Source organism: Paenibacillus sp. J53TS2, from assembly GCF_018403305.1.
GTDB classification, from domain to species: Bacteria; Bacillota; Bacilli; order Paenibacillales; family Paenibacillaceae; genus Fontibacillus; species Fontibacillus rhizolycopersici.
Map to the genome: position 1 here is coordinate 1 of NZ_BOSK01000001.1, position 115106 is coordinate 115106.

General features: G+C 53.2%; 111 protein-coding genes, 1 rRNA gene, 1 pseudogene and 3 riboswitches (1 of these 116 running past the window's edge). Of the genes and pseudogenes, 26 read left to right on the forward strand and 87 right to left on the reverse strand.

All coding sequences use genetic code 11. The annotated features are described in order from the left end of the window. From KJS42_RS00005 to ehuB, 9 genes are all read right to left on the reverse strand, one after another. Window positions 1-613 (reverse strand): 16S ribosomal RNA (locus KJS42_RS00005); the annotation flags it as partial. Between the two features lie 512 nt (window positions 614-1125). Further along, entirely contained in the window at window positions 1126-2034 is a 909-nt protein-coding gene (thpD, locus tag KJS42_RS00010) for an ectoine hydroxylase (RefSeq protein WP_280516389.1), read from the reverse strand. Window positions 2035-2077: 43 nt separating this feature from the next. Next, window positions 2078-2455 (reverse strand): ectoine synthase, encoded by a 378-nt coding sequence (locus KJS42_RS00015; protein WP_213621628.1) that lies wholly within the window; start codon window positions 2453-2455, stop codon window positions 2078-2080. Further along, on the reverse strand, window positions 2452-3744 hold the full coding sequence (ectB, locus tag KJS42_RS00020) for a diaminobutyrate--2-oxoglutarate transaminase (RefSeq protein WP_213621629.1): 1293 nt from the start codon (window positions 3742-3744) through the stop codon (window positions 2452-2454). Before ectB ends, KJS42_RS00015 begins: the two co-directional genes overlap by 4 nt. A 13-nt stretch (window positions 3745-3757) precedes the next feature. Further along, the gene (gene ectA, locus KJS42_RS00025; protein ID WP_213621630.1) at window positions 3758-4267 is read right to left on the reverse strand and encodes a diaminobutyrate acetyltransferase; all 510 of its coding nucleotides are present in this window, start codon (window positions 4265-4267) and stop codon (window positions 3758-3760) included. An 18-nt stretch (window positions 4268-4285) separates the two neighbouring features. Then, a complete protein-coding gene (gene ehuA, locus KJS42_RS00030; RefSeq protein WP_280516390.1) occupies window positions 4286-5074 on the reverse strand; it encodes an ectoine/hydroxyectoine ABC transporter ATP-binding protein EhuA in 789 nt (262 codons plus the stop codon). Window positions 5075-5089: 15 nt separating this feature from the next. Further along, window positions 5090-5752 carry an ectoine/hydroxyectoine ABC transporter permease subunit EhuD gene (gene ehuD / locus KJS42_RS00035; protein ID WP_155608171.1) on the reverse strand — a complete coding sequence of 221 codons (663 nt, stop codon included), beginning with the start codon at window positions 5750-5752 and terminating at the stop codon, window positions 5090-5092. Between the two features lie 3 nt (window positions 5753-5755). Then, entirely contained in the window at window positions 5756-6409 is a 654-nt protein-coding gene (ehuC, locus tag KJS42_RS00040) for an ectoine/hydroxyectoine ABC transporter permease subunit EhuC (protein ID WP_213621631.1), read from the reverse strand. A 1-nt stretch (window position 6410) separates the two neighbouring features. Then, window positions 6411-7277 carry an ectoine/hydroxyectoine ABC transporter substrate-binding protein EhuB gene (gene ehuB, locus KJS42_RS00045; RefSeq protein ID WP_213622077.1) on the reverse strand — a complete coding sequence of 289 codons (867 nt, stop codon included), beginning with the start codon at window positions 7275-7277 and terminating at the stop codon, window positions 6411-6413. A gap of 261 nt (window positions 7278-7538) precedes the next feature. Continuing rightward, window positions 7539-7680: riboswitch (cyclic di-AMP (ydaO/yuaA leader) on the reverse strand. A 159-nt stretch (window positions 7681-7839) separates the two neighbouring features. Between ehuB and KJS42_RS00050 the strand changes: the two genes are divergently transcribed. After that, complete coding sequence (locus KJS42_RS00050; protein WP_155608169.1) at window positions 7840-8292, forward strand: MarR family winged helix-turn-helix transcriptional regulator; 453 nt, start codon at window positions 7840-7842, stop codon at window positions 8290-8292. A gap of 80 nt (window positions 8293-8372) precedes the next feature. On the opposite strand, the gene KJS42_RS00055 is transcribed toward KJS42_RS00050, so the two are convergent. The 4 genes from KJS42_RS00055 to KJS42_RS00070 all read right to left on the reverse strand — a co-directional run bounded on the left by KJS42_RS00055 (window position 8373) and on the right by KJS42_RS00070 (window position 12841). After that, window positions 8373-8642 (reverse strand): hypothetical protein, encoded by a 270-nt coding sequence (locus KJS42_RS00055; RefSeq protein ID WP_155608168.1) that lies wholly within the window; start codon window positions 8640-8642, stop codon window positions 8373-8375. A gap of 74 nt (window positions 8643-8716) precedes the next feature. After that, window positions 8717-10264 carry an acetate--CoA ligase gene (locus KJS42_RS00060; protein WP_430147252.1) on the reverse strand — a complete coding sequence of 516 codons (1548 nt, stop codon included), beginning with the start codon at window positions 10262-10264 and terminating at the stop codon, window positions 8717-8719. A gap of 234 nt (window positions 10265-10498) precedes the next feature. After that, the gene (locus KJS42_RS00065; protein WP_213621633.1) at window positions 10499-11674 is read right to left on the reverse strand and encodes a glycosyltransferase family 4 protein; all 1176 of its coding nucleotides are present in this window, start codon (window positions 11672-11674) and stop codon (window positions 10499-10501) included. Window positions 11675-11692: 18 nt separating this feature from the next. Next, window positions 11693-12841, reverse strand: a complete 1149-nt coding sequence (locus KJS42_RS00070; protein WP_213621634.1) for an NAD-dependent epimerase/dehydratase family protein — start codon at window positions 12839-12841, stop codon at window positions 11693-11695. 487 nt (window positions 12842-13328) lie between these two features. Here KJS42_RS00070 and KJS42_RS00075 point away from each other — a divergent pair, with 487 nt between their 5' ends. Continuing rightward, window positions 13329-14558, forward strand: coding sequence for an aminopeptidase (locus tag KJS42_RS00075; protein WP_213621635.1), 1230 nt, complete (start codon window positions 13329-13331; stop codon window positions 14556-14558). 65 nt (window positions 14559-14623) lie between these two features. Here the strand turns inward: KJS42_RS00075 and KJS42_RS00080 are convergent, their stop codons facing one another. The 12 genes from KJS42_RS00080 to KJS42_RS00135 form a co-directional block, all read right to left on the reverse strand. Then, the gene (locus tag KJS42_RS00080; RefSeq protein ID WP_213621636.1) at window positions 14624-15388 is read right to left on the reverse strand and encodes a MerR family transcriptional regulator; all 765 of its coding nucleotides are present in this window, start codon (window positions 15386-15388) and stop codon (window positions 14624-14626) included. A gap of 74 nt (window positions 15389-15462) precedes the next feature. Next, on the reverse strand, window positions 15463-16536 hold the full coding sequence (locus KJS42_RS00085) for a Gfo/Idh/MocA family protein (RefSeq protein ID WP_213621637.1): 1074 nt from the start codon (window positions 16534-16536) through the stop codon (window positions 15463-15465). Window positions 16537-16560: 24 nt separating this feature from the next. Beyond that, on the reverse strand, window positions 16561-17664 hold the full coding sequence (locus KJS42_RS00090; RefSeq protein ID WP_213621638.1) for a Gfo/Idh/MocA family protein: 1104 nt from the start codon (window positions 17662-17664) through the stop codon (window positions 16561-16563). A gap of 22 nt (window positions 17665-17686) precedes the next feature. After that, window positions 17687-19306, reverse strand: a complete 1620-nt coding sequence (locus tag KJS42_RS00095; protein WP_213621639.1) for a response regulator transcription factor — start codon at window positions 19304-19306, stop codon at window positions 17687-17689. 52 nt (window positions 19307-19358) lie between these two features. Then, window positions 19359-21161, reverse strand: a complete 1803-nt coding sequence (locus KJS42_RS00100) for a sensor histidine kinase (RefSeq protein WP_213622078.1) — start codon at window positions 21159-21161, stop codon at window positions 19359-19361. A gap of 96 nt (window positions 21162-21257) precedes the next feature. Beyond that, window positions 21258-22100: a carbohydrate ABC transporter permease gene (locus tag KJS42_RS00105; protein ID WP_155608159.1), complete on the reverse strand. Its 843-nt coding sequence runs from the start codon at window positions 22098-22100 to the stop codon at window positions 21258-21260. After that, on the reverse strand, window positions 22097-23059 hold the full coding sequence (locus KJS42_RS00110) for a carbohydrate ABC transporter permease (RefSeq protein WP_193415357.1): 963 nt from the start codon (window positions 23057-23059) through the stop codon (window positions 22097-22099). The genes KJS42_RS00105 and KJS42_RS00110 overlap by 4 nt, the downstream gene beginning before the upstream one ends. A 110-nt stretch (window positions 23060-23169) precedes the next feature. Beyond that, entirely contained in the window at window positions 23170-25245 is a 2076-nt protein-coding gene (locus KJS42_RS00115) for an alpha-glucuronidase family glycosyl hydrolase (RefSeq protein ID WP_213621640.1), read from the reverse strand. 14 nt (window positions 25246-25259) lie between these two features. Next, window positions 25260-26042 carry a Nif3-like dinuclear metal center hexameric protein gene (locus KJS42_RS00120; RefSeq protein WP_213621641.1) on the reverse strand — a complete coding sequence of 261 codons (783 nt, stop codon included), beginning with the start codon at window positions 26040-26042 and terminating at the stop codon, window positions 25260-25262. An 80-nt stretch (window positions 26043-26122) separates the two neighbouring features. Continuing rightward, complete coding sequence (locus KJS42_RS00125; protein ID WP_193415354.1) at window positions 26123-27436, reverse strand: ABC transporter substrate-binding protein; 1314 nt, start codon at window positions 27434-27436, stop codon at window positions 26123-26125. A gap of 145 nt (window positions 27437-27581) precedes the next feature. Beyond that, window positions 27582-28346: a glutaminase A gene (glsA, locus tag KJS42_RS00130; protein ID WP_244868338.1), complete on the reverse strand. Its 765-nt coding sequence runs from the start codon at window positions 28344-28346 to the stop codon at window positions 27582-27584. A 25-nt stretch (window positions 28347-28371) separates the two neighbouring features. Continuing rightward, window positions 28372-28662: an alpha/beta-type small acid-soluble spore protein gene (locus KJS42_RS00135; protein WP_213621642.1), complete on the reverse strand. Its 291-nt coding sequence runs from the start codon at window positions 28660-28662 to the stop codon at window positions 28372-28374. A 146-nt stretch (window positions 28663-28808) separates the two neighbouring features. Here KJS42_RS00135 and KJS42_RS00140 point away from each other — a divergent pair, with 146 nt between their 5' ends. The 4 genes from KJS42_RS00140 (at window position 28809) to KJS42_RS00155 (ending at window position 33701) form a co-directional block, all read left to right on the forward strand. Continuing rightward, window positions 28809-29918, forward strand: a complete 1110-nt coding sequence (locus KJS42_RS00140) for a GerAB/ArcD/ProY family transporter (RefSeq protein WP_244868339.1) — start codon at window positions 28809-28811, stop codon at window positions 29916-29918. Between the two features lie 18 nt (window positions 29919-29936). After that, complete coding sequence (locus KJS42_RS00145) at window positions 29937-31466, forward strand: spore germination protein (protein ID WP_213621644.1); 1530 nt, start codon at window positions 29937-29939, stop codon at window positions 31464-31466. A gap of 48 nt (window positions 31467-31514) precedes the next feature. Further along, a complete protein-coding gene (locus KJS42_RS00150; protein WP_213621645.1) occupies window positions 31515-32708 on the forward strand; it encodes a Ger(x)C family spore germination protein in 1194 nt (397 codons plus the stop codon). A 120-nt stretch (window positions 32709-32828) separates the two neighbouring features. Beyond that, window positions 32829-33701, forward strand: coding sequence for a YitT family protein (locus KJS42_RS00155; RefSeq protein WP_213621646.1), 873 nt, complete (start codon window positions 32829-32831; stop codon window positions 33699-33701). Window positions 33702-33707: 6 nt separating this feature from the next. Here the strand turns inward: KJS42_RS00155 and KJS42_RS00160 are convergent, their stop codons facing one another. Continuing rightward, window positions 33708-34748 carry an ABC transporter substrate-binding protein gene (locus KJS42_RS00160; RefSeq protein ID WP_213621647.1) on the reverse strand — a complete coding sequence of 347 codons (1041 nt, stop codon included), beginning with the start codon at window positions 34746-34748 and terminating at the stop codon, window positions 33708-33710. A gap of 191 nt (window positions 34749-34939) precedes the next feature. Between KJS42_RS00160 and KJS42_RS00165 the strand changes: the two genes are divergently transcribed. Together KJS42_RS00165 and KJS42_RS00170 are read left to right on the forward strand one after the other, a co-directional pair. Further along, entirely contained in the window at window positions 34940-35920 is a 981-nt protein-coding gene (locus KJS42_RS00165) for a FecCD family ABC transporter permease (RefSeq protein WP_193415349.1), read from the forward strand. Continuing rightward, window positions 35920-36969, forward strand: coding sequence for a FecCD family ABC transporter permease (locus KJS42_RS00170; protein ID WP_213621648.1), 1050 nt, complete (start codon window positions 35920-35922; stop codon window positions 36967-36969). Before KJS42_RS00165 ends, KJS42_RS00170 begins: the two co-directional genes overlap by 1 nt. Window positions 36970-37026: 57 nt before the next feature. On the opposite strand, the gene KJS42_RS00175 is transcribed toward KJS42_RS00170, so the two are convergent. The 10 genes from KJS42_RS00175 to KJS42_RS00220 form a co-directional block, all read right to left on the reverse strand. Next, window positions 37027-37812 (reverse strand): ABC transporter permease, encoded by a 786-nt coding sequence (locus KJS42_RS00175; protein WP_155608146.1) that lies wholly within the window; start codon window positions 37810-37812, stop codon window positions 37027-37029. Between the two features lie 6 nt (window positions 37813-37818). Then, window positions 37819-38622, reverse strand: coding sequence for an ABC transporter permease (locus tag KJS42_RS00180; RefSeq protein WP_155608145.1), 804 nt, complete (start codon window positions 38620-38622; stop codon window positions 37819-37821). Further along, window positions 38615-39667 carry an ABC transporter ATP-binding protein gene (locus KJS42_RS00185; protein WP_213621649.1) on the reverse strand — a complete coding sequence of 351 codons (1053 nt, stop codon included), beginning with the start codon at window positions 39665-39667 and terminating at the stop codon, window positions 38615-38617. The genes KJS42_RS00180 and KJS42_RS00185 overlap by 8 nt, the downstream gene beginning before the upstream one ends. 167 nt (window positions 39668-39834) lie before the next feature. Beyond that, complete coding sequence (locus KJS42_RS00190) at window positions 39835-40527, reverse strand: response regulator transcription factor (RefSeq protein ID WP_155608143.1); 693 nt, start codon at window positions 40525-40527, stop codon at window positions 39835-39837. Continuing rightward, window positions 40524-42047, reverse strand: a complete 1524-nt coding sequence (locus KJS42_RS00195) for a sensor histidine kinase (protein WP_213621650.1) — start codon at window positions 42045-42047, stop codon at window positions 40524-40526. The genes KJS42_RS00190 and KJS42_RS00195 overlap by 4 nt, the downstream gene beginning before the upstream one ends. Window positions 42048-42071: 24 nt before the next feature. After that, a complete protein-coding gene (locus KJS42_RS00200; protein ID WP_213621651.1) occupies window positions 42072-42821 on the reverse strand; it encodes an ABC transporter permease in 750 nt (249 codons plus the stop codon). Beyond that, entirely contained in the window at window positions 42802-43551 is a 750-nt protein-coding gene (locus KJS42_RS00205) for an ABC transporter ATP-binding protein (RefSeq protein WP_213621652.1), read from the reverse strand. Before KJS42_RS00205 ends, KJS42_RS00200 begins: the two co-directional genes overlap by 20 nt. Before the next feature lie 74 nt (window positions 43552-43625). Beyond that, on the reverse strand, window positions 43626-44570 hold the full coding sequence (locus tag KJS42_RS00210; protein ID WP_193415344.1) for a hypothetical protein: 945 nt from the start codon (window positions 44568-44570) through the stop codon (window positions 43626-43628). A gap of 152 nt (window positions 44571-44722) precedes the next feature. After that, on the reverse strand, window positions 44723-45718 hold the full coding sequence (locus tag KJS42_RS00215) for a glycerophosphodiester phosphodiesterase family protein (RefSeq protein ID WP_193415343.1): 996 nt from the start codon (window positions 45716-45718) through the stop codon (window positions 44723-44725). 32 nt (window positions 45719-45750) lie between these two features. Beyond that, a complete protein-coding gene (locus KJS42_RS00220; protein WP_244868340.1) occupies window positions 45751-46461 on the reverse strand; it encodes an FHA domain-containing protein in 711 nt (236 codons plus the stop codon). A 175-nt stretch (window positions 46462-46636) separates the two neighbouring features. Here KJS42_RS00220 and KJS42_RS00225 point away from each other — a divergent pair, with 175 nt between their 5' ends. Next, window positions 46637-49978, forward strand: coding sequence for a DEAD/DEAH box helicase (locus KJS42_RS00225; RefSeq protein WP_213621653.1), 3342 nt, complete (start codon window positions 46637-46639; stop codon window positions 49976-49978). Between the two features lie 62 nt (window positions 49979-50040). Here the strand turns inward: KJS42_RS00225 and KJS42_RS23045 are convergent, their stop codons facing one another. Both KJS42_RS23045 and KJS42_RS00230 read right to left on the reverse strand, forming a co-directional pair. Continuing rightward, the gene (locus KJS42_RS23045) at window positions 50041-50427 is read right to left on the reverse strand and encodes a discoidin domain-containing protein (RefSeq protein WP_280516397.1); all 387 of its coding nucleotides are present in this window, start codon (window positions 50425-50427) and stop codon (window positions 50041-50043) included. 36 nt (window positions 50428-50463) lie between these two features. After that, window positions 50464-51621, reverse strand: a pseudogene (locus tag KJS42_RS00230) (family 8 glycosyl hydrolase); the annotation flags it as partial. A gap of 308 nt (window positions 51622-51929) precedes the next feature. Here KJS42_RS00230 and KJS42_RS00235 point away from each other — a divergent pair. Continuing rightward, window positions 51930-52106, forward strand: a complete 177-nt coding sequence (locus KJS42_RS00235; protein ID WP_167521278.1) for a hypothetical protein — start codon at window positions 51930-51932, stop codon at window positions 52104-52106. 145 nt (window positions 52107-52251) lie between these two features. Continuing rightward, window positions 52252-53109, forward strand: a complete 858-nt coding sequence (locus KJS42_RS00240; RefSeq protein ID WP_155608176.1) for an SDR family oxidoreductase — start codon at window positions 52252-52254, stop codon at window positions 53107-53109. A 41-nt stretch (window positions 53110-53150) separates the two neighbouring features. Here KJS42_RS00240 and KJS42_RS00245 read toward each other — a convergent pair whose 3' ends face one another. From KJS42_RS00245 to KJS42_RS00265, 5 genes are all read right to left on the reverse strand, one after another. Then, window positions 53151-54257, reverse strand: a complete 1107-nt coding sequence (locus tag KJS42_RS00245; protein WP_155608134.1) for a GerAB/ArcD/ProY family transporter — start codon at window positions 54255-54257, stop codon at window positions 53151-53153. Window positions 54258-54285: 28 nt separating this feature from the next. Then, complete coding sequence (locus tag KJS42_RS00250) at window positions 54286-55527, reverse strand: Ger(x)C family spore germination protein (protein ID WP_155608133.1); 1242 nt, start codon at window positions 55525-55527, stop codon at window positions 54286-54288. A gap of 11 nt (window positions 55528-55538) precedes the next feature. Next, complete coding sequence (locus tag KJS42_RS00255) at window positions 55539-57098, reverse strand: spore germination protein (protein ID WP_155608132.1); 1560 nt, start codon at window positions 57096-57098, stop codon at window positions 55539-55541. A 105-nt stretch (window positions 57099-57203) separates the two neighbouring features. After that, the gene (locus KJS42_RS00260) at window positions 57204-58499 is read right to left on the reverse strand and encodes an MFS transporter (protein WP_213621655.1); all 1296 of its coding nucleotides are present in this window, start codon (window positions 58497-58499) and stop codon (window positions 57204-57206) included. Between the two features lie 27 nt (window positions 58500-58526). Next, window positions 58527-58988 carry a MarR family winged helix-turn-helix transcriptional regulator gene (locus tag KJS42_RS00265; protein WP_155608130.1) on the reverse strand — a complete coding sequence of 154 codons (462 nt, stop codon included), beginning with the start codon at window positions 58986-58988 and terminating at the stop codon, window positions 58527-58529. Between the two features lie 235 nt (window positions 58989-59223). Between KJS42_RS00265 and KJS42_RS00270 the strand changes: the two genes are divergently transcribed. Next, window positions 59224-59934: a YheC/YheD family protein gene (locus KJS42_RS00270; RefSeq protein WP_244868374.1), complete on the forward strand. Its 711-nt coding sequence runs from the start codon at window positions 59224-59226 to the stop codon at window positions 59932-59934. A gap of 67 nt (window positions 59935-60001) precedes the next feature. Here KJS42_RS00270 and KJS42_RS00275 read toward each other — a convergent pair whose 3' ends face one another. From KJS42_RS00275 to KJS42_RS00305, 7 genes are all read right to left on the reverse strand, one after another. After that, window positions 60002-61081, reverse strand: a complete 1080-nt coding sequence (locus KJS42_RS00275; RefSeq protein WP_213621657.1) for a glycosyltransferase family 4 protein — start codon at window positions 61079-61081, stop codon at window positions 60002-60004. 84 nt (window positions 61082-61165) lie between these two features. After that, window positions 61166-61582, reverse strand: a complete 417-nt coding sequence (locus KJS42_RS00280; RefSeq protein ID WP_155608127.1) for a PaaI family thioesterase — start codon at window positions 61580-61582, stop codon at window positions 61166-61168. Between the two features lie 82 nt (window positions 61583-61664). Continuing rightward, complete coding sequence (locus tag KJS42_RS00285) at window positions 61665-63353, reverse strand: AMP-binding protein (RefSeq protein WP_213621658.1); 1689 nt, start codon at window positions 63351-63353, stop codon at window positions 61665-61667. 26 nt (window positions 63354-63379) lie between these two features. Then, window positions 63380-65164 carry an acyl-CoA dehydrogenase family protein gene (locus KJS42_RS00290; RefSeq protein WP_155608125.1) on the reverse strand — a complete coding sequence of 595 codons (1785 nt, stop codon included), beginning with the start codon at window positions 65162-65164 and terminating at the stop codon, window positions 63380-63382. A 17-nt stretch (window positions 65165-65181) separates the two neighbouring features. Further along, on the reverse strand, window positions 65182-66369 hold the full coding sequence (locus KJS42_RS00295; protein ID WP_213621659.1) for an acetyl-CoA C-acyltransferase: 1188 nt from the start codon (window positions 66367-66369) through the stop codon (window positions 65182-65184). A 23-nt stretch (window positions 66370-66392) separates the two neighbouring features. Next, the gene (locus tag KJS42_RS00300; protein ID WP_213621660.1) at window positions 66393-68789 is read right to left on the reverse strand and encodes a 3-hydroxyacyl-CoA dehydrogenase/enoyl-CoA hydratase family protein; all 2397 of its coding nucleotides are present in this window, start codon (window positions 68787-68789) and stop codon (window positions 66393-66395) included. A 29-nt stretch (window positions 68790-68818) separates the two neighbouring features. After that, window positions 68819-71005 carry a (Fe-S)-binding protein gene (locus KJS42_RS00305; RefSeq protein ID WP_213621661.1) on the reverse strand — a complete coding sequence of 729 codons (2187 nt, stop codon included), beginning with the start codon at window positions 71003-71005 and terminating at the stop codon, window positions 68819-68821. 254 nt (window positions 71006-71259) lie between these two features. Here KJS42_RS00305 and KJS42_RS00310 point away from each other — a divergent pair, with 254 nt between their 5' ends. From KJS42_RS00310 to KJS42_RS00320, 3 genes are read left to right on the forward strand one after another with little or no spacing between them, the layout of a single operon-like run. Beyond that, window positions 71260-71844 carry a fatty acid metabolism transcriptional regulator FadR gene (locus KJS42_RS00310; protein WP_155608121.1) on the forward strand — a complete coding sequence of 195 codons (585 nt, stop codon included), beginning with the start codon at window positions 71260-71262 and terminating at the stop codon, window positions 71842-71844. 45 nt (window positions 71845-71889) lie between these two features. Further along, window positions 71890-72657, forward strand: a complete 768-nt coding sequence (locus KJS42_RS00315; protein ID WP_213621662.1) for an electron transfer flavoprotein subunit beta/FixA family protein — start codon at window positions 71890-71892, stop codon at window positions 72655-72657. A gap of 21 nt (window positions 72658-72678) precedes the next feature. Next, on the forward strand, window positions 72679-73671 hold the full coding sequence (locus tag KJS42_RS00320; protein ID WP_213621663.1) for an electron transfer flavoprotein subunit alpha/FixB family protein: 993 nt from the start codon (window positions 72679-72681) through the stop codon (window positions 73669-73671). Between the two features lie 48 nt (window positions 73672-73719). Here the strand turns inward: KJS42_RS00320 and KJS42_RS00325 are convergent, their stop codons facing one another. Then, window positions 73720-73902 (reverse strand): hypothetical protein, encoded by a 183-nt coding sequence (locus KJS42_RS00325; RefSeq protein WP_213621664.1) that lies wholly within the window; start codon window positions 73900-73902, stop codon window positions 73720-73722. A gap of 160 nt (window positions 73903-74062) precedes the next feature. Here KJS42_RS00325 and KJS42_RS00330 point away from each other — a divergent pair, with 160 nt between their 5' ends. Beyond that, the gene (locus KJS42_RS00330; protein WP_213621665.1) at window positions 74063-75862 is read left to right on the forward strand and encodes an ABC transporter substrate-binding protein; all 1800 of its coding nucleotides are present in this window, start codon (window positions 74063-74065) and stop codon (window positions 75860-75862) included. 100 nt (window positions 75863-75962) lie between these two features. Here the strand turns inward: KJS42_RS00330 and KJS42_RS00335 are convergent, their stop codons facing one another. The 3 genes from KJS42_RS00335 to KJS42_RS00345 form a co-directional block, all read right to left on the reverse strand. Beyond that, window positions 75963-76559: a nitroreductase family protein gene (locus KJS42_RS00335; protein ID WP_155608511.1), complete on the reverse strand. Its 597-nt coding sequence runs from the start codon at window positions 76557-76559 to the stop codon at window positions 75963-75965. Between the two features lie 101 nt (window positions 76560-76660). Further along, complete coding sequence (locus KJS42_RS00340; RefSeq protein WP_155608512.1) at window positions 76661-76978, reverse strand: DMT family transporter; 318 nt, start codon at window positions 76976-76978, stop codon at window positions 76661-76663. After that, window positions 76978-77322 carry a DMT family transporter gene (locus KJS42_RS00345; RefSeq protein WP_193415327.1) on the reverse strand — a complete coding sequence of 115 codons (345 nt, stop codon included), beginning with the start codon at window positions 77320-77322 and terminating at the stop codon, window positions 76978-76980. Before KJS42_RS00345 ends, KJS42_RS00340 begins: the two co-directional genes overlap by 1 nt. Window positions 77323-77379: 57 nt before the next feature. Continuing rightward, window positions 77380-77488: riboswitch (guanidine-I (ykkC/yxkD leader) on the reverse strand. A 168-nt stretch (window positions 77489-77656) separates the two neighbouring features. Between KJS42_RS00345 and namA the strand changes: the two genes are divergently transcribed. Genes namA through KJS42_RS00360 form a run of 3 tightly spaced genes read left to right on the forward strand, consistent with a single transcriptional unit; the run spans window position 77657 to window position 80241 of the window. Continuing rightward, window positions 77657-78667, forward strand: a complete 1011-nt coding sequence (gene namA / locus KJS42_RS00350) for an NADPH dehydrogenase NamA (RefSeq protein WP_213621666.1) — start codon at window positions 77657-77659, stop codon at window positions 78665-78667. 60 nt (window positions 78668-78727) lie between these two features. Then, window positions 78728-79408, forward strand: a complete 681-nt coding sequence (locus KJS42_RS00355; RefSeq protein WP_213622080.1) for a futalosine hydrolase — start codon at window positions 78728-78730, stop codon at window positions 79406-79408. Next, entirely contained in the window at window positions 79405-80241 is an 837-nt protein-coding gene (locus KJS42_RS00360) for a 1,4-dihydroxy-6-naphtoate synthase (RefSeq protein ID WP_193415325.1), read from the forward strand. Before KJS42_RS00355 ends, KJS42_RS00360 begins: the two co-directional genes overlap by 4 nt. A gap of 50 nt (window positions 80242-80291) precedes the next feature. On the opposite strand, the gene KJS42_RS00365 is transcribed toward KJS42_RS00360, so the two are convergent. The 5 genes from KJS42_RS00365 to KJS42_RS00385 form a co-directional block, all read right to left on the reverse strand. After that, window positions 80292-80879, reverse strand: a complete 588-nt coding sequence (locus KJS42_RS00365; protein ID WP_213621667.1) for a TetR/AcrR family transcriptional regulator — start codon at window positions 80877-80879, stop codon at window positions 80292-80294. A gap of 20 nt (window positions 80880-80899) precedes the next feature. Next, complete coding sequence (locus tag KJS42_RS00370) at window positions 80900-81688, reverse strand: class I SAM-dependent methyltransferase (protein WP_213621668.1); 789 nt, start codon at window positions 81686-81688, stop codon at window positions 80900-80902. A 552-nt stretch (window positions 81689-82240) separates the two neighbouring features. Continuing rightward, complete coding sequence (locus KJS42_RS00375; protein WP_213621669.1) at window positions 82241-83125, reverse strand: radical SAM/SPASM domain-containing protein; 885 nt, start codon at window positions 83123-83125, stop codon at window positions 82241-82243. 57 nt (window positions 83126-83182) lie between these two features. Next, window positions 83183-83599 (reverse strand): metallothiol transferase FosB, encoded by a 417-nt coding sequence (fosB, locus tag KJS42_RS00380; RefSeq protein WP_213621670.1) that lies wholly within the window; start codon window positions 83597-83599, stop codon window positions 83183-83185. A 14-nt stretch (window positions 83600-83613) separates the two neighbouring features. After that, complete coding sequence (locus KJS42_RS00385) at window positions 83614-84504, reverse strand: DUF4183 domain-containing protein (RefSeq protein WP_213621671.1); 891 nt, start codon at window positions 84502-84504, stop codon at window positions 83614-83616. A 213-nt stretch (window positions 84505-84717) separates the two neighbouring features. On the opposite strand from KJS42_RS00385, the gene KJS42_RS00390 reads away from it, so the two are divergent. The 4 genes from KJS42_RS00390 (at window position 84718) to KJS42_RS00405 (ending at window position 87243) form a co-directional block, all read left to right on the forward strand. After that, window positions 84718-85131, forward strand: a complete 414-nt coding sequence (locus KJS42_RS00390; protein WP_155608521.1) for a DUF4183 domain-containing protein — start codon at window positions 84718-84720, stop codon at window positions 85129-85131. A 43-nt stretch (window positions 85132-85174) separates the two neighbouring features. Beyond that, window positions 85175-85237, forward strand: a riboswitch (Fluoride riboswitch). Between the two features lie 40 nt (window positions 85238-85277). Continuing rightward, the gene (gene crcB / locus KJS42_RS00395; RefSeq protein ID WP_239483924.1) at window positions 85278-85667 is read left to right on the forward strand and encodes a fluoride efflux transporter CrcB; all 390 of its coding nucleotides are present in this window, start codon (window positions 85278-85280) and stop codon (window positions 85665-85667) included. Continuing rightward, window positions 85664-86032: a fluoride efflux transporter CrcB gene (crcB, locus tag KJS42_RS00400; RefSeq protein WP_193415318.1), complete on the forward strand. Its 369-nt coding sequence runs from the start codon at window positions 85664-85666 to the stop codon at window positions 86030-86032. The genes crcB (KJS42_RS00395) and crcB (KJS42_RS00400) overlap by 4 nt, the downstream gene beginning before the upstream one ends. A gap of 107 nt (window positions 86033-86139) precedes the next feature. Further along, complete coding sequence (locus tag KJS42_RS00405; protein WP_193415317.1) at window positions 86140-87243, forward strand: chymotrypsin family serine protease; 1104 nt, start codon at window positions 86140-86142, stop codon at window positions 87241-87243. Window positions 87244-87289: 46 nt separating this feature from the next. On the opposite strand, the gene rpoD is transcribed toward KJS42_RS00405, so the two are convergent. From rpoD to KJS42_RS00420, 3 genes are all read right to left on the reverse strand, one after another. Further along, window positions 87290-88183: an RNA polymerase sigma factor RpoD gene (gene rpoD, locus KJS42_RS00410; protein WP_059045062.1), complete on the reverse strand. Its 894-nt coding sequence runs from the start codon at window positions 88181-88183 to the stop codon at window positions 87290-87292. Between the two features lie 265 nt (window positions 88184-88448). Next, window positions 88449-89087 carry a DsbA family oxidoreductase gene (locus KJS42_RS00415; RefSeq protein ID WP_155608525.1) on the reverse strand — a complete coding sequence of 213 codons (639 nt, stop codon included), beginning with the start codon at window positions 89085-89087 and terminating at the stop codon, window positions 88449-88451. A 29-nt stretch (window positions 89088-89116) separates the two neighbouring features. Then, window positions 89117-89272 (reverse strand): hypothetical protein, encoded by a 156-nt coding sequence (locus KJS42_RS00420; RefSeq protein ID WP_167521295.1) that lies wholly within the window; start codon window positions 89270-89272, stop codon window positions 89117-89119. A gap of 207 nt (window positions 89273-89479) precedes the next feature. On the opposite strand from KJS42_RS00420, the gene KJS42_RS00425 reads away from it, so the two are divergent. Then, window positions 89480-90166, forward strand: a complete 687-nt coding sequence (locus tag KJS42_RS00425; RefSeq protein ID WP_193415316.1) for a metal-dependent hydrolase — start codon at window positions 89480-89482, stop codon at window positions 90164-90166. Window positions 90167-90214: 48 nt separating this feature from the next. Here KJS42_RS00425 and KJS42_RS00430 read toward each other — a convergent pair whose 3' ends face one another. From KJS42_RS00430 to KJS42_RS00455, 6 genes are all read right to left on the reverse strand, one after another. Next, window positions 90215-91453, reverse strand: coding sequence for an MFS transporter (locus tag KJS42_RS00430; protein ID WP_445259979.1), 1239 nt, complete (start codon window positions 91451-91453; stop codon window positions 90215-90217). A 64-nt stretch (window positions 91454-91517) separates the two neighbouring features. Then, complete coding sequence (locus tag KJS42_RS00435; RefSeq protein ID WP_213621672.1) at window positions 91518-92126, reverse strand: TVP38/TMEM64 family protein; 609 nt, start codon at window positions 92124-92126, stop codon at window positions 91518-91520. Window positions 92127-92155: 29 nt separating this feature from the next. Further along, window positions 92156-92674 carry a GNAT family N-acetyltransferase gene (locus KJS42_RS00440; RefSeq protein WP_193415314.1) on the reverse strand — a complete coding sequence of 173 codons (519 nt, stop codon included), beginning with the start codon at window positions 92672-92674 and terminating at the stop codon, window positions 92156-92158. A 10-nt stretch (window positions 92675-92684) separates the two neighbouring features. Continuing rightward, window positions 92685-93155 (reverse strand): DinB family protein, encoded by a 471-nt coding sequence (locus KJS42_RS00445; protein WP_155608529.1) that lies wholly within the window; start codon window positions 93153-93155, stop codon window positions 92685-92687. 12 nt (window positions 93156-93167) lie between these two features. Further along, complete coding sequence (locus tag KJS42_RS00450) at window positions 93168-93470, reverse strand: antibiotic biosynthesis monooxygenase family protein (RefSeq protein ID WP_155608530.1); 303 nt, start codon at window positions 93468-93470, stop codon at window positions 93168-93170. Next, window positions 93460-94410, reverse strand: a complete 951-nt coding sequence (locus KJS42_RS00455; RefSeq protein ID WP_155608531.1) for an NAD(P)/FAD-dependent oxidoreductase — start codon at window positions 94408-94410, stop codon at window positions 93460-93462. Before KJS42_RS00455 ends, KJS42_RS00450 begins: the two co-directional genes overlap by 11 nt. A 109-nt stretch (window positions 94411-94519) precedes the next feature. On the opposite strand from KJS42_RS00455, the gene KJS42_RS00460 reads away from it, so the two are divergent. Further along, on the forward strand, window positions 94520-94885 hold the full coding sequence (locus KJS42_RS00460; RefSeq protein ID WP_193415312.1) for a DUF2512 family protein: 366 nt from the start codon (window positions 94520-94522) through the stop codon (window positions 94883-94885). A 77-nt stretch (window positions 94886-94962) separates the two neighbouring features. Here the strand turns inward: KJS42_RS00460 and KJS42_RS00465 are convergent, their stop codons facing one another. The 9 genes from KJS42_RS00465 to KJS42_RS00505 all read right to left on the reverse strand — a co-directional run bounded on the left by KJS42_RS00465 (window position 94963) and on the right by KJS42_RS00505 (window position 104763). Beyond that, complete coding sequence (locus KJS42_RS00465) at window positions 94963-95760, reverse strand: ABC transporter ATP-binding protein (RefSeq protein WP_155608533.1); 798 nt, start codon at window positions 95758-95760, stop codon at window positions 94963-94965. Further along, entirely contained in the window at window positions 95760-96674 is a 915-nt protein-coding gene (locus KJS42_RS00470) for an ABC transporter permease (RefSeq protein ID WP_193415310.1), read from the reverse strand. Before KJS42_RS00470 ends, KJS42_RS00465 begins: the two co-directional genes overlap by 1 nt. Window positions 96675-96713: 39 nt before the next feature. After that, window positions 96714-97799, reverse strand: coding sequence for an ABC transporter substrate-binding protein (locus KJS42_RS00475; RefSeq protein WP_213621673.1), 1086 nt, complete (start codon window positions 97797-97799; stop codon window positions 96714-96716). 252 nt (window positions 97800-98051) lie between these two features. Further along, window positions 98052-98558 carry a metallophosphoesterase family protein gene (locus KJS42_RS00480; RefSeq protein ID WP_213621674.1) on the reverse strand — a complete coding sequence of 169 codons (507 nt, stop codon included), beginning with the start codon at window positions 98556-98558 and terminating at the stop codon, window positions 98052-98054. Between the two features lie 6 nt (window positions 98559-98564). Beyond that, complete coding sequence (locus KJS42_RS00485; protein ID WP_213621675.1) at window positions 98565-99506, reverse strand: DUF7916 family protein; 942 nt, start codon at window positions 99504-99506, stop codon at window positions 98565-98567. A gap of 83 nt (window positions 99507-99589) precedes the next feature. Then, window positions 99590-101296 carry a glycoside hydrolase family 13 protein gene (locus tag KJS42_RS00490; protein WP_213621676.1) on the reverse strand — a complete coding sequence of 569 codons (1707 nt, stop codon included), beginning with the start codon at window positions 101294-101296 and terminating at the stop codon, window positions 99590-99592. 105 nt (window positions 101297-101401) lie between these two features. Further along, window positions 101402-102331 (reverse strand): hypothetical protein, encoded by a 930-nt coding sequence (locus tag KJS42_RS00495; protein ID WP_213621677.1) that lies wholly within the window; start codon window positions 102329-102331, stop codon window positions 101402-101404. Window positions 102332-102419: 88 nt separating this feature from the next. Next, on the reverse strand, window positions 102420-103352 hold the full coding sequence (locus KJS42_RS00500; RefSeq protein WP_213621678.1) for a Gfo/Idh/MocA family protein: 933 nt from the start codon (window positions 103350-103352) through the stop codon (window positions 102420-102422). A 382-nt stretch (window positions 103353-103734) separates the two neighbouring features. After that, window positions 103735-104763 carry a TIR domain-containing protein gene (locus KJS42_RS00505; protein ID WP_280516391.1) on the reverse strand — a complete coding sequence of 343 codons (1029 nt, stop codon included), beginning with the start codon at window positions 104761-104763 and terminating at the stop codon, window positions 103735-103737. Between the two features lie 207 nt (window positions 104764-104970). Between KJS42_RS00505 and KJS42_RS00510 the strand changes: the two genes are divergently transcribed. Beyond that, the gene (locus KJS42_RS00510) at window positions 104971-106188 is read left to right on the forward strand and encodes a chromate transporter (protein WP_213622083.1); all 1218 of its coding nucleotides are present in this window, start codon (window positions 104971-104973) and stop codon (window positions 106186-106188) included. Between the two features lie 27 nt (window positions 106189-106215). Here KJS42_RS00510 and KJS42_RS00515 read toward each other — a convergent pair whose 3' ends face one another. The 10 genes from KJS42_RS00515 to KJS42_RS00560 all read right to left on the reverse strand — a co-directional run. After that, window positions 106216-106965: an SDR family NAD(P)-dependent oxidoreductase gene (locus KJS42_RS00515; protein ID WP_213621679.1), complete on the reverse strand. Its 750-nt coding sequence runs from the start codon at window positions 106963-106965 to the stop codon at window positions 106216-106218. Between the two features lie 19 nt (window positions 106966-106984). After that, window positions 106985-107866, reverse strand: coding sequence for an NAD-dependent epimerase/dehydratase family protein (locus KJS42_RS00520; protein WP_213621680.1), 882 nt, complete (start codon window positions 107864-107866; stop codon window positions 106985-106987). 33 nt (window positions 107867-107899) lie between these two features. Next, on the reverse strand, window positions 107900-108298 hold the full coding sequence (locus KJS42_RS00525; protein ID WP_193415299.1) for a hypothetical protein: 399 nt from the start codon (window positions 108296-108298) through the stop codon (window positions 107900-107902). A 316-nt stretch (window positions 108299-108614) separates the two neighbouring features. Next, window positions 108615-109214, reverse strand: a complete 600-nt coding sequence (locus KJS42_RS00530; RefSeq protein ID WP_213621681.1) for a nucleotidyltransferase family protein — start codon at window positions 109212-109214, stop codon at window positions 108615-108617. Next, window positions 109214-110461: an MFS transporter gene (locus KJS42_RS00535; protein WP_213621682.1), complete on the reverse strand. Its 1248-nt coding sequence runs from the start codon at window positions 110459-110461 to the stop codon at window positions 109214-109216. Before KJS42_RS00535 ends, KJS42_RS00530 begins: the two co-directional genes overlap by 1 nt. A 39-nt stretch (window positions 110462-110500) precedes the next feature. Next, complete coding sequence (locus tag KJS42_RS00540; RefSeq protein WP_155608566.1) at window positions 110501-111346, reverse strand: aldo/keto reductase; 846 nt, start codon at window positions 111344-111346, stop codon at window positions 110501-110503. Between the two features lie 135 nt (window positions 111347-111481). Then, window positions 111482-111973: a sigma-70 family RNA polymerase sigma factor gene (locus KJS42_RS00545; protein ID WP_193415296.1), complete on the reverse strand. Its 492-nt coding sequence runs from the start codon at window positions 111971-111973 to the stop codon at window positions 111482-111484. A gap of 192 nt (window positions 111974-112165) precedes the next feature. After that, window positions 112166-113281 (reverse strand): sensor histidine kinase, encoded by a 1116-nt coding sequence (locus tag KJS42_RS00550; RefSeq protein ID WP_155608547.1) that lies wholly within the window; start codon window positions 113279-113281, stop codon window positions 112166-112168. Then, window positions 113271-113975, reverse strand: a complete 705-nt coding sequence (locus tag KJS42_RS00555) for a response regulator transcription factor (protein WP_213621684.1) — start codon at window positions 113973-113975, stop codon at window positions 113271-113273. Before KJS42_RS00555 ends, KJS42_RS00550 begins: the two co-directional genes overlap by 11 nt. A gap of 103 nt (window positions 113976-114078) precedes the next feature. Then, window positions 114079-115106: the 3' portion of a sensor histidine kinase gene (locus KJS42_RS00560; RefSeq protein ID WP_244868341.1), read on the reverse strand. The gene runs 37 nt beyond the window's last position; the window shows 1028 of its 1065 coding nt (coding positions 38-1065); the start codon falls outside the window, past its right edge; its stop codon occupies window positions 114079-114081.

Consider the following 115106-nt stretch of genomic DNA (forward strand, 5'->3'; position numbering starts at 1 on the left):
ACCAGACTTAAACAGCCGCCTGCGCGCGCTTTACGCCCAATAATTCCGGACAACGCTTGCCCCCTACGTATTACCGCGGCTGCTGGCACGTAGTTAGCCGGGGCTTTCTTCTCAGGTACCGTCACTCTCCTAGCAGTTACTCTAGAAGACGTTCTTCCCTGGCAACAGAGCTTTACGATCCGAAAACCTTCATCACTCACGCGGCGTTGCTCCGTCAGACTTTCGTCCATTGCGGAAGATTCCCTACTGCTGCCTCCCGTAGGAGTCTGGGCCGTGTCTCAGTCCCAGTGTGGCCGTTCACCCTCTCAGGTCGGCTACGCATCGTCGCCTTGGTGAGCCGTTACCCCACCAACTAGCTAATGCGCCGCAGGCCCATCCGTAAGTGACAGATTGCTCCGCCTTTCCCAAGTCTCCCATGCGAGAAACTTGCGTATCCGGTATTAGCTACCGTTTCCGGTAGTTATCCCAGTCTTACGGGCAGGTTGCCTACGTGTTACTCACCCGTCCGCCGCTAAGCTAATCAGGAGCAAGCTCCCAATTAACTCCGCTCGACTTGCATGTATTAGGCACGCCGCCAGCGTTCGTCCTGAGCCAGGATCAAACTCTCCAATAAGGATGGAAGGAATCTCGAACCCGAGGGCGTCGAGGTCTTCCATCAAAAGTGTTTGACTTGCTCATTTAAACAAACTGACGAGATCGGATCGAATTTCAAGACCGGAGTGAACCGGTTTGAAATTCATCCTTTAAAATCTCATTGTATTACTCACTCGTTGTTCAGTTTTCAAAGATCAACTTTCGTTATCGTCTTATCGGCGACAACTTTTATATCATATCACTTCAGCAAGCTTAATTGCAAGAAGTAAATCCTTCCATTTCGCTTACCGCCTACCGTTCATCCGGCAGGATATTTAATGTAACATATCAACGAGGTTCAATTCAAGGCGTAAGTTTTTCCAACTCATCTTTTAATAGTGATTTGCCTCTCCTATTTGGCCGCCCTTTTTGCGGCCGGATTCATAGAATACCATGTGGATTCACCCAACGCAACCACCACTTCATTCCAATTCAATCGTTCTGTTTTAGAAGAAAGACCATTATCCCACAGGACAATGGCCTTTCCATGATTTAAATTCCTTGACGTGTCGCAATATATTCAGGTCTCGGACTTTGTCCGGAATACGGCTTCACGACTTTATTCTCCACACTGTTATATACCATAAATATATTGCTTCGTGGGTACGGGGTAATATTACTATTCGATCCGTGCATGATATTACAATCAAATAGCAGAATGGATCCGGCAGGACCCACGGGTGTGTCGATGCCGAAGCGTTTCACAAGCTCGGTGAGGCTTTCAGGGTCCGGAACGCCGTACTGCTGCTTGCGTAAAGATTCTTTATAATGATGATCCGGCGTCTGACCAATGCAAGGCACAAAAATTTGCTGTGAGCCGGGAAGCACCATCAGAGGGCCGTTAAAAGCATAATTGTCTTCCAACGCGATGGAACAACTGAGCGCCCGCATTCGGGGCATCCCGTCCTCCACATGCCAGGTTTCAAAATCCGAATGCCAATAAAATTCTTTCCCCGTAAACCCAGGCTTATAATTGATCCGGGATTGATGGATATAAGGCGAACTGCCTAGGAGGAATTCAATGATCGCCAGAAGCTCTGGATGCTGCGATAGACCACGAAACACTGGTTGACTTTGATGTATAGCGAAGATAGATCTTACATCATCTCCTCCGGGTTCGCGGATAATTTCGTCCGCCTGCTGCTTCTTCGACGCTTCTTTCAACCGACGCGCTTCTTTTTGATACCCACTCAATTCTTCTTCAGCAAAAAAACGTTCTAAGAACAGGTACCCGTTCTTCTGGTAAAACTCCACCTGTTCCTTACTTATAGGGCTTTTAGAGCTCCATTCGGAGTAAACCACCGGGTCCTGCCGGGGCAGCCATTGTGGCTCCGCATGAATTCGAGAAGGATAAACATCCTTGATCAAGTCAAGATCGACAGAGAGATTTGTACCGCTCATTTCACTTCATCCTTTCGAAATAAAATAGTGTATGTCGCACGTGCTACAGCAATGGGTAAGTCCCTTCTTCATCGTGCACTTCCCGTCCCGTAAGCGGCGGATTAAACACGCAGATCACTCGCAATTGCGAACGGGCCCGCAAGTAATGCTTTTCATGGCCATTCAGCGCATACATCATGCCCGGTGAAATCGGATAGGTTTCCCCCCCAATGACCTCGATTTCCCCTTCCCCCTCGATGCAGTAAACCGCCTCAACATGATTTTTATACCAAATGAATGTCTCGGTACCTTCTTTGATCAAGGTATCATTTAAAGAAAATCCCATGTTATCTTTGGCCAGAAGCAGCCTCCGGGAGTTCCAAGTTTCCGTATCCACGTCGTCAATCGTCCCCAGAATGTTGCTCAGATGTTTCACGATCATGAAGATCCCTCCTCAACTGCTAATTGGTTCAAGCAATGTTCTAGTATTTCGAGACCTTGTTCAAGAGTCGAATTTTCAATCGTTAGCGGAGGCATTAATTTAGCCACTTCGCTGCATGGACCCGAGGTTTCCAGAATCAACCCCGATTCAAAAGCTAATTCGGATAATCTCTCCGCCAAGCCTGGCTTCTCAAAGGCAATCCCTTGAATCATCCCCTTTCCGCGAAGCTTGCCATTCAGAGCAGGCTGCTGCTCGATCATCCGTTGCAAGGAGGATTCGATGCGGTTTGCCTTGCTTTCTATTTCCTTATGAAATTCTTGAGTTTTCCAGAAATCCAGTGCTTCTGCAGCCCCGACAAATCCGAGGTTGTTCCCGCGGAAAGTCCCATTGTGTTCACCCGGTTGCCAAGCATCCAGATCCGGTTTGATCAAAGTTAGTGCAAGCGGTAAACCAAACCCACCGATGGATTTTGACAAACAAATGATGTCTGGAACGACCCCGGACGGTTCAAAACTAAAGAAAGGTCCCGTTCGGCCGCAGCCCATCTGAATATCATCGAGGATCAATAGAATGCCTTTCTTATGACAAAGACGTTCCAGCTTTTGAAGCCAGTCGTCTGAAGCAACATTCAAACCACCTTCACCTTGCACGGCCTCCACAATAACAGCTGCAGGCAACGGCACTCCGCTTCCCGGATCATCAAGCAGCTTTTCCATATAGTGAATCGTATCGACATCTTCACCGAAATACCCGTCATAAGGCATGAAGACGGAGTGAGGCAAATCGATTCCCGCCCCTTTACGCTTAAATGCATTCCCCGTGACAGCAAGCGAACCTAACGTCATCCCATGAAAGGCATTGGTAAAGCTGATTACGGTGGAGCGGCCTGTCACTTTACGAGCGATTTTCAACGCACTTTCAACAGCATTCGTCCCGGTTGGCCCCGGAAACATCACTTTGTATTGCCACCCGCGCGGCTTCAATATAACCTCATCAAATGTGCTTAAAAATTGTTCTTTGGCATGGGTCGCCATATCCAAACTATGGGTCACGCCGTCCTCAAGTAAGTAAGCGATCAGCTTATCGCGGATCTTTCGATTGTTATGTCCGTAATTCAGAGCACCTGCACCTGCAAAAAAATCGATATATTCGCGTTCTTTTGTATCCCAAAGCTTGGCATTCTGCGCCTTGTGAAATACCGTTCTGAAGTTTCGGCAATAGCTTCGGACCTCTGATTCAAGCTGTTCGAACACGTTCATACTCGGTGTTTCAAGAGTTTGGGTCTGCATCTCATACCTCCGTTTATAGTTGATGTATAAAAGGACCAATTCGGTAAAGAGGTTCATCCTCATGATGAAGCTCTTCTGGAAACATTTCCGCCTTGTAACCGGATGTAATTTCGACCGGTGCAGCATGTTCCTTGGCTACCCCTGTAAACAAACGGGTCGAAGCCAGATTGCTTCGGGAGATCGTAGCTTCCAGATAAGTAACCGGTGGTGCCCCATTCCCCGACAGCAGGAAGGAAAGCATACGCTTGCCGATCCCCTGTTTTCGATGACTACCCGCTACCGCAACCTGCCATACGAACAACGTATCCGACCGAAGCGGCGAGCGGAAAGCGGACAGGAAGCCGACAAGACTTGATCCTTCCTCCGCAACCACGCAAGTTTCTCGAAAATAATCGCATAAAACCAAGTAGCCATAAGCGGAATTCAGATCAAGCGTTTGGCAGTTGCGAATCAATTCATAAACCCTTTTCGCATCGCTGGGAACCGGTTTGCGAAATATAAGACTTCGTAGCGTGTTTTTCATGCAGTTCACCTACCCTATTCAAGCCATAGAATACACTGCGGACCGAAAACGCTTTAAGAACAATTGCAGCCGTTCAGTTTGTGGATATTCAAAAATAGCCTCTGGCAGTCCTTCCTCGACAATGTTCCCGTCCGCGCAGAAAAGCACGCGATCCGCGATTTCTTTCGCAAAATCCATCTCATGAGTGATGAGCATCATCGCCATCTCCCCTTCTTCGGCAATTTCCCGGATAACCTCTAACACTTCGCCGACCAGCTCGGGATCCAGTGCCGAGGTCACCTCATCAAACACCATCACTTTGGGACGCATGACGAGAGCTCGGGCAATTGCCACACGTTGTTTTTGTCCGCCCGACAATTGAGCCGGATAATCCGCCAGTTTTTCATCCAAACCTACCTTGCGGAGCATCTCAATAGCGCGTTCTTCGGCTTCTTCCTTTGACAGCTTCAGCACTCTCCTTGGAGCTTCAGTCACGTTCTGCAGTACCGTCCGGTGTGGAAAAAGATTAAAGTGTTGAAATACCATACCTACATTTCCACGCATCTCATGTAAATGCTTCTCATTTGCCCGTACGAAACGACCTTTCTTGGACATATGCCATAAATGGACGCCATCTATTTCAATCGTACCGGTCGTCGGCTCCTCTAAAGTCATCAGCATACGTCCCATCGTTGTTTTGCCGGAACCGCTTGGACCGATGACGGCCACCTTTTCGCCTGCCTCGATATTCAAATCGATACCTGTAAGCACCTGACGGTCACCGTAGGTTTTCGTAACGCCGGTATATTTCACCATCGGTAAAGTCATGATGATTCCTCCCCCTTACTTCCCCCTTTGGAGATTCATGCGCAATTCCAATCGCCGGATCAACAGCGAGGATGGATAGCTGATAGCCAGGAACAATACGCCGACCAGCGTGTACGGTTCAAATACCCGGAAGGATTCCGAAACGATATTTTTAGCGGTCAGTAACAATTCAACCATCGTGATTGCGGACAAGATTGGGGTTTCCTTAAACATCACAATCAAATAATTACCGAGGACCGGAATGATCGGTGGGATCGCTTGCGGAAGAATGACCGAACGCCAGGTATCCGCCTTGGAATAGTTCAGTGCGACAGCCGCTTCCCATTGCCCCCTGGGGACGGCATCAATTCCGGATCGATAAACCTCGGATAAATACGTGCTGTAGTGCAACCCCAATCCCAAGATACCGGCATAGAAAGCCGGTAAAGAAATACTAGCTAGGATCGGCAAACTGTAGTAAAGAAAGAATACCTGCACCAGCAGTGGCGTATTTCGAATAAAGCCGTTGAATCCCTTAGCCGCTAACCGTAGCCAGGCATATCTTGAGCGTATAGCGAAGGCTAGCAATAACCCCCCGATTACCGCGGTCAAAAAGCCCAAAAGTGTTGCTACGACGGTCATTCTCAATGCAACCAAAAGTTCTGGAAGGATTTCGAAGGCATAATTCCAATCCCACATCCGTCACATCCTCCCTTCGGACCATTTGCGTTCCCACACCTTAATGCCGAAGGAGACCATCGAAGCAATCGCCAAATACATGAGCAATAGCAGGAGCAATATCTCCGAAGTCCAGGAAATGTAGTTATTCCGGAGAACCATGGCCTGGTAAGTGAGATCCGCCATGGTAATGAAGTAAACCAGAGAAGTCGATTTAATCAGTTCAACAAGCAAATTACCAAAGGGAGGGAGCATTCTTAAAGCCGCTTGAGGCAAAATAATATGACTCATTCTTTGCCATGGCGTCATGTTTAAAGCAATGGTTGCTTCCCATTGTCCCTTGGGTATCGCCAAGACAGCGCTGCGTACAACCTCGGAGCCGTAAGCTCCAAAATTCAATCCTACCGCTAGCACGGCCGCAAGCAACTTCGGGAGTTCCAGACCAGCGAAAGGCAATGCAAAATATAACCAGAAGAGTTGAACAAGCAGAGACGTTCCTCGAAAAACCTCCACGTAAACCGAGGATATCCAGCGAATGAGGCGCCATCGAGATAAGCACATTAGACCGGAGACGAAGGCGGCAAGGACCGCCAGTATCGTCGCCAGCAAGGCGACAGTGACAGTGATTTTTGCCCCCTCAAGCAAAGTGGGGATAAAATCGATCCAAGATTCCGGCATACTATACTCCGCAAAGCTCGGCTGCCGTCATATCCCCGGGCATTTCCTGCTCCGTAAATCCGAATTGCTGTAAAATCTCCAACAGTTCGCCCGACTCCTTCATTTTGGCTAATTCAGCATTATAGGCGTCTTGAAACTCTTTGTCCGCGAGACGGAACGCTGTAGCGCCGTATCCCCGCACGCTTTGGCCGTCAATAACCGGTTGTGAAAAATCGGCAACCCTTTCGATTTTGTCATCTCCAGCCGATTCAAGCATGGCTTGCAGCGAAGGCCCCGTCATCGTAATCGCCTCTACGCGTCCAGATTGAAGGGCGCTGATTGCGGATGCCTGGTCCGGAACTTGAATAATCCGATCATCCGGCACGCCTGAGTTTTGCAGATAGCCGATTTCCACCGCGCCTGTCATAACAGCAACACGAGCCTTCTCATGACTCGCAATGTCCTCATAGCTGCCTAGGTTAAGAGGATTCCCTTGTTTTACGGCAATCGCTTCGCCGATGCTATACTCCGGGTTAGCAAATAACACGGCCTCGCACCGTTCCGGATTGACAAACATTCCGGCGGTGATTAGATCAAATCGGTTGGCCTGTAAACCGGCGATCAAGGAGCCGAATTCGGTTAACTCGCCCTTCATCTCGTTAATTCCCAGCCGTTTGAGGATCACCCGGGCAATTTCTACCGCTTCACCGGTAAGCTCCCCGTTGGCATCTTTGTAGGCATAGGGCTTCTCATTCGCGAAACCAACCGTGATAGAGCCTTTTCGGATCGCTTCAGCCAACGTTCCTTTAGTCCCGGTATCGCCGTTCGCACCACTCTTCCCGGAATTTGCGGTAGTTCCCGAATTACAAGCGGCTAGCGAAACCGCCATAAGCAATGATATAAGCAACCATGACACTTTTCTCAACCCTACTCACAGCCTTTCATTCTTATTTTTTTCATAGGTTTAGTAGGTTTAAAATCAAGATTTATTCCACATGCGAAGCCCCCTCCTTCTTTTTTTCAAACTGGAGCTCAAAAAAAGAGACCCCTCGCTTGGGAGAAAGCATAGCTCCGCCAGCAGGGGTCCGCACAAAAAAATAGAAAACGGCCCTTAAAAAGGGCCATGGAAGTTTTCGTGAAGTTACTTGAAACTAGACCCATCCACTGCTGACGAGGTTAGCTGACGGACTCGGGTAAGATGGTACCCTACAATCGTTAAAGAATGATTCGCCCCAAAAAAACTGGTTCCCCCGCTTTCCAGTCATGAACTGGAAACTAAGCGTGTGTTTATCGTAAAGGCTATTTCCAGCAATGTCAACCCATTATCTGTAATTTTTACATTTTAAATTTCAGATGATCATTATTGTGGGGGAATAACGAAATGAACGAGCCAAAAACTTGCATCTTGCAAACATTTGATGCTATAAATGAAGCAAGAGGTGAGTTCACAAATGGAGAATCCACGTGAGTTGTTCCAAATCATGACCCGTCGTTTCGGGCTACTAAACCGGAATTGCTGCACCGTAGGCGGCTGCGACATCTCCTTGGTTCAAAGTCATATCTTATATGAGATCGACCATCGCCATAAGCCGTCCATGCAACAGATCGCCGACGCACTCGGTACGGATATTACGACGTTTAGCCGTCAGATCCAATCTCTAACGAAGCTGAACCTGGTAGAGAAAACGACCGACCCCGACGATCGCCGAGTCCAAACCTTATCACTGACTACCGAAGGCAAGTTCATCGCTACGACCATAGATACGCAGATGAATGAATATCTGGATGAGGTCTTTTCCTATATGAGCGAGTTTGAAAAAGAATCCGTCCTCCGTTCCGTTAAGCTATTTAACGATGCCATGGCCAAGTCCAGTAAGTGCTGCGCTCCGGTCACCGGTTGCTAATGTACCAACAAACAAAAGCCGGCTTGCGATTCACACCTTACCGTGAATTCGCCGCCGGCTTTTCGCCATTCGTCAAATATTCATGAATTCAATTGGTTCTCCGCTTCCGCCAATGCCGCCTGATCTTCGGCCAAATCCTCTTTAGCTCGCTCCATCGGCTCGGGATTCATTCGGCCATCAGCTTGGGCGATGGCGTTCTCCGCTTTTTCGATAGCGTTGCGGGCGCCCTCCACCGTTTCTTCACTAGGATGCGATTGAGCCTGGGTTACCGCACGATGCGCTTTTTTGACCGACTGCTGCGCGAGTGAGATGGGGTTTTGCGATTGCATGCTGGAAAACGGGTTTTCCATGTTCAGCCTCCTCTAGCGATAATGCTCTTAGGATGCGAAGAAAAGGCTGAAATCATGCACGACGCTAAGCCATATCATCTTTGCCGAAAAGCCTGTTCCTCCCTCTCACGTAGCTCCACACGGCGGATTTTCCCTGTGTTGGTTTTCGGCAAATCATCGATAAATTCAATTTGACGCGGATATTTGTAGGGCGCGGTCCATGTTTTAACATGGGCTTGCAGTTCTTTTACCAATTCAGCGCTGCCCCGGACACCTTCCTTCAGCACTACAAAGGCTTTGACGATATGACCGCGCAGTTCGTCCGGACTCGATACCGCCGCACATTCCTTCACGGCCGCGTGCTTCATCAACGCCTCTTCCACTTCGAACGGGCCGATCGTATAACCGGAGCTAATAATAATGTCATCCCCGCGTCCCTCGTACCAGAAATACCCTTCCTCGTCTTTTTGTGCCCGATCCCCAGTCACAAAATAAGAGCCGCGAACATTCAGCTCCCTCCGTTCGGGATCCAAATAATACGCTTTGAACAAGGCGGGCATGTCGACATGAACCGCAATATTCCCTACGACTCCGGTTGGCAGAAGCAAACCTTCCTCGTCAACGATTTCCACTACGCCCGGTGAAATGGCTTTGCCCATCGAGCCGAGCCGTATCGGGGTGTCATTCAGGTTTCCGATCAAAAGAGTACTTTCCGTTTGACCATAACCGTCACGGATCGTGATATCAAACACATTTTTGAACTTGCGGATCACTTCCTGGTTTAACGGTTCCCCAGCTGAAACGGCGCTGCGTAGACCGGACAAATCGTAATGCTCGAGTCCATCGGTCTTTGACATGATCCTATACTCCGTTGGTGTACAGCATAATACCCGGATGCCGTATTGTTGAATGAGCTTCAAATACCGCCCCGCTTGGAAAGAACCATGATACACGAATCCCGTCACACCGTTCCCCAGAACCGACAGAAACGGGCTCCAAATCCACTTTTGCCAGCCCGGTGCCGCCGTTGCCCATACGGTATCGTCGTCCCGGATATCCAGCCAGGATCTCGTAATACGTAAATGCGCATACCCCCACCCATGACTGTGCATGACGCCTTTCGGATTTCCTGTCGTTCCGGAAGTATAGGCCAACACAGCCATATCATCGCGATGCGTCTTGACGGCTTCAAAAGTATCCGGCTGCCCATCCATCAGGGCTTCGATCGGGGTCCAGCCGTTCGAGTGCGTGTCCTTCTGTGCGTCGGAACCTACTAATAAGCGGAAGGCGAGCGACGGCAAGTCATCGCCAATCTTATCGACCTCCGCCGTCACGCCATGCCATACGACTACTGCACGCGCCTCAGAATGACGCAGACGGTAAGCCAGGTCCTTCGCCCGCAGCATTTCCGAAGATGGAATGATCGTCACTCCCAACTTCAAGCAAGCCAGGTAGATCGCATAGGCCATAATATGTCGGGGCATCATTACCAACACGCGGTCACCTGGCTGCAATCCCAATTCACTTAATCCGCCGGCTAAACGGTTGGCCATAGCCACCAACTTTCCATACGTAATTTCCTCGTACTCCCCTTGTTCACTGAGCCATTTTAGTGCGATTTTTTCAGGATCATGACGTTCCATTTCCGCGGTAACATTGTAGTATTCGGGAGCGATCCACTGTTCATATGGTTTCAAATTACCAATCCCCTTCAAAACTCACCGTATCGAGTTCTATTTATATGAGAAACTCATCTATGGAACTCATTATACCACGTAATAGTACCAGGTTCTAAAATCAGCCTTATCCAAGTGTGCCAATAAATTGACAATCCTCATCATGGGCAAAAAAAAGCCCGTGTAGACACGGGTTATACCTTATTGGCTATTGGTTTTGTTCGCGGCTTCATTGATTCGTTTCCGTTTAAGCGTCCCTGCTCGTCGCAGCTCGCGTTCCAGTATGGCCTGGCGGTACAGCTCCAACAGCTGGCGGCTGGGTTCATCCCAGCCCAACTGGCTAGCCTCCGCCCGGGCCGCGGCACCCATCCGGCGCAGCCGCTCGCCGTCTTGCAGCGGCTGCGCCGCCCTTACGAGCCCGTCCGCTGCGCCGGGCTCGTACAGGAAGCCGGTCGTCCCTTCGGCGACCTGCTCCCGGGTGGGCGCGCTGGCGGCGGCGATCACGGGCAAGCCCGAGGCCATCGCCTCCAGCAGCACCAGCCCCAGCGTTTCCGTGGCCGACGGAAACGCAAACACATCGCTCGAGGCATACGCCTCCGCGAGCTCTGTCCCGTGCAGGAAGCCGGTAAACACGGTGCCCGTACCGGCAAAATAACCTTCCAGCTCAGGGCGATGCGGGCCGTCTCCAACGACGGCTAGCCGGAATCCGCTGGAAGCGGTCAGGAGATCGCGCAGCCGCTCGATCTCCTTCTCCGCCGCCAGGCGGCCGACGTACAGCAGGAGCCGTTTCTCCGGCTCCCCGCCGGACAGCCGCAGGCGCATGGTTTTGCTGCGTCGATGCGGGCCGAACAGCTCCGGATCGACGCCCCGCTTCCATAGCCTCACGTTCCGAAACCGCCGCGCTTCAAGCTCCCCCCGCACGGCCTCCGACGTGCAGAGGTTCAGGTCTGCGCGGTTATGCAGCAGACGCAGATAGCCCCATAACGCCGGCTTCAGCCAAGGCAACTTATAGAAATCGGCGTATTGCGGAACGTGGGTATGATAGGAAGCAACAAGGGGATAGCGGCGTCCGAACCAGACGCCGGCGGCGCCTAACATCGCCGGATTCACCACATGAACCACATCCGGCGAGAACGCGCGCAACAGCTTGCCCACCTTGCGCCCAGGCAGCGAAAGGGGAAGATTGGGGTAAAGGAAGAAGCGAAACGACGGGATGCCGTAAATTTGTGCCCCCGCAAAAGCCCCGACACCTTGGTCGGGTGCGATAACGATCACTTCATGGCCCTGCCGTGTTAGCCAACGAATGCAGTGCGTTAACCGAGTAACGACCCCGTTCGTCGACGGAAAAAACGTCTCCGTCACCATCGCGATCTTCATAGACGGCTCGCCTCCTTGTTATCCCCACTTTACGCTGGGGAGCACATTATCCTTCACAACGCGGTCTTGATATCGCACGGCCGTACGAAAAATATCCAGCAGCACCTCGTCCGTCAACAGATTCGGCTCGAGTCCCAGCTCCTGCAGCTTGGTGTTCTTGGCGTGGTAATAGTGGGCTTCTTTTTCGATCCGCGGATTCTCCAAATGGGCGATGCCCACAGGGTATCCTTCACGCTCCGCCACCCGCTTCACTTTCTCGGCCAAATCCAGCACGGAGAACTCCTCCGTAAACTGATTGAACACGCGGAACTCCCCGCGATCTGCCGGATGATTCGCCGAAATTTCTATGCATCGCACCGTATCCGTGATGTTTAGAAATCCCCGGGTTTGCCCGCCGCTCCCATACACGGTCAGATCATGCCCTATCGCTGCCTGGATGAGAAACCGGTTTAATGCCGTCCCGAACACTCCATCGTAATCAAAACGGTTGATTAGGAGCGGATCCAGCTGGGTTTCCTCCGTATGCAAGCCATAAACGACACCTTGGTTCAAATCCGTCACCCGGATGCCCCAAACTCGGCACATAAACATCAGGTTGTGGCTGTCATGCACCTTCGACAGGTGATAAAAGGAACCCGGCTGTTTCGGATAAGGCAGCACGTCCTTCCGGCCGTTATGTTCGATTTCGATGTAGCCTTCTTCGATGTCGATATTAGGGGTTCCGTACTCCCCCATCGTCCCCAACTTGATTAAATGACAATCAGGGGCAAACTCGCGAATGGCATAGCCGACATTTAACGTCCCAATGACATTGTTGGCCTGCGTGAACACCGCATGTTCGCGGTCGATCATCGAGTAAGGAGCAGAACGTTGTTCGGCAAAATGCACGAAGGCATCCGGACGCACCTGGCGCATTACTTGGGCCAGAAAATCATAATGATTCAAGTCGCCGTTGAACACGCGGATCGTTCGTCCCGTCATCTCCTTCCAGCGTTCCACCCGCTCCTGCAGCGAAGCGATCGGGGTCAAGGAATTGGAGCGCAGCTCCTCGTCCCATTTGCGTCTTGCCATATTATCGATGATGGCCACCTCATGTCCACGTTTGGATAAGTACAGCGCCGTCGGCCACCCGCAAAAACCGTCGCCGCCCGCTACGATCAAGCGCATCGAAATCAACCCCTTCTTGACGTCATGAATAAATTTAGGTTAAACATAACACCCGAATATTAAGGAGGCATAAACTGACCGGACCCAAATTAGGTCGCCTCGTTGCGTATAAACTCACAGCACCATTCGCTTCCAAACTCCGCTAACAAGTCAAAGAACTCTGCCGTGACTATACATTATCTCTCTAGCTTCTTTCTAAAGGAACGTAGAGCCGCTATTTGAGTATTTCTCAGTCATTTCCCAATTTAACGGAACTAGAAGCCGCTATTCGCCTAAAAAGGCAGCTGCTGGGGCCAATTTCGACGAAATAAGGTCTCCTCGTTCCGTTAGAGCTCATAGTTTCGTATTTGCAGCTAAATAACGTCTCTCAGTTCCGTTAGCGGTTAGCGGAGTGCTCTCGGCATCTTTTTTCACTCCCCGCCCGTTCGTGCTACAATAAGGATTGTTTGTACATAGGAGAATGAACGATACGGGAGGAGTCACAACAATGGAAGCTTTCGAGGTTCTTCTTGAAAAATACGCCGAATTGGTCATCCGGGTTGGCGTCAATATCCAGCCCGGCCAAAACTTGATGCTTACGGCGCCGCTGGAAACCGTGGACTTTGCACGGTTGCTGGTGGCCAAAGCCTACGACGCGGGAGCCAAATACGTTCACGTCGACTGGGAGGACGAGCAAACGACCCGCATCCGCTACGAGCATGCGTCGGACGAATCCTTGTCCTATTATCCGCAGTGGCTCGCAGACATGGCGGAACAATTCGGGGAGGAAGGCGGCGCGATCCTGCGGGTTAAGGTGCCGGATCCCGAGCTGTTCCAAGGCATCTCATCATCCAAAGTGTCCACCGCGGTCAAAGCAGCGGCCAAAGCACGCGAGAAGCATTCCGCCCAAACGCGCAACAACCGGATCACCTGGTCGCTGATCAAAGCCCCGACCCAGGCCTGGGCGAACAAAGTGTTTGCCGATCTGCCCGAAGAACAACGAATCCCGGCCATGTGGGAGGCGGTATTCCACATGAACCGCGTCGACCGCGAGGATCCGATCGCCGCTTGGCACGAACATATCAAGCAGTTGAAGGAAAGACAGGAACATATGAATGCCAAGCGGTACAAGAAGCTGCATTACCGCGCTCCGGGCACCGATCTTCAGGTGGAGCTGCCCGAGGGTTATTTATGGCTGGGCGGCGGTGATTACAATGCGGCCGGCGACTATTTCGTCGCTAATATGCCAACTGAGGAAATTTACTCCATGCCGCATCGCACCGGTGTGAACGGTACCGTAGCCAGCACAATGCCGCTGAATTTGAACGGCCAGCTCGTCGAAGGTCTGACGCTGACGTTCAAGGACGGCAAAGTGGTCCGTTATGACGCGAAATCCGGCCGGGAGCATATGGAAAACCTGCTCCATACGGACGAAGGAGCGATGCATCTTGGCGAAATTGCTCTCGTGCCGCACAACTCGCCGATCTCCCGGTTGAACCGGATATTCTACAACACCGGAATCGACGAGAACGCCTCCTGCCACTTTGCTCTCGGCAGCGCTTATCCCGTTAATATCGAAGGCGGCGCCAAGCTAAGCAAAGAAGAATTGCTTGCCAAAGGCGCCAACGTCAGCCTAACGCATGTCGACTTTATGATCGGCTCCGCGGAGCTCGATATCGACGGCGAGCTGGCGGATGGCACGATCGAGCCGGTGTTCCGCCAAGGGAACTGGGCGTAAACCAACCCATTCGTAACGAAAAAGCTCTCCTCTCCGCCAAGCGGAAAGGAGAGCTTTATGTTTCCCTAAGATTTCATCCCGGTGTAAATCTGAACCGCATCTCGCAGAAACTCGGCCATACCTGGCTGGTCCTTATCATAATAAGCTTTAAAGCGCTCATCATCCACGTACATTTGAGCCAGCCCGGCATGAGCTTCTTTGCTGTACTCGCTCCAATAGAACGTCAGCCATTGCTTATGCAAATCAGCGGCTTTCTGGGCAAGTTCACCGGCGGGGTCGCCCGTCTTGAAGGCCTCAGCCAGAGTAGCATTTACTTCGTTCGACAGCTGCGTCACCTTCTCGTATTCCTCTTCCGTCATGTTCATCAGCTTCCGATTGGACTTCTCGACCTGATCTTCCCCGTATTTTTCGCGGATTTCCCGGCCATATTTCTGCTCGTTTTCCTCGATCAGCTGTTTTTTGAATCCTTGGAATTTTTCTTGATCGCTCATTGAGATTCTCCCTTCCTGCGACGCAATCGTTTTTTCCACATTGGCAATTAAGGCGTCCAATTGCATGCGTTTGTCAAGGAGTTGATTACGGTGTTCTTTCAGCGCACGGGGACCATCAAAACCGGGATCGGTGACGATCGACCGGATAGCCTCAAGGCTTAAGCCCAGCTCCCGATAGAACAAAATCTGCTGCAGCAGATCCACTTCCCGCTGACCGTAGATGCGGTACCCCGACGAATTCGTTCTTGCCGGCTTCAGAATACCGATCTCATCGTAATAACGCAGCGTCCGGGTGCTAATTCCGGCAAGCCGGCCCAGCTTCTGAATGGTGTATTCCATGTGCTCACCTCCTGACAACACTCATGATAAACGTTGACGTAACGTGAAGGTCAACTCTTTTTTATTAAGAAATTTTATCCCCAACTCGGGCGTGCGGCAACCACCGTTTCTCCGGTAAGGATTGCCCGTTCAATCATCATTCCGAGATAATGATCCTGCGCCGCATCCCATAATCCATAAAAAGCGGGACCGCCTTGAGCATATTCGCCCATCTTCTCCAGACAGGCCGCTATGGCTAGCTCGTCATCATATAATCTGGCCGGCGCAAACGGATTCGTATACAACCACTGTTCTCCGCCCAATATGCCTTGCAGATAGTACCCTTCCTGGTTCTCTTGTTCGCCCTTATTAACCCGCTTTAGCTCCAACTGCAGCGGAATCGTATTCTCTTGCTGGATCAATACCCGCGAATCGAAGATTTCCCCGCGTTCGCCGCGGATGCAGCAATGATTGGAGCGGATCCAGGAGCGATGCTGGTCGCGAGTAAAATCGTAAATCCCCAGCCGATCGCCAAAATCGAGCCAGGCCAGCTCCCGAACGGAAGGGACAAGTCGATCTTCCGCAGGCGGACCGCTGCGCGTCGGTCCCTGCACCCAATTCGAATCAAACCGCATTGCGCGAATCCTCACTTCTTCGAAGGTAACTCCCAACAGCCGGCGAATCAAGCTGACACCGTGGTACAAGTGAGAGATGGACACGGTTGCCTCAGTGATTCGTCCCAGCCGTCCCGATTCGATCAACTGGAGCCGAGCTTGCTGGAGCGGGTGTAAATGATATTGCTCCGCAACCTGGATCCTTGCGCCTCTCCCGCTTAGCCGCGAGTGAAGCAGCTCCAACCCGGCAAGGTCGGACGCCGGCGGCGTTTCCGAGAGGACGGGAATTTCCGTCTCCGCCAGTTGCAGCAGATAGGACAGCATCTCCGAGCCGCTGACCGCTAACACAATAAAGTCCTGCTGCTCCTGCTGCAGCAGAGCTTCAACCGAGCGGTAGGTCCGCACGCCCCACTGCCGCTCCATCGCCTGCGCTTTCATTTCGTCGCGGACGACCAAGCCTCCGATTTGAAATCGATCCGGAAGCACCTGAGCGATCCGCAAATAATATTGAGCCCGAAAGCCCGCCCCGCCGATGAGGCTGAAAGTGACCGGCATGCTTGCTCCCCTCCTTCGCGTTCTTCACGCCATCGGGTGAAACCGAGGCGCCTTCCTGAGAATGCTCTCCTGCGCGTAAAAGATCGAATCCTTCGGCAGCGGCAACGAAATCGGCTTCCCGGTTGCGGAGGATTCGTAAATCGCCATGATGAGCTCGATCGTTTTTCGTCCCTCATTTCCGTCGATCAGTACCTGCCGGCTACCCGTTTCAATGGCGCGCAGCACGTCGTCAATTTGCCCGGCGTGCCCGGTATATTGCAGTGGAGCGACCTCTGCGGCCACTTGCTGGATTTCCGCTTCCAGGTCCGGATTCCGCTGCGGAAAACCACCATCCCCTTCGGCTGATGCGTATACCTGCCAAGGCATTCCCACCTTGGCGTGCTCCCCCTGAAAGACAAGCCGCTGTTCTTCGCCATGATGAACGACCGAGCTGGTCACTTGAGCCAGACTACCGTCCGGGAACTTAAGGATCGCGATAGACAAGTCTTCAACCTGCGAATTGCCGTGCGACGTATTGGCGGTTACCGCTAGGACTTCCGAAGGCATCCCTCTGATCCACAGCAGCAAATCCAGATGGTGCACCGCATGATTCATCACACAGCCGCCACCTTCAGCTTCCCACGTTCCCCGCCATTCGACATCGTAATAGCTGCGCCCGCGCCACCAATAGGAATTAGTCTCGGCATGGACGATGCTGCCCGTCAATCCGGTATCGATCACCCGTTTAACCTGGCGGATCGGGTCATAGAAACGGTTTTGTCCGACGATGGATAAGAGTGCATGGCCTCTAGCCGCCGCCTCCAGCATCCGGTCGCATTCAGACAGTGAGGGGGCCATTGGCTTTTCGACCAAGACATGCTTGCCCGCCAACAGGAATGCCGAAGCTAGATTTGCGTGGGTAGACGGAGGGGTGCACAGGGACACCAAATCCACCGAATCAGAGTTCACGATTTCCTCGTAATCCGAATAAATCTCGCAATCCAGGTTAAAACGTTCCTTCAGCTTCTGCGCCTTCTCTCCGCTCCGATCAACCAGCGCCGTGATCCGGCAGCGGTCCCTAAAGCGGGTAAATGCCTCAAGATGCGTTACGGCAATCGAGCCGGTGCCGACAAGGGCGACATTGATCATGAATTCTCTCTCCCCTGGTTGTCTATTTAATCAAATCGGTTGGGTTCATGCCGGTAATTTTTTTGAACAAAGTGCTGAAATAGGGCACGTTCTTGTAGCCGACCCGCTCAGCCACCTCATAGACGAGCATCGTACGCTGCAACAGCAGCTCGCGTGCTTTTTCGATTCGAACCCGGGTCAGATAGTTGTTGAACGTTTCGCCGGTGATGTTTTTGAAAATGATCGACAAGTGGTTGCGTGAAATGTAGAGCTTCTCCGACAACTCCGCCAACGTGATGTCCTCGGCATAATGCTCATGGATATAACCGGTCATGTAATCCACCACCTGCCGGTGTTTGTTGTTTCCCCGCCATTGGCGGCTGCTGCAGATGAGCGTGATTTTGTCCGACAGCCATTCCGTGAGCTGCTCCGGACCGGTCAAACCAACCAGCTCCTTCGTAATCTGTTCGCCGGGCACGAGATCATTAAGCAATACGCCGGCTTCATAGAGACAATACGTAAATACCCCCCACAGCTCGCTGGCGAGGATTTGCACCGATTCAGGCGTCATCGCCTTCTGAAGCTCCAACCGGCTCATGTAATCCGCAACCAGCTTCTTGGCCTCCGCTTCCTGAGACGCTTTCATCGCGGAAGCCAATTCCACATAGAACTTGACCGAAAACAAATTGTCCGCGAACACGTAATCGTCTTCGTCCTCTTGATAAGCGTAAAGCGCGTAGGCCGGATCCCGCCGTCCCGCCCTTAACTCGATGGCACGGAACGCTTCCTCCGTCGACTCCGGAATCTGAAGCCATTGCCGCTTAACGCCTCCGATCCCCACTCGTACGACTAGCTTGAGATAACATTTGATCGCATTAATCAGCTTCACGCCCAGCTCATGCAGCTTCTTGTCTAACAGCTCCGCCGGTTCCTCCGGCCGCGGATGGACCATCAACACCGCCCTCGTACTGTGCAGTTCGGTATATTCCACGGAACTGAACATTTTGCGAGCTACCTCGCAAGCGATATTGCGGATCGCAAACCGGAACAGATTCCAGTCCGACAAAGAAAATTCACTGACGCGCGCATCCCGGACCAGGTCGATGCCAATAGTGACATGGCTGAAATCTGTCCAATACCGATAGGGTTCTGGCAGACGACCCGCTTCCCGGTAGGAGCTGTCCAGCGTGCCAACGACGGCCGAACGGACCCACTCTTTTTCGATGAAGGGTTCATATAAGCTGAGCTTACGCTCCATCTCACCTTGCTTCTGCCGGCTCTCTTCCTCCTCGGTTAGCTCGCCGATCACCTTGGTTAAGATCGTCTTCAGCGTTGGCACGCTAATCGGCTTGGAGACGTAATCGCTGACATTAAAGCGCAGCGCTTGCCGCGCATGTTCGAAATCCGAATAGCCGCTGAAAATAATGACCTTGCCGTCATACCCGTCCTTGCGCAGCTGTTCGATCATATCAATGCCATTCATCGCCGGCATATAAATGTCCGTGATCACGATATCCGGTTCGGTTCGACGAACCACATCCAGCCCGTCTGCGCCGTTCAGCGCCTCTCCAACCCATTCCGCCCCCAACTGTTCCCACGGAATGGCGCGTTTCATACCTTGCAGCACTTGGCGTTCATCATCGACGATGGCGATTTTCCACATCCTCAATTACCTCCTTGGCTGTTCTCCTAGATGATCTTTACGAGAGTCCCGCTCACGCGGCTGGTCCCGGTTCTATCGGTTCACCAAGCGGGGGTACCGGCGGTTCCAGCAGTTTCGGCAGCGTAATAACGACACGGGTGCCGCCTTCCGCACGTTCGGATAATTCCACGCCGTAAGCGCCTTCAAAGTAACCGGCAATCCGCTCCCTCACATTGCGGACGCCATACCCTCCGGTCCGCCGTTTACGCTCGCGGTCTACGGCCTGTTTCAGTCCAGCGCCGTCGTCTTCGATCGTAATGGTAAGCAAATCCGGCTGCTCCTCCAGTTTGATCCAGACCTTGCCGCGAGAACGCCCATTAAACCCATGGACGATGGCATTTTCAACGAACGGCTGCAGCGTCAGCTTCGGGATAAACAACTCCTGAATGGAGAGCGGCGCATCAATAGCGTAGTCCAACTCTCCCCCGCCTCCGGCTTGCCAGCGCAGCTGTTGAATCTCCAGATAGCAGTGGATATGTTCCAGCTCCTCGTCGATCGTAATGAAGCTATTACCATTGGACAAGCCGATCCGAAACATGCGCCCCATCAACTCGAGAATTCGGCTCAGCTCGTCTTGCCCCGCTTCAATCGCCATCCAATTCAACTGATCCAGCATATTGTACAGAAAATGAGGGTTAATGTTGGCCTGCAGCGCTTCGATTTCCGCCTTACGCTGCTGTTCATACCGCCGCTGCAGCGAGCGGTACAGCTCTTCGATCTGCTCCATCTGCTTGCGGTACCCGTCGAAGAGATATCCAAATTCGTTCTCGTAATCGTCCGGCAGATCTACGGGATGACCACCGCTGCCGGCAGGGCCACCGCCTCCCACAAAATACTGACGCATCGCCATGACGAGACTCTTGATCGGTTTCGTAAATTGGCGGCTTAAGTAGAGAGTCAGCAGCAATGCCAACAAAATGGCGATAACTCCTATCATGCCGATGACCAGCGCCAGTCGGAAGCTGCCTTTCGTAATTTCGCTCCAGGACGTGATTTCCACGAGCATCCAATGGGAATCGCGCATCTTGGAATACACCAGCAGCGAGTCGCCCAGCTCCCGCTGGCCCCGAATATGCATATACCCGGACTGGTCGGTTTTCACGTCGATCCACTGGGACAGCTCGGTATGCTCCGGAACCTGACCGGTTTTCACCGTCTGCTGCCCCAAAGTGTCAATCATCATCCGGTTGACCGGCGCGGAATGCCCGGCCAGCAGCTGTTCGATCTCCTTCGCTTTGACGTGGACGACCAGCACGCCGAGGTACTTGTCCTCTTCAACAATTTTGCGCGCGAAGCTAAGCACTCGCACATTCCCTTGGAAGCTGGGGATTTCATGCTCACGGGACCAGGCGAAGTCGTTCTTGTCAAGCGCCTCCGCCCACTCCTGTTTGGCCAGATCGCCTAAACCGCGGAATTGGATATAGCTGTTGGCGTCCCCCCGCAGCGGACGCTCCATATATAAGTCGATTCCTTGAATGATCGGAATCGAATAAGTCAGATTGGCTAAGGCACGCTCCACGCTGACGGACCGGCGATGCCGGTCGTATTCGTCCTGCCGGTCGCGCAGAAACGTAATGAGCTCATTATCGCGGGATGTCGACAACGAGATTTGCTCGATCGTCACCAACCGGGTGGTGATTTCGTTGTTGAGCTCGTCCAGCAGCAGCTGCTGATAATGGGAGCTGGTCTTCGCCAGCTCATTGGACGAAATGCGGTAGCTGGCCCAGGCAATACAGGCTAATACGGCTACGATAAAGATGGCAAAACTGCGAAAGAATAAACTATCGATCCGGAACTTCTTGAACGGATTCGTCATGCTCAAGACTGCACTCCCTTCAGGTGTAAGGAAAAAACGGTAAAGCCGCGAAGGAAAATCACGCTTTACCGTTATATAATTGGCCGTCTGCCGTCCCTATCCCTTTATTCCGGTTGTGGCAATCCCCTCGACGAAGTATTTTTGCAAGAACATAAAAATCAAGGTAGCCGGAACGATGGATACGAGCGACATCGCCAGCAGTTGCCCCCATTCCTGAGCCGACTGGGAATCGTTGATCATCCGCAGCGCCAGGCTGACCGTGTATTTATCCACCGAGTTGAGATACAGCAGATGTCCGAGGAAATCGTCCCAGTTCCAAAGGAAGCAGAAGATCATTACGGTCACGATAGCCGGAACCATCAGCGGCATGACGATCCGGAAGTAAATGCCGAACCAGGAACAGCCGTCGATTTTCGCCGATTCATCCAGCTCCTTCGGTATGCCGCGTACGAACTGGATCAACAGGAAGACGAAGAACGTCCCGCCCGCGCCGCCTGCAAGCATATGCGGTACGATAAACGGCCAATACGTGTTCACCCAGCCAAGTTGGTGGAACAAGGCGTATTGCGGAATGATCAGTACCTGCCCCGGCATCATCAAAGTGAGCATGAACAAGGAGAACCAGAGGTTTTTCAGAGGAAAATTCAGTCTCCCGAACCCAAACGCGACAAGCGTGCTGGATACCAGCGTCGCTGCGATGACCGCCGCCTCCAGGGCAAATGTGTTCAGGTAAAAATCGGTAAAGGAATGGCCAGGCACCGAATTCCAGCCTTTAACGAAGTTGCTCCACTGCGGGACCGAAGGGAAAATATTCGGTGAAGCCAGCTCGCCGTTTGTTTTGAGCGACGCGCCGATCCACCAAAGCACCGGATAGACCATCACCAGACTGAACGAGATCATGAAGAAGTGCCGGATCAGCGGCTTCCATTTGAAAGTCATTTGGCTTTTCTCCCTTCCGGTTCCGTTTCGTAGAACACCCAGTATTTCGATGTCCCCGCGATGATCAGCGTAGCCACAACGATCATGATCAGCATAATCCAGGCCAAAGCCGAGGAATAACCAAGCTGGTACCGGCTAAACGCCCGCTCGTACAAGTAGAGCGCATAAACATAAGTCGAGTTCATCGGGCCGCCGTTCGTGATGACAAACGCCGAAGTAAACATTTGGAACGCGTTGATGACGCCCATGACCAGGTTGAAGTACAGGACCGGGGACAGCATCGGCAGCGTGATGTTGAAGAACTGGCGAACCTTGCCGGCGCCGTCCACGGCGGAAGCCTCGTACAGATCGCCCGGGATTTGCTTGAGGCCTGCCAGGAAAATAACCATCGACGAACCAAATTGCCAGACCGTAAGCAGAACCAACGTGCTTAACGCCGTATCGGGACTGGTAATCCAGCCTTTCCCCTCAAGGCCAAACGCTCCGATGATTTTGTTGAAGATGCCGTCCACGCCAAAAATATTACGCCATAGCAACGATACGGCGATACTGCCTCCGATCAGCGACGGGAAGTAAATCGCCGTGCGGTACAACCCAATTCCCCGCACCGCCCGGTTCAGCACGATGGCGACAAGCAGCGCCGCGATCAGCTTTAATGGAACCGAAGCCAAAACGTACAGGAACGTAACCTTGACCGAGGTGACGAACTTGGAATCCGCCGTAAAGATCAGTTCGTAATTTTTGGTGCCTACCCAGTTGATCGGCTCCAACAGCGTGTAATCCGTAAACGAATAGTAAAGCGATAAAATCAGCGGGTACGCGGTCAACCCGAGAAAACCGAGCAACCACGGCGAAATAAATAAATAGCCGGCGACCGGGGCATTCCATCTTTTCAGGAATTGCCGGCGCTTCTTGATTCCTGGCGCGTCTTTGACGGCCAAGGCCGCGGAACTTTTCATGCTTGCTTCACCTCTGCAGTTTCTGAGTGCTTATAACTCAAGTATAGGGCGGGCCCGCGGCCGGTTGTAGAAGAGGAATCCTCGAAATCTTTTAAAATATCACGAAAAAATCAATACATCCGTCGACCCTGCTGATCGGGAATGCCGCTTTTACGGTAGAAGTACGTGTTGATTTGATCTCTCCATTCCTTGGCATGCTCCGCCTGCTCCGCCAATCGCTCAGCGACCTGCCGATGCAGCGGTTCTTCGATCAGGCCGGACAATCCCGCCCACAGCTCCGCCAGCTTCCCGGCTTGCTCGACCCCTTCGAAATGGGTATCGTAAATATGCTGGATGACCGTCTTGCCGGATTGCAACACGTGGGTGTAGGGAACGTGATGGAAGAAGAGCAGCAGCTCGTCCGGACAAGTCTCCAGCGTTTCATAGCGGCTTTGATTCGGCTCCGCATATTGTGACGTGTAACCCGTTCCCGTCGCGATCGTCCGATCAACGCCGATGCCGCGGCAATCTGCGAAATGATACGTCCCCCACATCGAGTATTCATAACCGTCCACATTAGGACCGTAATGGTGGTTCGGATTCACCATAAAGCCGATGCCCAGCGGGGCGGTATACTTTTCGTAAATGCTCCAGGAATCCATGAGGATGCCGCGAATGACCTGGATCACCCGCTCGTCGCTGCCGAATACCAGCCGAATCCATTCATCCGCAATGCCTTCGGCGCTAAGCTCCGGATTCCAAGCCAGCCGCCCGTACCCGTAAAGGTTGGCCTGTGCCAGTAAATGCCCGGTCCAGTTGGCGTCGCAGCCGATATTCGATACTGCGGCGAATCCGCTGTAACGGGAGGCGTGCAACGTACCGTCCACGATCCGTTTGACGGTCGATCCTTCGCCTTTCAGATGGCTGTCAAAGTCCAGTACTTCCTTCCACTGGGGTACGAGATAGCAGACATGGTGTTGCTGCCCGGTATATTCTTGGGTGACCTGAAACTCGATCATTTGGTTCGTCAACGGCATCGCGCCCAGCAGCGGCGATACCGGCTCGCGCACCTGAAAGTCGATCGGACCGTTTTTGACCTGCAAGATGACGTTCTCTTTGAATCGCCCGTCCAGCGGGACGAAATGATCGTAGGCGGCCCGTGCCCGATCCGTCTTGCGGTCTCTCCAGTCCTGCTTGCAGTTGTAAACGAAGCATCGCCAGATCACGAGCCCGCCGTAAGGCTCCAGCGCCTCGGCCAGCATATTGGCGCCGTCGGCATGATCCCGCCCATAGGTGAACGGTCCCGGCCGGTTCTCCGAATCCGCCTTCACCAAGAACCCGCCAAAGTCCGGGATCGTTCGGTAAATCTCCGCTGCGCGTTCGCGCCACCAGGCCGCAACCTCCGGTTCAAGCGGATCGGCGGTAGATAACCCGCCGATTTCCAGCGGGGCCGCGTAATTGATGCTGAGGAACAGCTTGATGCCGTACATGCGGAAGATTTCGGCCACCTTGGCTACCTCTGGCAATAACGCCTCTGTAATCAGCTCGGTTTCGATCCGGTGCACATTCACGTTGTTGATGGCAATCGCATTGATGCCCGTCGAGGCCAGCAACCGCGCGTAGTCGCGAAGGCGCTCCAGGTTCTGCGTGAATCGGTTGTTTTCGTAAAAAATCGAGGAACCGGCATACCCACGCTCAATGCTTCCGTCCATATTGTCCCATTGATTCAGCATCCGGAGCCCATTCACCGGACGTTCCACGATATTTAACCCTTTCAGCGATTGTCCGGTACCGATGCGGCGCAGCACATCAAATGCGCCATACAGCAAACCGGCGTCGCTATCTGCGCCGATGGCGATCCGCCCGGAACCGGGCTCATGCCGTAGAGCATACCCCTCCCGTCCCAGCCCCAAGCTAGCCTCCACTTCCGGGAACATGCCATCGATGATCGGACTGCGTCCCAACCGCCCCAGCACAAAGCAAGGAGCATCCCCTGCGTGCTCCAGGACAGAGACCTCACGCCCCAGCATCCCGCTTAATCCTCTGGACAACTCCCGGGCCGCAGTATGTGCCAACGGCTCATCGGTTCCCTCGACGACGATGCCGCTAAATCGGTTGAACTCTTCACGTCGCTCACCCGGTTCGATGCTTCGGTACCGTAGCCAAGCGTCATATCCATATTCCGCTTTTGCGGTTGTTTTGTTCATGGTTTCTCCCCCTGTCAGATCCAATGAAATAACGGTTCATTCTCGATCACATGAACCGGAAGGGATGGAAAGGCAACGCGGAGCACGCGGGCCAGCCGTTTCATTCCGGGCGTTTCGCTCGGACCATGGCCCAGGAAGATGATCGCTTTGCTCTTGCCTTGATAAACGGCGTCACGTACGTACTCCGGCGTTTCCCATTCCGGGCCTTCCCCGGCGATGATCAGGTCAACTTCCCTGAGCAGCGGGATCGCCAGTTCGCCGCCGCCCCGGTAACCGACCAGCACTCCCACCTTGCGGCACAGCATCAACGGATCGCCCGTGAACCGTACATATGGGAGGTTTAGCTTCACTTTCAGCAAGCGAGCGACCTCACCAAGCGTTGCGGCTTGGAGTTCCAGTACCGCGGAAGCTGGTTGGTATTCGCACACCGCGTCCTGCCAGCCGAGTTCCTCGATCAGCCCGGACGTGATGCCGTCCGGCGTCTCCCGGTGAATACCGTCATGGTACCGTAGCACCGCGAGACCCAGTTCCTCCAGCCGATGCTTCTTATGCCAGACGACAGGGTCCTCTTTCAACGTATTTCCGTCTGAGCGATGGCTGTAAAATACCCCCTCGTGCGAAATCAACAAGTTCGCTCCAAGCGAAACCGCCTGTTCAATGGCCGCCTGCGTCGCCATAAACGTGACGGCGATCCCTCGCACTTCCTCATCCGGCCTGCCGATAACGAGACCGTCGACGGTGTGCTCTATCGATTCCGCCGGCATCAGCCGATCCAGAATATCCTGAATCCGGTACATGATCTCCGCGCCCCCTTCCCCTCACCTCGGTAAAAATCAGCCCGGAACGGGAATCCGGTTCCGGGCTGGGATCGAACGTCTTATTCGTAAGCCGCAGCCGCTTCTTTCAGCTGTTTGTAGGCTTCTTCCGGCGTGATCTTGTTAAAGCTCAATTGATCGTGCACCAGCGGGAAATCCTTATCGATGTAATTCGTCCAACCACCTGCACCGGCAGTCCAGGTTTGACCGTCGATCTCGGTCGCGCGGAGCAGCCCCATGCCGACCTTGTCGACGTCGCTCATGCTGGATTCCAGCGCAGTTGCATTGTCCTTGTTGACCGGCAAGCCCCGAGATGTCTTCAGAATTTGCGCCACTTCAGGATCATTGACGAACCAATTGATGAACGCTTCCGCCTCGGCTTTATGCTCAGAGTTGTCGGAGACTGACAGATACATCGACGGTTTCAGCCAACCGCCGGCTTCTTCCGCCCGCGGCATCGTTACCAACGCGTAAGCGCCTTTCTTAATGCTGTCCCATGCGCTGTAGTTGTTGGAGAAGCTATAACGGAACAAGATTTTCCCTGCGACCATCAGGTCCATTTGCGGGTCAAACTCTTTGTCAGAAGAGTTGACGTCCGCTGGCGGTACCAGCCCTTCCTTGCGAAGCTCCTCGAAATGCTTGGTCCATTCCAGGAAGGACGTTTCATCGATGTTGAACTTCCCGTCTTCCGTAATGACCATGCCTTTGCCTTTACTGTACTGATAAGCCGAGTACATAAAGTAGTTGGCCGCATAATCCTTTGTGAAATATTGACCGTCTGGCAGCTTGCCTTTCAACTCTTTCGCCAGCGCGAAGAAATCATCCCAAGTCCAGCCGTTCTCCGGATTTTTGACGCCCAGCTTATCCAGCGCCGCTTTGTCGTAAATCATCCCGAAAGCAACGGAACCCAGAGGTACGGCGTATTGCGTGCCGTCCAGCTGTCCGCCGGCTAACAGTTTTGGGTCGATCTTCGACACATCAACCGCATCCAGTGGAGCGAGTTGCTTGCGGTTTGCCCAATCCGGCGCCCAACCTGGATCGAGCTGAACGATGTCCGGCGCGTTTTTCGCTGCCGCTTGTGTGGACAGCTTGTCCAAATAACCGTCCATACCGGAGTATTCCGGTTCGAACGTGATGTTCGGATTGTTTTTCGTATACAAATCAAGGGCAGCCAAAGTTGCTTCATGCCGTTCCTGAGACCCCCACCACATGATCCGTAGCTTGACGGGTTCATTCCCCGATCCTGTTGCCGCATTGCCTTCGGATTTTGCTCCCGTCGGCTCTGCCGCATTGTTGTTTCCGCCACCGCAGGCAGCCAGCGACCCGACCAGGGTAACTGCCACCAGCGCCGTCAGTAAACGCTTCCATTTGAACATTGATAACCCTCCCATTTGAATCGTAAGTATCTGCTTTACAACTTTTATAGTAACGACTCCGAATGGAAGTGGGTATGAGAGCAATGCACGATTTGTTTTAAAATTACCCGATAATGTCGATTCACCTAAACCTGCCCTTTCCTATTTAAAATAAGCTCCAATCCAAGGTTCGCGACAGCCGCTCGATCAACTGCACCCCGGCGATGCTGTTGCCTTTGGGGTTTAAAGCCGGGCCTACGACTCCTATCCCGTATCGTCCAGGCACCAGCGTCAAGATCCCGCCGGACACGCCGCTCTTGGCCGGCAGCCCCGCGCTGATGGCAAATTCGCCGGAGCCGTTGTACATCCCGCAGGTGACCATAAACGTTTTGGCAATCTGCACGTAACGCCGCGGGATCAGCGTCTTGCCCGTCAAAGGATCGGCCCCGTCTAATGCCAGCACCAGCGCCATTCGCGCCAAATCCTCGCAGCAGACCTTGATCGAGCAGTGGCGGAAGTAGATGTCCAGCACCTCTTCCACGCCACAGCCCAAGATCCCTTTATCCAGCAAAAAATAAGCCATCGATCGGTTCAAATGTCCCGTCTCCGACTCTGAGCGGTAAACTTGTTCATCGTAATTCAAACCGGAATTTCCGGCCAATTCCCGAAAAAAATCCAGAATGCGCGCCGACTTCTCCTCCGCATTCGCCCCCTTGATCATCGAGGAGACTACGATCGCGCCGGCGTTGATCAACGGATTAAACGGTATCGCCGGCTGCGCCAGCTCCAGCTTCATGATCGAGTTGAAATGGTCGCCAGTTGGCTCCATCCCTACTTTGGAAAATACGGCGGCTTCCCCATGGTCCATGAGCGCTAGAATCAACGTAAACACCTTCGAAATGCTCTGCTTCAGTTGATCCCATTCGTTCATGACCATGGCGAACCCCCATTCTAAATTACGGCTGATCGTTCAAGCGTTGCTTCGCTAAGCGGATCATCTCCTTGACCATCGAACCGCCGATCGCGCCGCCTACCTTGCCGGCTTTCGCCGAGGTCAAATCGCCATTATCGCCTTCCCGCAGCGTCACGCCTAACGATTTGGCCACTTCATACTTCACGTCATCCGGCCGCTCCGGGTTGATGTTGTACCCCTCGCGCATCATCACTTCCGCCTTGAACCGGCTAAGTCGAACCGCCGGATCCGAATCCTGCCGGCCATTTCCGCCGTTCCCTTTTGTTTGTACCATGGATATCCCTCGCTTTCAAGTGAGAATTATCCAATAGGATTCCCTGTTTACTGGCCCCCCATCCGGTGAACCTTTCTTCATAAATTTAGCGGAATCTGGTAATAGTAGGATCATTGTTTATGAGTTGTGTAGGAGGTGGAGTTATTTTGCACGAAAAAATTAGCGTTGGCCAACTTGCTTCGATTGTCATCTTGTTTCAAATCGGTAGTTCCTCATTATTTCTGCTGGCCAGTGAAGCCAAACATGATGCGTGGATCTCTGTCGCCATTGCGATGATCCTTGGGATGGGCATCCTGATATTTATCACGATGCCGATTCAGAGTCGCGCCCCACATTGGGATCTGATTGAAATACTGACTCGTTATTTCGGCAAATACCTCGGTTTTACGGTAGGCTTGGCTTACGTTGGATATTTCATTTACAAATCGGTTCGTAACGTGAGGGAGTTCGGGGATTTGGTCATTTTGTACCTGCTGCCCGGAACCCCGCTGGACGTCGTGATGATTGTGCTGTTGGCCGTTGGGGCTTACGCCATTATCCAAGGCATCGAAGTATTCTTTCGGGTAGGACAATTAGTGCTCCCCTGGCTGCTGTTGATCTATCTTGTGTTGTTTGGCCTTATGATCGGTTCCGGTCTTGTTAATCTCAAGCAATTGCTGCCCCTAGTCGAACAGGGATGGATGCCGATATGGAACGCTGCCGTCCCTGAAGTCATCTCTTTTCCTTTCGGGGAAATGGTCGTATTTCTTATCTTCTGGAAACATGTCACCCAGTTTAACGACTTCAAAAAGTTTACCCTGATTTCCTATACCTTCTCCGGCCTTTTTATCGTTCTTACCAATGTGCTGATTATCGCCGTACTAGGTGATTTGTCAGGGGCCTATATCATCCCGTTCATGTTTGGGACCAGCTTGATCGAAATCGGCGGCATTCTGGAACGGATGGACCCGTTCGTTAGCTTGCTGCTCTTCGGAGGTGTTTTCTTCAAGCAGGCGACCTATTATTTGGCGGCGGTTCTGGCCGCGGCGCAGTTGTTCAAAGTAAAACGCCAAGTAATGGTCGTTCCCGTAGGTATAGCTATCTTTGCCGGAGCCAGAATGTTCAAAAGTTATATGGAGCAAATCCAATTTGGCTTTGAACACAACCTGAAATTTCATTTTCCAATTTTTCAGATCGTTTTGCCTATCCTCCTGTTGCTGGTCATGCTCCTTACACAAGGGTTCAAACGCAAACGGGACGCTCCTCAAAATGAATGAAAAGGAGAGAACGACGTAATGCAAAAGCGCAAGGAGAAACACGCCTCGCCTCATCCATTAGCTTTGCGGCTGGAAGATAATCTGGATAGCCTGCGGGCCGCTGCCACCAAACGTTCGGATCTTGTGATCCGTTCTTTTCATGTTCCTGGCAACAGGAACCAAATGGAATGCGCACTAGTATATCTCGATGGACTTGTCGACCTCACATCGATCAACGAATCGCTGCTTCACCCACTCATGAACGTCCTATCCGCCCATGACGGGGATTCGGCGGGAAGATTCGCTGCGATTCAAAACTGCGCTTCTGCTGCAGGGCCTGCTGTTATCGTGGAGGACATGGAATCGCTGTGGCAGCAAATCATGCAGGGGGATACCGTCATTCTCGTGAATGGGTATCCACAAGCCGTCGCGTCAGGCACATCCGGCGGTGAACGAAGAAGCATCACAGAGCCAACAACGCAAAATGTGATCCGCGGTCCAAAGGAAGCATTCACGGAAAGCCTGCGTACGAATACGTCTTTAATCAGCCGCAGGCTAAAATCGCCGAATCTCCGCATCCAAAACAAAGTTATCGGAGAGCAAACCCAAACCAACGTATCTGTTTTATATCTTGAAGGCATTGCGGACGAGTCCGTTGTCCGTGAAATTCAAGAACGCCTCGACCGGATCCAAACCGACGGTATCCTGGAGGGAGGATATATCGAAGAATTTATCGAAGATGCGGCGTTAAGCCCTTTCCCTACGATTTTTAACACGGAACGTCCCGATGCTGCGACGGCTGGCTTGTTGGAGGGACAAATCGCTATCGTCGTTGACGGTTCTCCGTTCGTGCTGCTTGCCCCCGTCACCTTCTTTACTTTTTTCGATTCAAGCGAGGATTATTATCAGCGGTTTTACATCGCTTCGTTCCTGCGTTTGCTCCGTTTCGGCGCTTTTTTCGTCTCTCTGTTGCTGCCCTCATTATATATTGCCGTGACAACGTATCACCCGGAAATGCTGCCCACAACCCTGCTGGTTAGTTTGGTCGCCCAAAGAGAAGGCGTTCCTCTCCCCGGCCTGATCGAGGCATTCTTGATGGAAATTACGTTCGAAGTGCTAAGGGAGGCGGGAGTTCGCATGCCGAAAGCGATCGGCTCAGCGATATCGATCGTGGGGGCGCTCGTACTGGGTCAGGCCGCTGTGGCGGCTGGCCTAATTTCCGCCGCTATGGTCATCATCGTCTCTTTTACGGCGATCTCGAATTTCGTGATCCCGTCCCCGAACCTGTCGGTCACCGTGGGACTTATCCGTTTCGCGTTGATGTTGCTGGCAGGAACCTTGGGACTGTACGGTGTCATGGTCGGGTTGATGCTGCTTTGCATACACCTTGCTTCCTTACGCTCGTTTGGCGTGCCGTACCTCATGCCGGTCGCCCCCTTGATTTGGACGAATTTGAAGGACGTATTCATTCGCTTTCCGTTATGGAACATGCGTACCCGTCCCGACGGCATTGCCGGTAACAACCGGATACGGCAAAAGAAGTTTCTCAAGCCCAGACCTCCCGGCTGAATCCGGAAAAGGAGTGACATCATGATTTTCCCACTCAAAAGGTTAAAGATGATCTTCGCAATTGTTATATGCCTCTTCCTTAGCGGATGCTGGAGTCACAAGGAACTGACGGATTTAGCGATCGTGTCGGCAACCGGTGTTGATCGAAAAAATAATCAATGGGAGTTGACCTACCAACTCGTTACTCCGGCTGCCTCCGCTTCAGGAACATCAGGGGGCAATGCAAACTCCGGTCCGCCGATCAGCGTGCTGTCGATTCAGGGAGACACCTTGCGGAAGGCACTGGCTAACAATGAACTGGAGAACACGCGTCAGTTACATATCGGGAACAACCGCGTATTCATAATCGGCGATGAAGCCGCTAAATACGGGCTTTATTCGCTGATTGACACGTACTTACGGAATCCTCAAGCAAGGGAAACCGTCAACCTTTTTATAACCAAGGATAATCCTCGGATCGTTGTGTCCCAATTGATGTATCTTGAAAAAAACACCGGTGAAGGCATTCACAAGTTGATTGATAGAGAAACCAAAAACACCTCCATCCTTCCAAAAGTCAATATGTACAACTTGGCTTCTCAAACGGCGGGAGCGTCCAAATGTGCCGTGATCCCTGAACTGCTGGTTTCCGGAAAAGGCGAGCCAGGTTCAACTAAAGCGCTCGAAAACACAATAACGGCCTCCAAAGTGAAATTGGGTGGGCTGGCTATTTTGAAGAAGGGCAGACTGGTCGGATGGGTCAACCAAAACGAGGCACTTGGAATCGCCTTTATTCGCAATCACGTGAACAAGGCCGTAATTTCCTTCGAATTTAGCGGAGACAAGGAAGGTCACAAGTCGAGATCCACGTTTGAGGTCACGGACTCCTCCACCCGGCTAAAGATGATTCGCAAGGAAGGGCGGATCATCGTGACCGCAAACCTGAAAGTGAAAGGCATGATCACGGATACCAACTCCTCATTCGATGCGATTGATCCGGGAGTGGCGAGGGAATTGGAACGTGCTATTGGAGACAAGTTGCTACGTATCGTTCAGGAGGGGTGGCATGCCGTTAACCGCATGCAGGCGGATGTCGTTGGGTTCGCCGACATTTATCACCGCAAATATCCGCGGAGATGGCAAGCGATCAAAGAGGACTGGGCTGTTGAATTCGCCAAGATTCAATTCGAACCTACGATCAAGGTAACGATTGAACGCGTGGGATTAATGAATCAATCCTATCAGAAGCTAGTAGAAGAATAACGTTTGTTTGACATGAGGTTGACAAATGTCATAGTCCGGCAGACTGATAAAAAAGATAATTTAATCCGATAAATATATTTTATGAAACATCCTACACTCAAATGAAAAGAAGGCATAGACATGAATTTGGATCAGTATCGCCCGATCATCGAAAAACCGCTTCGAGCTTCCTTGAAACCCGCACAGGAGGTTGGCGTCATTATGCTATCAGCCTTGTTTGTCGCCGCAGGGCTCGACTTGTTTTTGATTCCACATAAATTGCTGTCCGGGGGGGTTACGGGCGTTGCCTCCATCATCAGTTACTTGACTGGGTGGAATATCTCGATCGTTTACTTTCTGCTTAACGTTCCATTGATATTATGGGGCTGGAAAGCGGTTGGGCGACGTTATATCGTGCTTAGCTGCATCTCCGTCGTCAGTACCACCTGGTTTATCTCAATCATCCCCGAGGTGCAAGTCACCCATGACCCGATTCTTGCGGCGGTATTCGGCGGTATTATTTCAGCGGCGGGCATCGGATTTTCGCTTCGCGTTGGGGGCTCTACCGGAGGCTTTGATATTCTCGGATCCATCGTAACACGAAAAAGGGACGTTCCCATGGGGAACATCCTCTTTCTGCTCAACGGACTCGTGATTTTGGCGCTCGGCTTTTTTCAAAGCTGGGATTTAGCTCTGTATTCGATGTTATCCACTTTCGTGAAAGGCAAAGTCGTCGATATGATCCATGTTGGGCATATCAAGGTGACCTGCTTCATCATAACGAAACGCAAGGAAGAGATGCTCTGCCAACTGCGTAAGCTGCATCACGGCATCACCTGCCTTCATTCCGAAGGTGGATACCGTGAAGAGCAGAACTATACGTTGATGACCGTAACGACCCGGTACGAACTGGCGGCCGTCCGAAAAGCCGTGGTTGACACCGACCCTCACGCATTCATGAATGTGGTCCAATCCATTGAGATTCTCGGACGGTTCGCCAGACCGGTCAAATAACTTGGCTTATTTATCTAGCTCATAGATTTGATAAAGTTCGTCAAGCATCAGATTAGCCGCTTTAATACCGCCTGCCGTGTTCCAGATGGCATCGTCGACTTTGTAGGTCTTTTCATTCTTGACGACGTTCAAATTTTTCCACAAGGGGTCATTTGTCCAGTCCAGCTCGGTCTGATTCGCTTTCCCGTCGCCCGTTTCATAGGTGAAGTAGAACAACCGGTCAGCATCCACTTCCGGCAGCCGTTCCTTGGTGATCTCATCGACAAACGTATCTTTGGCGTTTAGCGTCATTGGATTTCTGGCAATCCCCAACTGTTCAAAAATAATGCCTGAGAACGTGTTCGTGTGGTATACGCGCGTTTTGCCATCCATAAACCGGACAACGGATACGGTATCTTTCAGCTTATCGCCGGCTTTGGACTTAAAGTCGTCAATCCGCGCATCATATGCGCTCAACAGCTCGTCGCCTTTGTCGCTCAAGCCCAAGGCTTCCGCATATAATTTGAAATTGTTCATCCAATTTCCCCGCAGGTCTTCGGACATCACCGTAGGAGCGATAGCCTGCAACTGCTCGTAAACTTTCTCTTGGCGCATTTTGTTGCCGATAATGAGATCGGGCTGCAATCCGGCGATGAGCTCCAGGTTTGGCTGGCTTTCTTCGCCTACGACGGTAACCCCCTCCATTTCATCCTTGATATGGGGGTACCAGGGGTCCCCTGTCCAGGAACGAACCGCTCCAACCGGTTTAACGCCCAATGCGAGCAGCGCTTCCGTTCCTTCGTTGGTCAAAATCACGACCTTTTGCGGCGTCCCCACGATTTCGGTCTCGCCCATCGCATGTTTTACGATTCGTTTGCCATCAGCGTTCGCGTTACCGCTCCCTTTCGCGTTCTCCGCAGCTACGTTCCCCTCTGTTCCGTTATTGTTAGACGCCCCTTGATTCCCGTCCTTCCCGCAGCCCGCAACTACGAGCGCAAGCACTAGTACAACAAAGGCCCACCAGATGGAACGACCGCGATAAGTGTAAGCCTTACGACTATGATTCATGATTCATTCTCCCCTTCAAAATGAGTCTATCTCTTATCACTGATAATGATTATCATCTTCAAAAATATAGGGCATTACCGTCCGATTGTCAATACATTAAGAATGATTCTCAACCTCATTGACAGTCTCCTCCCCATCTTCTAAGATTTAATGGACATGATCTATTCGATCGGAAAGTGGGAAAATGCCTCATGAAAGGTTTAGGCTTGTTGATTTGTGCTTTGATCTTGACCGCAGCCCTTGTATGCAGCATCAGCTTTGGCGTGACGGACATCCCTTTCCCTACCATTTGGGAATCCTTTGTCCATCCGAACGGCAGTAACGAACACTTGCTTGTTCAAACGGCCCGTGTGCCGCGCGCTTTTATCGCTGCAGCCGTCGGTGCCTGTCTCGCCGTGGCCGGTGCGCTGATGCAAGTGATCACACGTAACCCGATCGCTTCGCCCAGCACGCTGGGCGTCAATTCCGGGGCGGCCTTCTTTATCATTCTGGCATCGGGATGGCTTGGCCTATCGGGCATGCAAGCCTTAACTTGGGTTGCTTTGGTTGGAGCGGCCCTTAGCGGCGCGGTGGTTTTCCTCTTAGGAAGCCTCGGACGAGACGGTATGACGCCGCTTAAGATTACGCTCGCTGGCGCTTCGATGGCGGCGTTCTTTTTCTCGTTAACCCAAGGCTTGATGCTGTCCGACGGCAAAATGTTCGATCAAGTGCTCGTCTGGTTAGTCGGTTCGGTAGCGGGACGAGGAACGGAGCAACTCCTTAACGTCTTACCTTATATGGGGGCTGGGTTTCTCCTTGCCCTTCTGCTAGCTCGACAACTTAACGTACTGGCGATGGGAGATACCGTGGCACAAGGGCTCGGCCAACGTACAGGCTTCATCAAGACGATGGCTGCAATCGCAGTCATCCTGCTTGCCGGAGCCTCTGTGGCCGTGGCCGGACCCATCGCATTTGTCGGAATTATCATTCCGCATATTGTTCGCCACTTCGTCGGCACGGATCACCGCTGGATTCTACCTTATTGCGCTGTATCCGGAGCTTTGCTGCTCGTTTCTGCCGACATCGGCTCCAGATACATTGCCATGCCGAAGGAAGTCCCGGTCGGCGTCATGACCGCGATTTTGGGCGTACCGTTCTTCGTATACATTGCCAGAAAAGGGGTGAAGAACTGATGGCCAAACCTGGTAAAACCTCATCAACCCACATCAATTCATCCCTACAGGCGAAGAAAAAAAGAACCCTTTGGATTTGCCTGCTCCTGTCCGCCCTTTGTCTCGGTATGATGGTCATCAGTGTGGGGATCAGCAGCCACTATCTTCCTCCCCAGACCGTCATGAAAGCCTTGTTTGGCATGGCCGAACCCGGCGAACAAGTCATCGTCATGAATCTCCGCTTGCCGCGAATCTTGGTAGCCGTGCTGGTCGGGGCTTCCTTGGCTGTGGCCGGAGCCATTTTGCAAGGCGTCATCCGAAATCCGCTCGCTTCGCCAGACGTTGCCGGGATTACCGAGGGCGCCTCGTTGGGAGCAATCCTGTTTATTTACCTATTCCAGGGTTCCATCTCGATTCACTGGATGCCGCTCGCGTCGATCCTTGGCGCGTTTATCGTCACGGGGTTATTGTACGTGTTGGCCTGGAAGAACGGTGCGTCTCCGCTGCGAATCATCCTCATCGGGATCGGCGTCTCCGCTGCCATTAAATCGGTATCGTATATGCTGATCATTTCCGGTCCGATGCAGCTGGCGAACCAGTCCCTCACGTTCATGACCGGCAGCATCTACGGCGTCTCCTGGGAAAACGACGTGCTGACGCTTCTGCCTTGGACAGCCTTATTGCTGATCCTGACCTGGCTGCAAGCCCGCCAAGTCAACATTCAGGCTTTGGGCGACGATATCGCCACCAGCGTTGGCTCGCGCGTACAACTGCAGCGGCTGCTGCTGATCGTGCTCAGTGTTTCGCTCGCAGGCGCTGCGGTGGCCATTGGCGGCGCAATCGCCTTTATCGGCCTAATGGCCCCGCACATGGCCCGCAGGCTAACCGGGCCATCCTTCTCCAGCGTGCTCCCGGTCAGCGCGTTGCTTGGAGCATTGATCCTGCTTGTCGCGGATCTGGTTGCGCGGACCGCCTTTTTGCCGCGCGACGTTCCTGCCGGCGTTTTGACGGCGGCGATCGGAGCACCGTTCTTTATGGTACTGCTGTATCGCAACCGAAATCGCTTCTAACGAACGAAAGCCGGCGCCCCATTAAGGGTCGCCGGCTTTCTTTTCATGCTATATGATTTACGATCCTGCACCCCGGTACCGCTTAACCCCGTAATTCCAGGCGGTCAGGCCGATCGCCAGAAATACGAGGCCTACCAACGGGGTCAGCCAAGCCATTTGCCGCATCTCCTCCCGCTCCAGGAACAGCGAAGCCGGATAAACCCCTACAAAGGCAAACGGTAAAATCCAGGTTAGAAGCACTTGAATCGCCCGGTTGTAAATCGTTACCGGGTACCGCCCATACCCCTGAACGTTATACATCAACGGCAAGATGCCGGTTGGCGCGTCGGAGTAAAACGACAACGAGGTTAGCGTCGTATAGATTCCGGTATATATTGCTACTGCACTGAGCGTAAACAGCAGCATTGCGGGAATCGTCCACCACTCGAAGCTGAGACCTAACTGTCCTCCGCTGATCGCCATGATGATACCTCCGATAATCGAGCCGACTAGCGCCGGTGGGTCCACGTTTTCCAGGAAGATCTGGAACAGGTTATACGCCGGACGTGTCATAATCCGGTCCATTTCGCCTTTGACGATATACCGTTCGCTGAAATTCCATAGATTGACGAAGCAGCTAAACACGCCGAACGGAACCATAAAGAAGCCGTAAACGAACACCACTTCGCTCTCGCTCCAACCGCCCAGGCTGTTGGTGTGCATAAAGATGACAAAGATAAAGATCAGGTTTGTTGCCTGAAAGAGTAAATCGGAGATCACCTCCACCCAGAAGTCGGCGCGGTAGGTCATTCGGGTTTTCATGTAATTTTTTAAGTATTCGCCCATGAGGCCCAAGTAGTACATGCTACCTTAACCCCCTTGCACGAACAGGCGCTTCCGCGAGGCACGGTACAGCCCAATCATCGGTATGAGTAGGATGACGAACCAGATAACCTGAATACCAAGCACGTTCCAAATCGACGACCCTTGAATCCGACCTGTAAACACCGAACCCGGCAAATACGTGATCGCCTGGAACGGCAGGAACGACATGATGCCGCCAAGCCAAGCTGGAAACAGGCTAATCGGAATGATCAGGCCTGAGAACAAATCAACGACAACCCGTTTCATTCGCATAAAGCCTTCGTTATTTTCCACGAAAAAAGACATAAGCCCTGTAATAACGTTCAGCTGCGAGTTGATCAGAAAGCTGAAGAACAGCATCACGAGAAAACCGATCCAAGCACTGGACTCGGTCGGCAGCTTGACCGGAAATAACAGCATGGCGATCGCCATGCCGGGAACCATCAGCATGATGAAACGGAACATGCCTTCGCCGAGGCCTTGCATCATTTTGACGAGGATATAGTTATAAGGGCGAATAAATTGGATGGCGATGCTACCGTCACGGATGTCCGTGGAGATTTCCCGATCCAGGTTGTTGAAATAGAACGCACGGGCCATCCACGAAACGGCTAAGTAAGTCGTCATCTGCGAGGCAGTAAAACCACCCAGCTCGCCGCCGCTCCCGTAGATCGCCTTCCACGTAAAATAGTAAACCCCGATGTTGAGCGAATAGATCAAGATACCCGAATAGTAGTTCACCCGATACGCCAGCATCGTCAAGAATCGGATGCGGATAAAATCGAGGTACGCCCCCCACTGGTTAGACATGGATGACCGCACCTTCCTTGCTCTCCGTTTCCGCGTCCGCCGGTTTATCCGCCGAACCGGATTGGTAAATGCTACGGACGATTTCGTCGGTGTTGGTTTCGATGATTTTGATGTCGGTGATGTCCGCCTGGCCAACAACCTGTCCCAGCACCTCAGAGACACCAATATCCCGCGGGATCCAGACTTTGGCGTTCAGGTCGTTCTCCGCCGTCCAGATCACAGGCAGCGCTCCCGTCCAGCCCCGCAACTGCTCGAGTTTGGTAGCCGTCCCGAACTGGAACAGCACCTCCTTACCCGTACCCCAACGGTCCTTCAGCTCTTCGAGGCCGCCATCATAAATGATCCGTCCGTCGTCGAGCATAATAACCCGGGAGCACAGCGCCTCGATATCCTGCAGATCGTGAGTTGTCAACAGAATCGTCGTACCGTACTCGCGATTCATATCCTTCAGGAAATCGCGAATTTCCGATTTGACCACGATGTCTAAACCAATCGTCGGCTCGTCCAGAAAGACGATCGAAGGATTGTGCAGTAACGCCGCAACCAGCTCGCAACGCATCCGTTGCCCCAAGCTCAGCTTGCGTACCGGGCGGTTCAGCAGTTCCTGAAGCTGAAGGCGTTCCACCAGTTCGTCCAACCGTTTCTTGTACTCGGCCTGCGGCACCCGGTAGACCTTGCGCAGCAGCTCGAACGACTCGATCACGCCGATGTCCCACCAGAGTTGACTGCGCTGTCCAAAGACGACCCCGATATGCTGCACGAACTTCTCGCGCTCGGCGTGCGGCACGAATCCGCCAACCTTCAAATGTCCCGATGTCGGTACCAAAATGCCGGTGAGCATTTTGATCGTCGTCGATTTGCCGGCCCCGTTCTCCCCGATATATCCGCAGATCTCCCCCTCCGGAATCTGAAACGAAATATCTTTCACGGCGGCCACTTCGTTGTATTCCCGCTTAAATAAATCAAGAAAGGCCCCTTTGAGGCCTTCGCGGTTTTTCTGCACCTTAAATGTCTTGCGCAAATCGCGCACTTCAATGGCAGCCATGGGTATCCCTCGCTTTGAATCAATTTATAGTCCGCTAAAAATTATATAGTAACTTCCATCAAAGCACCACCCCCTTTACCATGATCCCTTTGGATCAGAGAGCATCAGGTGAAAGGGATCATCGCGCAAAGTGTCGGAGAAACGGTACCCAGGCACAACCCTTTAACTTATAGATTAAAGCGGTAACCGACGCCCCAGATCGTTTCGATATACTGTGGCTTTGACGGATCGCGCTCAATTTTCTCCCTTAATTTGCTTATGTAGACGGTGACGGAAGCCAGGTCGCCCAGCGAGTCCATCCCCCATATCCTTTCGAATAAATCATCCTTTGAAAATACCCGGTTCGGGTGCATCGCCATAAACAGCAGCAAATCGTATTCTTTTCCCGTTAGTGCAAGCTCTACGCCGTTCACCGACACCTTTCGCGACATTTTATCGATATACAAACCGCGAAGGCGAAGTTCGTCTTTGTCTGCCGGGCGTGAATGGTTCGTCAACCGCTCATACCGCGTTAAATGCGCCTTGATACGGGCCATGAGTTCACCTACGCTGAACGGCTTGCTCACGTAATCGTCAGCACCTAAGCCGAGACCGCGGATTTTATCTATGTCTTCCTTCTTGGCCGAAACCATCAGGATTGGGATTTCCTTGGCCTCGCGTACTTGCTTGCAGATTTCATAGCCGTCCACCCCCGGCAACATCAGGTCGAGCACAAGCAGGTCGTACGATTCCGAGAGCGCCAGCCGCAACCCCTCGTCTCCATTAGCGGCGATATCCGCCGCATATCCGCTCGCCTGCAAATAATCCCGCTCCACCTCTGCAATCACGGGATCGTCTTCAATAATCAAAATCCGTTTCATTTACGTTCACCGTCCGTCCGTGAATATGCCTGCCGTGGCAGCGTGAATGAGATCGAAGTTCCCACGCCGGTTTGGCTGTCTGCCCGCACGATGCCGCCGTGCGCTTCGATAATTTGTCGTACGATGGCAAGACCCAGACCGCTGCCGCCGCGACCGCTATGACTGCTCCGCGAAGATTCGGCGCGGTAGAACCGCTCGAACACCTTCGGCAATGCCGCTTCATCGATGCCAGCTCCATTGTCCCGGATGCGGACGAGAGCTTCGCGAGGGCTAGCCTCGAGTTCCAGGGTCAAGCGTGGGTCGGGCTTATTCATATAATGCAAACTGTTTTCCGCAATATTCATGAGTACTCGCTTCAGTTTATCCCGATCTGCGACGACGTGAAGCGGGTGCTCGGCGGCGGAGATAAACTTGATCTGCACCTGTGCGAAACGCGGGTCGGTCTTCAGTTCTTCACTGAAGCTCTGCAGAAAACCAACTACATCCATCTGTTCGAAGTCAAACGGCAGGCGCTTCAAATCCAGCTTGGAGAAGAGGAAGAGCTCCTCGATCATCCGGTCCATATCATTCGCTTTCTGTCCGATCATCGCGATGTATTTGTCGCGTTTCTCCTCCGTATCGGCCACGCGGTCTTGAAGTCCCTCAACGCAAGCCTTGATCCCGGTGATCGGGGTTTTCAGATCATGCGAAATATTAGACAACATTTCCTTGCGGTTCTCCTCGTACTGGAGTTGTAAATGGATCGAATGTTTCAAACGCTCGCGCATTTCCTCGAAAGCTTCCCCCACTTCGCCAAACTCATCCTTGCGCTGCATCAAGAGCGGATAGTCCAGCTGGCCTTCTTTGATGCGTTCCGCCGCCCGTTTGAGCGTGTACAAGGGGCGTAAAATGCTGCGGGACACGAAAAACGTCAGCAGCAAGTTGGTGAGCGCGACGATAAGCAGAAGCGAAATAAACATCATCGGCATAAACCACGACATTTTGCCGAGCAATGGATTTAAATCGGATAAGAGATATAGGGTTCCGGTGCTCTGATCGCCAAATACGAAGTCTACGCGCTCCGCCTTGTAGCGGCCGCCTATTTCAGGACCCCGGCTCATCATCCATCGCGATTGTCCTTCCTGATCCGTATCGACCCGAGCCAATTCGTCTTCTAAGCCTTTATGATCCACATCGGAGGAGGCATAAGTCACTACGCCGTTCCGGACGATCACGAGACCCGCTTGAAGTCCCCGCAGCGTCTCCCCCGTACCCGCCACGAATTTCGGGTCGGCCAATAGCTCGGGATCCTGCTCGGCAACGAACTTGACCCCGTTCATTAGCTGTTCGCGTTCATTGATCTTCTCCCAAAATTCCGACAATGCATGCCCGTGGAACTGAAAGCCGTCTCCACCCCGGCCAGAAGCGTCTCCGGCGCCGAAGAAGACGCGCGTTAGCACCAGGGCGGTGATCAGCGTCAAAAATATGGGAATCAACACCATCGCAATGTAGGATAAAATCAATCTTAGTCGGATCGTCATCAGAGGCGGTTCCTTTCAAGGAGATCAGAATGACTTGCGCTCAAATCGGGTGACGCTGCTTACATATGCCATCATACTATAAGCGAGCAAAATGAAAAACGATTGCAGCAATTTGCCGGTCCCGGCTCCGTTACCCATCCATGATGCGTACCAATCTGTGTAGGCAAACGGCGACCAGATCGCAATCGCCGGGAACAGAATCGGCAGCAGCTTCGCGGCGGCGAATACGACAATCATGGAGCCCAGAGCAGCGGCGCTATTTGAGAAGAACATCGCAATCCATACCGCGATGAGACTAAGTACCGCCATAGGAACAACGGACACCGCATAGGCGATCAGGTTATCCGTCCATTCCAGCATGGATGATGATGAGAACGTCAGCAGACCGCAGACCGCGGAAGTCACTCCGGCTGCGGCTAAGATCGCTGCTGCAGCCGAGCAGAGCGCCAACGCCTTGGCCGCGAACAGCTTGGCGCGAGTCACGGGGCGCACCAGTGTTAATTTCATCGTTCGAGCGGCTGTCTCGCCGGGAAACAAATCGGCAGCCGAGATAAACAAATAGAGCGGGAGCAAGAACCCGGTTAGCAGATTCAGGGTGATTATGGAGACCTGCCCCCCGAGCGCGGCAGTCAGCCCCATCATACGGCCAAGAGATGAGATGCCCAGTGTTAAACCCACCGGAACTAGGATGGTCAGCGCCAGAACCGCCTTGGTTCTTTTTCGCAACCACAGTTTCTCCACCTCGTTACGCCAGCTAGCCAGCAGTGCGTTCATGTAGATCTTCTCCTTTCCCTGATTGGATCGCATCCAAATAGTAATCTTCCAACGTCACGTCCGGCGGCACCAATTCAAAACGGAGGCCAAAACGAATCAAATCCCCGCGGTGAAGGATTCCAACCGTAGTCACGATCGGTTCAAGGTGGCTTAGCATATGGCTGGAGATCACAAAAGCAATCCCCTCTTCACGTGCCAACCTGGAAATCGTTCCGCGAAGCTCCACCATTCCTTCAATATCCAGCCCGTTCGTCGGTTCATCGAGGATCACAAGCCGCGGCTCAGGCAGCAAGGCTGCCGCTAGCGCCAGACGCTGCTTCATCCCTAACGAATAGTGCTTCGCCCGTTCGTTCTGATAAGGCGCCAACCCCGTCATTTCCAGTACTTCCTCGATTCGCGAAGCCGGCACATTCGGATAGTAGCGAGCGGCCTGACGAAGGTTCTGCTTCCCCGTCATATAGTCGTACGCATCTGCCGCCTCGATCACGCAACCTACTCGGGTCATCGCCTGCTCGAAGTGGTTATTCAAATCGTAGCCGAATAGCCGAATGGTTCCTTCGTCGGGACGGCAAAGGCCCGTCATCGCCTTAAGCAGGGTTGTTTTGCCAGCCCCATTTTGCCCGAACAGCCCAACGATGTCCCCAGCTTTGACGTTCAGACTTACCTGGCCGATTCCGCGTCCGTTGCCGAAACGTTTACTAACCCCTAGTGCCTCCAAAATCGTCTCCACATCCACCAACTCCTATCGATCCATTCTAGAAAACGATGCCGGGCCGCCTGGCCCGACACCCGGTAACTCCATGATTATCGATGCCAACGCGGCATATGTTCCTGGCGTTCGATCGTTTCGACCTGCTTCCCGGTCAAGTCCACGGTATCCGGCGTTGTTTGTCCAAACCCGGACAGATCAAAGCTGGCTTTGACGACGAGTTCATGCGTTTGTCCTGCGTCGTCTGTTCCCCGCACGAGTATTTGTCCTTGCTGGTGTTCTACATATTGTTCTTTGTTGATCTCCGCGTCAAAACGGATATCCTCAACCTTCACGTCCTTCGTTAACACCGGAAAATCGAAATCCGTCAGAGAAGGATGCATCGACATCATCCCTGTAGAAGCCGCTCCGGTCATCCCGTGTCCCCTGTGTGCATTCTGGCCGTCTTCAGCCATCATTTTGTCGGCCGTTGCCATATGTCCGGCTGCGAGGGAGCCTACCGCTTGCACGATCGCTGGAATTTGGCTGCCGGTTAAATGCAGCGAGGTTTGTTTGCCGCCGGATGGCAGTTCCTGCACCGTAGCCAAATCCGTGATGTTGCCCACTAAAGCTTCCATCAATTGTTCTGCATGCTGCGGAGGATCAAAGTCCCCGTCACCGAATCGCTTCTCCTCTTCTGCAAGGGGCAGAACTCGATAAATGTCGGCATCGTCGCCGCCGACGAACACCATTTTTCCGTCTTGCTTATACGCTTGGAACGTCTGGGTTCCCGAAGTCCCGGTTACCTCAATGTTAGCACTCAGGGTGTCCTTCTCCTTGTTCAGCTTGACCTCCAACTTCGCGTTCGCAATTGTCTTGCCGTTGTCGGTCACGACAATGCTTCCTTGGTTGGTCAAGCTTGACGCGGTATACGTCTGTTTGATCGCGGACTTATAAGTTTCGTACCCCGACGTTCCCGCCATGGCAGACAATCCGCTGCCGAGCAGCAGGGCGGCCCCGATTCCGAATACCGCTCCACGCTTCATCCATTTTTGGTTCATCTTCTTCTTCCTTTCCGTATGGTTTTGTCTTTCCTTTATAAGCTTAGCCCCCGGCTCTAAAGCGCTTCTAAACGAAATCTAAAAAAAGTATAAAAAAGCCGTCCCAAAGTCGAGTTACAGACTTTGGGACGGCCATTCACTTGTTGTGATCTTCAGTCGGGAGGATCTCTTCGGACCGTTGCGGCAATCCGGTCGATTCGGTTCGTCCAAATCCAACCGGTATACCCCGCCGGCAGCCGCTTGACATCCTCCGGCGTATCGAAGCCGCTGGAGAAGTCGCTGCCGTCGCCGCCAACCAGGATGACGCGCGTGTTCGCCCGTTCCATGCGGCTCAGGAATTTATCCGGCCATCCCCACAGCCAAGGCGCGATTTTCTCAGGGATGTGCAGCTCGGTGTTTCGACAAGCGTCGGGGATGTATCCCGACCATCCGGAAGCTTCGTAAGACAATAGACACTGTTTCAACGTCGCTTTGGACATGACCCGTGTATCCGGCAGCAGTTCCTTTAAGACGGCGATCGGTTGGTCACCGCCGTAAACAGTCAGCAAGTCCCGCTCTTCCTTCTTTAGGGTAGAGAGGTAAGCGGCAAGTTGCCTACCTTCCTCGGGGTCGTCGCTCTTGATGTGCAACAATAGAGCTTTACCCGAAAAATGCTCCACAACCTCGGGCAACGAGGGCATCAGCCCAACGCCCTTGCCACGGAACGGATACGTCTTGCCTTGATCGGCCGTATATCCGTAACCGATGTCCAGCATTTTCAGCTCGGCCATCGTGTAGTCCTTGGTTGTTCCTTCGGCATTCGTCCGGCAATCCAAAGTCCAATCGTGGAACACGGCGAATTGCTCATCCTTGGTCGGCTTTAGATCCAGCTCCACCATGTCCGCGCCTGCCGCAAACGCCGCTTCCATGGAAGGCAGCGTGTTCTCCAGATACTCATGCTCCGGCTCGTAAATCCGCTCGGCTGTACACGTATCGTTCTCAATCCCTTCCATCGGGAAGGTTTGCGCCAGCCCGCGGTGGGCTAACAGCTTCGCCTCACCGTCGCGGGCGGCGATCAAATGCGGCGTATTGTTCAAATAAACGAATGCGATAAAGAGAAGCACAATCCAAAACGTTCTAGTTCTAAAGATATTCCTGATCTTACGCAAACCGATTCCCCCCGATCCTCCCCATCCAAATCTTACTCTGTCTCTAATATATATCCGCTTCCTCGGATCGCATTGATCTGGAACGTGTCTCGGCCAAACTTCTTGCGAATCCGATAGATCAGCGTCGTCAGCTCGTCGATCGTCACATCCGGCAGCCCGTCAGGGCCGGGATTGCGGTCGTACCACACCTTTTGCTTGATGTCGTGAATCGTCACCAGGCGGTTCGGGTGCTCATGTAGCAGTCTGAGCAGTAAATATTCTTTTTCGGACATCGAGATTTTGACCCCATCCACGATACACTCGCGTTTCTCCCAATGGATCGTAACCGGTCCCTCCAGCGCCTCCGGATGTACCGAGCTAACCACCGGCTCAAACTCCAGCGTCTGTTCCCCAGGCGAATAGGAAAAATGCAGTACACTCGTACCCCGCGCTAATTTCAGGATGTCGTTCGTTTCAAGCACGTACGGGGCATGCGCGATCATACGTACCCCGTTCAGCTCCGTACCATGGCGGCTTCCCATATCGTAAGCAACCGCCCGGTCCCCTTCCTTCCGAATCAATAAATGTTTGCGGGAAATAAAAATGTTCGTGAACGCCATATCCGGAAAGTTATCCGAAGAAGTGCGCCCGATTTCCGTCACATCTTGATCCAGATATAAGCAGGTCCCGGGACGAAACGGGTCGCCGCGAAGAATATAAATACAGGCAAAGGTATCCACACCTAGTCCCCTCCAATTGGTCATCCATCATCATCTTATCTTAAGGGACGGGCAAAGAATATGGCAACCGTAGTGATATTATCCTCACAGCTGGCTGATAGAACCTCTCGTTTTTCACCGGGCGTTTTTCTGTTATCATAAGAGGAGAACAAAAGGCGAACACCTGACGAACGGAAATGACCGAGAGAGGAATCAATCCATGAGCTTACAATTAACGCAGCGCGTCATCAAATTGTTATGCGGCCGGATCGCTTACGAGCGCGGAGAGGCTTATTACCGAACCGGCAAGGTAACCTTCCTCCGAATGGACCACGGCTCCCGCGTTTATGAAGCGGCGGTGTCCGGGACCGGCCACTATCATGTTGCGCTGCAGATCGATCAACACGGCGACGTGCATGCGGAATGCAATTGCCCCGCCTTCTACTCTTATAATAACTACTGCAAACATATTGCCGCCGTCTTGCTCGGAGTGCACGACATGCTGCAGGGCGGCAAGGCACCGGTTCGTCCCTCCCGGTCATTACTGCAAGAGGACTGGACGCAGGGCGACGACCTGAATTTCGCAGGGGAGGCTTGGAACGAATCTTTAAGCATGATGCAGAAGAAACAACCCGGCGACATCCCCTCCCGCGATATCTGGATCGCACGAGATATGATGCGCTTGTTCGAAGAGAACGCCCAGCCGCCGCTCCGGACAGGAGTGAGGTTCGACCAGCGGACGCCGCTGGAAGCCGAATTTACGCTCCGACCGGTGCCTTACGGATATCGTAAATACTTGCTCGGACTGGAGCTAAAAATCGGCGAGAAGCGGCTTTACATCGTCAAGAACATTCGTGATTTTCTCGATAAAATCTCGCGGCGCGAGCCGTACAGCTTCTCCAAGCATTTTAATTACGATCCGGAACGTTACGCCTTCAGGCCGGAGGATGAAGCGATCCTGCAGAAACTAGCGGAGATCCAGCGTAATGAGCAGATGTACCAGGAAAGCTTAGGGGGATACACCGCCAAATCCTACGGTCACTCCGATCGATTGCTGCCGGTGCCGCCGTTTTTTTGGGACGGTCTTCTTCCCCTGCTAACTCAGGCACCACTCGTGCATTTGGAACATGACGGCCAAATATGGCCGGGCCTAACGGTGACGAACGAAACCTTGCCGTTAAGTTTTGAGCTTGGTCAGTCCGGTGACGAAAGCTATCAATTTTCCGCACAGGGCCTCGATGAGGTGACGGTGTTGGATGCCTACGGCGTCATTCTGTCGGAAGGCAAGCTTATCCGGCGACCGCCGGCGCAAACCCGTCGTCTCGCCGAGATGAAGCATATGCTCGCAACCGCCCGGAAGCAGCATATCCTGATCTCGCCCGATCAAATTGAGCCTTTCGTAGAACGGGTGCTGCCTGGTCTGATGAAGCTTGGATCGGTAAACGTTGAGCAAAAAGTCGCTTCTCGTATGGTACGAACTCAGTTAAAAGCCCGGGTGTATCTCGACCGGGTCAAAGATCGATTGCTGGCCGGCTTGGAATTCCAATACGGGGATGTTGTGTTCAACCCTTTGGAAGAGCCTGGCTCAAAGAGAGGGACCGATTTGATTCTCCTTCGCGATGGTGAACGGGAGCGGGAAATCCTCGATTTGATGGAGTCCGGCTTGTTTGCGCGAACGGAAAGCGCCTATTTTCTCGACAATGAGGAGGCGGAATACGAGTTCCTGTACCATGTCATGCCGGAACTCGAGAAGCTGGCGGAGATCTATGCGACCTCGGCTGTCAAAACACGGCTGATTCCTGATCTTCGTCCGCCGAAAATTTCCGTTGAAGTGGACGAGCGAACGGATTGGTTGGAGTTCCGCTTCAGCATGACGGGCATCGGTGAATCGGAAATCCGCGGCTTGCTAGAAGCTCTGGAGGAGAAACGTCGCTATTACCGGATGCCCAATGGAGCGCTCATGCCGCTGGAAAGCGAGGAGTTTCAGGACATTGTTCGCTTCTTAAACGAATTCGGTTTGCGCCAAAGCGAGATCCACGGACCGGAGTTCCGGCTGCCGGTACTTCGTGGATTACACATCCGGGATGACCAAGGACAAGGCGGGACGGTGAAGCTCGGCAAAGCTTACCGTGAGCTGCTGCATAACCTGCAGCATCCCGACAATCTGGATTTTCCGGTACCGCCGCAGCTTTCCGACGTACTTCGAGATTACCAGGCCTATGGCTACCAATGGCTGAAAACGATGGCCCACTACCGCTTTGGCGGCATTCTCGCCGACGATATGGGACTAGGAAAGACGCTGCAAAGCATCGCTTTCCTCGTCTCGGTACTGCCGGAAATCGCCGAGTCCGGTCAGCCGGCGCTGATTGTGTCCCCTGCTTCGTTGGTATATAACTGGCGTAATGAGCTGACGAAATTCGCTCCGGATATCAAGGCGGTCATCGCCGATGGGAGCAAAGCTGAACGGGTGCGGACGCTGCGTGAAGCGTCGCAGGCGGATGTGATCATCACCTCCTACCCGTTACTGCGCCGCGATATCGAACAGTTTGCCGAACTGTCCTTTCATACGTTGATTTTGGACGAAGCCCAAAGCTTCAAAAATTACGCCAGCCAAACGGCCCAAGCGGTGAAGAGCTTACAGGCAAAATATCGGTTCGCCTTGACCGGTACCCCGGTGGAAAATTCGCTGGAAGAATTGTGGTCGATCTTCAGCGCCGTGTTTCCCGAATTGTTCCCAAGCCGGCAAGCGTTTAACGATCTATCCCGGGAGACGGTGGCGAAACGAATTCGCCCCTTCCTCTTGCGGCGGTTGAAAATCGACGTGCTGAAGGAGCTTCCGGAGAAGATCGAGTCCCTCCAGGCTTCGGAGTTGCTCCCGGAACAAAAGAAGCTGTACCTTGCCTATTTGGCCAAGCTGCAGCAGGAGACACTCAAACATTTGGACGAGGACACTTTCGGTCAAAACCGCATTCGTATTTTAGCCGGGTTGACCCGGCTGCGGCAACTTTGCTGTCACCCGTCGCTGTTCGTCGACGGGTATGACGGAGGTTCGGCGAAGTTCGATCAGTTGATGGAAATGATTGAGGAATGCCAAAGCGCCGGCAAGCGCGTGCTGATTTTCTCCCAATTTACGGAGATGCTTGGGCTTATCGGCCGTGAGCTGGGTTATCGGGGGCAACCTTTCTTTTATCTCGACGGAAAAACCCCAGCGGCCGAACGGGTGGAGCTCTGCAACCGATTTAACGACGGAGAACGCGACATGTTCCTGATCTCGCTGAAGGCCGGCGGCACCGGCTTAAACCTGACCGGCGCGGATACGGTCATTCTCTACGATTTATGGTGGAATCCCGCGGTCGAGCAACAGGCCGCAGACCGAGCCCATCGGATCGGACAGAAAAATATCGTTCAGGTCATCCGTCTGGTCGCGCAAGGCACCGTGGAGGATAAAATGTACGAACTGCAGCAAAAGAAAAAAAACCTTGTCGAAGAGGTACTAAAGCCAGGACAGGAGACGTTATCCGCGCTAACTGAGCGGGAAATTCGCGAAATTCTGATGATTTAGCCCCATCACAAATAAGGGTTCGGGACCGCCATACCGTATTGGCGTTCCCGAACCCTCTTCTTTTACTGCCCCGTAACTTCGAACTCGTAAAGCGAATAGCCGTAAGGTGTCCCCCGCTCGATGCCGTACATGCGGACATACCTCGCCGCCTGGGGAGCCAGAGGAATTTCGTCGAGTCCCCCATCCCCGCTTGAGGTCAAATACACCTCTTGCCAATGCTCGGGCGACCCGCTGTCGCTAGAGATTTCGATTTTATATCGCTTGGCGTAAGCTACCTCCCAGCGCAATTTGACGCCGGTTATTTGCTGCACCGAACCCAGATCAACGTAAATCCATTCCGGGTCATTGCCTTCTCGGCTAGCCCATCTCGTCATCTGGTTACCGTCCACCGCTTTTCCCGATTCGAATCCAACCCCTTCAACCGTGCTGGAGACGGTCGTTTTATTCAGGGCTAGGTTAGGTGCTTCCGGTACCGGTGAGCCTCCAGGTTTCCACCAGTTGCCTGTAAGGAACAGCATATTCAATAAATTGTAGCTGTCACTGAAATAATCCTCTTTTTTGTTCTTCATCCAATCCCAGCCGGCGTTCACCCATGCCTGGTTCGCGGGGTTCGCCGTTCCCGCTGAGATGAAGGGAGAGACGAACACCGCGGTGGCATAATCGCCAAAAGCCGTACCGTCAAGTTTATATCCGTTTTTGATGTTAGCCGGAGATCCGCCGGTTTTCCCTTTGATCCAGCCGGCCATTTTATCGGCTAGCGCTTTCGCTCGTGGATCGCCGTAGAAAGCGTAATCCATGACGATGCGCAGCGGCACCCGGCTGGCGTTATAAGCATATTGATTCGTTTCCTTGAACTCGTCCAGATACCATTCCGGAGCCGGCTTCGGCGGATCACCCACCACAAAGTCGGAAATAAGTCCCGTATTCGGCGAATAAGTTGATGTAAACTGCTGGTACACGTCATATAGATTGTCAATTACACGAATCCACGTCTCATCTCCGGTCACCTCGTAAAAGGCTCGCAGATGACTAAGCATCCAATCCGATGGGCGCGTATTCAGGGCGTCTTTACCGTCCCAATCGCCCAGGTTCAGGCGGTAACCGGACGTCACGTAGCTGGCTTTAATGCCGTCAGTGATCATTTTCTTCGCTTCCTGCAAGTAATTGACGGACCCGCCCGACCCCCATTGATTATGCGCCAAAATCAACGAGTACGCGATATCGAGGTCCCCGTCGGTGGCCGAGCCAAAATGCCCTTGGGCTGCTTTGCTGTCGGCCACAACCCAACCCATCAAGTTCGGGTTGCCGCTGCTTTTGTACGCGCGAGCCGTCTTGAACAGCCCGTCGTAAATCGCCTTGGCGTTCGGATCATATCCGGCCATCAGTACGGTAATAATCATGCCGTAGCCTTGGCCTTCTGAGGAACCGAGCGCCGTAAATCCATCAGGATCGCCGGTGATGTCTCCCTTCACGTAATAACCGCCAGGCAAAGAAGTTAAATTACTTTTGAGATAAGTCGCTTTCCAATAGTCATAGTAGGCTGTAACCGCCTGATTCATCGCGGCTTGGGTCACTTGGCTGGGCTTCAAAATGCCCGGATAGCTGACCTGCTGCGGGAACGGCTTCAGTTCGCCAGCTGCGGAAGCCGAAGAAGCCGGACCTACCGCCCCCACGGAGGCCGTAACGAACAGGCATAACAAGAAAAGACAAACCTTTTGGAGCATCATCTCATTCCTCCTCAAATCGAAAGTGTAAACCTAATCTTTCGTTAAGCGTCTTCGGAATTGCTTATCATGAAGCAGCAAGGATGTCTTACTTGTATTTTATTACAAATCCCAACGATAATAAACCGGACAACTCCTTCCGAAACATGATGTTTGTAAATGCGGCGATCGGGATACCCTAAAGAAGGGTAATGCCACCAATGCAGACCGACATAAGGAGGATCAACATGGAACATCAGAATGAACAGGCACGCGATGAGGCCGAGTTGCGGAATAAACTGGACCAACAAGGCGACTCGTTAGCCGAGAAGAAGAAAATGGAGAACGGCGTGGATATCGAACCGGAAGCGGATGAATGGGTCGCCAAGCCGGTGCCGTTTACCGACACGGATTCCGCGAAATAATGGCTGCTTCCACGAACTGTCCGCAGGGCCCGCTTGGGTTCCTGCTTTTTTTATGCCTTTCTTTGCTCCCCGAGAACAGGATAACAGGCTTAGCAGACGAATATCTTTGTATCAGAAGCAAAAATCGATCAAGGAGCGTGGATTTATGGAAGCGTTTGCGAAGGGTCTGCTAAAGGGAAAGACAATCCTGATTACCGGCGGCGGCACAGGACTAGGCCGGGCCATGGCGGAACGGTTCCTGCAGCTCGGGGCGAAGGTCGCCATCTGCGGACGTCGTGAGGAAGTATTGCGCAGCGCGGCTGAGGAGATGACGGCCGGCTGCGGTGGCGAGGTGCTCGCACAGCGCTGCGATGTGCGCGATCCCGAACAGGTACGCGCCTGTGTCGACACCGTCTGGCAACATTTCGGCAGCATCGACGCGCTGGTCAATAACGCGGCTGGTAATTTCATTAGTCCGACAGAACGCTTGTCACCGCGCGCCGTCGACGCCGTGCTGGGCATTGTGCTGCACGGCACGTTTTATATGACGCTGGAGGTCGGGAAACGTTGGATTGAGCAGGAACGAACAGGGACAATGCTGAATATCGCCACCACCTACGCTTCGACCGGCTCGGGTTACGTCGTACCCTCCGCGGCAGCCAAAGCTGGCGTCTTGGCCCTGACCCGCTCGCTGGCCGTCGAATGGGCTCCTTACGGCATCCGCCAGGTAGCAATTGCTCCCGGTCCGTTTCCGACCGAGGGAGCCTGGTCCCGCCTCTCACCGACGCCAAAACTTGCGGAGAAGATGCTGGGACGCGTCCCGCTTGGCCGAACCGGCCGCCCTGAGGAATTGGCGGACCTAGCCGCCTTTCTACTATCGGACGCCGCAGCCTATATCAATGGGGAGGTCATCACAATTGACGGCGGCGAATGGTTGCGGGGCGCCGGCCAATTCAACGATCTTGCCGAGGTCACGGACGAGGAGTGGGATCGTCTCTCCGAGCTGACGCGCAAGGGGAAATAGACGGCTACTTGGGGAGGGGACTGCAAGAGGCAGGAGTAAAACTAGACCATTTGCTGCTCTTCCTCCCCTCCCCTTTTATTTTTGCGAACCAGCATGAGGATCATCAGGATCACCGGCAACCCTATTTGGATGATGGGGTACCATTTCAGGACGACGTCGATTCCTACCCACAGGTGGTGCGTAAAATTGGGAGAGATAAACGACATCCCGAGAATCGCGATCGCAAACGGGATAACCCACTTTTTATAAGGCGTGCCAGTGATCCGCGAGCCCCCTGCCACCGCCCCGATATAGAAGAGAACCAGCTTGGTTCCCAGTCCGATAAACAGGACGAGTACGAAGAGAATATCCATTCTTTCGAATACCTCAACCAATTCGATCTGCTGAACGACCTGCAATAAAGGGAACGTGAGCGTCTCCGCCAGCTTTGGGCCTAACACCAGAACATTGATCTGATTGACAAGGATCAGGAATAACGCGGTTAATCCGTATGTGACCAGAATGGACCTGCGGAGCTTCTTTTCATCATGGATCATCGGAAAAAAGACCAGAAACAGCACGGTCTGCCCAAACGGGAATGATATGACGTCTGGAACGTTTTTCATCACGGGTTGAAGTCCGTTCTCCAATACGGGGAGCATGTTCTCGACATGGATCAAGCCAACCCCCGCAATCATCGAGATGAGGATAAAATAACTGATCATGATGAATGGGATCATGACCAGACAGCTCAGAAACACGGCATGAGGTCCATATCGGACGCTGTTGGCGATCACCAGGGTGGCGATCAGGATGATAATCCCAATAGGAGTTCGATTTAATAGCATATAAGAGGCAAGTTCACCTAAATCCCTCAGGTTGCGCGAAGCCTCATAGGCGAAATACGCCGCAAAAACACTACCGAAGACCGTACCGGCAACCTTGCCGAAATAGGTTCGGCATAACTCGAATAAGTCCCGCTTCGGGTCGAGGCGGTGAATGGCCAGATGCATCAGGAGCAGCAGCAACCCGGCCAGCGCCCCCAGGAGCATCACCAGCCAGGCATCCTGCTTCGCTTCGGCGCCGATCTGAAATAAGGTGGTGCTTCCGACCTCGAACAACGCGAAGCTGGAGATAAACTCCGGCAGTCTACTCTTCTTAAAGCCCATGAGGCACGCCTTCCTTCCTTCCTCCGGTTCATTTCTGCTCCGAGTCCTGATTCAACAAAGTATCGAACGATTTTTTGGTCAGGCCGGGACGTTGCAACTTCACCTTTACGCGGATGTCCAATTCGATCCGGGTTAACTCCTCGCTCCAGTCGTTTTGCAGCTTCTTCCATGTCTTCGGATCTTTGCGATGGATTTTATCGGCGAATCCGGGCAAGTCGACCCGCAGTTTACGGCTCGCTTCCCATCCCAATTCGATTTTGCTCCTTATCTCCTCCGCCACCGCCTTTTCGATTACTTTAATGCTCTGCGGCTTGGACAAATCCTCTGCACACATAAATTCCATCAGCAAATCGCCGCTCGCTTCCGTATCCACCTGCATGTTGTAATGCTGCTCCCCGGACCGGATCGGCGTCACCTTGGTTTTGGCGCTGGTAATCCGAACTGTTCCATCTTTTTTCTTGGTCTGAGCTCCCGAGCAGGAGAAGGATAGAGTGCTGCCCTTGACTTGATTCGTCAGCCACGAGATTCCGTAACTCTCGTTGCGGGATAGGTACCCGACGAGCCGGTTTTGATGAAGCACACCCAACCGTTCAACCTTCATCTTAACGGGTGGCGAAGTGGTTTTATTGACGTCCAGCGATTCCAACGCCTTGGCGTTTCCTTTCGTGACGATGATCTCCGGTACACCGACCGTCTGTGCGTCGGAAACCAGCTTCTGAGCCATTTGAAATACATTAACGACTGGAAAATAAGAAGAGGAGCTGTTTTGCTTCCGCAAAATCTCGGCCAGAGCCGTACCCGGAATTTTTTCCGGAGGGACCATTTTACGTAATATTTCTCTTGCCTTGCCATCCGTCACGGCAACGAGCACGGTTTCGCGAGCATCAATGTTGCGAAAATACAAATCGAGGATTTGCTCAATGCCCGTTTCGGCGACCTCCCTCCCGATCACGATGATGTCGGTATGACCGAAATACAACCGGCGCGGGTTTTCCGTATATCCTCGGTCGGCGGCCTCGCGAATCGTATTTCCCTTCGTCGTGAACACGTACACGCTCGGCTGAGAGCCGCCGCCGGCGCTTCCTCCGCCTTGGCTTGCCCCGCTAGCCGACGGGACGATCACCTGATAAGTCATCTCCCATTCATCTCCGCTGCGATCAAAGCCGTTGGCTACGGTAATGCCCAATTCGTCCAACTCCGTGCGGTTCCAGCAGCCTGCCGTCGCCATGCACACAAGGACGGCAGCGCAGCACAACAAGATTCGGCGCATCTCGCACTCTCCTAGGATTTATTTGGGTCCTCTTTCGGACCGTTCCCTTGTCTCACCTGATTTTGGATACTGATATATTCCGGACGCTTATTCATTCTGGGCCAAGGCAAACGGATAAACACATCCTTAATGTTGGACCAGCTTAGCGGAGCGACCGGCAGGAAATAAGGAACTCCAAAAGATTGAAGCGAGACCAAATGCATCAGCAAGGGGATTATGCCGGACAAGATCCCATATAGACCAAAACTCCCTGCCAAAATCATGAGACCGAAGCGAATCAGCCGCACAGCCGACGACATGGCAAACGTAGGAATGACGAAATTAGCAATGGCCGTAAACGACACGATAATGACCATAACGGCAGAGACAAGTCCGGCTTGAACTGCGGCTTGTCCCAATACCAGCGCTCCCACGATCGAAATCGCAGGACCCACTACCCGCGGCATTCGAACGCCGGCTTCCCGAATCACCTCGAAGGTAATTTCCATCAGCATCGCTTCCAGGAGCGCCGGAAGCGGCGTGCCTTCACGCTGGGCCGCGATGCTAATTAGCATCGTGGTGGGGAGCATCTCCGGATGAAACGTCGTAACCGCAATATACAGGGATGGGAGCAGCATCGCGACCAAGAAGGAAAACAAACGAATATTCCGCAGAAAAGAAGAAATATCGTACCTTTGGTAATAGTCTTCGCTGGATAGGAAAAACTTAAAAAACGTCACCGGACAAACCAACGCAAAAGGAGTACCGTCAATAAGGATGGAGACCTGTCCATCCAATATAGAACCGGCTACGGTATCGGGACGCTCGGTATTTATAATCGTCGGAAACGGAGTGAAGGCACGGTCTTGAATAAACTCTTCGATATAACCGCTCTCCAGAATGCTGTCGGTATCGATGGCATCCAACCGCTTCAAGACTTCCTCCACTACGGAAGCCTGGGCGATTCCCCGGATATAAGCCACGACTACCCGAGTTTGGGTATATGTGCCGATGACACGATTTTCAAGGCGCAAATCCGGCGTTCTCAGCCGTTTGCGGATGAGTGATAAGTTCGTCGAGATGTCTTCCGTAAAACCTTCCTTCGGTCCGCGAATCACGGTCTGGGAGGACGGCTCTTCGACGGATCGTCGCGATCCGCCGGGGATGGATACAAGCAGGGCGCCTTCCACTCCCTCAACAAGGACTGCCGCTGCTCCGGTTAGCATGCCGGATAACATCTCGCGCTCTGTGCTTGCCAGCTTTACGCTTCCCGCGCTAATGGAATCCGCGAACTGCTCCTTCGAACTGGCCTCTCCCCCTTCTTGAATCATGTCTTCGAGGTTACTCATCAGCTCGCTTAACAGCTTAGGATCAGTCAAGCTGTCGATATAACTGACGACAAATTTCTCATTCGCCATTTTGCGGATATGGACATCCGGGCTGTTTCCTAAAGCTTCCTGGATCATAACGACCGTATCGCTTGGGGGCCCGTCTATTGGACGGCTAGCCGCTTCATTGGGTCCCTCCGTGATCGATTCCGCTTTGTCCTTCCGCCGGATATGGGGCGGCCGATTTCGGTTGATTCTTCTCATTCCGTGCCTCCGGATCTAAGCTGTTGTAATTTGTAATATGTGCCAAATCCAAATTAGGTATGCGTTCGGAGGGGAGGGGTTCACATCCCAACAAAAAAACTCCGGCTAAATGCCGGAGCTTTGCATGTTGTAATCAGCCTGATTATCGCTAGGGTCCAAGGAAGCCTCCCGCTGCATGCGGCGCATACGCTTCGTCCACTCAACCACGAGATAAAACACCAGGAACAATCCCATAAATCCTGCGGAATATCGGTACATTACGGCATAGTTGGTTCCGGAAGCGATAGCTCCCAAAATAACGGCGCCAACAGCGACGCCAAAATCCATGGAGTTATAAAACATGCTGTTAGCGCTCCCGTATTGCTCGGGCTTGCAAGTACGAAGCATCCAGGCTTGAATCGTCGGCTGGATCGCACCGAAACCTAGTCCGTACAGCAGCGACGATAGGATTAACATTGGCAGGTTCGTTGTGTAGGAAAGGATGAACATACTTGCGATCACGAGTAGCGCGGACGGGATCAGAACGGCGGCATGACCTCTGGCGTCAAAGATCCGCCCGGAGATCGGACGAATGAGGACGACCGTCACAGCGTTAAACAGGAAAAACAATCCGACCTGATCCAAGTGGATAAACTCGCCGAACAGCGCTATAAAACTCAAGAGCCCGCTGTAGGTAACAGCTAGAATCATATTTAGCAGAGCAGGAAACACAAGCCCACGGTTAAACGCCGGACGTTGTTTCGCGTTGGTATCTTCTTCGCCCTGCGTCGCTCTGGGCTGCCGCTGCTCCTTCTCTTTCATCGGCCGAATCGCGGGAAGCGCCCGAGTTAGCAGCAACAACGGAAACATTAGCAGCACGGCAGTTGTCCCTATCAGCGTGAGTGTTCCAAAACCTAACTCCCGCATGACATTCAAGCCGATCATCGGACCGATCGACATGGCCAGGCTACTGGATAACCCGAAGTATCCAATACCTTCCCCCATGCGTTGGAGCGGAATGATCCGCGAGGCAAAGGTTGGCAGCAGCGTACTACCAATACCGAAGCCGATCCCGTAAACGGCCCTGACCAGCAGAAGAGTGCCTACCGATCCGGCAGCGCTGTTGAGGACCGTCGCCACCGCCGCAATAATTAACCCGATGAACAATAGCACATTGGGCGATAGTTTGCGCAGCAGCCCCGCCGCCAGAAACCGCGTTAGGATGGCCGACCCGGCAAATACGCTGGTCACAAGACTAACCTGAAGATCGCTTGCGGCAAACTCGCTTTTTACATAAGACGAAAACGTCGACAATAGCATATGCAAATTTAAGAACAACAAAAAAGCAGAGATCGTTAATGAAATAAACGATCTCGTCCAAAGCCGTTCCGATTCAGGTTGTTGATTCGATGGTAAGCTCATATAATCTCTCTCTCCTTCTCCTTGCCCTTATTTCTCTACTTCGTCAAATTGGGAATCGCTGAAATGGACATGAATGCGTTGAAGCAAATCCATCAACAATTCGTACTCCTCACCGCTCATCATCCGCTTGACCTCATCGGTCACGCTTTGCTCGATCGGCGCCGTTTCCCGGATGATCTCCTTCCCCCGCTCCGTACTGTAGACAAAAAAGGATCTACGGTCCTGCCGCCCCGGTTCCTTGAATACCAACCCCTTACTCTCCAGAAGGTCGATAATACGGGTTGTCGTCGGCTTGTCTTTCCCGGTGCGATCCGCGATCTCCTTCTGAATCAAGCCGTTTGCTCTATCGATCTGGTTCAGCACGGACCACTGCTCCGCCGTGATATCATAGCCCTTCAGCCGATGCTGGAGCAAAGCTACGATTTTTCGGTAAGAGACGCCCATGATAAATCCCACCGCCAGTTCGCTTTGCGATTGATCCGTCGTCATACGAATTTCGCCCTCTCATATAGTTGTCATAACAATTATATGTCATTGAACTAATTACGTCAAAGTACGACAAAACTGCTAATGTCTATTTTCCGGTACACTAGGTGATCATCTTCTCCCTTTGCGAGACAGAAGAATACACTACCCTATATGAAATTGAAGGGGATATTCACTTATGAAATCTTCACGGCACTCACGTCATGTCACAAGTAAATGGAAAAAGAACGCGGTCTTAATGCAAAGCAGCAAGCTGCGGGCCTACCTCCCCGAAACTCGCCGATTCAGTAAAGAACATCTATCAAATATGCTAATGAAGCATAAAATGGTCTACGTTAAACCCGTGAACGGCACTTGGGGAAATGGGGTCATGCGAGCGGAATACCGACCTCACCAACGGCAGGGAAGCTACCAATTCCAGCTTGAGAAAATCGTTCGATCCTACGGTTCGATTGACGAGTTATACGCTTCGATCAAGAAGCATAAATTTCGAGGCAGTTACCTCATTCAGCAAGGCATCGATCTTCTCAAATACGACCAACGTCGATTTGACCTGCGCGTTATGGTTCAGCGCACCCCGCAGAAAGTCTGGACAACGACAGGGATCATCGGCAGATTAGCTCATCCGAAGAAAATCGTCACCAACTATCACAGCGACGGAAAGCTCGTGGCTGCAGAGAAGTTGCTCACTCCGTATCTGAAGGGGCCTCGCCTCAAGTCATACATGAGTACGCTGCAGGATTTTGGCGAGGATATAGCCGATCACTTGAAAATCACGTTTCCCGGGCTGAGAGAAATCGGGGTAGATGTGGCAATTGACCAAAAGCTGCGTCCCTGGATCCTGGAGGTCAATACTTCCCCTGACCCCTTCATCTTCCGGAAACTGAAGGACAAGAGTATCTTCCGCACGATCATGAAATATGCCCGGGCTTATGGAAAATATAAATAAACACAAACAAACGAAACCGGACGGAAATGGCAATCCTACTGATGCCTTCCGTCCGGTTTTCGTTTGTTCAAGAGCCAAACTGCTTGTAGATTCCCATCAGCTTCCCGGCGGTTTGCTTCCAGCTAAACCGCTCAACGGCATCCTTCCGCGCTTGCCTGGACAACTTCGCAGCCAGCTCGCGATCTCGCGCTAGCTTCAGAATCCACTTGGCATGATCTGCCGGTTTGGCATACGCGTCTACCAGATAACCGTTCGCCCCATGCTTAATGATCTCCCCGATCCCTCCAATATTAGAAGCAACGACGGGAAGCCCAGAAGCCATCGCTTCAACGTTTACGAGTCCAAACGCTTCATGCTCTTGGGAGGGGCATGCGAACAAGTCGGCCTCGCGGAACTTGCGGTGAATGGCGCGATGCGGAACTTTTCCGGTGAACCTCACCGGAACCCCTCTTGCTCGTGCCAACCGTTTTAGTTCCTTTATATAACCTGGCCGGCCGCCTCCGATGACCGTGAGGTCGATCGCTCCATATTCTTGACGAGCGAGTCCGACCGCCCGAATCAGCACCGGGACCCCTTTCCGCGGGATCACCCGGCCGGCGAACAACACGCGGAACCGGCCCCCCGAACGGCTGGCTCTCCCCTCCGCCGGTCTGAACCGGCCGGTATCGACGCCGAGATGGACCTTGCGTAATTTCCCCGCATGGCGAGGGAAACGCGCGGCCAAACTCGCTTTAAGCGAGTCGCTGTTAGCGATGATCAGATCCGCTTTACCCAGACTTTCGTTCACCCGCGCCGTAGATTTTACGAAAGTTAGTGAATGCAGAAATAGGGTAACTGGAGTATGAGGAAACATGGCCTTGATTTTGGCCATGTAATGCGGGCGATTATCGACCTGGATCAAATCGTAGCGCCGTCCCCGGATGTATCGCAGGACCGATGCGATATAGCGGCTTGGGCTGCCGGTGTTTACACGGACGATCGTGAGTCTCCCCATCCTGCTGACATGTGGCAGACCACGGCCTGTTCTGCTGATTAAGGTTACCGTGTGGTTAAGCGCCAGCTGTCTGGCGATAGCCAGCATGCTGATTTCCACGGAACCGCTGCCGGGAACCGGTATTTGCTCGGGCGCCACCATTAATAGGTTCATAGGCTCCTCCTTGTGCATATGGCTTGCATCTATTTACCATATGCACAGATCAAGCCTCCCGCGCCGAGGCAATCACCCAAGCTGTCAGGTCACGCGGAACGTTCCCGTCCCAAAGGCGCAGATTTCCCCCTGGTCCAGCCGGGCATACGCCATCGTCGTCACCGATTTGCGCGATACGTGGACCATCTCCGCAGTCACGGTTATCCGTCCCTGTTCGGCTTTTGCCACATAATTCAAGTTCAAATTCGTTGTGACGACGCTTGCTTCGGGCTTAGCGATCATCGCCAGCAGTCCCATGGCCGAATCGATCAGCGTCGCGTGAACGCCGCCATGCACGATGCCAATCAAATTGAGATGTTGCGGACGGATGTCCAAGGTCATAACTACCCTGCGTTCGTCCGCTTCTTCCACCTGGCAGCCAAGGTAATCGACGAACGAACCGACCGCGGCTTGATTCCAAAGCTCCAGGCGCTGCCGCAGTTCTTCTGAATCCGCTTTCATTTCTTACGACCTCCCGTTCTTATCGCCGCGTATTTTTCTCGTCCTCGGTTGACTGACCTTTCAAGTCTCCCAAGACCTCCGCTTAATTCGCTCGCGGCGGTTGCTGTCGTTCCGCTTCCTCTTCTACGAGCTTGCGGCGCAGCACTTTACCGGCAAGCGTTTTGGGCAGACTGTCGCGGAACTCATAAACCTTCGGCACTTTGTAGGCGGCCAGCTTTTCCTTGCACCAACGCTTTATGGCGTCCGCATCCGGAGGAGTACCTTCCTTTAAGACAATGTAGGCTTTGACAGTCTCTCCCCGATACGGATCGTAAATACCGGCGACGATCGCCTCCTCCACATCCGGATGCTCAAACAGTACCTCTTCAACTTCACGCGGATAGATGTTATAACCGCCGGCAATAATCAAATCCTTGCGTCGGTCCAGGATATAGAAGTAACCATCCTCATCCATCCGTCCCAAGTCGCCGGTCAGCAACCAACCGTCGCGCAGGGTCTTGTACGTCTCCTCCGGACGGTTCCAATACCCGCGCATCACCTGGGGACCACGTACGGCGAGCTCCCCGATTTCACCGACCGGAACTTCCTCGAGCGTGTCCGGATGCACGATCATGGCGTCGGTGTCGGGAAAAGGAATGCCGATCGACCCGCTCTTCCGTGTCTCCCAGATGTTGTTGGCATGGGTGACGGGCGAAGCTTCAGTCAATCCGTAACCTTCGATCAGTTTCCCTCCGGTCACCTCCTCGAACCGGGTCTGCACCTCTAACGGCAGCGGTGCCGCACCGCTTACACACACATTGATCGAGGATAAATCGTACCCCGCAATGTCTTTGTGGTTAATAATAGCCACGTACATCGTCGGCGCACCTGGGAATACCGTAGGTTTCTTGTTATGGATCGTCTGAAGTACCTGATTGATGTCAAAGCGCGGCAGCAGCATCAAAGTACCACCCAAAGCGATCGATTGATTTAACAACACCGTCATCCCGAACACATGAAAAAAAGGAAGCGCGGCCAAATATTTCTCTTTCCCCAGACGGGAACGGTAGAACCAAAGCTGATTTTGTATCGTGTTAGCTACCAAATTCATATGCGTCAGCATGACGCCTTTGGCAAACCCCGTCGTCCCGCCGGTATACTGCAATAAGGCCAAATCCTGTTCAGGATCAAGCTCGACACGGCAGGGCTCAGAGCTTCCGCCGGTAAGAAATGCGGGGAACGCGAGCAGCCGGTCATTGTAGTTTAAATGGACGGCCATCCCGTCTTTCTTCGCCTTGATCGGATAAAGGAGATTCTTGGGAAAAGGCAAATAATCCTTGATCGATGTCGCAATGATGTATTCCAGCGGGCGCAGCTTTGTCGCTGTCCTCACGCGTTCGACAAGTGGATCGAGCGTGACCATGACGCGGGCACCGGCATCGTTAAGCTGATGTTCCAGTTCCCTAGGCATGTAAAGCGGGTTCGTCATCACCGCAATGCCGCCCATCATCAAGGTTCCGTAATAAGCAATCACTGCCTGCGGGCAATTTGGCAGCATGATGGCTACCCGGTCGCCCTTGCGAATGCCCAGCTTCCGCAGGGCATTCGCAAACCGGTATGTCTGTTCCAACAAAACACGGTACGTCATTTTCTTTCCCATGAATTCCAGAGCCGTTACTTCGGGATACCGATCGGCGGAAAGTTCCAGGAAATGCGCGAGATTTTGCTTTGGATAATCATAGGTGGGCGGTACTTCAGCGGGATAAAACTTCAGCCAAGGTTTCCTTGTCATACGCCTGCCTCCCAACCTCGCAAATTTTACAAAACGTATTTCTCTGCTTCAATCACTTTGGCGGCGATTTGCCGTTTTAATGATAGCGTATTCATCGCCGAACGCTTTGTCAATTTCTTGAGGATGGACAGCTGGGTGCGCAACAGGTCCCCTTGTTCCATGTAGCTTAACGCTTCTTTGGCCCAAGCTTCGATCTTGCCGAATTCTTCGTGGATGAACACACTCGTCATCGCAATTGGCAGCGCCGCTTTGTCTTCACCGGCACTCGCAATGAGCTTCTGTGTGCGGAGCAGCGCACTTTCCATCGCATAAATGGCGATCATGATATCCGCCAAGTGGCTCAGTACCTCTTGCTCACGCTCTAGCTTCAACTGATATTTCTGCACGGCCTGAGCTCCGGCCATCAGGAAGATCTTTTTGGACATGGACAGCAAATGCGCTTCCTCCTCCAGCGTCCCTTCGAAAGTCCGGCTTGGCATCGGCTCCATCAGCTCCAATTGCAGTTTCTGTGCAGCAGGGAGCAGTGGCAGTTCACCTTTCATCGCGCGTTTCACCAAGCTGCCAGGGATCAGAAGGCGGTTGATTTCGTTTGTGCCTTCAAAAATCCGGTTGATCCGCGAGTCGCGGTAAATCCGCTCGATCCGATACTCCTGCGTAAATCCGTAACCGCCGTGGATTTGCACTCCTTCGTCCGCAACGAAATCCAACACCTCTGAGCCGAATACTTTGTTGATTGAGCATTCCAATTGATATTCGGCGATCGCCTTGGCCGATTGATATCCCACGTCGGTACTGCTATGATCCACTTCAGCCAACCCGATATCAAACAGGCCGGCGGTGCGGTACACCATGCTTTCCAGCACGAACGTACGCGTATTCATCTCCGCCAACTTTTTGCCGACCAGCGGGAAGGACGAGATTTTTTGCCCGAATTGGGTCCGCTCGTTGGCGTATTTCGAAGCATATTCGATCGCATCTTTAGAGGAGCCCAAGCAGCCGGCTGCCAACTTGAAGCGTCCGATGTTCAGGATGTTAAAGGCGATTAAATGCCCTTTGCCGACTTCCCATAGAAGGTTGTCAACCGGCACCTTCACGTCTTCCAGAATCAACGGGCATGTGGAGGAGCCCTTAATCCCCATCTTCTTCTCTTCCGGTCCGATGCTGACCCCCTCCATGCTCCGCTCCACAATAAACGTGCTGAAGTCCGTGCCGTTCACTTTGGCGTAGACGATGAACACGTCGGCGAAACCGGCATTGGTAATAAACTGCTTAGTGCCGTTCAAAACATAATGCGTGCCATCCTCCGACAGCACGGCCGTCGTTTTGGCGCCTAACGCATCGGAGCCCGAGGAAGGCTCCGTCAGGCAATAAGCCGCGAGCAGCTCGCCCGTCGCCAGCTTCGGCAAATATTTCTGCTTCTGCGCTTCGGTCCCAAAGTATACGATCGGCAGCGTCCCGATCCCAACATGGGCCCCGGCTGAAAGCGCGAACGAAGAAGCTTTGGTCAGCCTTTCGCTGATCAACGTCGTGCTGACTTTATCGAGCCCCATGCCTCCGTAAGCCTCGGGAACATCAGCGCCGAGCAACCCTACCTCGCCTGCTTTGCGCAGCAAATCAGCGGTCAGCTCGTAATTCAAATGCTCGATCTCCTCGTCCCTCGGGAGGATTTCCGCCTTCACAAATTCCTCCGTCGTCTCCCCAATCATCCGCTGCTCTTCGCTGAAGTCCTCCGGCGTCACAACCCGGTTGCAGTCAATGTCCGCGATGACGAAGCTTCCGCCTGCGATTTTTTCCATCGTTTCGTTGCTCATGCGATCCTCTCCTTCATTTAATTAATGGGATGAACTTCTAATACACCAGCCGCACCCATGCCGCCGCCGATACACATGGACACAACCCCATACCCGCCGCCGCGGCGGCGCAGCTCATGAATCAGCGAGATCGACAACTTCGTGCCCGTACAGCCCAGCGGATGCCCCAGCGCGATTGCGCCGCCATTTACGTTCACTTTGTCCTCATCCAAGCCCAACTCGCGGATCACGTGCAGGCATTGGGAGGCGAACGCTTCGTTGATTTCAAACAGATCGACATCCTTCACGGTGATGCCGGCTGCGGAAAGCGCCTTCGGAATCGCCTTCACCGGACCAACGCCCATCAGCTCCGGCTCTACGCCGGCTACCGCAAAGGAACGGAACGTCGCCAGCGGCTGAAGTCCAAGCGATTCCGCTTTCTCCCGGCTCATCACGACGACGGCCGCCGCCCCATCGTTCATCGGGGAAGAGTTCCCCGCAGTCACGGTACCGCCTTGCTTAAAGCTGGGTTTCAGCTTGGCTAGCGCCTCCACGGTCGTGACGCCGCGTACGCTTTCGTCGGTATCGAAGACAAAGCGCTTCGCTTTCACTTTCCCGCGCTCATCCAGGCTGCGATGCTCTGCCTCAAATGGAACGATTTCTTCCTTAAACTTGCCTTCGGCGATCGCTCGTGCCGCCTTCAAATGCGAGTTCAAAGCGAAGCGATCCTGGTCCTCGCGGGAGACGCCAAACCGCTCCGCGACGCGTTCCGCCGTATGGCCCATCGCCATATAAACCTCGGGCATCTCGGCAACGATCCGCGGATTCGGCGACACCTTAAACCCGGTCATCGGAACATGGCTCATGCTTTCTACTCCGCCGGCAATCAGCACATCGGCCTGCCCGAGCATGATCCGTTCCGCCGCGAAAGCGATCGCCTGAAGTCCGGACGAACAAAAGCGATTGATGGTTAAAGCCGGCACCGTCACCGGAAACCCGGCGTATAAGGACATGATGCGCGCAAAGTTCAGCCCCTGTTCCCCTTCCGGCATCGCGCATCCGATGATGATGTCCTCAACATCCGCTTTGCTAAGGCCGGGAGCGCGCTCCACCGCGGCTTCCAACACGATCTTGCCCAAATCATCGGCGCGCGTTTGGGTCAAGCTGCCTTTCTTGGCTCTGCCCACCGCCGTCCGAGCTGTCGATACGATTACAGCCTCTTTCATCGTCTATTCACTCTCCCCCTCATTTAGTTCCGCAACGGTTTTCCTTTGCTCAGCATGTGCTGCATCCGCTGGCGTGTCTTCGGCTCCCCGCACAAGCTCAGGAACGCTTCGCGTTCCAAATCAAGCATGTATTGCTCCGTCACATACGTTCCCGCCGGCACGTCGCCGCCAGCAAGCACATGGGCCAGTTTGTTTGCGATCAGTAGATCGTGGTCGCTGATGTACCCGCCCTCGTGCATGCCAAGTGCACCCAGCTGGAGCACCGCTTTCCCTTCGGAACCGACGACGCGGAACTTCGTTTCGGGAATCGGCTCATACCCGCTTCCCGCCAGCTTCAGCACAGCCTGCTTCGCCTCATAGATCGTATGGTCGGGATTCAGCACGACCCGGTCGGAAGGTTTAAGCAGCCCCAGTCGTTTGGCATCATGGCCACTGGTTGAGACGGTGGCAGTGCCCACCGTTTGGAAGTAATGATTGAGATAAGGCTGTATGTCGGCTTCGGCGATGGATGCTTGCTGGCTGGCACGTAGCGCCAGTTCCTTGCAGCCTCCGCCCGCCGGAATCAGTCCAACGCCGACCTCAACGAGCCCGTAATAGGTTTCAGCGGTGGCAATGACCTGATCGGCAGGCATGCAGGCCTCCACTCCGCCGCCCAGCGTCATGCGATGCGGAGCAGCGATCACCGGCTTCTCGAATCGTTTCAAGCGGTACATCGTGTTCTGAAACAGACGAATGATGTCGTCGACTTCATCCCATTCCTCGTCCTGCGCTTCCATCAGGAGCAGCATAAGATTGGCGCCTACGCAGAAATTACGCCCTTGATTGGCAATGACAAGGCCTTCGAAGTTATCCCTTACTTCGTCCATGCTTTGCGAGATCATCTGCAAAATATCCGCACCGATCGCATTGTTCGGCGAATGGAACTCCAGGCAGGCCACGCCGTCACCGAGATCGATCAGACTCGCGCCGCTGTTGCTGCGAACAACCTTATTCTGCGACTTCAGATCGCGAAGCGTAATTTGTTCTGGCGGGAGCTCAACGGGGGTATACCCGCCAACTGCGGCTTGGAATAGAGAGCCGCCGTCTTTTTTGTAGAACGAGGTATTCCCTTCTGCGATCCAATCCTTGACCCAGGCCGGTACCGCCAGCCCTTCGGCCTCCATTTTCTCAACCGAGCGGACTAACCCGATGGCATCCCATGTTTCGAACGGGCCCAACTCCCAGTTGAAGCCCCACTTCATCGCCTCGTCGATTTCGCGGATGCTGTCTGCGATTTCCCCCCGTTTGGCGGCGGAGTAGATCAACACCTGCTTGAGTACATCCCAGGCTAACTGCGAGTAGCGATCCTGAGCACTGAGCAGCGCTTTCGTCTTGGCAGCCGCGCCTTTCGCCAGCTTGGCGGCTTCCAAGGAAGCGGACGCTATCTTGCGTTGCGGGCCGTAGTCCATCGTCTGGAGGTTCAGGGACAAAATCTCGCTCCCCCGTTCCCCCTTATTTTTCCGATAGAAACCCTGCCCGCTCTTCTCCCCAAGCCAGCCCCGAGACACCATATCTTTGAGCGTAGCCGGTGCAGCAAACACCACTTTCTCCGCTTCGTCTGTCACATTTGCGAATACGTTATCGGCCACATGCAGAAACGTATCCAATCCAACTAAATCCAAGGTGCGAAAAGTAGCGCTCTTCGGACGGCCCATCGCCGGTCCGGTGACCGCATCCACCTCTTCGACGGTGTAACCTTTCTCCTCCATCTCACGCAGAGTAACCAGCAGCCCATAAGTGCCGATCCGGTTGGCGATGAAGTTTGGCGTATCTTTCGCGAGCACGACCGTTTTGCCAAGCGTGTGCTCGCAGACACGGCGTATATCAGCGACCAACTCCGGTTCGGTCGTTTGTCCGGGGATGATCTCTAGCAGCTTCATATACCGCGGCGGGTTAAAGAAATGCGTGCCGAGAAAATGCTTCCGAAACTCCTCGGATCTCCCTTCAGCCATCGCGTTGATCGAAATACCCGACGTGTTCGAGCTGACGATCGTTCCCGGTTTCCAGTGGCGTTCTACTTGGGCCAGCAGCTTCTGCTTGACCTCAAGATTCTCGACGACGACCTCGATGACCCAATCCACCTCGGCAATAAGTGCTAGGTGATCTTCCAAGTTACCAGGCGTGATCCGCTCAGCAAAAACGTTGTCATAAAGCGGGGCGGGTTTCGTCTTAGCCAGCCCGGCGATGGCCGCCGTAGCCAGTCGATTGCGCACGGAAGGATGGTCGAGCGTAAGTCCAGCGGCCATCTCCGCGTCGGTTAACCGCGGAGGGACGATGTCAAGCAGCAGGCAAGGGATCCCTGCGTTTGCCAGTTGGGCAGCAATGCCGGAGCCCATAATGCCGGAGCCGATAACGGCTGCTTTGCGGATCGGTTTGTTCATTTGATCTACCTCCTATTTCAATGGAATTTTCATTGAGATAACACCGGAACCGGTTCGTTTGCCTGTTCGCCAAACACCGATAACTCTAAGATTTCGGCGATGTCCCGTGCCTTCACCTGATCGTCCACTTCCTTGAGTTTCGTGCCATCCTCCAGCATCGTCAGACAGTAAGGGCACGCGCTGCTGATGATACTGGGTCGAACCTCCAGCGCTTGTTCGGTACGGGCCAGGTTGATCCGTTTGCCATCGCTTTCCTCCATCCACATCAGCCCGCCGCCAGCACCGCAACACATCCCGTTCTCCCGCGACCGGGCCATCTCGACCAGCTCCACGCCGGGAACGGCTCGTAGCACCTCCCGCGGCGCGTCGTAGACGCCGTTGTATCGACCGAGATAACAAGAATCATGGTAGGTGACCACCTCATTCACCCGATAGGACGGTTTTAACCGACCCTCTCGGATCAGTTGCTCCAGCAGTTGCGTATGGTGAAGCACTTCCACCTCCTCCAAACCGAATTCGGGATATTCATTTTTCAGCGTATTAAACGTATGAGGGCAAGCGGTGACGATCTTGCGTACGCCATATCGTTGAAACGTCGCAATGTTCTCCAGGCATAGCTGCTGAAACAAGAGTTCATTGCCCATTCGGCGAGGTGTGTCCCCAGAGTTTCGCTCCTCGTTGCCAAGGATGGCGAAATTGACACCGGCTTCGTTCAGTAGCCGGACGAACGCCCGCGTGATTTTCCGGCTGCGTAAATCGTAGGAGCCCATCGACCCAACGAAGAACAAAATGTCGAAAGCCGGATTATCCTTGACAGTTGGCACGGGGATTCCCTCCAGCTCGCCGGTCCAGGCGGCGCGGTCATTGCGGCTAATCCCCCAAGGATTGCTTTGGCGCTCGATGTTTTGCATCGCGCGCTGCCCTTCCGCGGGTACGCTGCCCTGCATCAACACCAGATGGCGGCGCAGGTCTACGATTTTGTCAACGTGTTCATTGCCTACCGGGCATTGATCTTCGCAGTTGCGGCAAGTCGTACAAGCCCAGATCTCCTCCTCGGTCATGACGTCGCCGATAAGTTCAAGGTCGGTTACGGCTTTGCCTTGAGCGGCCACCTGCCAAGTCGCCTTCTGCCAATCCAGCGTCGGACGAATGTCGGTCACGCCCGAAGCATCACCCCAAGCCGGTGCCACGTCCCCAGCACCTACCGCTACGGCATGAACGCCAGCGGAGCCGAACACATTCGCCGGCACCCACGGCGATTTACCTGTCACCGCGGCTCCTTTCTCGGTGAGATGATCCCGCAGCTTCGTGATCAGATGCATCGGCGACAGCGTTTTGCCGGTGCTTGCCGCGGGGCATACATTGGTACAGCGGCCGCATTCCACGCAAGCGTAGAAGTCGAGCATTTGCTTTTGCGTGAAGTCCTCGATGTTGCCAACGCCAAAGCTTTCCGCTTCTTCGTCTTCGAGGTTTAGACTTTGCAGCCGGCCATGAGGTTCACGGCGGCGCAACCAGATGTTGATCGGTGCGGTGATCAGATGAAAGTGCTTCGACTGAGGAACATAAACAAGAAAGGATAGCAGGATTAACAGGTGCAGCCACCAGAACACATAGAAGACGGCTTCAGCCACGGTGGAAGGCAGCCCGGCGAATACGGCGGCGATAGCTGACGATACGGGAGCGTACCATGAAAACTCGAGTCCCATCCCGACGCGTTCGAAAGCTAGCGATAACAGTACCGAAACCATTAGCGAGTAAATAAATATCACGACGATGCCCGGTTTCCAACCTTTCTTCAATCGCGGAAGCTTCTCGATATAACGGCGGTAAGCAGCGTAGCCCATGGCGAGCAGAATGGCCAGCGCGGTAAATTCCTGAAACCACCCGAACATCTCATAAGCGGGCAACGGTAAATGGCCTCCGCGCGATAGTCCTTTTACGATTAAATCGATCGCCCCGAACTGCAGCACGATAAATCCGTAGAACACGACAAGGTGCATCAATCCGCTTTTGCGGTCCTTAAGCAGCTTCTTCTGCCCAAACACCTGCGACCAGAACTCGCCTTGGGCGCCTTCTCGCCTTGCGCGGAAATCAATCGGTCGGCCGAGCCGCAGATAAAGGAAGCGGCGGAATACCGCCTGATAGAACAGAAACACGGCGTATCCTGTGACAGCGGCGAATAGCAAAGCGTTTAGCGTTAGCCAAAACGTGACCATGATTCGCACGTCCCTCCTTTTTGGCATTTCATTTCATTGGAAAGATTTCGTTGTTGGATGGTTCATTGGTGGGTTCGTTTGTCGCGGTTGAGATGGGCGCTAGAGTAGGACAACTTCGGTAAGCGTTTACAAAGTGGAGTTTAATTAAAATCTTAAGGATTCAACCTTGACAACCGATGTGTTGTTCCCCTAAGATTAAGAAAATGAATGACGGTTCATTCAGCTGTTTTAAATTTTAACATTGAGGTGGCCCGATGACAAGTAGGAAACAGGAAAAATTTGAAATGATTTTGGATGGCGCGGAAAAAGTCATTGCGGAGAACGGATTTCACGGCTCCCAGGTGTCTAAAATCGCCAAAGAGGCCGGAGTCGCAGACGGTACGATTTATTTATATTTCAAAAATAAGGAGGATATCCTGATCTCCCTCTTTCAAGATCGGTTGGGGAAGCTCGTCGAGCTGTTCCATCAGAGTATCCGCGAAACGAACACGGCCGAGGAAGCACTACGTAAGGTGTGCGAAATCCACTTCACCCATCTGGAGCAGAACGTGAATTTTGCTTATGTCACCCAAATCGAATTGCGCCAAAGCTCACTAGAGTTGCGCAAGGCCATCGGCCTTGCCGTGAAGCCCTATATCACCTTGATCGAGCATATCTTGAAAAGGGGGATCGAGGAAGGTGCATTCCGTACCGACCTGGATACAAAGCTGTCACGGCAGTTGATTTTCGGAGCGCTGGACGAAGTCGTCACTTCCTGGCTCATTTCAGGCATGAAGTATTCTCTCACTGGCCAGGTGGAGAACACCGTAGACTTTTTTCTGCGTGCGATTAAGAAGTAAATTTCATGCCTAATTCTATTTTTATTTTGAAAGGAGTTGGCAAGCATGCATGTGGTCGTCATCTTGAAACAAACTTTCGACACGGAGGAAAAGATCGTCATTACCGACGGGAAAGTTAGTGAAGACGGGGTAAAGTTCGTGATCAATCCCTATGATGAATATGCGGTGGAAGAAGCACTGCGCCTGAAAGAGGCACACGGCGGTACGGTGACGGTCGTATCGGCCGGGCCGGAAAGAACGGCGGAAGCGCTGCGCACCGCGTTGGCGATGGGCGCTGACGAAGCCGTACGAATCGCCACAGAGACGCTGGATACGGACGAATATGGGATCTCTCGCCTGCTCGCCGCCTTCCTGCAAACCCTGAACTATGACCTCATTTTAGGCGGCAACTTCTCGGTTGATAACGGGGCGGGTCAAGTCGCTGTGCGGCTCGCCAAACTGCTCGCTCTCCCCCACGTCTCGTCGATCACCGAGTTGATCGTGAGCGGAGACCGCGCAACGGTCGTCCGAGACGCGGAAGGCGACGCTGAAACGCTAGAGGTGACGCTACCCGCCGTATTGACCGCGCAACAAGGATTAAACGAGCCGCGTTATCCTTCCCTTCCCGGGATCATGAAAGCCAAGAAGAAGCCGTTCCGCGAACTGGCGCTGACCGATCTGGAGCTAAGCGAAGGTGATATTAAAGCGAAAACGCAGCGACTTAACCTCTCCTTGCCCCCGGCACGTCAAGCCGGTAAGCTGCTGGCCGGCTCACCCGCCGAGCAAGCGGCGGAATTGGTTCGGTTGCTGCACTCCGAGGCTAAGGTTATTTAAATCAAAAGGAGGCGTTAACTCATGAGCAAAACATACGTGGTGTTCGTCGAATCGAAGGACGGAAAACTTCGTCAGGTTTCCTTGGAAGCGCTTCACGCCGCCAATCTGCTGCGGGAGGATGGCGATAACCTTACGGCTGTGCTGCTGGGTCACCAAATGGATGATACGGCAGCCGAACTGGCTCGTCATGTCAACGGCCAAGTATTGGTGGTGGATCATCCCGAGTTCCAAGCCTATCAGCCGGAGTTAGCCTTCGAAGCGGCGATGCAAGCACTGGCCGCCTTGCCGGACGAACCGAGACTGATTCTGCTCGGGCATACGGCCATTGGCCGCGATCTCGCCCCCCAGCTTGCCGCACGGCTTGCCTGCGGGCAAATCTCCGACGTTACCGCCATTACCAAGGACGGCGACGGCATTTCTTTTACACGTCCGCTATATGCGGGCAAAGCCTTTGAGCAAACCAGGCTGTCAGACGGCACCGGAATCATAACCCTTCGTCCGAACAACCTTCCTCCCGCTGACCCAGCCTCTGCCGCAGGCACAATCGTTCCATTGGAGTTCACTCCGCCTACACCGCTGAGTATCATCCTCAAAGACGTGGTGCGCAAGGTGTCCGGCAAGGTAGATCTCACCGAAGCGAAAATCGTCGTATCCGGAGGACGCGGTGTCAAAAGCGCCGACGGCTTTAAGGTGCTGGAAGAACTGGCAGACAGCCTCGGCGGAGCCGTCGGCGCCTCTCGCGGCGCCTGCGATGCCGGTTACTGCGACTATGCGCTGCAAATCGGCCAAACCGGCAAGGTGGTCACGCCGGAAATTTATATCGCTTGCGGGATCAGCGGTGCGATCCAGCATCTAGCCGGCATGAGCCAATCGCGGATCATTATTGCGATTAACAAAGACCCCGAAGCGCCAATCTTCAAGGTCGCCGACTACGGGATCGTCGGAGATTTATTCGAGGTCGTCCCTTTGTTAACCGAGCAATTCAAGCAAGTTTTCGCTGAACGCACCTCTTAGGAAACGAATGCCTGCATCTTCCGATGCAGGCATTTTCAGCATTTGGAGTTATTGGAACATTTGAAAAAACGACCGCAGCACCTTGCCAAAGCTGCCCATTCTTGTACGGACTTTTCGCGGACGTTCAGAAACGCCTCTCACCGCAAAGCATTGGGGTCCGCCAGGTCTTTTCAATAACTGATGGTACTCCTGGATCTCTCTTTCCCTCCGGTAAAATTCCTCATAATTCATAGGACAACCTCCCTGCCTGTAGGACTGGTTACACCCACCCCTCTGGATATTTCCATTATCTTCTTCAAAAGCAGGAAGAAAAAGAGTATACTATTCCAAAGTCATTTCCCCTTTTTTTGTCGATAAGTGAGCGATGGGAGCTAAATGGAGGTGTATTGGTGTGTTGACCGCAGAACGTTATATGGCACTGCTGGATCATTATGCCGAGTCAAGAGGCGATTCGGCGGAACCCCGCGAAGTTGAGGTGGCGTTGGATGATTTAACAAAGCTGTTTCACTGTACGGAGCGAAACGTGAAGCTGATTATCCGCAAGCTGCAGGAGGAAGGTCTGATCGAATGGTCTCCTGGACGGGGGCGCGGGAATCGCTCACGTTTGGTTTTTCGGGCCAACCGGGAAAATTTCATCATTGAACTTGCCCAAAGACTAGCGGAAAAAGGGGAATATCGATCGGCGTTTGAATTCCTGCACCAGCACGAGGAAGACATCCATGCACGGGAGCGGTTCATTCAATGGCTGAATGACCAGTTTGGGGCGGAAAAACAGCTGGCCGCGGGCCAAAGCTGTAGGGACATTTTCCGCTTACCGGTGTATAAAGCCCCGCTAACATTGGATCCGGCGCATCTGTTTTACGGCTTCGATTCCCATCTCGTGCGACAAATCTTCGACCGACTGGTTCAGTACGATCAAACGAAGGGCCAGGTCGCCGGCATGATCGCTCATCACTGGGAACATGACGAGACCGGTACGTCTTGGACGTTCCATCTGCGTAAAGGCATCCGTTTCCATCATGGAAAAGAGCTCACCGCCGAGGACGTCGTTTTCACCTTTTCTCGGCTGCGGGAGAATTCGACGAATAGCTGGTTGATGACGACTGTACAGCGAATCGAAGCCCTTGATACGCGAACCGTCTTATTCACATTGCATCAACCGAATTGGCTGCTTCCCCGTCTGCTCTGCTCCTCCTGCGCTTCCGTCCTTCCCGCCGATTTACTCGGTAAGGACGAAAATGCGTTTTGGCAGTTTCCAAGCGGCACGGGCCCTTTCCGGCTCACGCATTGGAGCCCGAACCGGATGGAACTGGAGGTGCATGCAGGATATTTTCTCGGTCGCCCTTATTTGGACGGCGTAACCTTAGTTTTTCTGCCCGACGATATCCCGAATTCCTCCAAGTTGAAGTGGGAGCAGTTGATTGTAAACGATTCGCGAGTTCCCGCCCGGGCCGGTGACGATTGGAAACGCATCGAGACCTTAAGTCGGGGCTCTAGCATGATTTCCTGGAACCGCAATCGACTTGGACCGCAGCAATCGCTCGCTTTTCGACAGGCCGTGAACTTAGTGATCGACCGCCCCGGGATGATTCAGGCCACGGGCAAATCCGGTTATCCGGCGCGTAGCTTCCAACCGACCAATGATACGACTCTGGGCATCCACCGACACGACCCGGCGGCCGCCCGTCAGTTGCTGGAGGAATCGGGATATACAGGCGAGCCTTTCCGCCTGGCAGCCCATCATCTTGAACGAGAGGAAGCAGAATGGATCAAATCGCAATGCGCTGCGATCGGGATCCCAGTCGAAGTTGTGTACCATAGCAAATCCGAGATGGCAAAATCGGCTGCACGGGAATCCGATGCTATTTTAATGTGCCTCATATTCGCCGAGGACGAGGTGTGCGAACTAGAGAGCTATTTGCAGGAAGACAGCTTCATCCGTCTGCATATGCCGCCGGAGTTAAGCCGCTGGGTGTTTGGCATGGTGGACGAGGTTTTTGCGTCCGACAACCCCGAGAAGCGTCGGGCTTTGCTGCAGCAGATCGAATTACGGCTTCAGGAGGAGGCGCAGGTCACCTTCCTGATCCATAGCATGTTGAACACTTACGTCCACCCGTCCATCCGCGGACTTGTGATCAACAATCTGGGCTGGATGGACTTCAAGGATATTTGGCTCACTTCCATAAGCTAAATTCACTATGAAATTTCGAGGGTTACATGGAAATACGATAAAAAGCGTTTGGTCGATTGACCAAACGCTTCTTTTTTTCGCAACATAACTGCTCGGCTCCCTATTTGAACACCTTCATGCGGCTCTCGATCGGGGTAAATTCTTTGTCGCCCGCCGGAGCTTCAATCTTGCCAAACGGCATTTGCGCGATCAGCTTCCAGCTTTCCGGAACGGCCCATTCCTTACGCACCTCATCGTCGATTAGCGGATTGTAATGCTGCAGGGACGCGCCAATGCCTTCATCCGACAGGGCTGTCCATACCACATACTGCAGGAGGCCGTTGGATTGCTGTGACCAGACCGGGAAGTTGTCCGCATATAGAGCGAATTGCTTCTGCAGCCCTTCGATTACCGCCTGATCCTCATAGAACAATACGGTACCGCGGCCGGCGCGGAAGGCAGCCATTTTCTCTTCCGTCGGACCAAAGCTGTCCGCCGGAACCACTTTGCGCAACGACTCTTTCGTAATGTCCCAAAGTTTATCATGTTGCTCGCCGAACAATACGACAACCCTGCCGCTTTGCGAGTTAAACGAGGATGGCGAATAAAGCACCGCGTTTTTCACGATCTCCTCGATCCGATCCTCGGAAATCGGAATGTCTTTGCCTATGGCATATATACTTCTTCTCGTTTTGACGGCATTCCAAAAATCGCTCATTTGTTTCATATCGCTCCGTTTCTGCCTGGTTTAATGGGAATGGAACCCCCCTTAATGTGTCCCATCTTACGACAAACCAATCCGCTCCGAAGCAGTTCCTTTTACTCGCTAATTAACTTTAACCCCATCGCTGCACCTAAGATAAATGCGATAAACAATAATCGCCGCCACTCCCGGGATTCCCCGTAAAGGATCATCCCTGCGACGGCGCTTCCCGCCGTGCCAATCCCTGTCCATACCGCATAAGCCGTCCCCATGGAGATAGTTCGCATCGCTAAGGTCAGGAACAAGAAGCTGAGCAAAAAACCGCCCGCCATCCAGGCATATGCTCCAAAGCTCTTCCGGGTATTGATTTTATTTATCCCAATCACGCCCAGCACCTCGCCAAATCCGGCAACAACAAGCAGAATCCAATCCATCAGTTAGGCCTCCCTTCCTGTTGCGACTCCCCATCGGTTACCAGCTTCAGCCCGACTACGCCGACAAGCAGCAGCAGAATGAGCAACAGCTTGATCCAGCGGAACGGTTCCCCAAACAAGGTCATTTCGGCGATCACCGTACCGGCTGTACCAATCCCCGTAAAAACGGCATATACCGTGCCGATCGGAAGCCGGCGTCCGGACAAAATAAGGAGATACATACTCATCACAATGCAGACCGCCGTACCGCTCCAACTTAGCACATCCCCGGCATGCTTTAGACCGATCACCCATCCGATTTCAAATAAGCCGGCGATCCCGACTAACCCCCAATCGCGCTTCATGCTGCAAGACCCTCTCCTTCTGAAAAAAATAAAGCCCGAAAGATATCAAAAAGCGATATCTCCCGGGCTTTTGTCCCTCCGTGTCCACGGCACTTCAACTGCCGCGCGTTCCCTCTTGGACCAGTCCGGCAGTTTGATCCGCCGCGGAACCCTAGGTAACGATTCGAAAGCTATCTTAACCGATTCCCGGTGCGGGGTCAAGCAAAGTTCATATTTTATGTATCAAAATTGCTACTCCAACAAAATGCTGCGTACTTGTAAGTTGTAATCCCATCGACTAACATGGATATTGACAGTTTATTGATGACTTTGATACTGCTAAGGAGTGAAGTAGATGAGTGCCCAACTCTTTTCCCCGTTTACCATCAAACAGGTGACGTTTAATAACCGGATCGTTATGTCTCCCATGTGCCAATATTCTTCCCCTAATCCTGACGGAAAAATCGACGATTGGCACCGGGTCCATTATGCGTCCCGCGCCGTCGGCGGCGTTGGCTTGATCCTAATCGAAGCGACGGCCGTCGTACCGGAAGGTCGGATCACCTATCGGGATCTTGGCATCTGGAGCGATGAACACATCGCCGGGCTGAAGCAGCTCGTAGACCTAGCCCATCAAAATGGCGCTAAGATCGGCATCCAGCTAGCTCATGCCGGACGGAAAGCTGAGCTCGAAGAGACGATCATCGCCCCTTCCGCCATACCGTTCCCGGAGAAGAAAACGCCGAAAGCCGCGGATGCCGAGGATATTCGTCGGATTATCGAAGGCTTCCGCGAAGGAGCCCGCCGCGCCAAAGAGGCCGGTTTTGATGTCATTGAAATCCACGGAGCCCATGGCTATTTGCTGAACGAATTCCTTTCCCCGCTTACCAACCACCGGGAGGACGAATACGGCGGCAATGCCGACGGCCGATACCGGCTTCTGCATGAAGTGATCGAGGCGGTCAATTCGGTTTGGACCGGCCCGTTGTTTGTACGTGTTTCCGCGAACGAGTACGATCCCGAAGGCAACTCGCTGGAGCAATATATCGATTATGCCCGCCGCATGAAGGCGCAAGGCGTCGATTTGATCGATTGCAGCTCTGGCGGATTGGTTCCCGCACAAATTCACGCGTTTCCGGGATATCAAGTGAACCTGGCCGAACAAATTCGCCGCCAGGCGGACATCGCCACCGGTGCCGTTGGCCTCATCAGCGAGCCGAGCCATGCCGAAGAGATTCTCGGCAACGGTCGGGCGGACCTGGTGTTCCTCGGCCGCGAGCTGCTGCGTAACCCTTATTGGGCCTATGATGCCGCCAAAGCACTGCGCACGACGCTTGAGCGTCCGGTACCGTACCAAAGAGCCTAAGTTTCATCCTTCAGTAAAGTGAATTTGTCCATCGAACCGAGGAGTTGTTCTTGAGATATGATGAATCACCGTTCCCCTTCTAGAATTCTGATCATGACGGCCGTAGAAGCTGAGCAACAGGCCGTCCTTCGCGGTCTCGGCAGCTATGATGGCGCCGATGTACAGTTGGCCGGTGTCGGCCCGGCATCGGCCGCGGCGGCAACAGCGGCCGCGCTCGCTCGTGCTGGCCAAATCGCTGATGGCGCGTACAGTCTCGTCGTCAGCGCCGGGATCGGCGGCGGATTCGCCGAGGTTGCCGGCATGGGTTCGCTCGTCGTTGCGAGCGAAATCATCGCCGCCGACCTCGGCGCGGAAACGCCGGACGGCTTCGCCGGCGTGGACGAGCTGGGCTTCGGCTCGCCCCGGATCGCCGTGGCGGACAAGCTCTCGGCTCGCTGGGCGGAGGCGCTTCGGACTACCGGACTGTCGGTACACTACGGTCCGATCTTGACGTTGTCCACCGTGACAGGAACGGCGGATACGGCACGCTCGCTCATCGAGCGTTACCCCGGCGCCGGTGCCGAAGCGATGGAAGGCTTTGGCGTCGCCGAAGCCGCTCGCCAATTTGGCATTCCCGTGCTGGAGCTGCGCGCCATTTCCAACGCTATTGGTCCGCGTCAGCGGGAATTGTGGAAAATAGGCGATGCCCTGCAGGCTTTAGAGCAAGCTTGTGCAAAACTACCGGAGGTGTTGCTATCATGAAAATCGCTTTTTCTCCTTGTCCAAATGATACCTTTGTGTTCCATGCCTGGGTTCATGGCTTGATCCCGGGTGCGCCTAAACTGGACGTGACCTATGCTGATATTGATATCACGAACGGGTGGGCAGCTTCCGGTACTGGACCTGAAGTGCTGAAAATTTCTTATGCTGCCCTTCCTTGGGTGCTGGACGAGTACGCGTTGCTTCCTTGTGGCGGGGCACTGGGCCGGGGCTGCGGACCGCTGGTTTTGACGGCAGGCGCAGCCTCACCTTCCGCCCTGTCGGGTCGCCGCGTCGCGGTTCCCAGCGAACGGTCCACCGCCTATCTGCTGTTCCGGCTATGGGCAGCGAAGCATGTTCCCGGCGGCATCGGTGAGATTATCGTTATGCCGTTCGATGAGATCATGCCCGCTGTTAAGCGCGGCGACATCGACGCCGGCCTGGTGATCCATGAAGCCCGCTTCACCTATCAAAATTATGGGCTGAACCTGCTCCAGGACCTAGGGAACTGGTGGGAAGCCGACACGGGTTTGCCTATCCCGCTTGGCGCCATCATCGCCCGTCGTTCGCTGGACCTTGCTTCGATTGCCCGCTGGACGCGGGAATCCGTGCAATACGCCTGGGCGCATCCGGATGCTTCGGCCGCTTATGTAATGAGCCATGCGCAGGAGATGTCGCCCGAGGTCACGCAAGCACATATCGGACTGTACGTTAACCCGTACACGGCCGATTTAGGCGATGACGGATACGCGGCGATCCGCGGGCTATTGGATCGAGCGGCTGCCGAAGGTTTAGTGCCAAAAGTTGATCCGGCCAAGCTGAAAATTGCCTTTTAGCGCAAAACGGCGGCTTTGATTTTTGACTTCAAAGCCGCCTCATTTATTCACTATTTTGTAACGATTTGACTGATGACACCACGCAGAAGAATATTAGTTACAGTGGATTGTATTTCTTCTCCTTGAGCCCGCAAATATATCCAACTATGATAAATAGATTGAAATGCATGGGATACTGTCTGTGTATCACAGGAAAAACGCACGCCGTGGTCATACAATGTTTGAGCAGCATCGAAATTCTGTTCCCTGAAGGCGAATAGCCGTTCTTTTGAAACCTTGCGAGCAATTAACTCTACGGTTGTTGTATCCATATAAGTTAGAATCGGATATTGAATCATCATTTCGTACATAGCCCCAAACACCCGCAAAATACGTTCCTCGCTTGGTAAATGACCATTGGAATCTAAAATGATATTGAGTTCAGCAAATATTTTCTGCTGTATGTTTTGAACGATGTCTAAATACAGATATTCTTTACTTTCATAAAAGGTATAAAATGAGGCTTTTGCAATGCCGGTGGCTTCTACCAGATCATCAATTGTCACTTTTTTCATCCCGTATGTTGTAAATAGTCTTTCTCCTTCTGTGAGGAGCTTCTCCTTTATTCGCTTCTTCTCCTTTTCGCTAAAACGCGGCATGTCACCATCTCCATGTGTAGTTACTGTTTAAATCGAATGTGTAGAATTTGGCTTCTGTTTTTGGTTGCAGGCAAAATATTCAGTAACCGAAGTATCATAGGCTGACGATCTTTTAAAAGATTTCCTGCACTCCAGTATTGAATCAATTCAACACTTGGATGCAGCCTCTCCATCTCTTTTGCTTGATCGATTCCCCATAAAAAAGTGCTGCTAATTTTTTTATGGATAAAATAGCTGTGAACAACATCGAAAAACATATGAGCTCCGGGGAATTGGCTTGCCAAATGTGTCAGTAGTTGCAGCACATCCTGTTCCATGAAATACATAAGCAAGCCCTCTGCAATAATAACGATCTTACTGTTTTCGTAAGGATGGATTTGATCCGTCCATGTTGTGTTTAGTACAGATTGAGGTATAAATTGAAATCGTTCATTTTCAGAAAAAAATCGGCTTCGGAATCGAATTACATCCGGCAGATCAAGATCATACCACTTCAAGAGGCCGTTATCCAATCTGGATATTCGCGTGTCTAATCCTGCTCCCAGATTGACAATAGTCGCGTTTGCATTCTGGGATAGAATACGTTTCACCTCGTCATCAATAATCTTTGTGCGCGATAGAATACCCAATGTTGATATCGAACCACCATCTGTTATTTTATCATCCAGGTGCAATGTTCTAAGAATTTCTGCTGATTTTTCATCCAAGAAGATGGGGTTCTCCCTTGCGGTTTCAGTAGCACGCGCTACCAAAGGGATAAATAATGTTTCGGATATTGGCGATAAGTCAATGGTATCTATTGTTCCCATCGTTTTCACCCCCATTTTTAAAAATGGTGCCGCAGACAGTACAACTTCTCTGGTCGGGTTTCACATGATTATTCCCGCAGGTCTGACATTCGAACAAACCGTTGCTTAGTGGTACGCGTGTTTGGGAATTGGCTTCAAAGAATCTATCCCTTTTCTTGTCTTGATAAAGCTCAACTTTAAGCAGTGCAAAAAGAACTAGGAGTATGATAAGACCCAATACCGAAGACATCTTCACCAATAGTTGAAACTGCACAAGACTTGTCGTTATCCAAAGTAAGTGGCTGGTTACTGGAATTACGATTAAGCAAATGGCTGCTGTGCAAAGTATCTTGTGACCATAGCCGATCGAATTGATTTTTTTCATTCGCCATCCCTTATATATACTAAATAATTATTTTAGTATGTATAGTTTATTTATTATTTTGGCCATTGTCAAGATATCCAAAGTATTACAGTAAATCGTCTGCCTTTCTCCATAAAAAAACAAGGGATCGCTAGGGTTAGCGATCCCTTGTTTTTCGAGCTCCTTGTTTGCTACTCTTCTTCGCAACCTTACGTCCCACCGCCGAACCGTTTGCGATACCCGCACTTCCGGCATAGCTCCTCCACCGCTTCGCGCCGGGAGAACCCATCGTAGAGCCGGTTCGCTCGTTCACCCTCCACAATCTCCGAGAATGGTGTCTGATACACATTCCCAAGGTTGATAACGCCTTCCCCATCCAGACAGCATGGGATCACCGTTCCATCCACAAGAATCCCGGCCTGGTTGCGCAACGCATGGCAGAAGCCTTTTCCATCATCCTCCGGCGCCTGCAGATCCGGCCATTCAAATTCATGATCCTGGTTAAGATAGATCCGCTCGGCTAACCTAACGCCGCTTCCGGGCATAACCTTCTCCTCGATACGGTAATCGAGATCGAATTCTTGTTCGATGATTTCAAGGGTCTCACGATTGCGCATGCGCTGGAGGTTCGTTTCATTGTCCTGGGTCAAATTCCATAGGCGGAAGGAAACAATGAGATCCGATGAAGCGACCGCTTCCCGGACGAAAGATAACACGCTCTTCAGGTAACCTTCCCGGTCGGTTGAGCCTTCATGTCCGTCAAAGCTATGCAGCGAGAAATTCATCTGCCGCAGCGCCGGCTTGCCCAACAGCTTGTGACGAACTTTGGGAAGCAGCGTACCATTGGTTGTAATGTTCACCTTAAAACCTTTTTCATGGCTGATATCGAGCAACTGGTCGATCTTGGGATGCAGCAGCGGCTCGCCTTTTACGTGAAAATAAATATAGTCCGTATGTGGCTTGATATCGTCCAGAATCTTGCGAAAATCCTCAATTTTGATAAACTGCGCCTGACGATGGGTCGGCGGGCAGAAACTGCAGGCCAAGTTACAGATACTGGTCGTTTCGATGTAGAACTTTTTAAACTTTTTCATGGTGACCTACTTCGTTAAAATTTTTAGTTTATGACCTATTCTATCAATTTATCAGCATCAATAAAAGAGCATATGGTCTTTGTCCGCTTTGTAGTAGTCCAGACGATCATTGAGCGTGCCGGTGTGGAATTCGAACATGTGACCGTCCGGGTCTAGAAAATAAATCGATTTCTGATCCCGAAGGTCTCTCTCGCGTCCAGGCAGCACTTCAACATTCAATGCCCGGAGCCGATTCAGAAACGCGTCAAAATCCCCCGCTTCGATAGTAAAAGCGATATGAGTGTAGGTACGATACTCCTTATTCCGTGGAATGTCCTCCTGATTCAGTGCAATCCATAGCCCGTCCAAGTCAAAATAGGCCAGCTTGTGGCCTTTAACTAAAGGGGTCGCCCCAAAGACTTGCTCATAAAACGCCATGGATCGATCCAAATCGGATACGGAAAAGCAGAAATGATTAATGCCCTTAACCTTCAACCGACTTCCCCCTATCAACTTATGGCTTGGGCGGTAATTTGTACGTTTTCCAGAATGATTGGTGTACCTGCGACTATCATATCCTGACCCAGCTCCAACGTCAAAACTACGGGTTCCACCGTGTACAAACGGCCTTCCTGCAACATGCCGTTGATGAAGAGATTTGCGTAGGAGCCTGCACCGGTTCCGGCAAATGCCAACGGCGGGCTGCCCTCGTCATCCGTAAACTGATTGGCGGGAATGTCGACGGTTCCGGTCAAATCAGCAAGGGGCGCATAAAAGTAGCGATACACAGCGGAAGTAACTAGGACGGCGCCTACCGGTGGCCCCGGTGGCCCTTGCGGTCCCGGTACGCCTGGTGGTCCTGCTGGCCCCGCTGGCCCAGCCGCTCCCGGTGCACCTTGCGGTCCCTCGGGCCCCGCTGGCCCGACCGCTCCCGGTGCACCTTGCGGTCCCTCGGGCCCCGCTGGCCCGACCGCTCCCGGTGCGCCCTGCGGTCCCTCGGGCCCCGCTGGCCCGACCGCTCCCGGTGCACCTTGCGGTCCCTCGGGCCCCGCTGGTCCGGCCGCTCCCGGCGAGCCCTGCGGCCCCTCGGGCCCCGCTGGCCCGGCCGCTCCCGGCGAGCCTGGCGGGTCCGCTGGCCCCGGCGGATCGACTGCTCCGCGCGCTTCGTCCGAGGCCGGCATCAGCCCCTTCGCGCTCGCCAGACGCTCCATCCGCCGCAACTCCTGGCGATAGCGCTCCAGGAGTCGCATCGCTTGCCGGATCTGTCTACGCAAAGGGGACACACATCCTTTACTGCGCCCGCGGCGCTCTCTTGCCGCGGATTTCTTTTTCCTTATGGACGTAGCCAGCCGTTTACGAACGCGGATCTTCCCTCTCAATGCGCCTCTACCCATTCTCATCCGATTCTTCCCCCTGGTCGACCTATCTTCCTTCGAACCTTACTTTCGTATCCTATGATCGACCAGCCGGAGGCGCATGGGCGAATCTCTCGAAGCCAATCCCTTAAATTCCATGTTCAACGGAGGCGTAATGCCGTTTCTATTCAGGCATTCACGACATTATATGTATTGTATCGAATCTATCGATACTATCAAAGATTAGGAGGTGGATTTATGCCTGTAATTAAACCCGTTTTTACAGCGGTAGCTTCCATTCCGGTCGCCTCGGGAGGCGTCATTACGACAACAGTGACGCCAACGGTTACCCGCTACTTTGCTTCCTTGACGCCGGGTATGATCGGCGCAACCGATACAACCATCCCCGCCGCCAGCTTCGTGGACGACGCCGATGCCGCGATTACCGACTTGCCGACGCTCACCGGCAGCGATTACTTTAACGTGTACATCAACGGCGTCATTCAGCAAGCCTCGTTGTCGACACTGTCGACGGCCAGCCTGGTGATGAGCACGGTGGACGTATCGGCCGGGACCCCTATCCAGCTAGAAGTCGGAAGCTTCGGTGGCGTCGCTTCAACAATTACAACGCAGCCCACGATTTCCGCGCCAACGATCACAATCATCACGTAATCGTTATTGACGAGCTGTCCCCCAATCGCATAAAATGGTGCCAACGCAATAAGGCGATGGAGTTCGCCTGAACCGCTCGATTTGAGCTGATGACTCCTACCAGATCCTCTGGTAGGAGTCTGTCTATTTTCAGGAGGTTGATTGCATTGAACATCTTTGCTTTAATCCTCGGCGGTTTCTTCGGGACAATCCTTCGTTATGGGCTGTCCTTCTGGATTCCAACTGCCGGGGCTTTCCCCTTGCCTATACTATTGATCAATTGGGCTGGATGCCTATTTCTCGGCTGGCTTTTTACCGTTGCCGCCATCAGGAATATCCGTCCGAGCGTGCGCATCGGGGTTGGTACCGGGTTCACTGGCGCGTTTACGACATTCTCCACCTTCACGGTGCAGACCGTAGATGCCATACATACCGGACACCTGGCAATAGCACTCGCCTATCTATTGGCCAGTTTGATCGGCGGTCTTCTGATGGCTTGGGCCGGGGTCAATTTAGGCCAAAGAATGCGCATCTCTAAGGCAGGTGAAAACGCATGACCGTCATTGTTGGACTTGGCGGGATCCTCGGAACGCTTCTGCGTTACTATCTAGGGCAGTGGATTTCAACTCGGTCCGCCCATCAGGGCTCGCTTTTCCCTTGGGGAACATGGGTCATCAATCTCAGCGGCTCCCTCCTGCTTGGTATTTTGGCGGGATTGCACACGCAGCATTCGATCCCCGCGTGGAGCTGGTTGATGCTCGGAACCGGCTTCTGCGGCGCTTACACGACCTTCTCCACCTTTGGTTACGAGACGATAACGTTGATCGGAAAAGGATATAAACGCCAAGCTGTCCTCTATGTACTTTCCTCTGCGCTGCTTGGCGTGGCTTGTGCTTGGCTGGGCGGCTGGCTTGTAGCATAAATGTAAAGACGACCGAAGCAAGGCATACGCCCGTATAACGATCATGCGTACCGACAGCTGCATACTATACAGCAAATCCGCGATCATGCGAGAAAAGGTGATTTCTTTTGGCCAGTTTTCGTAAAGCTTATTTGCTGAAGCAGCGCATTGCCGGAAACATGCTGAGGAAGAACGGAGTCCACGGCATTGGCGTCGGCCTGCGGGACCCCAAACGCCCCAAACGAGGCGCAGCTATCATTGTATATGCCGATGCCCTGTCAACAACCGTCGCCTCCAAAAAAAACGCGAAGTCAAAACGCCCCCCCACTTTACCTCGTTATCTGAAGCCCCGTGACGGCGTGCCGATTCGTATCGTACGCTCTCCCCGCTTCTGTAAACGAGGCAGTAACGGAAATGGCGGTAAGTACACCCGTCGGATCCGACCCGTTGTGGCCGGATACAGTGTTGGAACGGCCGATGCTTCCGGCACGGCCGGCCTCATCGTCAGCAGTGACGCAAACGGGTGCAGCCGCTTGATCCTGAGCAACAACCACGTCCTCGCCGATAACAATACCGGGTGTTTCTCGCCAACGCTCCAGCCCGGCGGCGCCGATGGAGGCACAACCGCCAAAGACCGGATCGGTCAGTTGGAACGTGTCACCAAACTGAGGAAGAAACGGCCGAATTATCTGGATGCGGCGACCTCCAAGCCCTTCAGACGGTCTTTACTAAAGCCGGCTTATGCCGTCTATGGCGCGGTCCCCGGCCATGTCCGTTCCTATAAAATAGGCGACCGCCTCAAAAAAGTCGGCCGCACTACAGGGGTCGTGACCGGCACGGTGGAATCGATTCATACCGATGTACAGGTCGATTACGGGGATTACGGTAATTTGGGGACGATCACCTTCAAGGATCAAAGCGTTATCCGCGGCAAACGTCCGGTCTCCCTGGAAGGCGACTCCGGCTCCGTTTGGCTGACAAACAAAGGGAACCTCGCAGCAGCGGTCAATTTCGCCGGATCGGAGAACGGGATGCTGTCCATCTCCTATCCCATCGAATGGTTTATGCAGGTATTCGGCGCTCGCGTGGCCAAACCGCGTAAAGGCCGGATGCTTCGACCCCAAAAGGGGAAGAGCGGAAAATATATGTGTATCCGACCGTTGCCCGCAAAACTCGTGAAATCCCTACGTCCGATTCACGCTTCTCCCCGCCCTCACCGGCGGCACGTATAGGAAATAATAAAAGCTCCCTAAGGGATTCCTTAGGGAGCTTACAATGTTATTCCATAAAATCCTTCAGCCGCTTGCTTCGGCTTGGATGCCGCAATTTGCGCAGCGCCTTGGCTTCAATCTGGCGAATCCGTTCCCGGGTTACGCCAAACTCCTTACCAACCTCTTCCAACGTCCGCGTACGGCCGTCATCCATCCCAAAACGCAGCCGCAGCACATTCTCCTCACGTTCAGTCAGCGTATCCAATACTTCCTCTAACTGCTCTTTCAAAAGTTCATAAGCCGCAGCTTCCGCCGGTGCCGGAGCATCGTGATCCTCGATGAAGTCGCCTAGGTTCGAATCGTTCTCTTCCCCGATCGGCGTTTCCAGCGATACCGGCTCCTGCGCGATCTTCATGATCTCGCGCACCTTATCCGGCGTCAGATCCATCTCCTTGGCGATTTCCTCCGGAGTTGGCTCGCGCCCAATCTCCTGGAGCAGCTGTCGCGAAATACGGATCAGCTTATTGATGGTTTCCACCATATGCACCGGGATCCGGATCGTTCTGGCTTGGTCAGCGATCGCACGGGTGATGGCCTGACGAATCCACCAAGTCGCGTAGGTGCTGAATTTGAACCCTTTTGAATAATCGAACTTTTCCACCGCTTTGATGAGACCCATATTGCCCTCTTGGATCAGGTCCAGAAAGACCATTCCGCGCCCAACATAACGGCGGGCGATACTTACAACCAATCTCAAGTTCGCTTCGGCCAGACGGCGTTTTGCTTCCTCGTCCCCGTTTTCGATGCGCTGTGCGAGCTGGATTTCCTCCTCCGCAGATAACAGAGGCACCCGTCCGATTTCTTTCAAATACATTCTTACCGGGTCATCGATTTTAATCCCTGGCGGTAACGTCAGATCGTCGGTATATTCCATTTCATTATGCTTCAAGTCCTCAGTCATCTTCCAGACCCCCACCCTAAAAAATGAAAAAAATGCGAAAACCATTCTATATCTCTAAAACCTGTATATCCATTTGACAATTCATTGGTATTATGCTACTATTGAGGAGATTATTGCGTGTGTGCCTTGTGAGTGGCTATCCGTCATTTTACCACAGTTCATTAGCTCATACAAGTTTTATTTTTTATTATGTTCATGGAACGAGACGCTGATCCCTGAGGATCAGCGTTTTTTGCGTCCCTCTATTCTTCTTATTCGACAAAGGTTACTCTCGATCCTCCCAAGCCCGGAGTAATGCACCTTGAAAAATTTCCAAAGGCTGAGCACCGGATACGGCATACTTGCCGCGTAACACGAAGAACGGTACGCCGCGAATCCCGAGCCGTCTCGCTTCGTTCTCATCCTCACGGACTTCATCCGCATACGCATTTTGCTCCAGTACATCCCGAACCGCGGAACCATTCAAGCCAACCTCTTCAGCCAAACGCACTAGCGTTTCATGTTCTCCAATATGCAGGGAATCCGTAAAATAAGCTCGGAATAAGCGCTCGTTCATTTCCTTGGCTTTGCCCTGCTGCCCGGCATAATGCGCCAACCGATGGGCTTCGAACGTATTCGTCGGCACGATCGTATCGAAATTATACGTCAACCCTTCCGTTTGAGCCTGTTGCGCCACATTCCGGTTCGACTCCTGTGCCTGTTGTAGGCTGAGGCCGTATTTGACCGCCAATAATTCATGGATGCTCGATTCCGTGTCCTTTGGAGCACCCGGATCCAGTTCAAAACTGCGGTATACGATTTCGATTTCATCCCGATAATCAAATAATTCCAGCGCTTTCTCCAAGCGGCGTTTGCCGATGTAACAAAACGGACAGACAAAGTCCGACCAAACTTCGATTTTCATGTCAATCTCCTCCTTTTTCCAAACACCCTCTACCGGATCAGTCCCCATTCACGTGCCTGTTCCTCGGTAAGGATAAATTGTTCCTGCTCCCAAACCTCGTCCTCTTTGGTCAGTCCGAACGAAGCTCTGACTTGCGGCCAAATCCCCTTTTCCACCGCTTCACTTTGCGTAATGATGATTTTCAATCCGGATCTTCCTTCCAAGTTAAGAGTTTGTCAATTAAGATTACCCGAATTGAAAACCTTCAAACGTACCTCAATCCGTTACCCCATCCCAATCATATGGAAATTATATGCGTTTATGCAGCGCCTCATTTCGCAAGATGTGACTTGCCTGTCCATGGCGGCTATAATAGGACGTGAAGGATATCTTTTCCATAAGAGGTGATTGGAATGAAAGTTACTTATTGGGGACACTCCTGTATCCAGGTGGACACGGGGAAGCATCGACTCGTCATCGATCCGTATCTAACTGAGAATCCGACCGCTGCAGCGGCCGCCGAAGACATTCAAGCCGATTACGTCCTTCTTACCCACGGTCATTCCGACCATATCGCCGATGCGGAAAGCATCGCCCGGCGAAACAACGCCCCGATTATTGCCATCGTTGAGCTAGCCGATTATTTTGCCACTGCCGGACTGCAAACCGTAGGCATGAACCTTGGGGGTTCTCGCACGTTCCCCTTCGGGAGGCTGAAGTGGGTACCGGCGCTTCACAGTACCTCCGTCAACCGAGACGGCGTAAGCTTATATCTAGGCGTCGCCGCGGGCATTCTGCTCGACTTGGACGGGTTTACATTGTACCATGCGGGCGATACCGCACTTTTCAGCGACATAAAGCTGGTAAGCTCCCGACGGCCGGTCGACTTGGCGTTCTTGCCGATCGGCGACCATTTTACCATGGGACCCGACGATGCTCTGATTGCAGCTGAATGGATTGGTGCCAAACACGTCGTACCTGTGCATTACAATACGTTTGACGCAATCGCCCAAGACGGTGAACGGTTTGCGGCAGAGCTAGAGCGAATCGGTATACAAGGTCACGCCCTGAAACCAGGGGAATCTCTGGATACATTCTAGGCGTTGAAAACAGCAAATTGTTGCGTTTCCTGCAGCAATTTGCTGTTTTTAATCCGCCAATTCCTTCCCCCGCGTCTCAGTCCCAAGTAAGAACACCGCCAGTGCGCCGACCAGAATCGTCACGAAGAACATCCAGAAGATACTCCCAATCGCGATTTCCCGGGCGACTAACATGCCAACCAGGTACGGGGCGATAATGCCGCCGATTCGCCCAAACGAAGCGGCTAATCCAACACCGGTCGATCGTACTCGGGTCGGGTACAGTTCCGGCGTATAAGCGTACATCCCGCCCCAAGCACCAAGATTAAAGAAGGATAAGCATATGCCAGCCGCGATCAGCATCCCTTCGCTTGTCGCGTTTCCGAACCAAGCCGCGCTGACCGCCGTTAGCAGCAAGTACAACACCAGCACGAACTTGCGACCGAATTTCTCGATGAAATAAGCAGCCGTAAAATATCCCGGCAGTTGGGCTAACGTCATAATTAACACATATTCAAAGCTTTTCACCAGGCTGAAACCTTTCAGTACCATCACCGAAGGCAACCACAAAAACATACCGTAGTATGAGAATACGACAGTAAACCACAGAATCCAGAGCATCACGGTCGAGCGGCGGTGCGGAGAAGCCCAAACCGACTTGAACCGTTCCCCGAAGGAAGGCCCCTGCCCTTTACTATTCCTCACCTGCTCCTTAAATCGGACCGGATCCTGAATGGACTTACGCAGATACAACGCATAGATCGCAGGAACGGCGCCGATGATAAAGGCGGCCTGCCAACCGTAATCCGGAATGATGAAATACGAAATCAATGCCGACGCGATCCAGCCTGCGGCCCAGAAGCTTTCCAACAGGACGACGGCTCTTCCGCGTTCAGCGGCTGGGACCGATTCGGACACCAGCGTGGATGCGACAGGCAGCTCCCCGCCGAGGCCAAATCCAGCGATAAAACGCAGCACACACAGCATGGCAAAGCTCGTGGCTGCGGCAGAAAATCCGCTAGCGACGGAGAAAATCAGCAGAGTCCATAACAAGACGGATTTACGTCCGAACTTGTCCGCCATATAACCGGCAATGGCCGCGCCAAAGGCCATCCCTACGGAGTTGATTGCCGTAAAGAAGCCGGTCTGCTGCGGCGTCAAGCTCCATTCCACCGCCAGAGCGGCGGCAATAAACGAAATGATACCGACGTCCATCGCGTCGAACATCCAACTGAGCCCTGCGCTGAACAGCAGCTTCCGCCGTTTTACAGCGGGTTTTCCAGATACGGCCTGTTCTTGAGCATTCAAACGGCTCTCCCCCTATCCCATCTTGTTCTCTCTTTAGCTTATCCAAATAGGCGGTTGATCCATGCTAGGGCGTCATGCCGCTTTTCTTGTTTGATATGGACCGATTTCGAACCACAAAAACAATCCCCAACAAAATGAGAAATACGGCATAGGATACGATCAGCTCCCGAAGGTTCACTCCGGGGAAAACAATCGATGCGCTTAATATGCCAAACAACCAAATGCTCGACAGGTTACCGACCAGATTGGACCAGGTGTATGATCTCATCTTCAGGTTGGAAATCGCTGACATAAACGAAATTAGATTGTTTGGCATGATCGGAACCGTACGAAGAAAGATCACCGCCCACACCCCGTAGCGGTCCAGCCCTTTTTGCCATTTTTCGTATTTCTGCAGCTTGCCCATCCACTTGCGGTTAAACCAGTCGGCAAAGAAATATCCGCACATCAAATATACAATCATCCCTGCCGCCGTCCCGGCAATCCAGCTCGCCAATAGGCCGTTCATGATCCCCAACAGGGAAATATGCAGCATGACGATCGTAGCAAATGGGAAAACTCCAAAGATCCCCTGCACCACGGCAAGCGGGATGGTGAGAAGGAGGATGGAGTACCCGCCCAGATGGGTCGTCTCCAAAAACCAGTCCGTCAATTGCTTAATCCATTCGTTCAAATGATTCGTTCCCCATTCCCCAAAAACTATTACGCCTGAACGCGGTTCCCCAAGATGATGAGATCCCGTTCCACACCATCCAAATTGGCTACACGGGGCAGGTGTGCCCAACGCTCGAAGCCAAACTTGCCAAGAAGTTTGAGGCTGGGTTCGTTGTGACCAAACACGAAACCGAGCAGCGTATGAACACCAATCCGAGGACAATCCGCAATCGCCCGAGTCAGCAAGATTCCGCCGATCCCTCGAGATCGGTAAGCTTCGGAGATGTAAATGCTAATCTCCGCCGTACCGTTATAAGCCGGACGCCCGTAGAAAGATTGGAAGCTGAGCCAGGCGATGATCTGCCCCCCGGATTTCATGACCCATAGCGGCCGGAAATCGGGAGAGTGCTCTTCAAACCACTTCTGTCTGGCGTCGACGGTCACCGGCTCCAAGTCGGCCGTGACCATCCTTCCCGCAATGGTTTCATTGTAAATCGAAACGATGGCTGGCAAATCCTCGAGGATCGCGTCCTCAATCCTATAGTCAAAGTCCAAATGTTCGGTCATATGTAAGTGCTCACGATCCTTGAATGATTTTGTTGTAGAGCTTGATCATGCTAAAATGCATGCCTTCATGATACGTCGTAAAGTTGATTAGTTGCCCTACGGTCTCAATCCGGTAGCCGCTGGAAGTCGAATAAGGTTCGATGGGTTCCTTAAGTTGTCCGGATAATACCGTTCTTACCCGTTCAGGCTGTGCTTCCAGCACCGCAAGAATATCGTTCAAACTTGGACTTTCCGAAGTCCATTCCAACGGTGACGTTCCATTGGCAAACAGCTCTTGATAAATCTCCGGAAGCTCCGATGTTCTTCCCGTAAAGGTAAATGCATATTTATCCGTGACTAAGGCAAGATGTCCCAAATTCCATAAAATATGATTGCGGAAACCTGCAGGGACAACCAGCACCTTTTCCTCGGGTAAAGTTCTAGCCAGCTTCAAGGTTTGAGTTCGTACGAATTCAAGCTGCCGCCAAATGGCTTGTTCCATATTCTTCCCCTCCTAGTCGGTTTCGTGCTTAATCTGTACGTAATGTTCCACCGTTGGGAACGGGTCGTAGAAATGATGAAGCAGCGCTTTCCATTCCTGGTATTCGGGCGACTGCCGGAAACCGACCTCATGCGCGGTGATCGACTGCCATCTCACCAGAAGAATATATTTATTCTCCGTCTCCACGCATTTGTGGAGCTCATGTCCCAAATAACCGTCCATCCGACGAATCAGTTTAGAAGCCTTGCGGAAATTGCTCTCGAAATCATTTATCATTCCCGGCTTCACCTGCAGTTGAGCTACTTCAAGAATCATCCTCTACATCCCCTCCGTTCAACTGATTATAGCACGGACTTAGCGCTTTATGAATCCAAATTGCGGCAATTGAACCTTCCCCCATCGCTACGCTAACTTGTTCGGCATGAACCCCCAGATCGCCGGCAGCCCAGACACCGGGTACGCTCGTTTGCTTCGTGCGAGGGTCGGTTTCCACGTGTCGATTGCCGGAAATGGGTACACCCAGCTGAGCCGCTAACCTGGAGTGAACCTCATTGCCGCCAAAAGCGATAAATCCTCGTTCCGCCGCGAAGCTTCGACCATCCTTCAGCATTACGCTGCGGATAAAACCTTCGGTGTGCTGTACCTCGACGATTTCTCCTTCCTCGTAGCGGATCTCCCGTTCCGCCATTAGGTGCAGCAGCTCCGGCGCAACATCCGATCGTTCGTGATTGATATAAGTTAAATCTCGGGTACGTTCCGCCAATAGAAGCGCCATCTCCGCCCCGGTGCGGCCGGCGCCCATTAATACCGTTTTCCGGTCTTGGATCTCGTACCCGTCGCAATCTGGGCAGACGTATACGCTCAGCCCTAGCGTCGGAACCATACCTGGGACATCCGGAAAACGATCAAGTACGCCGGTGGCCAAAAGCACCGTCTTGCCGGTATACCCCGTTCCGCTTAGCGTGACAACCTGAAACCGCCCTTCTCGCTTCTCGGCTCCAGTCACCGTATCCAGCACAAATTCCACACCGTAAGATTCCGCTTGTCTTCTTCCCCGGTTGCGAAGCTCTTGGCCCGAAATCCCTTCCGGAAAACCTAACAGGTTATGATACTGTTGACATAACGTCGATCTCCCAAAACCGGCGTCAATAACCAACACTTGGTGCGCCGAATATCGCCCTAATTGGATGGCAGCCTGCAATCCGGCGATTCCGCCTCCTAGGATTAAGCAATCATAAACTTTGGTTTGTTCCATTTGCATGTCCCACTTTCCGCGTGATCTTAATTGACTTCTGAAATGAAGTTGATGTATAGCCGCATTCCCGTCAGGAGAAATTAAGTGTGAGCCACAAGGAGGTGTAAGTTTGGACAAGTTTCTCGTCAAATTGCTTGGAAACGGGATCATCCTCATCGCCATGTTGATGATCTTAAGCAACGCCTCATTTATATCGGCGCTGCTGACAGCTTTAGCGTTGTCCATTCTAGCCTATTTATTCGGGGATCTCTTCGTCCTTCCTCGGACGAACAATAGCATTGCGACCCTTGTGGATGCGCTGCTCGTTTTCGTCTTTCTGTGGGCGATTGCCGCCAACGCGGAGTGGACGTTATCCTTCGGCGAAATGCTGACCATTACGCTGATGGTAGGCGTATTCGAATGGTTCTTGCACGGTTGGCTGCTGCGTGATGGAATTCGTCGGGACAGCAGCGTGAGAGTACGCGATTCACGATAAATGACTTTACAAAAATAAAAGCGCGAGTAAGGAGATCTTCTCTCCATACTTGCGCTTTCTTATTTTTGCAACGTCATTTAACTTCCCAGCATCACGCGGTCATCGGAAAGCTTGTGTCCGCTGATCCGCTCAAATTCGCCTAGCAGACGTTCCATCGTCAAATCGCGTTTCTTCGTGTCGTCCACGTCGAGGATGATGCGGCCGCCGTCCATCATGATTAGGCGATTGCCCAGCCGAATTGCCTGCTCCATGTTGTGGGTAACCATCAACGTGGTCAACTTCAGTTCGCTGACGATCTCCTGCGTCAGCCTCGTCACCAGCTCGGCGCGGGCCGGGTCCAGCGCGGCGGTATGCTCGTCGAGCAGCAGCACCTGCGGCTCGGTGAACGTCGCCATCAGCAGGCTGAGCGCCTGGCGCTCCCCGCCGGACAACGTGCCGACCTTGGCGCGCAGCCGATTCTCTAGCCCGATACCCAACCGGCGTAACTGCTCCTGGAACATCGCCCGGCGCTTGACATTCACGCCTAAACCGAAGCCGCGTCGTTTCCCACGAGAGAACGCCATTGCCAAATTCTCCTCGATCGTCATATGCGGCGCGGTACCGGCCATAGGGTCCTGGAAGACGCGGCCGATCCACTTGCTTCGGCGATGTTCCGGGAGGTGACCGATGTCGACACCGCCAAGGCGAACCTCGCCGGCATCCGGTTTGATCACGCCGGATATCATATTCATCAGCGTGGATTTACCGGCGCCGTTACTGCCGATGACCGTCACGAAATCGCCCGGACGCAGATGCAGATTGACATCGATCAACGCGATTTTCTCGTCCGGCGTACCGGGGTGAAACAGCTTTGATACCTCGGTTAACTTCAGCATCAGAACCCACCCCCTACGCTCTTATGGCCAGGGGTTTGCGCGATTTCAGCCGCGCGCCGGCGGGCGATCGATTTCTGCTTCATGTTTCTTTGCACAGTCGGAAGCACCAAAGCAATGATGACGATTACGGCGGTGATCACCTTCAAATCCGTTTGCTCCAGCCATTCGATCCGGAGTGCCAAGGCAACAACGACCCGATAAACGATCGATCCAAGCACTGCCGCCAGCGTGGCCCAAAACACCGTCCGCGCCCCAAAGATCGCTTCACCGATAATGACGGAAGCCAGACCGATGACGATCATCCCGATGCCGGACGAAATATCGGCGAATCCGGATTGCTGGGCAATCAGCGCCCCGGACAAAGCCACAAGCCCGTTGGACAAACTGAGTCCGAGAATAATGGTATAGTCCGTGTTGGCACCAAAGCTACGGATCATTCGCTTATTGTCACCGGTTGCGCGCAGCGCAAGTCCGAGCTCCGTCCGGAAGAACAGATCTAGCAGCAGCTTGATGGCGATGACTACGATTGGCATGAACACCAGCGGCGACACCGAGCTGAACAACGTGGTCTCCCCAAGCAAGCCCACGTTCGGTTTGCCCATGATCCGCATGTTGATGGAATAGAGCGCGATCATCATCAAAATCCCGGACAACAGTCCGTTAATCCGTCCTTTGGTATGGATGAGGCCGGTGATGGCCCCGGCAGCCAAGCCGCCAAGGAAAGCCGCAATCGTGGCGATCCACGGCGAGCTTCCCCCCGTGATCATCACGGCCGCGATAGCTCCGCCGGTCGTAAAGCTTCCGTCCACAGTCAGATCCGGGAAATCGAGAATTCGAAAAGTGATATAGACGCCAAGCGCCATGAGCGCGTACAACAGGCCGGATTCCAGCGCCCCGAGCAGCGAGTTTAACATGATGAGTACCTCCCCCGAGAATTTAGGAGCGAGTGCTGCCTATTCGATCAGATTGTTGGCCTTATCCGTGATTTGGTCTTTCATGGCATCCGTCACTTCAATGCCTTGCTCGGCCGCCGCTTTCAGGTTCATGATCAAGTCGAGTTTATCCGGTACGGTGACCTTCAGATCGCCGACCTTTTTCCCGTTTTTCAACACGTCCACAGCCATTTGGCCCACTTGGTAACCATGGTCATAATATTTGAATCCGATCGTGGCAAAAGCACCCTTCTCCACCGTATCCCGATCGCTCGAGAAGAATGGAATGTCGTTCTCGTTAGCCACCTGGATTACGGTACTAACCGCTTCAACGACCATGTTGTCCAGCGTAATGTACAGCGCATCCACCCGGCCAACCAGCGATTCGGCCGCTTGTTTGACTTCCGATGTATTCGTCACCGAGGCTTTGACCAATTTGATGCCGTGGGCGTCCAAAGCTTTCTCGGCATGGTTCGCCATGACGACCGCATTCGGTTCGCCTTGGTTGATGACCAGTCCAACCGATTTCACGTCTTTGAAATTCGCGGCGATGAAGTCCATCAGCTTGGTAATCGCCTCCGGGTTCGTATCGGAAGCGCCGGAGATGTTCCCGCCCGGATGATCCAGATTGTCGACCAATTTGGCATCGATCGGATCTGTTACCGCTGCGAACAGAATCGGCGAGTTCTTGACCTGCTGCGCAACGGCTTGCGCCGGAGGCGTGGCGATCGCAAGGACGAGATCGTACTTCTCGCCGGCGATTTTTTGCGCGATGGTCGTATTGTTCGTTGGATCTCCCTGCGCATTGTTATAATCCAGCTCCAGGTTGTCGCCTTCGACGATACCGGCGTCTTTCAAAGCGGCAAGGAACCCTTCTCTCGTTGCGTCTAGGGAAGGATGCTCCACGATTTGCGAAATCGCGATTTTGTAAGAATCCTTGGTTGGCTCCGCTGCATTCCCCGCTCCCGCGGAATTCTCCGTTCCGGTGCCGCCGGCATTTCCCCCGTTGGCTGCATTCCCCCCGTTCCCGTTTGTATTGTTGCCGCAAGCGACAACGCCCACCAACAGCAGCGACATGGCAAGTAAAACTCCAAGCTTCTTCTTCATATTTCGTTTCCCCTTTCTCTCTCATGAAATGATAAATGATGACCCAGGAAGGTTGGACCAGCAAAACATGATCCGATTAACGCTTTTGTCGTTAAAAGGATTAAAGTGTCTATGGACAACCATTCGCCCAACGTGGACACGAAGTATTATTCCTATATTAAATGGTGGTCAATTATCCGTCAACAAAAAAGAGCCAACCTAAGCACGACCGGTACCCCGGCCTTGCTCAGGCAGCTCTTCCTCAACTTCAGATCATTTTTTGGCATCCATATAAATATGTTTACCCTCGATCGCTTGAGGCGTGATCTCGAGCACGCCAAAGCTGTATTTCGGCTCCCGCCGCTTATCGGTTGGCGAACCGGGGTTGAACCACAAGACACCTCCGCTTTTGGCTAGATAGGGCTTATGGGAGTGACCGAACAGCACGGCGTCCACTGGCTTCCCCGCAAATACGCGCTCGGCATTGTCCTTAGCTCCATGCCCGCCGCCGGGCAGATGGCCGTGAGTCAGCCCGATTCGCCTTCCGCTCAGCTCAAGAATTTTGTGCTGACCGAACCGGCGGATGATGTCCACCGGGTCGTTGTTACCAGCCACCCCGTCGACCGGGGCTATTGCTGCTAACTGTTCATAAACGTCCATGGTCACCCAATCGCCCAGGTGGAGAATCAGGTCGCAGGTTTTAAACGTTTGCCGCAGCTTCGCGGGCAGCTCCGTCCCGCGGCGCGGCATATGCGTATCCGACACGACTCCGATGCGCATAGGCCGTTACCTCAACGGCGAAGCAGCCATACGCACATAGGTGTGCCGCCGCCCGCGGATCGCGATCGATAACGCTTGAATGTTCTCCGGGACGGCCATCCCGGCGAAACCGGCGTCTCCGATATGGAATACGTCCGCCCCCGCCCGTTTAGCGCTGAGCGCAATCTCCCGAACCGTTGCTTCGTCTGCGCCTTCCTGGCTCGTGCCGATCGCCGCTAAGGCCAGGGCACCCCTCGCCTTGACCTCTGCGATGATCTGAGCCAGATCTTCCTCCCGCACGCCGGGAACCGTGCCCGGGGCAGGCAGCAGGACGACGTCCGCGCCGGTTTCGGCGAACCCGATCGCCGCCTCCCGATCAAGGACGCTGCCGCGGGTGCCAGCCCCGTGCATTTTGCCTGCCAGAATCAAACCGCCGAATTCCCGTTTGGCCAAGGTGATCGCCTGCTGGATGCGTTCGTGGGTCACGCCGGTTTTCGGGTTGCCCGTCAGGCAGACGAAATCGCAGCCCAGCCGCTTGGCTTCCGCTAAGCTCCGTGCCGTTGCCCGCCGTCCTTCGGGCAGCTGGTTCAGTGACTCGACCGCTTCGGCAGAGTCATCAACCGGCTCCAGATTGATACCGATCGGCAGCCCCGTCAACCGCTTTAGTTCGGCGATCGGATTTCGCGCCTCTGGCTTCTGTTCCCCGCCGCCGACTTCCGGCGCGAACAAATCCCTAGCCTCGATGCCGCGAACCTGCGGCTGAAACACATCAAAGACGTTCAACAAGATCATATCCGCACCGAAAGCCTTCGCGAGTTCTGCGTTGGTTAGCTCCGGCAATAGCGGCTGCGACGTGACGACCGTTTCGGCAATCACGGTACGTCCTTCCGCCGCCAACATCGCTCCCTTTAAGGCTTCGCGATCCATCCGCCGGAAATCCGATGCCCGGCAGTCCAATATCCGTTTCATACCCTAACCCTCCGTTCAACGATGAAATGAAACCCTTGCTGTGTTCAGTGTAGCATGCCAGGAAACCACAGACTACGCCATTTTCACGAAGATGTGATTCGTTTTAAATAGACTCTGGCCTCATAAGGACGCAGCCGCAAGTGGCGTAAATCCTCATGAACCTGCGGGGCGTAATTGGAAATCAAGAGTTCGATATCCCGCGGTTTCATGGCCTCCTCCGGCCATTCAAATATCGGCTCATTGGCACTAAAGTTTAAAATCACCAACAACCGGCTAGCGTTTAACGAACGGGTGAACACGTAAATCTCCGGATGATCGGGAAGCAGCAGCTCATATTCGCCGTAAACGATCACGGCATGCTGCTTTCTTAATCGAATCAGCTCTTTGTAGTAGTGATAGATCGAGTCCGGGTTTCGGCGTGCTTCCTCAACGTTGATCCGATCGTGATTCGGGTTGATACCGATCCAGGGGGTTTGGGCGGTAGTAAAACCGGCCTGCGGCCCGTTATCCCATTGCATGGGGGTTCGAGCGTTATCGCGGCTTTTGAGGTGAATCGCCCGCAGGATGTCGGCTTCCGGAACCCCCTTTCTTTGTTGCTCCTCATAGAAGTTGAGCGTCTCCACGTCGCGATACTCCTCAATTGAGGCGAACGCGGCGTTGGTCATTCCGATTTCCTCCCCCTGATAAATGTACGGTGTCCCTTCCAGCATATGCAGGAAGGTGGCCAACATTTTGGCCGATGGGACTCGGTATTCCTCCGAATCGTTACCAAAGCGCGAAACCGAGCGCGGTTGATCGTGGTTGCCTAAATAGTTGGCATTCCAGCCCCGGCCGTGCAGCACCGTCTGCCAGCGGGTGATGACTTCCTTCAATTCCGTCAGTTTCCACGGAACGACGTCCCATTTACCGCTGCCGGCAGAACCGGCATCCAGAAACATATGCTCGAATTGGAACGTCATATTCAGCTCGCGGCGGTCGTCTCCCACATAGTCCAGCGCCTCCTCGGGGCCTAATCCGGATGTTTCGCCTACCGTCATAATGTCATAGGAATACAGCACGTTATCATATAAGTTTTGCAGGAGGGTATGTACGTCGTCGAGGTTGGAGAAGAGCTCGTAAGCCCGCACCGTCGGCATCTGCTGCGGATTGTGCGCGTCCGGCAGCCCTTTCGCCTTGGCGATATGCGCGATGGCGTCGAACCGGAAGCCGTCCACGCCCTTTTGGAGCCACCACTGGATCATGTCGTGCAACTCGCGGATCACGGCTGGATTTTCCCAGTTCAAATCGGGTTGATGTTTGGAATACAAGTGCAGGTAATATTCGCCAGTCCGTTCGTCGTACTCCCACACCGAGCCGCTGAAATACGACTCCCAGTTGTTTGGCGGTCCGCCGTTTTTTCCCTGCCGCCAGATGTAATAGTCCCGCTTGGGATTGTCCGTGGACTGACGTGATTCCAGAAACCAGGGATGCTCGTCTGAGGTGTGGTTCAGCACAAGGTCCATCATCAGCTTCATTCCCCGCGCGTGCAGCCCCTCCAGCAGCTCGTCAAAATCCTCCATCGTACCGAAGGCGGGATCGATTTTGCAATAATCGCTAATATCATAACCGTTATCATGCCCGGGCGATTGATAGATGGGACACACCCAAACCACGTCGATCCCAAGGTCCTGCAAATCATCCAGCTTGGAGAGAATACCGCGCAGATCTCCCACTCCGTCCCCGTTCGAATCCTTGAAGCTGATCGGATAGATTTGGTACACGACGCTTTCCTTCCACCAAGTCCGCTTCATGTCCGCCGCCCTTTCACTATTTTCCTATAGCTATTTGCACCGAGGCGCATTTGTATTACAAAAAAAGCCCAGGAACCTGAAGTTCCTGAGCTTAACTGTATAACCTTAGGCGTACTGCTCCACCGCTTGCACATATTTGCGATGCACTTCTGCCCGTTCCGATTCCAGCTTGCGTTTGGCGGTTTCCAGCTCGCGTTGCACTTCACTTACCGCCATGGTTTGGTTCCGGACTTGATCCAAGCTGTCGTTGATTCGTCCCTGTACCAGCCAATCCGAGAAGAAATCGTCAAAGAAATAGTCAGAAAATTTCAACAATCCGCCGATTTCCAGATTCGTCGAAATGCTGGCCCCAATGTCTTTGAGCTCGCGCTCAAAACGCTGCAGGCTTTGCCGCGCCGTATGGAGATGGCTCATCGCCTCGTCAATCCGTCCGTGCTTGATGTGCGTGGACAACATCCCGCCTCCCAGCATATCGTACGTCCCCCAATTTTTCGCCGAGCGGAGATTCTCCTCTGCTGCGCTTAAGTCGCGAAGGGCCGATTGGCCTGCGCGTACCGCCTCGTCCACCTCTTTGAGCTCCACAGTGAGGACCGCTTCGCGTTCGACCAGCTCTCTCAGTTCGTAATTCTCCTCCAAGATTTGCCGTTCCTTGGCTTGAAAAACCCGCTCGTATTCGTTCCGCCAAGAACCGATGTCTAGCAGCCTGCGCTCGATCTCGGAGATTTGACGTTCCATATCCCGAACCGCTGCTTCTGCGGCATCATACCTCACCTTCGCCTCCAGCACTTCCCGCTGCTCCCGATCCAGCTTCTCAGCCTTGTTGCCAAGTACAGTAGCCAGCAAGTTGGATAACGACATCGCCGATAGCTTGCGAACGTCCTCTTCCTCTGCGGCTAACTTCGTCTGCCATCGGTTCCGTTCTTCTTGCAAACCGGACAACTCCTGCTGAAGATCTTTGAGGCGCCGTTGCCATTTCTCCTGGTTCCGGCCTTTCTCCTTGAGCTCTGCCATCCGCGCGTTTAAATCCTCGAACATGCTTGGTTTCTCCCTTCACCGCCGGAAACAACCATCCAGCCTAAGTGGTTTAGATATCATGTTCTACGTTGTTCGGTACGGTTATGTTTCAGAGCGCCTGATTCCAAGCCAACGCGCCGTTCGCCTCCGCGCTCTTCACGATTTCCTCGCACAGCCGATGGGTTTCCAGCGAGTCCTGCAACGAGATGGCCGGAACCTTACCTTCGCGAACGCAGCTGATAAAATGATCGATGATTTGCACGAACCCTCGCCGATACAATACCGGATCCCAGTCCTTGAAGGTCGATCGTTTAGCTTCGCCGCCGGCAAAATGCTCGGTGGTATTTAGCCCGTCCACCCGCCACTTCTGGCCGGGGCTCATCACCTCGAGGATTTCATCGTTGGTCCCCGAGTCGCGATTCATGATTCCGATACAGGTGAAGCCTTCACCTTCCAGTTGGAGTGTGACATGATACAGCTTCCCATCTTGAACCCGAGTTGAGACATGGAAGTTATGAACTTCTCCCGGGGCCAAGAACCGCAGGGTATCCACTACATGAATATAATCATCCAACACGAAGTGGCGGGCGTAGTCCGCTGAAGGAGTACGGTTCTTCTGCAGCAGCACCAACCGACGATCCGGCTGTTCCTTTAAAGCTGCATTCATCGGGGCAAACCGACGGTTAAATCCCGTCATGAGCAGTACGCTTTTCCGTTCAGCCAGTTCACTGAGCCGTTTGGACTCCTCGTACTGGTAAGCGATCGGCTTATCCACGTAAACGTGGATTCCGTTCTCAATCAGCTGCTCCAAAATGGCCGGATGAGACTCCGTCGCCGAGTGGACAAACGCCGCATCTACGCCGGATTTCACCAAGTCATCCACGCTGCCCGCCGTTTCCGGGACGCGGTATTTTGCCGCCAACTTGGACCTTGCCTCTGGATTTCGTGTACTAAAAATGAGGTCGATATCCTCCCTCGCCGTAATGACCGGCAAATACGCTTTTTGCGCGATATCGCCGAGTCCGATGATTCCGATGCGCATCCGTTTAGCCTCCTGAAGGTACATTTCGTGAATTCGTTAGGTGGTTATCGTTCCCTACCATTTTGGCACAGGAAAAAGGGGATGTAAATTTGCCGCAGAAAAAAAGTGAACCCCCATGAACCTCATGGGGGCTGGTAGGTACTCCAATATTAAACGAAGGAAGGTCTTCTCAGATCCACGTCTCCCGTGAGGACCTTTACATATTCCTTATCTCCACCTTCAACGGAAGGACCAATATAAAGAATGCCTTTATTGCGACTTGAAATCACATCTCGCCTACCCTGTCCCTTCGTGCTCTTAGCCTCCAACAGCGATGGGGACTGACGTTTCGAAGCTTTGGACACCGAGTTCGATCCTTGTCTGAGTTTCATGTTATCACGCTTCATACCGAATCCCCTCCAAGGATATAATGAATGGTTCGCAAGAGTTCATTATTATGATTTACGATGATGCCTAATTGGTGTTCGGTCAAGTGATGCCTACCGGAAAAATGAACCGAGAGAACATGTTCTTTACCTAAAGGATAGCATAGGATGTATACCTGTTCAACTTCAAGTCGGCTAAAGAAAGCCCATTTTGAGGTTAAATACGCATCTACCACATAAATCGGCTGATGGCCGGACTCCACAAGTGCTTGGTTTTCGTGAAAGGTATAAAACCGGCCTTTTCCGACGTTTCCGCCAACTTGCCCAATTCCGTCATCCCCCTGTGCCTTCCAGAGAGCTGCGCCGGTAACCAGATAATCCGGAGGAGGAAGGATGGACGTCCGGATAGCCTCACTCAAAGCGTTATAACGCTCCTCCTCGTTGGGGATGGATAGATTCTTGTTATAAGTCCAGAAGAGATGCAGGATCCGGCGTTTGCGTTCCAGTTCCAATTCCATTATCGCAATGTCATCGCGCGGGTCTTGGTAACATCCTTCAGCTTGAATGGCTTTCATGAGGAATTGGCAGGCTACAGAAACAGCCGCCTCCTCATTTCCGTCCGTTCGCACCTCGTAATTCAGTAAGGTCAAGCCTTGGAGGTCGGATAAAAGATGATATTCCGATATGTTCTCCCCTTGGATTAGATCCTCGCTCTCTCTTACTTCTTGAGGGACAATCGCGAACACCCGCCGTCGCCCCAATCTCCCCCAAAACAAACCCATTTCAAAAAGCGTATTATCCCGGGTGATAAAAACAAATTTCCCTCTATAAAGCGCGACGTCATCCGGTGCATAAATAAAAACTCCAAAATCATTTCGATGGAGTTGCTTCTCAAGAGACTCGATCGAATAGTCATTGCCTCCAAATGCGCCCGCATACCAAGGAGTGACCTGGGCATATCTGTTGATTTGGGCATGGATCCCGTTCGCGATCGACATCGCTTCTCTTGAAGAACCAATAAAGACATTGGGCTTGATCACATCCACAACTCCTTGAAAAACGATTCATCTTTTCCTAATTATACCACCTAGATCCGTTTTGCGTAGCTCTTTTTAGCACCCGCCGATGTCTCATGCTTACGCTCCGTTTACAATAGAATGATATGATGAGGAAAAAAAACGCCCGTTTGGCGCATGTAGATACATGGAAAGGAGCTACACTGCTTGCAGTCTGATCAAGTAACCCCCACTGCGATGGAACAACCGAACTCTGGACGGCTCCGGCGCGTCTTCGAGATCTTCGCCGTCTCCACCAAGCTGGGACTCACCTCTTTTGGCGGACCGATCGCCCATCTTGGCTATTTTCATGAGGAGTATGTGAACAAACGCAAATGGATCGGGGAACAAAAATATGCCGAACTGGTCGCGCTATGCCAATTCCTGCCGGGGCCGGCGAGCAGCCAGGTTGGCATGGGCATCGGCTTGTACCGCGGCGGTATAGCCGGCGCTTTGGCGGCTTGGGCTGGATTCACGCTGCCCTCCGCCGTGGTGCTTATGCTGTTCGCCCTGCTGCTGCAAGGGACGGCGCTTGCCGACGGCGGTTGGCTGCACGGCCTGAAGCTCACGGCGGTCGCCATCGTCGCTCAGGCGGTGTGGAGCATGGGCGTGAAGCTCGCCGCCGGGCGCAGCCGAGCGACCATCGCCGCCTTGGCTGCGGCCGCCACCTTGCTCTGGCCAAGCGGCCTGACGCAGGTGCTGATCATCGCGGCGTCCGCGCTGGTCGGCTTATGGCTGTACCGCAGCAGCCCAGCCCCAGGTGCTTCGCCTGCACACCACGGCGAGGAGCCGCAAAACGACATCCGCCTCCGCCGCTCCTGGGCTGTCGCGAGCCTCGCCGCCTTCGTTGGTTTGCTTGGGCTGCTGCCATTGGTCAGCCGGTGGTGGCCGAACCTTGGGCTGCAGCTATTCGACGTCTTCTACCGCGCAGGCTCGCTCGTCTTCGGTGGCGGTCATGTCGTGTTCCCGCTGCTGCAAAGCGAAGTCGTCCCTCGCGGCTGGATCGGCGAAGCGGACTTCCTATCCGGCTATGGTGCAGCCCAAGCCGTTCCAGGCCCGTTGTTTACGTTCGGCTCCTATCTAGGCGCGTCCATTCACGGAGTCACCGGTGCTATACTAGCAACGATCGCCATCTTTCTGCCGGCGTTCCTGCTGGTCGTTGGGGTACTTCCCTTCTGGCATCGCCTCAGCGGCATCCCTAAGGTACGATACGCGCTTCAGGGCGTAAACGCCGCGGTTGTAGGCATCCTGCTCGCCGCCTTATACGATCCGATCTGGGTGTCCTGCGTTCAGGAAACCGGCGACTTCATCGTCGCTTTGCTGTTATTCGCCATGCTGATGTTCTGGAAGCTGCCGCCGTGGGTTGTGGTTGTTGCCGGAGCGGCGTGCGGGGCACTGCTTGGTTGGCTCGGATAAAGCGGATAGGTTAACTAAGCCGACACGTTAAGGCTCGTAAATCATCTTCCGCGTCATCCCGCCGTCCACCACCAAATGAGCGCCGGTCACGAACGTATTGTCCGGGTGAGTCAAATACAGGCAAGCCCGGGCAATATCCGCCGGAGTTCCAACCCGGCCCGCCGGATGCTGCTCGTGATCGATGTCGCGGAGTGCGCCGTAATCCCCGGTCTCGATCCATCCCGGGCTGATACAGTTCACGCGGATCCCGTCAGGACCAAGCGAAACGGCCAGCGCATGCGTGATCGACACGATGGCCCCCTTGGACGCGGCGTAGGCCTCCGAGCCCGGTTCGGACATGACCGACCGCGTTGAGGAGATGTTCACGATCGCTCCTCCCCGGCCGCTTCCCTTCACTCGTTTCGCCATTTCGCGGGAAGCCAGAAACGTACTTCGTACATTGGTATTTAGTATATCGTCCCATTCCTCCACCGTAAGATCATAGGTTGATTTAAACCGGGATACTCCCGCATTGTTGATGAGAATATCGATCCGTCCCAGCTCGCGCTCGGCCGTTTCCATTAAGCGAACGATATCCGCTTCCTTCCGTACATCGCAAGGCACGAATCGCGCATGGCCCCCCAAATTGGTGATCGCCTCTGCCGCCAATCTGCCCGTTTCCTCATTCAGCTCCGCCAGCACGACAGACGCGCCTTCCCGGGCGTAAGCTTCCGCGACACCGCGGCCGATGCCTTGGCCCGCTCCTGTTACGATCACAGTCTGATTTGCAAAAGACATCTCTCGAACCTCACTCCTATTATCCGCTTGCCGCAATGTGCCGGACTAATTCAGGCAGCCACTCGTCCAGCGCTTCGAATCGGTACCCGGCTTCACGCGCTTTCGTATTGTCCATCACCCATGAGGTCGGAATGCCAAACGGAGATTGATGCTCCTGAGCCGTTTCGCGTTCGATCAAAGCCGGTTTGCCGATAATGCTTTCGATTAAGCGGACGATGCCGCCAATGGTCATATCCCCATCCGAGCAGGCGTTCATTGGCCCCGTAACCCCGGTTTCCCCCAGCCAAGCCAGAAATTGGGCCGTCTCTGCTGACGTAATGAAAGACATCGCCGCATCCAGGTTAGGTACGCCGATCGGCATCCCTTGCTGTACATGCTCAACATGAAAATGCAGCCGGCGCGTATAATCATCCGGCCCTAAGACGATCGGAATCCGCAGCGCGGTCACCGGAAAATCAGCCTGCTGGAACAAAGCGGCCTCAGCCAGTCGCTTCCCTTCCCCATAATCGAAAGCCTGTTTATCCCCGAGTTTCAGCTCATAACCGTAGGGATCGAAGTCCGCTTCGGCCAAGGGCACTTTGCCTAACTTATAGACCGATAAGGTGGAGGTCAAGATATACTGCCCAACGCGACCTTTGAAGGCTCGCACGGCAGCAAGCGCCTCATCCGGCGAATAACAGATGTTATCGTACACGACATCCCAGGGTCCGGCCGCAGCCGCTTCCCGTAGGGAGTCCTCGTTGGTTCGGTCCATCCGAAGCTGTGTGACCGGCGCATCAAACCGAACCTCCGCTAGCCCACGTGTGGCTACCGTGACATCATGTCGGCCGGATTCCGCCAGCCGATTGACGAGTCTTTTGCCGAAATAACGCGAGCCGCCTAACACTAATATTTTTGCCATCCCTATTCCTCCTCCATCACCGACAGTTTCGCGTTATCGGGTCGTAAACGTGCTTTTCATCAAGGACAAGGCGCTTAACATCCCGAAGAAAAAGAACTGCGGATCTCTCACAATCTCGAAATAACCCACAATATAAATCTGTTTGACGTAGATCGTGATGATCGGATAAATCAGCAGCAGGAAGCTGGGCACAAATACAAACGCAAACAGCGGGCGATGGAACTTCCGCCGGTTCGGGAAGCCGTTCAGGAAACTTAAGTACAATCCAAACGCCAACCCGTACACGATTTTGCCGATCAAGCCGTATTCGATTTTATAAAGAGTTTGTGTCTTGTGATTCATCATGTCGGTGAACTGATTTCCGTAATACATCAGCACCAGCGCTCCGATCATCCAGACGAAATAATAGAAATAACCTCTCGAGTTCTTCATGTATCCTACTCTCCCTATGTATGGATCAAAACCAGTAACAATCAAATTTTACCATGAAATGCGGGAGGGTAGCAGGAAGTTTTGTGGGTGGGAGTGACTGCGCTTGAAATCCTAACGGACCTCATAGACCTTATTCGAACCATTTCGTACGTGTAAAAAATCTAACGGACCCCAATGACGTTATTCATCCTGATTTGTCTCTGTTAGGAGCAGATCCTGGAATATAAGGTCTCTGGAGTCCGTTACTCATCCATTTCAAGCATTCTGACTCATTTAACGTCACCTGAGTCCGTTAGAACAGGACGAAGGTTCCCGATCATCGCATTTGCGACGTGTCGCCCCTCCCCCTGTCCTCCTCCTCGACCAGCACCAACCGCGGCCAGCGGTTGAGCCAAGCCTTGGCATTAACCCGCTGCCGGAACGCGGCGTCATCATGGAAATACGGGCCCTGCCGAACTTGGAGCGACAAGAGGTCGCCTAGCCCCAAAGGCGCTATGAGCTCAACCTCTCCCTCAGAGTCTAAGCGAGCTCCCACTGCTGTCGCCGTTTCGGGCCAGCGCTTCATCGCGTCCTCGACCGAGAGGTATGGCGCCGCACCATTGCGCAAATGCATGCGCGCCTGATTTTTCGCCGACCAATTCAGCCGCGGGTTGCGTTCGCGTAACTTTGCATCATAGGCTTTCTCCGCCTCTTCATCCAAACACAACGGATCAAAGTAGAGAACATCCGCATCTTGCAGCGGCGTCCGAACGGTATAGCCATGCAGCACATCCCAGACAAAGTTTCGGATATAACCGGCGGCAATGCAGCCTTGGGGCAACCCCATTTCGGCGACAAGACGCAAATCGGCCATCATTTCGGTCTGTTGGCGGATCGCCTCACGCAACCCCTCCGCATCAGCGATTCCCGGCAACATCAGCTTGTCGCCTCCTGCTGCTTTAACGCCTCATCCTTCGGCAGCAGCACAGCGAGCAGACCGATTAGCGGCAGCAAGGAGCAGACCTGCATGATGAACAGGATGCCCGCTTGGTCGGCAAAATTGCCAAGCACGGCGGAACCCAAGCCGCCAAGGCCAAACGATAAACCAAAGAACAGGCCCGAGACGAGTCCTACCTTCCCCGGCAACAATTCCTGCGCATATACGACGATGATCGAGAACGCCGAGGACATGATAAAGCCGGCGATCACGACCAGCACGCCTGACCAGAACAAATTGGCATAGGGCAGCAACAGCGAAAACGGCGCGGTCCCGAGAATGGACACCCAAATGATGTTACGCCGACCATAGCGGTCCGCCATCGGTCCACCGAAGAACGTACCGACTGCCGCTGCAGCCAAGAAAGCGAAGATATACCACTGAGCGGTATCCTTGGCTACCCCATAATGATCCATCAGGAAAAACGAATAAAACGTCGAGATGCTGATCGAATACACGTTCTTGGAGAACAGAAGTAGAACCAGCACGGTGATGGCCAGCATGACCTTCCCCCGGCTAAGCCGGATCTTCGGCTGGGCAACTTCGCCGCCAGTAGCCGCAGATCCGACAGCACGAGGCTTGCGTGGCTTCAGATCTTGCCCGCCATACCATCTTGCCACGTAAAACTGGATGACGATCGCGGCGACCGCCGCCAGGGCGAACCAGGCTACGCTAGTCTGACCCAAAGGGATAAAGATCAAAGCGGACATGATGGGACCTAAGGAAGCGCCGAGGTTCCCGCCGACCTGAAATATGGATTGCGCCAGTCCTCGTCTCGAACCCGCCGCCAAATAAGCTACGCGCGAAGACTCGGGATGGAATACCGACGATCCCAGCCCGATCGAGGTGACCGCGAGCAGGATGAACGCATAGCTTGGGGCAAACGCCAGCATGACGATGCCCGCCAGCGTAAAGCAAACCCCCAGCGGCAGGATGTACGGCCGGGGCCGGACATCCGAGTACAAGCCCACCAAAGGCTGAAACAAGGACGCCGTCATATTCATGGCGAACGAAATCCAGCCGATTTGCCCGTAGGATAAGAGAAGTGATTCGCGCAAGACCGGAAACAAGGCGGGAATTGCCGATTGCATCGTGTCGTTCAACAAATGCACGGTGCTGATTGCGAATAGAATCGGGTACACCGTGAATGCGGGATTTGCCGCTTTGACGGCAGTTGTCTGGTTCATCTTGACCTCACTTCATCTGAATTGAAATGGTTTAATTGGTTATTTGGGAATGTTTGTATCCGGGTCCGACCCGAAGCGCTGATTGCGGTTTAACCCGTCAATCGCCAGGATATCCTCCGTACTCAGTTCGAAATCAAATACATCGGCATTTTCGAGGATCCGAGCTTCACGCACCGATTTCGGAATGGTGACCACACCCAGTTGCAAATCCCAACGCAAAATGACCTGGGCCACGGTTTTTCCAACCTTCGCGGCGATGCCTTGCAAGGTTTCATGCTCCAACAAATGGCCTTGACCGAGCGGCGACCAGGCTTCCAATTGAATGCCTTTATCCCGGCAATAGCTCAGCAGATCCTTTTGAGTCAAGTAGGGATGGAACTCCACTTGATTGACCACCGGCACGACCTTCGCTTCGGACAGCAGGTCCTCCAAATGATGAATTTGGAAATTGCTGACGCCAATTGCTCGCACCTTGCCTTCTGCGTACACTTGTTCCAGCGCCCGCCATGTCTCCTTATATTTCCCCTTCACCGGCCAATGTACCAGAAATAAATCCAAATACTCAAGACCCAAGCGCTTTAGGCTGTCGTCAAAAGACTTCAACGTCGTTTCGTACCCCTGCTCCGAGTTCCAGACCTTCGACGTGATAAATACATCTTCCCTTCGGAGGCTATTCTCCTGCAGTGCACTCTGGACGGCTTGGCCCACTCCCTCTTCATTGCGATAAGCAGAAGCGGTGTCAATACTGCGGTATCCATGGCGGATGGCCGACTTGACGGCTTGCACCACTTCATCGCCTTCTTTGGCCTTAAAGACGCCGAGCCCCAGCCAAGGCATTTGGACTCCGTTGTTTAACGTTACGGTATCTTGCAAATGATTAGGCAAAGTAGTCATTGGATAAGTCCTCCTTCATTAAAGGCGATTTCTGGTAATATCCTACATCAAAAGGGCCTAAATGAACAGGGAACAAAAGCAAAAGACTGCCCGAAGGCAGCCTCTTGAGGATCGATATAAGAAGTATTAGGCCGTTTCGCGGGACCGGCGCAACTTTTGTCTGGCGCGGTACAACACGATTTTGAAATGGGATAACGAGATGCCCATGAGATCCGCCGATTCCTGATAAGAGAATCCATGCACATCGTAAAGCAGCACCGCATGCTGCTGATTAGGCTGCAGCAAGGACAATTGCGCATAAAGCTCCCGACGGTTCTCCTCGCCGAGCACGGATTTTTCCGGCGTATCCTCGCTCGGATAGCGGTGAAAGAATTCATTTTCGTAAGTAGACGACCGGCTTTCCTTGCGCAACAAATCGATATAGGCATTGTGGGCAACCCGAAGCAGCCATGCCTTGGCCCTCTTCCCATCCGCCTCGTGAAGATGCATCAGCGCCCGGCAAAAGGTCTCCTGCATCAAATCCTCGGCAACATGCGAATTACGGCACATGCTATACAAATATCGAAATACGTCATTTTTATATTCGCGGTAAAGTAAATCCATAGAACGAGTCTTCATTGGTTGATTCCTCACTTTCTCTCCCAGCTTTCAGGGCAAGGCTCTCTTTCTCTTTTATCTTGATCTTTTAGCATGATCTTTGCCTCGCTTCGTCCATTATGCCGAATAGAGTTTGCGTCCCGTCTAAGAAATTGTTAAGTTTTCCTTAAGAATTTACTGCGTTTTCGTTAAACAAAAAGACGCCTTACGGCGTCATGGAGTAAATCCAGATGAATTTTTCGCGCTGTCTCGGTGTAAACGGACCGTAAAAGCCGTGCGGTATTCGTTACTGTCTGCGGATATCGTACCTTGATGCAGATCCACGATATGCTTAGCGATCGCAAGACCGATGCCGGAGCCGCCCGTATGGGAAGCACGCGACTTCTCTACGCGGTAGAAACGGTCGAAGAGATGCGGTAAGTCCGCTGTAGGGATCGGATCGCCGTAATTGACGACCTCCGTAACGATCTCATCGTCCTCCTGCCAACCTCGGATGTCCAAATACTTACCGTCGTGCCCGTACCGAATGGCATTGGTAATCAGATTCTCGTAAACCCGGCGAAGCTTGTCCCCGTCTGCTTGAACGTACAGCGTCCCTTGCAGGTACAACCGGCATTCCATTCCGTTCTCCTGCAGCTGCCAGCCGAAATGAGCGGCCATTTGATGGAGCATTTCCACGAGATTAATCCGCGTAAGCTGCAGCTTCATCTCTTTGTTCTGCATCCGAGTGTACTCGAACAAATCCTGCAGGAGCTGCTTCAACCGAAGCGATTCCTCATAGGCCATGCTAACGTAATAACGCAGCTCGACCTCGTCGCGATATCGGTCCTCTTCGATCAGCCCCAAATAACCGGTAATGGAGGTTAGCGGGGTGCGCAAATCATGAGAAACGTTCGTGATCAGTTCGTTTTTCGTTTGTTCCGCCCGTCGCTCATCCTCGATCGAAGTAACTAGCCGATCGACCATACGATTGATGTCGGTGGCGAGCTGCCCGAGCTGTCCGACGTTCTCCACGGGAATTTTCCGCACGGAGCCGGCTTCGATTTTATGTACTTCCTCAATCAGCAGCTCCAGGTACTTCTTCTCATGACGGCGAATGCTGCGGCGGTAAAAATACAATGAAAACAACATGAGAATCGGCACGCCCGTCAAATAATAAGCTTCCGGGAAACCGATGTTCCGGTTAATCCAAAGGACGACGTTGTATACCGTCATGCTCGGGAAGAAGAAAAAGAACAAACGCGCCAGCAAAATGAGCAGGAACAGCGAGATTAACGAAGCGACGATCGTCCAAAACAACCAGGCTAGAAAACGCAGGCTAGCTTTCAAGTTTGTAGCCGACCCCCCATACGGTACGAATCAGCTTCTCCCCGTCCATTTCCTTCTCCAGCTTATCCCGGAGACGGCTGATATGCACCGTTACGGAATTGCTGCTATCCAGATATTTATCCTTCCAGATCAGCTCGAAGATCTCCTCGGAACCAAACACCCGCCCGGGATGGCTGGCCAGCAAATACAGAATGCCGAATTCGATGGGCGTCAACTTCAGCGGGTTGCCATCCACCGTCGCGGAATGTGTTTCTTTATCAATCGAAAGCGAGGCAATCTTGATGATATGCTCCTGCGGTGTCTGCGGCGATCCCGTCGGTTGTGCTGCGTAAGAGGAGCGGCGAAGCAGCGACTTCACGCGAGCGACCAACTCCAGCGGATTAAACGGCTTCACCATATAATCATCCGCTCCGGTCATCAGTCCGGTAATTTTATCCATATCGCCGTCCCTCGCGCTTAACATGAGGATCGGCGTAGTCTGCGATTCGCGAATCTTCATGCAGACGGAGATGCCATCGAGACCGGGAAGCATGACGTCCAGGATCACCAGATCAACCTCATCCTGCTCGGTGATCTCCAGCGCCCGTAAACCGTCCTCCGCCTTCAATACGTCATAACCTTCATTCGTTAAATATATTTCGATCAGTTTTGCGATTTTTTCATCATCATCGACAATCAAAATTCGTTTACTCATTCATCCAATCATCCTTTATTTGAGCTGGTTAGACACGAGCACAGTAACATCATACCATGTCTGTTGCCCCCAGATACAAATAAAAGGTTACAATTTCCCCCGGTTATGGTTTCCAGCGGAAAGGGATGGCGACCCTGAAACTCGAGCCTTTTCCTCTCTCGGAGACGACGGTAATCTCCCCTTCATGGATGTCCACAATTTTCTTGACGATGGAAAGGCCTAGCCCGCTGCCCCCACTGCTGCGTGTGCGGGATTTATCCGCTTTGTAGAAACGCTCGAAGATATGGACCAAATCCGGCTCGGATATGCCAATCCCGTTATCCGTCACGGTGACCACTGCCTTGTCCTCTTGGGTCATCAAGGAAACTCCAATCTCCCCGCCCTCCGGCGTAAACTTGATACCATTGTGCAGCAAATTCATCCACACCTGGCTCAGTAGGTCTTCGGCCCCTTCGACCTCAAGCTTGCTGACATCCAACTGAATTTGAATGTTCTTGGCAAGCCACTGGGGTTCGCAGGCCAGCACCACGTTTTGCAGCTGGCGATCGAGCCGAAACCGGTTCGTCTGCAACGAACCCCGGTCTGCCTCGAGGGAGGATAGCTTCAGCAAATTGTCGCTCATTTGCGATAAGCGGCGGCTTTCCGATTCGATGATCTCCAGGTAATGGTTACGTTTCTCTGGAGACAGATCCGGCCTACGCAAAGCTCTGGCAAATCCGCGAATCGAAGTCAGCGGAGACTGGATCTCATGCGACACATTAGAGATGAAATCCTGTCGCATCGTTTCCATTTGCCCCAGGGCTCCAGCCATTTCGTTAATGCTGTTCACGATGGTTTCGAACTCTCTCATCCGCTCGAAACCATCGATCCGAACCGAGAAATCTCCTTTGGAGATTCGGCGAATCGCATCGATGATCAGGTTAAGCTTCAAGAGTTGCTTATGCCGGAACGCAAAGCTGATCAAAGAGATCAGCAGACCAAAGAACACCGCGCCAAAGACCACGTTTAATAGATCGATTACGTACGCGGAAAAAGGCGGTTCCCAGTAACGGTAAAGCACCCGGGTGGACCAGGCTACCACCGTCCAGCATAAACCCAGGATGCCGATGACAAGAAGGACTTGCAAAATGC

Coding starts and splice junctions, on each gene's coding strand:
- KJS42_RS00445 (WP_155608529.1), bottom strand. CDS start 93,155: ATGGAACAAGCCATTTGGCGGCAGCTTGAATTCGTACGAACTCAAACC.
- KJS42_RS00185 (WP_213621649.1), bottom strand. CDS start 39,667: ATGGCTGCCATTGAAGTGCGCGATTTGCGCAAGACATTTAAGGTGCAG.
- KJS42_RS00055 (WP_155608168.1), bottom strand. CDS start 8,642: ATGGAAAACCCGTTTTCCAGCATGCAATCGCAAAACCCCATCTCACTC.
- KJS42_RS00015 (WP_213621628.1), bottom strand. CDS start 2,455: ATGATCGTGAAACATCTGAGCAACATTCTGGGGACGATTGACGACGTG.
- KJS42_RS00075 (WP_213621635.1), top strand. CDS start 13,329: ATGGAAGCTTTCGAGGTTCTTCTTGAAAAATACGCCGAATTGGTCATC.
- ehuC (WP_213621631.1), bottom strand. CDS start 6,409: ATGCCGGAATCTTGGATCGATTTTATCCCCACTTTGCTTGAGGGGGCA.
- KJS42_RS00530 (WP_213621681.1), bottom strand. CDS start 109,214: ATGTTGCCGGGAATCGCTGATGCGGAGGGGTTGCGTGAGGCGATCCGC.
- KJS42_RS00240 (WP_155608176.1), top strand. CDS start 52,252: ATGGAAGCGTTTGCGAAGGGTCTGCTAAAGGGAAAGACAATCCTGATT.
- KJS42_RS00290 (WP_155608125.1), bottom strand. CDS start 65,164: ATGAGCAACGAAACGATGGAAAAAATCGCAGGCGGAAGCTTCGTCATC.
- KJS42_RS00285 (WP_213621658.1), bottom strand. CDS start 63,353: ATGACAAGGAAACCTTGGCTGAAGTTTTATCCCGCTGAAGTACCGCCC.
- KJS42_RS00440 (WP_193415314.1), bottom strand. CDS start 92,674: ATGACCGAACATTTGGACTTTGACTATAGGATTGAGGACGCGATCCTC.
- KJS42_RS00390 (WP_155608521.1), top strand. CDS start 84,718: ATGCCTGTAATTAAACCCGTTTTTACAGCGGTAGCTTCCATTCCGGTC.
- KJS42_RS00360 (WP_193415325.1), top strand. CDS start 79,405: ATGAAAATCGCTTTTTCTCCTTGTCCAAATGATACCTTTGTGTTCCAT.
- KJS42_RS00235 (WP_167521278.1), top strand. CDS start 51,930: ATGGAACATCAGAATGAACAGGCACGCGATGAGGCCGAGTTGCGGAAT.
- KJS42_RS00325 (WP_213621664.1), bottom strand. CDS start 73,902: ATGAATTATGAGGAATTTTACCGGAGGGAAAGAGAGATCCAGGAGTAC.
- KJS42_RS00305 (WP_213621661.1), bottom strand. CDS start 71,005: ATGGTCACGTTTTGGCTAACGCTAAACGCTTTGCTATTCGCCGCTGTC.
- KJS42_RS00320 (WP_213621663.1), top strand. CDS start 72,679: ATGAGCAAAACATACGTGGTGTTCGTCGAATCGAAGGACGGAAAACTT.
- ehuD (WP_155608171.1), bottom strand. CDS start 5,752: ATGTGGGATTGGAATTATGCCTTCGAAATCCTTCCAGAACTTTTGGTT.
- KJS42_RS00385 (WP_213621671.1), bottom strand. CDS start 84,504: ATGAGAATGGGTAGAGGCGCATTGAGAGGGAAGATCCGCGTTCGTAAA.
- KJS42_RS00190 (WP_155608143.1), bottom strand. CDS start 40,527: ATGAAACGGATTTTGATTATTGAAGACGATCCCGTGATTGCAGAGGTG.
- crcB (WP_193415318.1), top strand. CDS start 85,664: ATGACCGTCATTGTTGGACTTGGCGGGATCCTCGGAACGCTTCTGCGT.
- KJS42_RS00120 (WP_213621641.1), bottom strand. CDS start 26,042: ATGTACCGGATTCAGGATATTCTGGATCGGCTGATGCCGGCGGAATCG.
- KJS42_RS00475 (WP_213621673.1), bottom strand. CDS start 97,799: ATGAAGAAGAAGCTTGGAGTTTTACTTGCCATGTCGCTGCTGTTGGTG.
- KJS42_RS00080 (WP_213621636.1), bottom strand. CDS start 15,388: ATGGAATACACCATTCAGAAGCTGGGCCGGCTTGCCGGAATTAGCACC.
- KJS42_RS00340 (WP_155608512.1), bottom strand. CDS start 76,978: ATGGATTGGATTCTGCTTGTTGTTGCCGGATTTGGCGAGGTGCTGGGC.
- KJS42_RS00485 (WP_213621675.1), bottom strand. CDS start 99,506: ATGAAACGGATATTGGACTGCCGGGCATCGGATTTCCGGCGGATGGAT.
- KJS42_RS00095 (WP_213621639.1), bottom strand. CDS start 19,306: ATGTGGAAAATCGCCATCGTCGATGATGAACGCCAAGTGCTGCAAGGT.
- KJS42_RS00160 (WP_213621647.1), bottom strand. CDS start 34,748: ATGAATCATAGTCGTAAGGCTTACACTTATCGCGGTCGTTCCATCTGG.
- KJS42_RS00370 (WP_213621668.1), bottom strand. CDS start 81,688: ATGGGAACAATAGATACCATTGACTTATCGCCAATATCCGAAACATTA.
- KJS42_RS00495 (WP_213621677.1), bottom strand. CDS start 102,331: ATGTTCGAGGATTTAAACGCGCGGATGGCAGAGCTCAAGGAGAAAGGC.
- KJS42_RS00060 (WP_430147252.1), bottom strand. CDS start 10,264: ATGGAACGTCATGATCCTGAAAAAATCGCACTAAAATGGCTCAGTGAA.
- ectB (WP_213621629.1), bottom strand. CDS start 3,744: ATGCAGACCCAAACTCTTGAAACACCGAGTATGAACGTGTTCGAACAG.
- KJS42_RS00315 (WP_213621662.1), top strand. CDS start 71,890: ATGCATGTGGTCGTCATCTTGAAACAAACTTTCGACACGGAGGAAAAG.
- KJS42_RS00295 (WP_213621659.1), bottom strand. CDS start 66,369: ATGAAAGAGGCTGTAATCGTATCGACAGCTCGGACGGCGGTGGGCAGA.
- KJS42_RS00455 (WP_155608531.1), bottom strand. CDS start 94,410: ATGGAACAAACCAAAGTTTATGATTGCTTAATCCTAGGAGGCGGAATC.
- KJS42_RS00265 (WP_155608130.1), bottom strand. CDS start 58,988: ATGACGACGGATCAATCGCAAAGCGAACTGGCGGTGGGATTTATCATG.
- glsA (WP_244868338.1), bottom strand. CDS start 28,346: ATGAACGAATGGGATCAACTGAAGCAGAGCATTTCGAAGGTGTTTACG.
- KJS42_RS00510 (WP_213622083.1), top strand. CDS start 104,971: ATGGAACAACCGAACTCTGGACGGCTCCGGCGCGTCTTCGAGATCTTC.
- KJS42_RS00100 (WP_213622078.1), bottom strand. CDS start 21,161: ATGACGAATCCGTTCAAGAAGTTCCGGATCGATAGTTTATTCTTTCGC.
- KJS42_RS00275 (WP_213621657.1), bottom strand. CDS start 61,081: ATGAACCTATTAATGGTGGCGCCCGAGCAAATACCGGTTCCCGGCAGC.
- KJS42_RS00490 (WP_213621676.1), bottom strand. CDS start 101,296: ATGAAGCGGACTTGGTGGAAGGAAAGCGTCGTGTACCAAATCTATCCG.
- KJS42_RS00155 (WP_213621646.1), top strand. CDS start 32,829: ATGAATTTGGATCAGTATCGCCCGATCATCGAAAAACCGCTTCGAGCT.
- KJS42_RS00195 (WP_213621650.1), bottom strand. CDS start 42,047: ATGACGATCCGACTAAGATTGATTTTATCCTACATTGCGATGGTGTTG.
- KJS42_RS00150 (WP_213621645.1), top strand. CDS start 31,515: ATGATCTTCGCAATTGTTATATGCCTCTTCCTTAGCGGATGCTGGAGT.
- KJS42_RS00180 (WP_155608145.1), bottom strand. CDS start 38,622: ATGTCTAACCAGTGGGGGGCGTACCTCGATTTTATCCGCATCCGATTC.
- KJS42_RS00210 (WP_193415344.1), bottom strand. CDS start 44,570: ATGAACCAAAAATGGATGAAGCGTGGAGCGGTATTCGGAATCGGGGCC.
- KJS42_RS00105 (WP_155608159.1), bottom strand. CDS start 22,100: ATGACTTTCAAATGGAAGCCGCTGATCCGGCACTTCTTCATGATCTCG.
- KJS42_RS00110 (WP_193415357.1), bottom strand. CDS start 23,059: ATGAAAAGTTCCGCGGCCTTGGCCGTCAAAGACGCGCCAGGAATCAAG.
- thpD (WP_280516389.1), bottom strand. CDS start 2,034: ATGAGCGGTACAAATCTCTCTGTCGATCTTGACTTGATCAAGGATGTT.
- KJS42_RS00515 (WP_213621679.1), bottom strand. CDS start 106,965: ATGTCTTTTGCAAATCAGACTGTGATCGTAACAGGAGCGGGCCAAGGC.
- ehuA (WP_280516390.1), bottom strand. CDS start 5,074: ATGACTTTACCGATGGTGAAATATACCGGCGTTACGAAAACCTACGGT.
- KJS42_RS00375 (WP_213621669.1), bottom strand. CDS start 83,125: ATGAAAAAGTTTAAAAAGTTCTACATCGAAACGACCAGTATCTGTAAC.
- KJS42_RS00365 (WP_213621667.1), bottom strand. CDS start 80,879: ATGCCGCGTTTTAGCGAAAAGGAGAAGAAGCGAATAAAGGAGAAGCTC.
- ehuB (WP_213622077.1), bottom strand. CDS start 7,277: ATGGCGGTTTCGCTAGCCGCTTGTAATTCGGGAACTACCGCAAATTCC.
- KJS42_RS00465 (WP_155608533.1), bottom strand. CDS start 95,760: ATGCTGAAGTTAACCGAGGTATCAAAGCTGTTTCACCCCGGTACGCCG.
- KJS42_RS00355 (WP_213622080.1), top strand. CDS start 78,728: ATGAATCACCGTTCCCCTTCTAGAATTCTGATCATGACGGCCGTAGAA.
- KJS42_RS00535 (WP_213621682.1), bottom strand. CDS start 110,461: ATGAACCAGACAACTGCCGTCAAAGCGGCAAATCCCGCATTCACGGTG.
- KJS42_RS00470 (WP_193415310.1), bottom strand. CDS start 96,674: ATGTTAAACTCGCTGCTCGGGGCGCTGGAATCCGGCCTGTTGTACGCG.
- KJS42_RS00345 (WP_193415327.1), bottom strand. CDS start 77,322: ATGAAGCGCGATTGGGGGTTAGTCGGGATCGCCGGCTTATTTGAAATC.
- KJS42_RS00115 (WP_213621640.1), bottom strand. CDS start 25,245: ATGAACAAAACAACCGCAAAAGCGGAATATGGATATGACGCTTGGCTA.
- rpoD (WP_059045062.1), bottom strand. CDS start 88,183: ATGACTGAGGACTTGAAGCATAATGAAATGGAATATACCGACGATCTG.
- ectA (WP_213621630.1), bottom strand. CDS start 4,267: ATGAAAAACACGCTACGAAGTCTTATATTTCGCAAACCGGTTCCCAGC.
- KJS42_RS00555 (WP_213621684.1), bottom strand. CDS start 113,975: ATGAGTAAACGAATTTTGATTGTCGATGATGATGAAAAAATCGCAAAA.
- KJS42_RS00425 (WP_193415316.1), top strand. CDS start 89,480: ATGAAAGTTACTTATTGGGGACACTCCTGTATCCAGGTGGACACGGGG.
- KJS42_RS00220 (WP_244868340.1), bottom strand. CDS start 46,461: ATGACCAATTGGAGGGGACTAGGTGTGGATACCTTTGCCTGTATTTAT.
- KJS42_RS00050 (WP_155608169.1), top strand. CDS start 7,840: ATGGAGAATCCACGTGAGTTGTTCCAAATCATGACCCGTCGTTTCGGG.
- KJS42_RS00090 (WP_213621638.1), bottom strand. CDS start 17,664: ATGATCAATGTCGCCCTTGTCGGCACCGGCTCGATTGCCGTAACGCAT.
- KJS42_RS00335 (WP_155608511.1), bottom strand. CDS start 76,559: ATGAGCGATTTTTGGAATGCCGTCAAAACGAGAAGAAGTATATATGCC.
- KJS42_RS00500 (WP_213621678.1), bottom strand. CDS start 103,352: ATGCGCATCGGAATCATCGGACTCGGCGATATCGCGCAAAAAGCGTAT.
- KJS42_RS00450 (WP_155608530.1), bottom strand. CDS start 93,470: ATGATTCTTGAAGTAGCTCAACTGCAGGTGAAGCCGGGAATGATAAAT.
- KJS42_RS00135 (WP_213621642.1), bottom strand. CDS start 28,662: ATGGTACAAACAAAAGGGAACGGCGGAAATGGCCGGCAGGATTCGGAT.
- KJS42_RS00065 (WP_213621633.1), bottom strand. CDS start 11,674: ATGAAGATCGCGATGGTGACGGAGACGTTTTTTCCGTCGACGAACGGG.
- KJS42_RS00200 (WP_213621651.1), bottom strand. CDS start 42,821: ATGAACGCACTGCTGGCTAGCTGGCGTAACGAGGTGGAGAAACTGTGG.
- KJS42_RS00270 (WP_244868374.1), top strand. CDS start 59,224: ATGCAAAGCAGCAAGCTGCGGGCCTACCTCCCCGAAACTCGCCGATTC.
- KJS42_RS00070 (WP_213621634.1), bottom strand. CDS start 12,841: ATGCGCTTGATCGTAGCGGGCGGCGACGGTTTTTGCGGGTGGCCGACG.
- KJS42_RS00145 (WP_213621644.1), top strand. CDS start 29,937: ATGCAAAAGCGCAAGGAGAAACACGCCTCGCCTCATCCATTAGCTTTG.
- KJS42_RS00170 (WP_213621648.1), top strand. CDS start 35,920: ATGGCCAAACCTGGTAAAACCTCATCAACCCACATCAATTCATCCCTA.
- KJS42_RS00255 (WP_155608132.1), bottom strand. CDS start 57,098: ATGAGAAGAATCAACCGAAATCGGCCGCCCCATATCCGGCGGAAGGAC.
- KJS42_RS00085 (WP_213621637.1), bottom strand. CDS start 16,536: ATGCCGGTCACTTTCAGCCTCATCGGCGGGGCGGGCTTTCGGGCTCAA.
- KJS42_RS00545 (WP_193415296.1), bottom strand. CDS start 111,973: ATGAAGACTCGTTCTATGGATTTACTTTACCGCGAATATAAAAATGAC.
- KJS42_RS00480 (WP_213621674.1), bottom strand. CDS start 98,558: ATGCGCATCGGAGTCGTGTCGGATACGCATATGCCGCGCCGCGGGACG.
- KJS42_RS00310 (WP_155608121.1), top strand. CDS start 71,260: ATGACAAGTAGGAAACAGGAAAAATTTGAAATGATTTTGGATGGCGCG.
- KJS42_RS00250 (WP_155608133.1), bottom strand. CDS start 55,527: ATGCGCCGAATCTTGTTGTGCTGCGCTGCCGTCCTTGTGTGCATGGCG.
- KJS42_RS00125 (WP_193415354.1), bottom strand. CDS start 27,436: ATGTTCAAATGGAAGCGTTTACTGACGGCGCTGGTGGCAGTTACCCTG.
- namA (WP_213621666.1), top strand. CDS start 77,657: ATGAGTGCCCAACTCTTTTCCCCGTTTACCATCAAACAGGTGACGTTT.
- KJS42_RS00280 (WP_155608127.1), bottom strand. CDS start 61,582: ATGAAAGCGGATTCAGAAGAACTGCGGCAGCGCCTGGAGCTTTGGAAT.
- KJS42_RS00415 (WP_155608525.1), bottom strand. CDS start 89,087: ATGAAAATCGAAGTTTGGTCGGACTTTGTCTGTCCGTTTTGTTACATC.
- KJS42_RS00225 (WP_213621653.1), top strand. CDS start 46,637: ATGAGCTTACAATTAACGCAGCGCGTCATCAAATTGTTATGCGGCCGG.
- KJS42_RS00520 (WP_213621680.1), bottom strand. CDS start 107,866: ATGGCAAAAATATTAGTGTTAGGCGGCTCGCGTTATTTCGGCAAAAGA.
- KJS42_RS00245 (WP_155608134.1), bottom strand. CDS start 54,257: ATGGGCTTTAAGAAGAGTAGACTGCCGGAGTTTATCTCCAGCTTCGCG.
- KJS42_RS00525 (WP_193415299.1), bottom strand. CDS start 108,298: ATGAAGAACTCGAGAGGTTATTTCTATTATTTCGTCTGGATGATCGGA.
- KJS42_RS00175 (WP_155608146.1), bottom strand. CDS start 37,812: ATGTACTACTTGGGCCTCATGGGCGAATACTTAAAAAATTACATGAAA.
- KJS42_RS00300 (WP_213621660.1), bottom strand. CDS start 68,789: ATGAACAAACCGATCCGCAAAGCAGCCGTTATCGGCTCCGGCATTATG.
- KJS42_RS00165 (WP_193415349.1), top strand. CDS start 34,940: ATGAAAGGTTTAGGCTTGTTGATTTGTGCTTTGATCTTGACCGCAGCC.
- KJS42_RS00260 (WP_213621655.1), bottom strand. CDS start 58,499: ATGAGCTTACCATCGAATCAACAACCTGAATCGGAACGGCTTTGGACG.